Origin of the sequence: Bythopirellula polymerisocia, assembly GCF_007860015.1 — a bacterium.
GTDB lineage: Bacteria > Planctomycetota > Planctomycetia > Pirellulales > Lacipirellulaceae > Bythopirellula > Bythopirellula polymerisocia.
The window spans coordinates 1-84,897 of sequence record NZ_SJPS01000012.1 but is presented as its reverse complement, the minus strand read 5'-3'; the positions used below and the strand labels follow the sequence as shown (position 1 = coordinate 84,897).

The 84,897-nt window shown below is 52.9% G+C and carries 76 protein-coding genes, 2 tRNA genes and 1 pseudogene; 54 read left to right on the top strand and 25 right to left on the bottom strand.

The window, feature by feature from the left end; all coding sequences use genetic code 11:
- Positions 1-71: 71 nt before the first annotated feature.
- Positions 72-212: a hypothetical protein gene (locus Pla144_RS24880; RefSeq protein WP_197530953.1), complete on the bottom strand. Its 141-nt coding sequence runs from the start codon at positions 210-212 to the stop codon at positions 72-74.
- A gap of 396 nt (positions 213-608) precedes the next feature.
- Between Pla144_RS24880 and Pla144_RS22875 the strand changes: the two genes are divergently transcribed.
- The 3 genes from Pla144_RS22875 to Pla144_RS22865 all read left to right on the top strand — a co-directional run bounded on the left by Pla144_RS22875 (position 609) and on the right by Pla144_RS22865 (position 3,219).
- Positions 609-1,343: a hypothetical protein gene (locus tag Pla144_RS22875; protein ID WP_146453030.1), complete on the top strand. Its 735-nt coding sequence runs from the start codon at positions 609-611 to the stop codon at positions 1,341-1,343.
- 142 nt (positions 1,344-1,485) lie between these two features.
- Positions 1,486-1,704, top strand: coding sequence for a hypothetical protein (locus tag Pla144_RS22870; protein WP_146453029.1), 219 nt, complete (start codon positions 1,486-1,488; stop codon positions 1,702-1,704).
- 66 nt (positions 1,705-1,770) lie between these two features.
- Positions 1,771-3,219: a DNA primase family protein gene (locus Pla144_RS22865; protein WP_146453028.1), complete on the top strand. Its 1,449-nt coding sequence runs from the start codon at positions 1,771-1,773 to the stop codon at positions 3,217-3,219.
- Between the two features lie 101 nt (positions 3,220-3,320).
- Here the strand turns inward: Pla144_RS22865 and Pla144_RS24875 are convergent, their stop codons facing one another.
- Positions 3,321-3,632, bottom strand: coding sequence for a hypothetical protein (locus Pla144_RS24875; protein ID WP_197530952.1), 312 nt, complete (start codon positions 3,630-3,632; stop codon positions 3,321-3,323).
- A gap of 282 nt (positions 3,633-3,914) precedes the next feature.
- Here Pla144_RS24875 and Pla144_RS22855 point away from each other — a divergent pair, with 282 nt between their 5' ends.
- From Pla144_RS22855 to Pla144_RS22825, 7 genes are all read left to right on the top strand, one after another.
- Positions 3,915-4,115: a hypothetical protein gene (locus Pla144_RS22855; RefSeq protein ID WP_146453026.1), complete on the top strand. Its 201-nt coding sequence runs from the start codon at positions 3,915-3,917 to the stop codon at positions 4,113-4,115.
- The gene (locus tag Pla144_RS22850; protein WP_146453025.1) at positions 4,108-4,800 is read left to right on the top strand and encodes an HK97 family phage prohead protease; all 693 of its coding nucleotides are present in this window, start codon (positions 4,108-4,110) and stop codon (positions 4,798-4,800) included. Before Pla144_RS22855 ends, Pla144_RS22850 begins: the two co-directional genes overlap by 8 nt.
- Positions 4,801-4,815: 15 nt before the next feature.
- Positions 4,816-5,109 carry a hypothetical protein gene (locus Pla144_RS22845; RefSeq protein ID WP_146453024.1) on the top strand — a complete coding sequence of 98 codons (294 nt, stop codon included), beginning with the start codon at positions 4,816-4,818 and terminating at the stop codon, positions 5,107-5,109.
- Positions 5,110-5,228: 119 nt separating this feature from the next.
- Positions 5,229-5,801, top strand: a complete 573-nt coding sequence (locus tag Pla144_RS22840) for a hypothetical protein (RefSeq protein WP_146453023.1) — start codon at positions 5,229-5,231, stop codon at positions 5,799-5,801.
- 565 nt (positions 5,802-6,366) lie between these two features.
- Positions 6,367-6,768, top strand: a complete 402-nt coding sequence (locus tag Pla144_RS22835; protein ID WP_146453022.1) for a hypothetical protein — start codon at positions 6,367-6,369, stop codon at positions 6,766-6,768.
- A 218-nt stretch (positions 6,769-6,986) separates the two neighbouring features.
- On the top strand, positions 6,987-7,544 hold the full coding sequence (locus Pla144_RS25235; RefSeq protein ID WP_146453021.1) for a hypothetical protein: 558 nt from the start codon (positions 6,987-6,989) through the stop codon (positions 7,542-7,544).
- A gap of 49 nt (positions 7,545-7,593) precedes the next feature.
- On the top strand, positions 7,594-8,829 hold the full coding sequence (locus Pla144_RS22825) for a tyrosine-type recombinase/integrase (protein ID WP_146453020.1): 1,236 nt from the start codon (positions 7,594-7,596) through the stop codon (positions 8,827-8,829).
- On the opposite strand, the gene Pla144_RS22820 is transcribed toward Pla144_RS22825, so the two are convergent.
- A tRNA-Arg gene (locus Pla144_RS22820) sits at positions 8,803-8,876 on the bottom strand. The genes Pla144_RS22825 and Pla144_RS22820 overlap by 27 nt on opposite strands.
- Before the next feature lie 267 nt (positions 8,877-9,143).
- On the opposite strand from Pla144_RS22820, the gene Pla144_RS22815 reads away from it, so the two are divergent.
- Positions 9,144-10,394, top strand: coding sequence for a PQQ-binding-like beta-propeller repeat protein (locus Pla144_RS22815; protein ID WP_146453019.1), 1,251 nt, complete (start codon positions 9,144-9,146; stop codon positions 10,392-10,394).
- Between the two features lie 7 nt (positions 10,395-10,401).
- Here the strand turns inward: Pla144_RS22815 and Pla144_RS22810 are convergent, their stop codons facing one another.
- On the bottom strand, positions 10,402-11,172 hold the full coding sequence (locus tag Pla144_RS22810) for a YdjY domain-containing protein (RefSeq protein ID WP_146453018.1): 771 nt from the start codon (positions 11,170-11,172) through the stop codon (positions 10,402-10,404).
- Positions 11,173-11,405: 233 nt separating this feature from the next.
- Here Pla144_RS22810 and Pla144_RS22805 point away from each other — a divergent pair, with 233 nt between their 5' ends.
- The 4 genes from Pla144_RS22805 (at position 11,406) to Pla144_RS22790 (ending at position 18,769) form a co-directional block, all read left to right on the top strand.
- Entirely contained in the window at positions 11,406-13,250 is a 1,845-nt protein-coding gene (locus tag Pla144_RS22805) for a hypothetical protein (RefSeq protein ID WP_146453017.1), read from the top strand.
- A gap of 52 nt (positions 13,251-13,302) precedes the next feature.
- Entirely contained in the window at positions 13,303-14,010 is a 708-nt protein-coding gene (locus tag Pla144_RS22800; RefSeq protein WP_146453016.1) for a YggS family pyridoxal phosphate-dependent enzyme, read from the top strand.
- A gap of 198 nt (positions 14,011-14,208) precedes the next feature.
- On the top strand, positions 14,209-15,519 hold the full coding sequence (locus Pla144_RS22795) for an efflux RND transporter periplasmic adaptor subunit (RefSeq protein ID WP_146453015.1): 1,311 nt from the start codon (positions 14,209-14,211) through the stop codon (positions 15,517-15,519).
- A 7-nt stretch (positions 15,520-15,526) separates the two neighbouring features.
- Positions 15,527-18,769 carry an efflux RND transporter permease subunit gene (locus Pla144_RS22790; protein ID WP_146453014.1) on the top strand — a complete coding sequence of 1,081 codons (3,243 nt, stop codon included), beginning with the start codon at positions 15,527-15,529 and terminating at the stop codon, positions 18,767-18,769.
- A 156-nt stretch (positions 18,770-18,925) separates the two neighbouring features.
- Here the strand turns inward: Pla144_RS22790 and Pla144_RS22785 are convergent, their stop codons facing one another.
- The 5 genes from Pla144_RS22785 to sucC all read right to left on the bottom strand — a co-directional run bounded on the left by Pla144_RS22785 (position 18,926) and on the right by sucC (position 24,027).
- Positions 18,926-19,405, bottom strand: a complete 480-nt coding sequence (locus Pla144_RS22785; protein ID WP_146453013.1) for a DUF4279 domain-containing protein — start codon at positions 19,403-19,405, stop codon at positions 18,926-18,928.
- Positions 19,406-19,630: 225 nt separating this feature from the next.
- A complete protein-coding gene (polX, locus tag Pla144_RS22780; protein WP_146453012.1) occupies positions 19,631-21,373 on the bottom strand; it encodes a DNA polymerase/3'-5' exonuclease PolX in 1,743 nt (580 codons plus the stop codon).
- Positions 21,374-21,444: 71 nt separating this feature from the next.
- Positions 21,445-22,320 (bottom strand): succinate--CoA ligase subunit alpha, encoded by an 876-nt coding sequence (gene sucD / locus Pla144_RS22775; protein ID WP_146453011.1) that lies wholly within the window; start codon positions 22,318-22,320, stop codon positions 21,445-21,447.
- A 93-nt stretch (positions 22,321-22,413) separates the two neighbouring features.
- Positions 22,414-22,794: a four helix bundle protein gene (locus Pla144_RS22770; protein WP_146453010.1), complete on the bottom strand. Its 381-nt coding sequence runs from the start codon at positions 22,792-22,794 to the stop codon at positions 22,414-22,416.
- A 48-nt stretch (positions 22,795-22,842) separates the two neighbouring features.
- Positions 22,843-24,027: an ADP-forming succinate--CoA ligase subunit beta gene (gene sucC, locus Pla144_RS22765; protein WP_146453009.1), complete on the bottom strand. Its 1,185-nt coding sequence runs from the start codon at positions 24,025-24,027 to the stop codon at positions 22,843-22,845.
- Positions 24,028-24,241: 214 nt separating this feature from the next.
- Between sucC and rsgA the strand changes: the two genes are divergently transcribed.
- The 21 genes from rsgA to Pla144_RS22660 all read left to right on the top strand — a co-directional run bounded on the left by rsgA (position 24,242) and on the right by Pla144_RS22660 (position 47,002).
- On the top strand, positions 24,242-25,291 hold the full coding sequence (gene rsgA / locus Pla144_RS22760) for a ribosome small subunit-dependent GTPase A (protein WP_146453008.1): 1,050 nt from the start codon (positions 24,242-24,244) through the stop codon (positions 25,289-25,291).
- A 78-nt stretch (positions 25,292-25,369) separates the two neighbouring features.
- Entirely contained in the window at positions 25,370-25,987 is a 618-nt protein-coding gene (locus Pla144_RS22755) for a MarC family protein (RefSeq protein ID WP_146453007.1), read from the top strand.
- 71 nt (positions 25,988-26,058) lie between these two features.
- On the top strand, positions 26,059-28,464 hold the full coding sequence (locus Pla144_RS22750) for a glycoside hydrolase family 15 protein (RefSeq protein ID WP_146453006.1): 2,406 nt from the start codon (positions 26,059-26,061) through the stop codon (positions 28,462-28,464).
- A gap of 184 nt (positions 28,465-28,648) precedes the next feature.
- Complete coding sequence (locus Pla144_RS22745) at positions 28,649-30,022, top strand: Na(+)-translocating NADH-quinone reductase subunit A (protein ID WP_146453005.1); 1,374 nt, start codon at positions 28,649-28,651, stop codon at positions 30,020-30,022.
- An 82-nt stretch (positions 30,023-30,104) separates the two neighbouring features.
- On the top strand, positions 30,105-31,322 hold the full coding sequence (locus tag Pla144_RS22740; protein ID WP_231936517.1) for an NADH:ubiquinone reductase (Na(+)-transporting) subunit B: 1,218 nt from the start codon (positions 30,105-30,107) through the stop codon (positions 31,320-31,322).
- A complete protein-coding gene (locus Pla144_RS22735) occupies positions 31,312-32,115 on the top strand; it encodes a Na(+)-translocating NADH-quinone reductase subunit C (RefSeq protein ID WP_146453003.1) in 804 nt (267 codons plus the stop codon). Before Pla144_RS22740 ends, Pla144_RS22735 begins: the two co-directional genes overlap by 11 nt.
- 5 nt (positions 32,116-32,120) lie before the next feature.
- On the top strand, positions 32,121-32,750 hold the full coding sequence (locus tag Pla144_RS22730) for an NADH:ubiquinone reductase (Na(+)-transporting) subunit D (protein WP_146453002.1): 630 nt from the start codon (positions 32,121-32,123) through the stop codon (positions 32,748-32,750).
- Positions 32,751-32,754: 4 nt separating this feature from the next.
- Entirely contained in the window at positions 32,755-33,363 is a 609-nt protein-coding gene (nqrE, locus tag Pla144_RS22725) for an NADH:ubiquinone reductase (Na(+)-transporting) subunit E (protein WP_146453001.1), read from the top strand.
- A 43-nt stretch (positions 33,364-33,406) separates the two neighbouring features.
- Entirely contained in the window at positions 33,407-33,760 is a 354-nt protein-coding gene (locus Pla144_RS22720; RefSeq protein WP_146453000.1) for a four helix bundle protein, read from the top strand.
- A 40-nt stretch (positions 33,761-33,800) separates the two neighbouring features.
- The gene (gene nqrF / locus Pla144_RS22715; RefSeq protein ID WP_146452999.1) at positions 33,801-35,024 is read left to right on the top strand and encodes an NADH:ubiquinone reductase (Na(+)-transporting) subunit F; all 1,224 of its coding nucleotides are present in this window, start codon (positions 33,801-33,803) and stop codon (positions 35,022-35,024) included.
- A 52-nt stretch (positions 35,025-35,076) separates the two neighbouring features.
- Positions 35,077-36,081, top strand: a complete 1,005-nt coding sequence (locus Pla144_RS22710; RefSeq protein WP_231936515.1) for an FAD:protein FMN transferase — start codon at positions 35,077-35,079, stop codon at positions 36,079-36,081.
- A gap of 17 nt (positions 36,082-36,098) precedes the next feature.
- Positions 36,099-36,311 (top strand): (Na+)-NQR maturation NqrM, encoded by a 213-nt coding sequence (nqrM, locus tag Pla144_RS22705; protein WP_146452998.1) that lies wholly within the window; start codon positions 36,099-36,101, stop codon positions 36,309-36,311.
- Between the two features lie 296 nt (positions 36,312-36,607).
- Entirely contained in the window at positions 36,608-37,948 is a 1,341-nt protein-coding gene (locus Pla144_RS22700) for a glycosyltransferase family 4 protein (RefSeq protein ID WP_146452997.1), read from the top strand.
- 100 nt (positions 37,949-38,048) lie between these two features.
- Positions 38,049-39,422, top strand: a complete 1,374-nt coding sequence (locus Pla144_RS22695) for a lipopolysaccharide biosynthesis protein (protein WP_146452996.1) — start codon at positions 38,049-38,051, stop codon at positions 39,420-39,422.
- Between the two features lie 364 nt (positions 39,423-39,786).
- Positions 39,787-40,842, top strand: a complete 1,056-nt coding sequence (locus Pla144_RS22690) for a glycosyltransferase family 2 protein (RefSeq protein ID WP_146452995.1) — start codon at positions 39,787-39,789, stop codon at positions 40,840-40,842.
- Complete coding sequence (locus Pla144_RS22685) at positions 40,830-41,906, top strand: NAD-dependent epimerase/dehydratase family protein (protein WP_146452994.1); 1,077 nt, start codon at positions 40,830-40,832, stop codon at positions 41,904-41,906. The genes Pla144_RS22690 and Pla144_RS22685 overlap by 13 nt, the downstream gene beginning before the upstream one ends.
- On the top strand, positions 41,903-42,760 hold the full coding sequence (locus Pla144_RS22680) for a sugar phosphate nucleotidyltransferase (protein WP_146452993.1): 858 nt from the start codon (positions 41,903-41,905) through the stop codon (positions 42,758-42,760). Before Pla144_RS22685 ends, Pla144_RS22680 begins: the two co-directional genes overlap by 4 nt.
- Positions 42,761-42,805: 45 nt before the next feature.
- Positions 42,806-43,594, top strand: coding sequence for a cephalosporin hydroxylase family protein (locus Pla144_RS22675; RefSeq protein WP_146452992.1), 789 nt, complete (start codon positions 42,806-42,808; stop codon positions 43,592-43,594).
- 49 nt (positions 43,595-43,643) lie between these two features.
- Complete coding sequence (locus tag Pla144_RS22670; RefSeq protein WP_146452991.1) at positions 43,644-44,834, top strand: DegT/DnrJ/EryC1/StrS family aminotransferase; 1,191 nt, start codon at positions 43,644-43,646, stop codon at positions 44,832-44,834.
- A gap of 27 nt (positions 44,835-44,861) precedes the next feature.
- Entirely contained in the window at positions 44,862-45,731 is an 870-nt protein-coding gene (locus tag Pla144_RS22665) for a phytanoyl-CoA dioxygenase family protein (RefSeq protein WP_146452990.1), read from the top strand.
- On the top strand, positions 45,728-47,002 hold the full coding sequence (locus tag Pla144_RS22660) for a class I SAM-dependent methyltransferase (RefSeq protein ID WP_197530949.1): 1,275 nt from the start codon (positions 45,728-45,730) through the stop codon (positions 47,000-47,002). The genes Pla144_RS22665 and Pla144_RS22660 overlap by 4 nt, the downstream gene beginning before the upstream one ends.
- A 31-nt stretch (positions 47,003-47,033) precedes the next feature.
- Here the strand turns inward: Pla144_RS22660 and Pla144_RS22655 are convergent, their stop codons facing one another.
- The 4 genes from Pla144_RS22655 to Pla144_RS22640 are packed head-to-tail and all read right to left on the bottom strand — an operon-like array spanning position 47,034 to position 51,882.
- Positions 47,034-48,236, bottom strand: a complete 1,203-nt coding sequence (locus Pla144_RS22655; protein WP_146452989.1) for a glycosyltransferase — start codon at positions 48,234-48,236, stop codon at positions 47,034-47,036.
- Positions 48,237-48,274: 38 nt separating this feature from the next.
- Entirely contained in the window at positions 48,275-49,639 is a 1,365-nt protein-coding gene (locus tag Pla144_RS22650) for a hypothetical protein (protein WP_146452988.1), read from the bottom strand.
- Positions 49,640-49,644: 5 nt separating this feature from the next.
- Positions 49,645-50,304: a tyrosine-protein kinase family protein gene (locus Pla144_RS22645; RefSeq protein ID WP_146452987.1), complete on the bottom strand. Its 660-nt coding sequence runs from the start codon at positions 50,302-50,304 to the stop codon at positions 49,645-49,647.
- A gap of 24 nt (positions 50,305-50,328) precedes the next feature.
- Positions 50,329-51,882 carry a GumC family protein gene (locus tag Pla144_RS22640; protein ID WP_146452986.1) on the bottom strand — a complete coding sequence of 518 codons (1,554 nt, stop codon included), beginning with the start codon at positions 51,880-51,882 and terminating at the stop codon, positions 50,329-50,331.
- 591 nt (positions 51,883-52,473) lie between these two features.
- Between Pla144_RS22640 and Pla144_RS22635 the strand changes: the two genes are divergently transcribed.
- Positions 52,474-53,388 carry a glycosyltransferase family 8 protein gene (locus Pla144_RS22635; protein ID WP_146452985.1) on the top strand — a complete coding sequence of 305 codons (915 nt, stop codon included), beginning with the start codon at positions 52,474-52,476 and terminating at the stop codon, positions 53,386-53,388.
- A 45-nt stretch (positions 53,389-53,433) separates the two neighbouring features.
- Here Pla144_RS22635 and Pla144_RS22630 read toward each other — a convergent pair whose 3' ends face one another.
- Positions 53,434-54,525: a sugar transferase gene (locus Pla144_RS22630; protein WP_146452984.1), complete on the bottom strand. Its 1,092-nt coding sequence runs from the start codon at positions 54,523-54,525 to the stop codon at positions 53,434-53,436.
- A 497-nt stretch (positions 54,526-55,022) separates the two neighbouring features.
- On the opposite strand from Pla144_RS22630, the gene Pla144_RS22625 reads away from it, so the two are divergent.
- From Pla144_RS22625 to Pla144_RS22615, 3 genes are all read left to right on the top strand, one after another.
- Positions 55,023-55,874: a GGDEF domain-containing protein gene (locus tag Pla144_RS22625; RefSeq protein ID WP_197530948.1), complete on the top strand. Its 852-nt coding sequence runs from the start codon at positions 55,023-55,025 to the stop codon at positions 55,872-55,874.
- A 108-nt stretch (positions 55,875-55,982) separates the two neighbouring features.
- Positions 55,983-56,927: an SDR family oxidoreductase gene (locus tag Pla144_RS22620; protein WP_146452982.1), complete on the top strand. Its 945-nt coding sequence runs from the start codon at positions 55,983-55,985 to the stop codon at positions 56,925-56,927.
- Between the two features lie 81 nt (positions 56,928-57,008).
- Positions 57,009-58,388 (top strand): alkaline phosphatase PhoX, encoded by a 1,380-nt coding sequence (locus Pla144_RS22615; protein ID WP_146452981.1) that lies wholly within the window; start codon positions 57,009-57,011, stop codon positions 58,386-58,388.
- A 90-nt stretch (positions 58,389-58,478) separates the two neighbouring features.
- On the opposite strand, the gene Pla144_RS22610 is transcribed toward Pla144_RS22615, so the two are convergent.
- Positions 58,479-59,030 carry an isochorismatase family protein gene (locus Pla144_RS22610; protein WP_231936513.1) on the bottom strand — a complete coding sequence of 184 codons (552 nt, stop codon included), beginning with the start codon at positions 59,028-59,030 and terminating at the stop codon, positions 58,479-58,481.
- A 425-nt stretch (positions 59,031-59,455) separates the two neighbouring features.
- Between Pla144_RS22610 and hslV the strand changes: the two genes are divergently transcribed.
- Together hslV and hslU are read left to right on the top strand one after the other, a co-directional pair.
- The gene (hslV, locus tag Pla144_RS22605; RefSeq protein WP_146452979.1) at positions 59,456-59,989 is read left to right on the top strand and encodes an ATP-dependent protease subunit HslV; all 534 of its coding nucleotides are present in this window, start codon (positions 59,456-59,458) and stop codon (positions 59,987-59,989) included.
- On the top strand, positions 59,986-61,332 hold the full coding sequence (gene hslU, locus Pla144_RS22600) for an ATP-dependent protease ATPase subunit HslU (RefSeq protein ID WP_146452978.1): 1,347 nt from the start codon (positions 59,986-59,988) through the stop codon (positions 61,330-61,332). Before hslV ends, hslU begins: the two co-directional genes overlap by 4 nt.
- 7 nt (positions 61,333-61,339) lie before the next feature.
- Here the strand turns inward: hslU and tsaE are convergent, their stop codons facing one another.
- The gene (gene tsaE / locus Pla144_RS22595; protein WP_146452977.1) at positions 61,340-61,831 is read right to left on the bottom strand and encodes a tRNA (adenosine(37)-N6)-threonylcarbamoyltransferase complex ATPase subunit type 1 TsaE; all 492 of its coding nucleotides are present in this window, start codon (positions 61,829-61,831) and stop codon (positions 61,340-61,342) included.
- Positions 61,828-62,766, bottom strand: a complete 939-nt coding sequence (locus Pla144_RS22590; protein WP_146452976.1) for a thiamine-phosphate kinase — start codon at positions 62,764-62,766, stop codon at positions 61,828-61,830. Before Pla144_RS22590 ends, tsaE begins: the two co-directional genes overlap by 4 nt.
- 209 nt (positions 62,767-62,975) lie before the next feature.
- Here Pla144_RS22590 and Pla144_RS22585 point away from each other — a divergent pair, with 209 nt between their 5' ends.
- Positions 62,976-63,212: a carbon storage regulator gene (locus Pla144_RS22585; protein WP_391580978.1), complete on the top strand. Its 237-nt coding sequence runs from the start codon at positions 62,976-62,978 to the stop codon at positions 63,210-63,212.
- Positions 63,213-63,288: 76 nt separating this feature from the next.
- On the opposite strand, the gene Pla144_RS22580 is transcribed toward Pla144_RS22585, so the two are convergent.
- From Pla144_RS22580 to Pla144_RS22570, 3 genes are all read right to left on the bottom strand, one after another.
- Positions 63,289-64,281 carry a cell division protein FtsQ/DivIB gene (locus Pla144_RS22580; protein WP_146452975.1) on the bottom strand — a complete coding sequence of 331 codons (993 nt, stop codon included), beginning with the start codon at positions 64,279-64,281 and terminating at the stop codon, positions 63,289-63,291.
- Positions 64,282-64,319: 38 nt separating this feature from the next.
- Positions 64,320-65,198: a UDP-N-acetylmuramate dehydrogenase gene (gene murB / locus Pla144_RS22575; RefSeq protein ID WP_146452974.1), complete on the bottom strand. Its 879-nt coding sequence runs from the start codon at positions 65,196-65,198 to the stop codon at positions 64,320-64,322.
- 297 nt (positions 65,199-65,495) lie between these two features.
- Positions 65,496-65,960, bottom strand: coding sequence for a tRNA (cytidine(34)-2'-O)-methyltransferase (locus Pla144_RS22570; protein ID WP_146452973.1), 465 nt, complete (start codon positions 65,958-65,960; stop codon positions 65,496-65,498).
- A gap of 146 nt (positions 65,961-66,106) precedes the next feature.
- On the opposite strand from Pla144_RS22570, the gene Pla144_RS22565 reads away from it, so the two are divergent.
- From Pla144_RS22565 to Pla144_RS22550, 4 genes are all read left to right on the top strand, one after another.
- Positions 66,107-67,153, top strand: a complete 1,047-nt coding sequence (locus Pla144_RS22565) for a Gfo/Idh/MocA family protein (RefSeq protein WP_146452972.1) — start codon at positions 66,107-66,109, stop codon at positions 67,151-67,153.
- Positions 67,154-67,236: 83 nt separating this feature from the next.
- A complete protein-coding gene (locus Pla144_RS22560; RefSeq protein WP_146452971.1) occupies positions 67,237-68,178 on the top strand; it encodes a lysophospholipid acyltransferase family protein in 942 nt (313 codons plus the stop codon).
- Between the two features lie 141 nt (positions 68,179-68,319).
- Entirely contained in the window at positions 68,320-69,321 is a 1,002-nt protein-coding gene (locus Pla144_RS22555) for a GNAT family N-acetyltransferase (RefSeq protein ID WP_146452970.1), read from the top strand.
- 289 nt (positions 69,322-69,610) lie between these two features.
- Positions 69,611-71,095 carry an aldehyde dehydrogenase family protein gene (locus Pla144_RS22550; RefSeq protein ID WP_146452969.1) on the top strand — a complete coding sequence of 495 codons (1,485 nt, stop codon included), beginning with the start codon at positions 69,611-69,613 and terminating at the stop codon, positions 71,093-71,095.
- 84 nt (positions 71,096-71,179) lie between these two features.
- Here Pla144_RS22550 and tsaB read toward each other — a convergent pair whose 3' ends face one another.
- Positions 71,180-71,866, bottom strand: a complete 687-nt coding sequence (tsaB, locus tag Pla144_RS22545) for a tRNA (adenosine(37)-N6)-threonylcarbamoyltransferase complex dimerization subunit type 1 TsaB (protein WP_197530947.1) — start codon at positions 71,864-71,866, stop codon at positions 71,180-71,182.
- Between the two features lie 328 nt (positions 71,867-72,194).
- Here tsaB and Pla144_RS22540 point away from each other — a divergent pair, with 328 nt between their 5' ends.
- The 4 genes from Pla144_RS22540 to Pla144_RS22525 all read left to right on the top strand — a co-directional run bounded on the left by Pla144_RS22540 (position 72,195) and on the right by Pla144_RS22525 (position 78,722).
- A complete protein-coding gene (locus tag Pla144_RS22540; protein ID WP_146452967.1) occupies positions 72,195-72,947 on the top strand; it encodes a metallophosphoesterase family protein in 753 nt (250 codons plus the stop codon).
- A gap of 157 nt (positions 72,948-73,104) precedes the next feature.
- Complete coding sequence (locus Pla144_RS22535) at positions 73,105-75,420, top strand: YidC/Oxa1 family insertase periplasmic-domain containing protein (RefSeq protein ID WP_146452966.1); 2,316 nt, start codon at positions 73,105-73,107, stop codon at positions 75,418-75,420.
- 154 nt (positions 75,421-75,574) lie between these two features.
- Positions 75,575-76,984: a tRNA modification GTPase gene (locus Pla144_RS22530; RefSeq protein ID WP_261342339.1), complete on the top strand. Its 1,410-nt coding sequence runs from the start codon at positions 75,575-75,577 to the stop codon at positions 76,982-76,984.
- 178 nt (positions 76,985-77,162) lie between these two features.
- Positions 77,163-78,722: a M20/M25/M40 family metallo-hydrolase gene (locus tag Pla144_RS22525; RefSeq protein WP_146452965.1), complete on the top strand. Its 1,560-nt coding sequence runs from the start codon at positions 77,163-77,165 to the stop codon at positions 78,720-78,722.
- An 11-nt stretch (positions 78,723-78,733) separates the two neighbouring features.
- Here Pla144_RS22525 and Pla144_RS22520 read toward each other — a convergent pair whose 3' ends face one another.
- Complete coding sequence (locus Pla144_RS22520) at positions 78,734-79,039, bottom strand: DUF971 domain-containing protein (RefSeq protein ID WP_146452964.1); 306 nt, start codon at positions 79,037-79,039, stop codon at positions 78,734-78,736.
- A 104-nt stretch (positions 79,040-79,143) separates the two neighbouring features.
- On the opposite strand from Pla144_RS22520, the gene Pla144_RS22515 reads away from it, so the two are divergent.
- The 3 genes from Pla144_RS22515 (at position 79,144) to Pla144_RS22505 (ending at position 81,304) form a co-directional block, all read left to right on the top strand.
- Positions 79,144-79,225, top strand: a tRNA-Leu gene (locus Pla144_RS22515).
- Positions 79,226-79,325: 100 nt separating this feature from the next.
- Positions 79,326-79,595 carry a TfoX/Sxy family protein gene (locus tag Pla144_RS22510; RefSeq protein ID WP_146452963.1) on the top strand — a complete coding sequence of 90 codons (270 nt, stop codon included), beginning with the start codon at positions 79,326-79,328 and terminating at the stop codon, positions 79,593-79,595.
- 308 nt (positions 79,596-79,903) lie between these two features.
- Positions 79,904-81,304 (top strand): outer membrane protein assembly factor BamB family protein, encoded by a 1,401-nt coding sequence (locus tag Pla144_RS22505; RefSeq protein ID WP_197530946.1) that lies wholly within the window; start codon positions 79,904-79,906, stop codon positions 81,302-81,304.
- 47 nt (positions 81,305-81,351) lie between these two features.
- Here the strand turns inward: Pla144_RS22505 and Pla144_RS22500 are convergent, their stop codons facing one another.
- The 3 genes and pseudogenes from Pla144_RS22500 to Pla144_RS22490 all read right to left on the bottom strand — a co-directional run.
- Complete coding sequence (locus Pla144_RS22500; RefSeq protein ID WP_146452961.1) at positions 81,352-81,888, bottom strand: GNAT family N-acetyltransferase; 537 nt, start codon at positions 81,886-81,888, stop codon at positions 81,352-81,354.
- A gap of 28 nt (positions 81,889-81,916) precedes the next feature.
- Positions 81,917-83,734: a translation elongation factor 4 gene (gene lepA / locus Pla144_RS22495; RefSeq protein ID WP_146452960.1), complete on the bottom strand. Its 1,818-nt coding sequence runs from the start codon at positions 83,732-83,734 to the stop codon at positions 81,917-81,919.
- 67 nt (positions 83,735-83,801) lie between these two features.
- Positions 83,802-84,758 (bottom strand): annotated as a pseudogene (locus Pla144_RS22490) (ROK family protein); the annotation flags it as partial.
- Between the last annotated feature and the right edge of the window lie 139 nt (positions 84,759-84,897).

Below are 84,897 nucleotides of genomic sequence, written 5' to 3'. Positions count from 1 at the left end.
CGTTGATGTCCAAAGATTCCTGGGGAGATGTGGACATGATCGACTCCTAGAAATGTGGAAAATAGGAAGACTTACCCGCACAACAGAATTAGAGCAAATTTCACACCTACTTTCGAGACGCTCACACTGTCTCGACCGTTGAGAGTCACGACGGCTTGTCCGCTAGAACGATGCTTGCGGTACTTAGGAAGATGATTGTTCGACCACGGCATGATGCAGGTCTCCTTAGCTGTTTTTCCAAAAACGGAATGTACCGTTTTTGAAGCTTGGGAAACGCCGCACTGTCGAACGTCGACAGGTAACAGAAACTCTTATTTCGGCGGGAGTTAGGTTAAGTACACCCGAGAGGAGTCGAACCTCTAACCTTCGGATTCGTAGTCTCCACTGGACACATGCACACCATCGGAATACACTACGAAAGACTAGAACCAAAGGCATTGTCATTCACAAGCTGAAGACAGTCACAATGATTCTGGCGCGTCTCAGGTAAAGTTTCAGGTAAAGCACAGCCAACTAGCAGGGTAGCTCCCTGCGTCAGCCTTCACTGGTTGCTCTTTCACTCCTGTGAGAGCACCAGTGAAGGCGGGTTGGTCTAACAGGAGTACAACATGTCGAAACGAATCAAAGCCACCAAGCAGGGCAAGCAGTCCACCAGTGCAGATCGAGACTGGCAGGCAGAGTTGCCATTCTTAGATTGGTCACCTGAAGGGAAGCTGACTTTCTGTCTCGACTCTCAGGGCAAGATTGGCTATCAGCGCAAAGATGGCTCTTGCATCGCCAGCAGTGACCCCCTGCTGGCTGAGTATCAGGCTGAGCATGGAGCTGCAGCAGCACTCAAGCGTGAATTCTCTGGCGTGGCACATGCAGCTGATGAGATCCACAAGAGCATCACAGATCTGAGCAATGATGAGCCAATGCCACTGAGCATCATGCGGAAAGATCCCGACTTGGCAGCATGGCTTAATGGTGAGAATCCCAACTATGCACCAGGAATCTATGAAAGAATGATTCTGTGGCCAGCATTCATTGAACGCAGACGCAAACTCAAAGAGCGTCAGCACTTGCAGTCACAAGTCTCACAGACAGAAGTCTCACAGGTGCCAGAGCCTGCACCTGCACTGCCAGTTGTGAGGCTGACTAAAACTGCTGAACAGATCCTGGCCATCATCGACGAGCATGGCTTTGTGGAGACATTGGAAGACTTGCTTGACAAAGCATCAGCCGCTGAAGTGATCCTGAGTGAAAGCACAGCCAAGCACAGACTTAGAGAGATGAAGGCCAATGGCACCCTGGTCGCATTCAATGCAACCAATAATCGTGGCTACCAGAGGCCACCAAGCTGATGGCCAAATTGGTGAACTAAGTGTGCACTAAGTGTGCACTAAGTGTACACCTAGTTTCTGAAAAAGTGTGCTAAGTTGCCCTGCAGTCGTTCAAAGTGTCTTTGAACCATGTGTCCAAACACAACTGCGGAGCACCAATCCCATGGCAAACCATGCAATTCTTTCCAACGCTGAAGTTGGTTGCATCAGATCTGATGCTGTCTATTCCCTGAACCACCTCAAAGAGTTTCACAATCTTGGTGCACATGCACTGCGTGAAGCCAGACGAAATGGTTTGCTTGTCCGAAAAGTTGGGCGCAAGCACTTCGTGTTGGGTCACGATTGGCTCACCTACGTTTCAGAGCATGGCAAGATTGTCTGATCCATTCCACAAAAAAAGTGGCACAGCTTGTTGGCAGCTGTACCACTTCACGAAAGATTCACTGACATGAAGTCTAGCACAGCCCAACAACCAGAGGCAAGAGAAGTTGGTGTCGCCAAAGCTAATGGCAAGCCAACGAAGAATCTTTCTCTGGCTTTGCCAAAGCAGCCAGCAAGCAAAGCAGATCCTGCAGACCCTGCAGCAGCCTTTCTCCGAAGATACAAGCGCGATGGTGTGTCATGTCTGCAGTTTCATCGTGGCACATTCATGCAGTGGAAGGGTGGATGCTATCGGGAAGCGCTGGTTGAAGAAGTTCGATCTGAACTGGTGCAGAGTTTTAAGCAAGGCTGGTCAGGCATCAGGCGCAGCAACGTCAGTGATGTTTTGGAGCACGTCAAGTCAGAAATCATGCTACCTGGATCTGTTGATTCTCCAACGTGGATTGGCGAGAAACCAAGAGGATTCGATCCTGATGAGTGCCTGGCAACACGAAGTGCAATCATTCACTTGCCATCGTTTGTCACCAATCGCCAGCCATCGATTGTGGCAGCAACACCTCGATTCTTCACTACTGCTGCAACTGACTTTGACCTGGATCTTGACCCACCAAAACCAGCAACATGGCTGGATTTTCTTGACTCCCAGTGGTGCGATGACCAGCAGAGCATCGACACACTGCAAGAGCTGATGGGCTACCTGCTGACTAGCGACACAAGACAGCAAAAGATCTTCATGGTTGTTGGTCCCAAGCGAAGTGGCAAGGGAACCATTGCGCGAATTATTCGCGGGGTAGTTGGTGAAGCCAATATCTCAGCACCAACGCTGGCGGGACTCTCAACCAACTTTGGGCTGGCACCACTGATCGGAAAGTCTGTGGCAATCATCAGTGATGCAAGGCTGTCAGGCAGGCCAGATCAAGGCGTGATTGTCGAGAGGCTTTTGAGCATCAGTGGTGAAGATGCACAGACCATCGACCGCAAGTTTCAACCTGCAGTGACCTGCAAGCTGCCAACAAGATTCGTTGTGATCAGCAATGAGCTGCCCCGGTTGAATGATGCCAGCACAGCAGTGGTCAGCAGGGTGGTTCTCTTGCATACCACGCAAAGTTTCTATGGCAGAGAAGATCAATCCCTGACAGAAAAGCTGCTTGGTGAGCTACCTGGAATCTTGCTCTGGGCCATTCAAGGCTGGCAGCGTTTGCGACAGCGTGGCTACTTCATTCAGCCAGAGTCAGCACTGGATTCACTGACTGAAATGGCAGACTTGGCGTCTCCAGTCTCAGCATTCATCGAAGACTGCTGTGAAATCTCACCAGCTGAGTCTGTTGTCATCGCAGACCTATTTGAAGCGTGGAAGCAATGGTGTCGCATACAGGGACGGGAGAAGCAGGCAGGCAATGCCCAAAGCTTTGGAAGAGACTTGTTTGCAGCAGAGACAAGCATACGCAGAGTGCGACCTGGAACTGATGGAAAGCGCCAAAGAGTCTATGAGGGAATTGGTTTGAAGTGCCAGTAGGACGTCCGCGACGTCCGCGACGTCATAGTTGCATGCATCGGAAAATACCCAATGAAAACAGTAGGACGTCCGCGACGTCCGCGACGTCCACTACTTTACAACTATACGTGTGTAGAAAAAACAATGAATACATCTGATAAAGTATTAGTAAACATGTCGAGCATCGCGGACGTCGCGGACGTGGAGGACTGCTGGGGGCCATCTTGGCTGACACCAGAGCCAAAAAGCTCTGCAATTCTCGAAGAAAATGAATCAAGAGCAGCTTTTCCATCGGGGACCACTGCGCGGACGTTATCGCGGACGTTATCGCGGACGTTATCGCGGACAGTCGCAACCAGTCGCAACCAGTCGCAACCAGTGCGACCGAGTGCGACCGAGTGCGAGCCAGTGTCACCAGAGAACACTGATGACAATGAATTCTTCTGGTCACAGCTCTCAGGGGCTGACAGAGCCTATCTGACAGCATCGAGAGCTGAAGTGACTTCTTGTGCATGGTGCTCTGGCAGGCAGCATCACAACCCTCTTTGTGATGAGCTGAGAGACAGCTGGCAGGTGCGTCTGACTTTCGGCAAGCACAAAGGCCAGCAGCTGAGCAGTGTGCCACAGGATTACTTGTGCTGGCTGCTTTCCAAAAGCAACTCTCTCACCACTGATCTGAGAGAAGCCATTGAGCAGCAAATCAGAGAGGCACGATCATGAAGACACAGCGACAGCGATTGCTACCGTTCGATGATCGATACTCAAAGGCCAGAGCAGGCCGCAAGAAGCGAGTCGAGAAGATCTTGAGTGCGATTCCCAAAGTCATGAAAGCCAGCGAGCTGGCAGGACAAAAGAAGAATTCAAGCTGCAACAAGTGTCGCAGCACACCCCCAATCTTGGAGACTGAAGATGCCTGAACAATCGACCACAGAAACCATGCAGATCTTGCATCTGCCAGCTTCGATCACCTGCGAACGAAGGCAGGGCAGCAGCACACTAAACCCCAACAACAGGCTGGCAGGCTCTTCCAGTGCAGCAACTCTGCAAGATGACAGCATGATCGTTCGTGCAACTGTAGCCACAGAGCGTCGATGCTTGGTGTTTGATCGATCAACTGGGCAGGTGATCGAAGAGATTCTGCTGGCTGAAGGTTTGCGACTGCCAGAGAACCAGCAAGTGCCACTTTTGGACAACCACTTGCGACACAGCATCGCCAATCAAGTCGGCTCTGCCAGATCCTTCGCGCGGCGTGGCAGTGAATGGGTTGCGACCATGCATCTGACACCTGGACTGGCAGCTGCAGAAGATGCCTATCGCATGATTATGAATGGTGATCTGACTGACTGCTCGATTGGTTATGTCGTCACCAAATCAACGTGGATCGCGCCCCATCAGTCTGGTGGTCTGAACAACAGGAATTGGAAAGCGGGAAAATATGGTCTTCGACTTGGCATCGAGTATCACATTCAAGAACTTTCACTGACATCCATTGGGGCTGACGCAGACGCAAAGATCAAAGCTGCTGAGAAGCAGACACCACCAGTTGCTGGTGCCAGTTATTTTGCGAAGGCGTCCAGCGACACCAGCTTTTTTGCGAAGTGAAGTAAGGAGCAAACCATGAAACAGACAGACACACCAGAGGGCACAGAAATGCCAGAGAACCAGACACCAGAGGGCAAAAACATGCCAGAGAGCACCAACACACCAGAGAGCAACCAGACACCAGAGAGCAGAAACACCTCTGGACTGTTTGCCAAGACGCACGCCAGCCTGACTGATCTGAATCGGTTTGGGTATGAGAACCTGGAGGCTCACTTGACGATTGCATTCTATCGAGAGGGGCAGCCTTTCTTCTCGACTAGGCAGATCAAAGAGCTGGTGGAGGCTGGCTTGATCCTGCAAACAAGGTAAAGCCAGCGCACCTGAGAGCACCTGACAATTGTTGAATGATTTACCACCCTGGCAGCAATGCCAACACACTTTTTGAACTGGAGTGAATGATGAGTGCATTAGCAACTTTGAAGAGATCCTTGACCAAGAGCAGAACAGCTGCACAAAGAAGCTATGGTGAGATTGTGACTGCACTTGGCGAAGATCAGAAAGTCTCACCAGCTGAAGCTGAGCAAGCCATGCAGGCGGCTGGTGTGTCAGCTGAACAGCTGGAAGCAGACATCGCCACGTACCAAGATCGAAAACAGAAGCTCGAAACCCTGGCTGAATGTCGCAAAGCCCACGCTGAGTGCAACCAATTGGAAGCCCAGATGAAAGCTCTGCAAGAAGAGGCTGATGAGGTGACACGCAAGCTGAATGAAAAGCACAACACGCTGCGAATTAAACTCAGTGCAACTGTCAGCCAGATCAATCGTGAGCAGTGGATCGAACAGCGCCTAATGGACAGCGCACCAGCATGGACTTCAGAAAAGCTGGCTGAGATTCAAGAGCAGCGAATGACTCTGGGCAATCAGCTGCGGACACTGCAGCAAGACAGAGCCACTGCCAACAGCAGCAAAGCCAGAGAACTGAGGGCAGAGCTGGCAAGTCTGGATGCAGAGTCAGAGAAGCTGAGAGCACGCCAACTGGAGTGCTGGCCAATCGAAGCGTGAAGGCATAGCTCGCGACTGGTGGCAGCTGGTCAATAACTCCAAGCCAGCTGCTGCCATGTCGTCTGGCCCCCCCCCAGTTAGGTTCTTGGAAAAGACCCCAATCGGGGGCTGCGGAGCAGACGAGCGAGCCACTTTTATTCACACACTATTTTCAAATTGGGTAAGTCAGAGCACTCTCTCCCTGCCAGCCAGAGCAAGGCAGAGCTGAGCAGGTCAGGGGCCAGAGCAAGGCTGAGCTGAGCAAGGCAGGTGCGATTAAATCGCAGTCAATTTTCAGGAAAGTGCTTGTTTTGTAGAGTCTGTGCAGAATTGAACTGGCATCCGTTGCCAGTTGGCCAGTGCAGTTGCAGCGTTCACCAGTCTCAGCCAGAATACTGGTGTCAAAGCAACGCCCCTCTGGGGGCCAAGTAAGTCAGTCTTCATGTCAAATCTAGTCAGAAAAAAGAGTGCAGCCCTGCGCGGGTGTTCGGTATCCGCAAGGACCGAGGGTGGACTGACTCCACCTGACAACGCCAATGCAGGGCTGCACTGTTCGTTGCCATTCTGGCACATGGAAGGAATTCTCATGTTTCTATCAGTCGATAGATTCGCTCAAAGGTATGATCTGGAACCTGAGCAAGCAGAGTTGTTGATTGTTCGCAGTGGAGCGCCCCACTTTCGTTGTGGCAGCATCACCCTGGTGGAGCCTGAAGTCTTTGAGAAATGGATTGCAGATGAGCAGTTCATTGGTCTGCCAGCAGATGCCTGCAGGATCAAATACTATCCACAAGAGCCATCTGTGCTGATGAAGATGGCACCAGTGTTGCAAGCGGATTGCAACACTGCCAAGCCAGCAAAGTGCAGCTGGTCCCCCTTTGTGGTGAAGTATGATCCACCCCTGGATCTTGGTTTGCCCCGGTTTGAGTCTCTGCTGGAGATTGCAGCCATCATTCTGGTCTGGATGATGGCAACGGGGGTGCAGCTATGATAACACCAATCTTGGTTGCAGCTGGATCAGTCACACCAGTTGTGATCACCACCATCGGGGTGCTGTGCTATATCGTGGCAGCATCAGTGGTAGGATCTTGGTTGCACCAACAGGCTGGCCAACAGGCTGGCCAGCAGGCAGATCCAGTGCCACCGGTTCACAGGGCACCAGTTCACAGAACAACCAAGCACAGAGCAAGGGAGTTGTCATGCATCCAATTGCAACGCCAGACATCTTTGAACCAGATCCCACAGAGCAGCAAATCAGAGAGCTGTGCTGGAAGATCCAAGACAGCTGGACTGATCGTGAGCGTCAGCTGCGGGCTGGAAGATTCGCAGAAGTGGAAGTGGTGGCCATTCCAGTTGTGCCAGAACCAAGCCACAGCAAATCGACGATCTGAGAGCCTGCTTTCTGATATGAGTCAGAACACCAATCAGGCACCAGCATCAATTCTGGGGGCATCCTCGCAGGCTGATTTTGCCAGCAGAGGGTGCATTCATGGGCATGTCAGGTGCGATTTAATCGCAGCTGCGGGTGCTGATCAACTGGCAACGGACTCCAGTTCAATGCTGCCAGAACCCATTGAAGAGCAGCTGGAAGATGTCACCAGAGGCATGCAGACCAACATCAAAGCAGATGTGCAGGTGCAGGATCAGGCCCTGCTGTTGGAAACGGATTCCAGTCAGATTTTGCCAGAACCCATTGAAGATCTGAAGGCCACCATCGCCACCACTGGCAAAGTCAGCATCATCAGAGATTGGATGCTGATCGACTGAAGCTGTGGCGCGACCAACCAACCAACCACCTAGTCATAGGAGAATTGAAATGGAAGAGCTGATTAAAGTGCATGTTGTGAAGTATGCAAGTTGCAAGAATCTGATGATGCGATACTTGGACCCATTCACCAACAAGCAGGTGGCACGAAGTGCAGGCACCACCAAGCAACGAGAAGCTGAGAGAGTTGCTGCCAAGTGGGAAGCTGAGCTGCGTGAGGGGAGGTATCAGAAGCGTTCAAGAGTCACATGGGAAGAGTTCTGTGAAAGATTCCAACAGGAGGGGATGTCTGACATGCGGAGCACCACTGCAGCCAACTACTTTTCCACCTTCAAAGCGTTCGAGTCTTTGACGAATCCCAAGCATCTGGCTGACTTGACCACTGAAAGAGTGGCCAGATTTGCCAGAGAATTACGCAAGCCTTACACGATCACCAGAGGCACTGGAGACAAGCAGACCAGTCGCAAGGCCAAGAGAACTGAAGCAAGCGTGGCAAGGCACCTGCGACACCTGAAAGCAGCTGCACGATGGGCACACAGGCACAACCTGCTCCTGAAGCTCCCCCAGTTCGACATGCCAAAGAAAGCCAGTGGAGCCAATCGCATGAAGGGCAGGCCCATCACCGGGGAAGAGTTTGACCGCATGTTGACCGCAACTGAGAAAGTGGTTGGCAAGCCAGCTGCTGACTCCTGGAAGCTGCTGCTGCGTGGTCTGTGGTCTTCAGGGCTGCGAATCTCTGAAGCCATGGCGCTGCGATGGGACAAGCAGCCTGGAGGGGTGTGTGTCATTCTCAATGGGCACAAGTCAGTGCTGGCATTTGAAGCTGACTCCCAGAAGTCTGGCAAAGTGCAGCTGGTCCCCCTGGCACCAGAGGCAGTGGAGCTGCTTTCGCCAAAGCAGAAAGACAGTGGCTTTGTGTTCAATCCACTGCGTGAAGATGGCAAGCCCATGCGAAGAGATTCACTGCTGGCCAGCAAGACCATTGCCAGCATCGGCACAGCAGCCAACGTGGTTGTGGACCCAGAGCGTGGCAAGTGTGCCAGTGCTCACGATCTGCGAAGATCTTTTGGCAACAGGTGGAGTCGAAGAGTGATGCCCACTGTGTTGAGGGAGCTGATGCGTCACAGCGACATCAACACCACGATGAATTATTACGTGGGCCAGAGTGCTGAGAGCACTGCAGCTGAGCTGTGGAAAGTGCTAGGTAAAGTTTCAGGTAAAGTCGATGAAGCTGAAACTCAGAAAAGCCTTAAAAAGAAGTACACCCGAGAGGAGTCGAACCTCTAACCTTCGGATTCGTAGTCCGATGCTCTATCCAATTGAGCTACGGGTGCGCGATAGGAAATGCGATTTTCTCGCAAGCCAGCCAGTCTACACAGCGGGGCGGAATTCGTCTAGACGCTCTGAATGAGGGTTGAGTGGGGTGTGCTGAGGGTCCGGAGTCAGGAGATCGAGTTCGGCTTGGAAATATCTCAGGGGGAAGGTATACAAGGGTGGCTTCGATTGTTAGGTCATTCCGGCGTAGGCGGGAATGACGTTTGTTTCGAGGTCGTTTTTTCTTTGATACTATCCCGCCTATTTTCTCACCGAGGATACCTCCCATGGCACTCCGCCTGGATCTAAGAAGTTTGATTTTTGCTTGTGCCCTACTGTGTTGCAGTAGTGATCTGCTTGCCGAGGGGCCTTGGCCACAGTGGCAAGGACCCCAGAGGGATGCGGTTTCAACTGAGGCAGGTTTGATTCAAGAGTTTCCAGAAGGTGGACCCCAGCGACTTTGGTTGTTTGAGGATTGTGGGATTGGCTATTCTGGTCCCGCGATCGTGGAGAACAAACTGTATATTCTGGGTGCCTTCGAGGGGACCGATCACTTGTTGTGCCTTGATGCGACAACGGGGGAGCAATTGTGGAAAAGTCCCTTGGGGTCCACATTCGAGAATGATTGGGGTAACGGACCACGCTCCACTCCCACAGTGGACGGAGATTTCATGTACGTCCTGACCCCGACGGGGACGCTCTACTGTTTGCAGACTGACGATGGTTCGATTGTCTGGCAAAAAGAGATGCAGGACCTGGGGGGGGAGATTCCAGTCTGGGGATACAGCGAGTCGCCGTTGGTTTTGGGGAATACTGTGTTTTGTACTCCCGGCGGCGAGGAAGGTGCAATTGCTGCGTTCGATAAAATATCGGGTGACCTGCTTTGGCAATCGAAAGACTATGTGGATGTCGCCCACTATTCATCGATCATGCCCATGAAACATGATGGACGCACGATCCTTGTTCAACTGCTTTATAAAGAACTCGTGGGAGTTGATCCTGAAAATGGAGGGGGGCTGTGGTCCATTCCTTGGAACGGCAACGTCGCGGTAATTCCGACGCCCATCATCTCTCACGATACGGTGTATGCGACCTCTGGCTACGGGGCGGGCTGTGTGCTCGTTCGACTTAGTGGCAATGATGCGGAAGTCGTTTACGAGAATAAGAACATGACAAATCACCATGGTGGCGTAATTCTGCGCGATGGTCATCTCTTTGGCTACAGCGATGGCAAAGGCTGGGTGTGTCAGGATCACGAGACCGGCAAGCTCGTTTGGCGAGAGCGCGAAGCGCTGGGCAAGGGGGCGATTGCGTATGCCGACGGACGCTTTTATTGCCTCGGCGAAGATGAGGGAGAATTAGTGCTCATTACGGCCAGCGCTGATGGTTGGGAAGAGCATGGCCGATTTACGCTTGAGCCGCAGACGGAACTTCGCAAGCCAAAGGGAAAAATCTGGACGCACCCGGTGATAGCCAACGGGAAGCTTTATCTGCGCGATCAGGAATTATTATTTTGCTTTGATGTGAAGGGGGAGTGACAGCATCCTAATTCTTCAGCTTAGGGGTGAGGACCAGTCGCACGGGGGTGGCTAGCGGAGGGATTTGGTTGGTGTTGGCTTCGAAGACGAGGCCATCGTTTGCCTGGCTGCTTTCGATGGGAATATCGAGCGTGGCAGTGGAGAAGTTTGATACGCAGATCAAGTCGCCCGCCTCAGCCTGGTAGTATTCTCGGCCGGTTTCTTCGTCTTTCCAGAACCCGCTGCCGGCGAAAACCCAGGGCTGAGACATGGGTTTGCCGGTCTTGATATCCTTTACCCAATCCTGGGCTCTTGCAGTCTGCCACTTTCCATTGTCATCTTGCCAGCGAACCTCGATGTCGATTTCTGTGCCTGCAGCGGGGCGAAACTTAGGGCGAAAGCTTACGGGATGTCCGACCTTGGCACCCACGGCAAGCAGCGCGGCGTGGATTGTCTGGGCTCGGCTGAAGACCGCGACCACGGACTCGTGTTCCTTCGTGCCGACGGGACAGGCAAACATCTCGAGCATCCCCTCACGGAGCGAGACGTAGCCATCGACATAGACTTTTTTCTTCTTGGCATCAATCCAGAGGACATCAGGCTTGGGGAAAGCCTTGGCTCCTTCCGGGGGAGGGAGTTTGGGGGGGAGTGGCGCACCCGTATGGGGGTCAAAATGCGGGTTGCTGCCAGAGACCGGACCTTCCAGCGTTGCGTCATCCTCCTGGGCCCAGCCACGGAGATCAGATTGAAGAGCAATAATGCAGGCGGCAAAACAAGCGAAGACCGAAAATCTCGACATTCCACACTCCTCACCGTAAATCAGAATTTCACAAAATACTCGTCCCCTGAGCTACGGGAGCGATCTGAGTAAATTGAATTGTAGTGGTTCTTGAGTCGTTTGTCTCTCACTACTTTCTTAGCAGAAATCTTGCTTACCCCCCGTGATGGAGTTGAGTTCTGAGCGTAGAATGGCGACCACCCACAGGGGGGTCAAACAATGCACCGCCAGCTTGAAAAGGAACTCTGAGCCGCATGTCAACAACCATTGAGTCACCTAACGCAAAGGCTTCAAGCAAAGAAGAAAAGTCCAAAAGTTTTTCATCGCGAGCACGGCGTGCTAACTTTTGGAGCGATTCCGCTCCGAAGAATATTGTTCCTGAAGATAACTGGGAGACCTGGGTTAGCCACTTAAGCAGGCGTCGAAATCCACGTACAGTCGATGCTTTGTTCTCGGCCAAGGTAAGTTCACTCGCTTGGGGTTTGGAAGATTTTCACCTGGAGCCTTTGTCGACTGAGTTGCTGCAACTCCTGGCTCGCTCAATCGAAAAAGGGAAACTTAACAAATCAGCGGTTGGGGACGTGTTGCTGCGGTGGCTACAGGGGACAAACGCGCAGCCGCAGAGTGTTGACTTTGCCATCGAGTGTCTGGCAGTGGCCCATCTCCTGCCGAGCGTTGTATCGAGTGTTGAGGAAGATTTTTGGTGGTCCCTGATTGATGCCTTAGGTGAGATTGTCGCCTGCATGGAAGACTGGCAGATCGATGCAGAGATGCCTGCCGAGAGTTGCCTGGTGCATCAGCTACTGGCTGGAGAACTGCCCCTAACGCTTGCCTATTTGTTTCCCGAGATGCGTCCGCTTGCCAAACTACGCAAGTCCGCCCACGATGCCTTGAGCGAAGGCCTGATTGAGCTCACCAATGGGGAGGGGTTGCCTCGTGCGAGCCACCTCTCAGAATTTCGTGCATTTCTCGCCAGTTGGACTCGCTGTAGTGCGATGGGAAGCGCGATGAAGAAACGTCCATGGACCAAGAAGGCAGAGGAGCAATTCCATTACGCAATTGCCCGCTCTTTGATGCTCTCTTGCTCAACTGGGGCACCTCTACTCGCTAGTGAAAATTCTTCCAGCTGGTCACCAGATTTCCTGGAAGCCGTTTTGAAAGTAGGCGGCAATTCGGCGGATCGGACTGCTGCCCTGGATATGTTTATAAAGAAAATTGCCAAGCATCTCTCGGGCAAAAGTGGCAAGGAAGTCCCCGAAACTTCGTACCAATGCGAATGGGCGGGGTTGGCCGTTTTGCGGACAGAATATAGCCGCAGCGCACCGGTAGTGGCGATTGACTACGCGACGCCAGATTTGAAGCTCGACGTCTGGGTGGGCACGCAGCGATTGCTCGCTGGCACTTGGTCTACCGAGACGATGTCGGGCGGTAAAAAGCTTGAGCCGGTCGGCGTTTGGGAGCAAACCTGCTGGTTTAGCGATGAGGATGTCGACTATCTGGAATTGGCGATTGACCTCTCGCATGGGGCACGTCTCGAACGGCAAATACTGCTGGCCCGCGACGACAATTTCCTTCTTCTGGCGGATAATGTGCTCGACACGCCTGGTGACGCGATTCAGCACCGTTTCAGCTTGCCACTGGGCGCGGAGATTCAATTCAAGCCCGAAGCCGAAACCCGCGACGGGACACTCGAGGCCATTAAGTCTATAGGGCGAGTACTTCCATTGGCGCTTCCCGAGTGGCGAACTGATCCTCGGATTGGGGAGCTCAAGCAAGTAGGGGACCAACTGCAGCTCTCGCAAGATCGGCCTGGACGTCGGCTTGCCTGTCCACTCTTTATCGACCTCGATCCGTCTCGACTTGGCAAGCCCTGTACTTGGAGACAACTTGCTGTGGCCCAGGCGTTGGAGCTTCAGCCCCACGACGTGGCCGTAGGCTATCGGGCCCAATTCGGCAAGTCGCAGTGGCTCATCTATCGTTCGTTGTCTGCGCCTGCGAATCGGACCGTGCTGGGACAAAATACTTCTGTGGAATATCTCATCGGTCGTTTCTTGGCTCCGGGAGGCGAAGTAGAGGAGTTGTTGCAAGTAGAAGGTTGAAACGGGGTGTAGTCGGTTCCTCCAATGACTCCGTGTGAGATAGAATGGAGACATGTCCCTCACAGTTCAACTTATCACTGACAATCTTGCGCGAGTTCGAGAACGAATTGCTGAGGCGGCAACTTCAGTCAATCGCGACCCCGGCGAGATCCAACTCATTGGAGTGAGCAAGTACGTGGGGGTCGCAGAGACGGCTGCCCTACTGGCCGCTGGTTGCATCGATCTTGGGGAGAGTCGTCCTCAACAACTATGGGAGAAAGCGGAAGCTCAGGAGCTTGCAAGCGCGCGTTGGCATCTGGTCGGGCATCTGCAAAGGAACAAAGTTCGCCGCACGCTACCAGTGGTGGAACTTATTCACAGTGTCGATAGCTGGCGGCTCCTCAAAGCGATTGACCAGTGTGCCGAGGAACTGGGTCTCACCGCCTGTGTCTTGCTAGAAGTGAACTGTACCGGCGAGAATGCTAAGCATGGACTCAGTGCAGACGAGTTGCGTAGGTTGCTACCATCCCTTCCAGAATTGAAGCATGTCTCAGCTCGTGGATTGATGACCATGGCTGCCTTGAAGGGAGGCCTTGCCGTGGCAGAAAATAATTTTGCGGCACTGCGAGAACTACGTGATGAGTCACTGGGAGAGTGTCCTCTTGGGGTCCACTTGCCGGAACTTTCGATGGGGATGAGTCAGGACTTTGAGGCAGCGATTCGAGCTGGTGCCACTATGGTTCGCGTAGGTTCCTGCCTATTTGATGGCGTTGCGCCTTGAGGGGAAACTATTTCGAAAGCAAGTTACTTGCTTACTCCTAAATGCGGTTTGTTAGGATTGCCGCCGTCCCGATTCTTACCTATTATGTAGGTACCTTTACTTCAGCTCTAACCTTGCGATTCCTAGCACCGCCGGCCTTCAGGTCGCCCAATCCCACCTCAGGAATCTGTCCCGTCGATAGGAATTGTTGCGTATCTCATGAAGGCCCTCACCGAACGCATTCTTCACTACACAATTCTAATCGTCGTGACGATTTTTTCTGCAATCGTGATGTGGAAACTTAGCGCTAAGTCGCAGATGGCCGAGTCTCACATGGAAGCTGCTACGAGGCCACTTTCTGCTATCGCCATCCCCAAGGCACCCGTGGCCGTTGAGCCATTGGCAGTGGAGACGTGTGAAATCTATTCCACTTATGCTGGCAAGATACAACCTTGGGAAATCTATCAGGTCGGTTTTGAGGTCCCCGGCAGAGTTTTACAACTCGGCGTGAATGCGGCTGGCAAACCTCTTGATGAAGGAGACCGGGTCGTGGCCGGTCAGATCCTTGCACTCATGGATGACCGCGTGTTCGTGGCTCGCAAGGAAGAAGCAGCGGCGCGAGTTGCCCAAGCTAATTCCGACCTCGAGCGGGCTCAGCAAGTGCGTGTGAACAGTCCGTCAGCACTTTCTGCGGCAGAGATTCAACGACTCGTCACGGAAGTGGCTCTGGCAAAAGCCCAACTCCAAGTTGCGGTAAAAAATCTTGAAGACGCTACATTGACATCGCCTGTCGATGCCACGATCTCGAAGCGGATGATAAAGTCTGGTGAATCGGTAGGCGGAAATCAAATAGTCTTCGAACTGGTACAAGACGATAAAGTGCTGTTGGTAGTCGATGTTCCCGAATCGCAAATTCGCGAACTGGAAAATCGCCAGCGCGAAGTTGCCGAATGTCGGCAGAATGCCTCTCAGACAACCGATGTTGAGGCATGTGTCTTCCGGGCACGCGTGCATCTGGAAGGGACAGACAGCTTTGGCAATTCTTGGCCTGAACTCTTTGGCGAGGTTTACCATATTCCGGAAGTTGCTGATACACGTACCGGTCTCTTTCCAGTGGAGATCGAACTTGCGAACGAAGATCACCATCTTCGTTCTGGTATGGTCGCGACTGCCGACGTAGTCACAAACCGGGTTCGTGGATACTCGATTCCCGAGGTTGCCGTTCTTTTTCGAGCCCATCGTGCCTACTTATTTTCGGTTGAGCAAGAGCGTGCCGATATGGAGGTCTTGTATTGGAATTTGGGATCGGCCAAGGTCTATCGGGCTCGTCAAATTGAACTTCCTCAATGGGTCGACCAAGGGCCTCGGATCGTCGTACCAGCCGAATCGGTCGATCTGGAAAATGCGATCACTCGCGGACAGTATCGTCTATCTGATGGCCAACTGGTTCGCGTTGTTGATTCTCCCAGCGTCCCACCTGCCGTAGCAGTTTCGACGCAACCCACGACTAGCGGCCCTTCGGAACGGTAGCATTGCCATGAAACTCAGTGCCAAAGCCGTCGATCATCCCCGCTTTGTGCTAGTGGCTACGGTCATGGTTTTGCTGCTGGCTTTGTTTGCAGCGTTTCTGATACCCGTGCAACGAACCCCTGCGATTTCTAAGGCGGTCGTGCTGGTGGCGATTCCTTACCCCGATTCTCAACCCAACGAATCGGAGAACGAGATCGCCCGGAAGGTCGAGGAGGCGCTCACTGAATTACAAAGCGTCGACTTCATCGCGTCTACCAGCTTGCGGGGAGCTTCGATCACGCAGGTAATCTTTCTTGATGGAGTTGATCCAGACGAAGCCAAACGGGAAGTCAAAGACCTTATCGACCGTATACGCAATGAATTACCTCTCGGTCGTGAGGTGCAACCCGATGTGCGAAAAATCGATTTCGAAAGTGCCCCATTGATGTTGGTCACCCTTGCTGGGCCTCCTGGATTTGACGACCGGGCACTCAAACAGATCGCCGAAGAAGTCGAGAAGCAAATCTCGACGGTCGATGGCATCGCCAATACTCAGCTTTTTGGCGGCAAAGAGCGCGAGATTCATGTCAATGTGAATCCCGATTTGATGACGCAGTACGGACTCACGCTGCGTTCTCTCCGGCAAGCGCTGCTGGATTTCAACGCGAAGGTCCCTGCCGGTTCTTTTGATACGGGAAATGTCGACCGCACGATCCGCAATGAATCGAAGTTTCGCGGAGTAAAAGACATTCAAGAGGCGATTGTTTCCAGCGAAGGTGGTCGGGTGATTCGCGTTAGCGATGTGGCGGAAGTCATCGATTCGCACCGCCGACTCTTGAATATTGCCCAACTCGATGGCCAGGATTGTGCCACGATCATTGTCAACAAGGAATCGAATATCAACACGCTGGGGGCTGCCCGGGCCGTCAATGCCTTGGTCGATGATCTGCGGCAGCAGTATCCTAATATCACATTCACGACCTCCCGAGATACATCGCAAGAAATCTGGATCATGTTTCGAGTACTGGGATCGAGCGCACTCTTTGGAGCACTGTTGGTGCTCGTAATTCTCGCCTGGTCGATGGGATTGAGGATCTCGATTCTGGTACTGCTTGCTATCCCATTTAGCTCGGCAGTGGGACTGGTCTTTCTGTATTTCGTCGGCATACCAGTCTCGAATATGGTTGTCTTCAGTTTTATTCTCGCCTTGGGAATGGTCGTCGATGGAGCGATAATCGTTGCCGAAAATATCCATCGCCACATTGAGCGAGGCGAAGATCCTGTGACTGCCGCCAAGACTGGTATCGAGGAAGTTGGCATGCCAGTGATCGCTGCCGATTTGACGACCATCGCCGCATTTCTGCCCATGCTGCTAGTCCCAGGCATTATGGGTGACTTCATGGGAGTGATGCCCAAAGTAGTGAGCGTGGCCTTGTTTGGATCGATTATGGTCGATCACTTTATCTTGCCGACACTTGCTGCGCGTTGGTATCAAAAGCGCGAGCCCGTCCATGACGAATCTGAAGTTTTCGCGGCTGTCACTAAAGGGGAATCAGCAAGTTTTCACCCTGATGCGACGCGCGTGCGACCCAATCTTGGGCTGTGGACACGAATCTACGCAGGCGTCTTACAAATGGCACTGTCCAATCGCTTTGCCGTCATCCTCTTAGCGGGGGTCGCATTGTTTAGCGCCACCCATCTCTTTTTTAAACTTGGTTTTGAATTCTTTCCCGCTAGCGATCGCGGGCAATTTGGAATCAAGTATGAACTTCCCCTTGGTTACAGTATCGAGGAAACACTTGCTGCTTCGAAGGTGCTTACCGAACCCCTCCGCAAGTGGGAGGAGCTTGGTATCCTGCAGCACTATGTCACCGCAGTTGGCTCATCGGGAGGACTTGCAACACGCATAGAAAATGACCCAGCGTCTGGCCCGGAGTTTGGCGAAGTCATGGTCGATCTGTTATCGCCATTGGATCGCTCAATACACGAGCAGGAAGTGATCAACGATCTCCGTCGTGAAATCCGCCCGCTGCCCGGAATGAAATACTCTATCAAGGAAATCGAAGATGGTCCCCCTGGAGGATCGGATGTCGCTGTTCGGCTGACGGGGGACAATCTCGAACAACTTGGCAACCTAGGAAAGCTCTTGGCAGATCGATTCAAACAGATGCGCGGTACAGTGGATGCTTCCACGGACTATCGCGACGACAACCCCGAATTGATTATTGAGCCAAAGCCCGAAGTCGTGGGACTCTATGGATTGACCGAAGCTCAGATTGCGCAAGCCGTGCAGGTAGCGATCGCCGGTGATTCTCAGATTCAATTGACTCTCGACGACGAAGATGTGACCCTGCGTCTGCAATTGGCCCCCAAGTATCAACGCTATCCGAACAGCCTCAAGCGTTTGATGGTTTCCGCTCCAGATGGCCGTCAGGCTTCGATTTCTGAACTCGCCGACATTCGCAACGATGTTAGTCTCTTCAGTATTAACCGATATGAGCGAGATCGAGCGGTTGTCGCCAAGTGCGATGTGGTAAAACCGACTTTGCCCGACGATGTTTTCAAAGTGTTGCGAGAAGAGATTCTTCCGGAACTTGGCTTCCGTCCTGCCAAAGGCAACTCCATGGTGTTCTTAGGCAAACCCACCACCCCTTCCGAGGGAGTGAAAGCCGAATTCACTGGCGAGAATGAAGAACGCGATAAGAATTTCGGTTACCTCGTGCGCAGCATGCTTCTCGGTGTCGTGCTAATCTTTGCTATTCTGGTCACGCAGTTCAACAGCTTTCGGCAAAGTCTGATTGTCATGCTGACCGTCCCTTTGAGTTTCATAGGTGTGACGATTGGCATGTGGTTTCTAGGTTATCCCTTCAGTCTCGCATCATTCATTGGACTGGTGGCTCTTACGGGCATCGTAGTCAACGACGCCATCGTGATGGTCGACTTTACCAATCAAGCCCGTGAACGTGGCTTGCCTCTACGCGAAGCACTGGTAGAAGCCGGCATGAATCGACTGCGACCGGTGCTCCTTACGACCGTGACAACCATTGGTGGCTTACTACCGCTTCTGTTGAACATCTCGGGCGGTGCAGAGTTTTGGCAGCCGCTCACGGCAGCGATCATTTTTGGACTGGCGTTTGCAACGGTACTCACGCTGATTGTGATACCTGTGTGCTATAGCCTGGCGTACACGGTTCCTGAGAGCTTGCGGACGGGGTTTGGAATACTCGCCAGTCGAAAGGCTACAGGCAAGCAAGCTATCAGAGTGACTTAAAATCAGTTCAAGAGCGCGACGTAAATGTAACGGGCGAATTCCCAGATTTAGCGGGTAAAAACCGAGCAGGATTTTGCCTACACATACCGTGGCCGCGAATTACAATAGCCCCGTAAAGTGAGCCAGCCCGGCCTATGCAAGCTCGCTCACATCCGTTTATTTTGCCTTGTCATCTTTATCACCATTGCCTACGCCGTTGTAGTAGTCGAGGCGGACAGAAATACCAGCTTTGCCAAGTCGACTCAATGTTGATGCTGGTATTTCAAAGTCACAGAGTCCGACTGCGAAAACGCCGATGAATACTGTTACAGACCCATGGGTGCAGTCTATTTGTCGGGTCAAGTTCGTTGCATGGGATATTTGCGTGTCGATCAGATCTTCTAGGAATTCTGACACATCGTGACCGGAAACGATTTCTAGATCTGCACTCCAGTGATTTTCATTGTAGGTGCCGGTGAGCAGCCCACCGTCGGGTCTGTGTCGCCGTTCACCACGCCGCTTAATACTTTTGGGATCCAGCTTGAGCGTGCCCGTCACTTCATCGGGGTCTACGGAAGGATGTTGGACATGAAGTGACGCGACAAACTGGTAGTCGTTCAGCCCTGTGGTTACTCGTGATCTGTAGCGAGTTGGCATGTCATTAAATTGCAAGACAAAACTTGTGATAGGAATCGATAATTGTACCTTAAATCCACTTCTGTTTTTAGAAGATGGAGTAACGGATGCTCGATTGTATTGTACTCGAACACCTTCGGAACGACCGAAAACTCGCGTCGGTGTATATCACGTAGAGATGTAGCCGGACTCTGAAATGCCTTCGGCGTGAAATGCCGAAACACTCGGGGCATCTTTTTTCCTGTCCTATTGCCCACCTCTCCCCTTCAACAACTTCGCAAACTTCTCCCACGGCAGCGTGTTTGCCACATCCTTAGCTGTCAGACCGCCACGACGCGCCTGTAACACTCCGTAGCGCATCACATCGAGCCCGGCGGTGCTATGGGCATCTGTGGAAATCACGATGGGTATTCCCAATTTTCTCGCGGCCGCACAGTGTTGATCATGCAAATCTAGCCGTGCCGGGTTGGCATTGAGTTCGAGCATCTTTTTGTGTTTGACAGCGGCTTTGAACACTTGGTCCATGTCGACTGCATACGGCGCGCGGCGATTGATTAGCCGCCCAGTGGGATGGGCGATGATATCGACATGCGGGTTTTCTAGAGCCCCCAGAATCCGCTCCGTAATCTGCTCGATGGGTTGATTCTGGCCGTAGTGCACACTGGCAATTACCCAGTCGGCCTGGGCGAGGACGTCGTCAGGGAGGTCCATGCCTCCCTTTTCAAGGATGTCGCACTCTATCCCTTTGAGAATCTTGATGGAATCCTGTTTCTCTTGGAGCTTGTCGATTTCCTTCCACTGGGCCAGAAGCCGCTTAGCGTCGAGGCCATTCGCCATGGTTACCCGCTTGGAATGATCCGTGATGGCGATATATTCCAAGCCACGCTCCTTCGCCGCCGCCACCATTTCGACAAGCGTTGCTTTACCGTCAGTTGCGGTCGTGTGAGTATGGAGATCTCCGCGGATGTCGGAGCGTTCTAAGAGTTTGGGAAGTTTCCCGGCCTCGGCCCACTGAAACTCTTCCCGGTCCTCACGTATCTCTGGAGGAAAACAAGGAAGATCCATGGCTTTGTAGACCTCGGCTTCGTTGCGCCCGACCAGATAAGTCTCCGTGCCATCTTCTTCTACTTGGAACACTCCCCATTCGTTGATTTTGAGGCCTCGTTGTTTAGCCCGACCGCGCAGCTCCACATTGTGGGCCTTTGATCCGGTAAAGTATTGCAGCGCTGCACCAAACGATTCCTTTGGAACCACGCGGAGATCCATTTGCATCCCGCTCGCCAGACGAACCGACATTTTTGTGTCGCCACGGGCGATCACGTCTGAGATTCCTGGAAACTCGCCAAAATGGTCCATCACCACATCTACGTCAGCAGCTTCGACGAGAAAGTCTAAGTCACCTACAGTCTCACAGCCTCGACGGTAACTTCCCGCTGGCTCGATTTGCTTGATGCCCTTTTCATTTTGCAGATGCTCCATCACTTCACCGACAATTGCATCCGCCTCGGCCCACTTGGTCCGCTTGTCCCCCTGCTCGGCGATGGCGAGGCCTTTGAGGATTGCTTCTTCGGTCTTCGCTGCGAATCCCTTTAGATCACGAACCTGTTGCTTTTCACAGGCATCGCGAAGCTGGTCGAGTGATTCGACTCCCAATTCCTTGAAAAGCACCGCCGCCTTCTTTGGCCCCAGACCCGGCACACGGAGCATGGCCAATACCGTGGCGGGGACTTGGGATTGAAGTTCTTCAAGTTGTGTCAGACGACCCGTGGTGACCAGTTGTTCGATCTTCTCGGCCAGGTCATTGCCAATACCATCCAGATCGGTCAATCGACGAGATTCGTCAGCAATAATTTCGGATACCCTCTCGCCAAGATCGATGATCTTGCGGGCTCCATTGCGATAGGCTCGCACTCGAAACGGGTTGGCCGCTTGAAATTCCAAGAGGTCGGCAACCTGCTCAAATGCGGCGGCGATTTCTTGATTGGTCATAAAACATTATGTCGCCTTTCGCTCCGCGAAAGCTGCGCTACTTTCGCGGAGCGAAAGGCGACTATTTTCGATTAACGCGCCATTGCTCGCTTTACGGCGGCCCCCATGTCAGCGGGGCTTTGGGCCACTTCGATGCCGGCATCTTCGAGGGCGGCGATTTTTTCTTCCGCGGTTCCTTTGCCGCCAGAGATAATTGCTCCCGCGTGACCCATACGTTTGCCGGGAGGAGCCGTGCGACCCGCGATGAATGCTGCCACGGGTTTCGTGACGTGCTCTTTTACGAATGCAGCGGCCTCTTCCTCGGCGGTGCCGCCAATTTCACCCATCATGATGATCGCTTCGGTTTCGCCGTCAGCCTGATACAGTTTCAACAGATCGATGAATGACGTGCCTACGATCGGATCGCCTCCCAGTCCAACACAAGTGGACTGACCCAGCCCAAGTTCCGAAAGTTGCCACACTGCTTCGTATGTAAGCGTGCCACTACGGCTCATCACGCCAACACAACCCTTTTTGTGGATGTAGCCAGGCATGATACCGATCTTGCACTCTTCGGGCGTGATCACACCAGGGCAGTTTGGACCAACGAGTCGAACGTCGTCACGATCCTTAATCACGTCATATACTCGCACCATATCGACCACAGGTACGCCCTCCGTGATAGCGATCACGACCTTCACTCCGGCATCGACGGCTTCCAGAATGGCGTCAGCGGTGAATGCGGGCGGGACAAAGATCATCGTGGCATCGACACCTTGCTCCTCGACGGCTTCAAGCATCGTGTCGTAAACCGGCAACCCAAGCGCTTCTTGGCCCCCCTTACCGGGCGTCACACCGCAGACCAGCTTGGTGCCGTATTCTAGACAGTTCTTCGAGTGGAATTCGCCCACCTTGCCAGTAATGCCTTGGCAGACAACGCGGGTACTCTTGTTGATCAAAATGCTCATAAGATTTAGTCGTTGGTCATTAGTAGTAAGTAGTTAGTTGTAAGCGCTTATTAGAGAACAGTTACTGAATGATTGCTAGCTGCGTAGAATTCTTCACGGTGTTCGAGAGGTATTCGAAGATTCCTTTTCAAGGTAGCGTGTTAGCCCGACAAGCATTCGTTTGACTTCATTAATGTTTGTATCAAGTCTTGCTTGCACTTCCTCGGAAATCAATCCTAGATCTTTTGAGAGCAGTAAATGGTATTCAACTTCACATGCCGAGCTTGCTGACATTTGCACAAATCTTCTAAAGTCTGCGTCCGTCTCTCTACCACACCCTTCAGCAAGGTTCGCTCCGATTGAGACAGCAGCACGTTGCATCTGGGAACTCAACCCGTACCGTTCGGTCGTCGGAAAATCAGAAGTTAAGCGATATACTTCGAGAGTCAGTTCGTATGCCTTCTTCCAAACTTCTAGTTGTCGAAAGTTTCTCATATCGAATTCTTTAACTAACGACTAACGACCTACTACTTACAACCTTGCTTATCCCGCGGCAGCGACGACCTTGTTGGCCGCATCTGTAAGATCCATCGCCGAGATAATGTCTACGTCACTCTCCGAGAGAATTTTGCGGCCTTCGGCGACCTCGGTCCCTTCGAGTCGCACGACGAGTGGCACGTTGAAGCCGACTTGCTTGTAGGCTTCGAGTACCGCGTTGGCGATCGTCGTGCAACGCATGATGCCGCCAAAGATGTTGACAAGCACGGCCTTTACATTCTTATCTGCGAGCAGGATTCGGAAGGCCTCGGTTACCTGGTCGACTTGGGCGCCACCACCCACATCGAGAAAATTGGCTGGCTCGCCGCCATGTAGCTTGATGAGATCCATTGTGCTCATCGCTAGCCCTGCCCCGTTGACCAGACAGCCAATGTTGCCCTCAAGTTGCACGTAGCTCAGCCCCGCTTGGCCGGCTCGGACTTCGGCGGGATCTTCTTCAGCAATGTCGCGTAGCTCGGCGAGATCCGGGTGCCGGAACATGGCGTTGTCGTCGAAGGTGATCTTCGCATCGAGTGCAATAAGGTCGCCCGCACCTGTTACTACCAATGGATTAATCTCCACAAGGCTGCAATCAAGCTGGACAAACAACTTGCTCAGGGAGCGCATGAACGAATCAGCGCTACGAACACTTGCACCCTTGATACCGAGTTTGTGGCACAACTTGCGAACTTGATATGCCTGCAAGCCAGCGTCGGGATCGAAGTGCTCCTTGAAAATCAATTCAGGAGTCCTGGCGGCAACCTCCTCGATGTTCATTCCCCCTTCGCTGGAGGCCATCAGCACAGGTAAGCCCACAGCGCGATCGATCACGATGCCCAAGTACAACTCTCGGGCAATATCGCACCCTGACTCGACGAGTACCTGGTTAACCACCTTACCCGCGGGACCTGTTTGAATGGTGACTAACTCGTTGCCGAGGATGTTCTTGGCAACCTTTTCGGCTTCGTCAGCCGACTTGACCAGTTGCACACCGCGTTGCTCGGGAATGGACTTGATTGTCCCCTTGCCTCGCCCGCCGGCATGGATTTGGGCTTTGACGACGGCAATTTTTCCATTGAGCTTTTTGAAGGCTGCCGCCGCTTCAGCAGGGGTCCGAGCTACAATGCTCTCGGGGACAGCGATTTTGGCCCGGCGTAGAAGTTCTTTGGCTTGATATTCGTGAATTTTCATCGTGTTTTGCTTCCAAACGGAGACATGAGCTTGTTCGGCGAGTATAGCGCCGTCGGTGGAGAGTGGTCAACGGGTTCGTGGATTGTTCATTTTTGTGGGATTGCAGCATTTTCAGGGCTAATCTTTAAACTGCTCATACGAGCGAGCAGCGTGAACCTCACTTGCATGCAATGGGTCTTACCTTGTCAAACCGCCTCCCGGAGAGCCCAGCTATATGGATTCCCCTCGATTGAAAGAAATAGGCTGGAAGCCTTGTTTCGAGAGACAGTTGTCGACCGACGAGTCGAATGAGATGCTGGTAGTGCGTGTTGCTGCCCACTTCGGCAGTACCATTCTCTGCATGGCTGCGAATGAGGAGTTCTCATTGCCAACCGGATTGATCTCGCCGTGCGGTGACATTGCCGTGGGAGATTGGTTACTGCTGGAACCGACCACGCTGCGCGGCATACGAAGACTCGAGCGCGAATCACTAGTCACCAGAAAGGCTGCAGGGGAGAAAGTCCAATCACAACTCATCGCCGCAAATGTGGATACGCTGTTTATTGTCAGTTCCTGCAACCACGATTTTAATCTTTCGCGACTGGAACGCTACCTGGCGTTGGCTGCTGAGGCAGAAGTCTTTCCGGTCGTCGTTCTGACCAAAGCAGATTTGTGTGCCAACCCTGATTCATTGCGGCAAGAGGCAATGCGGTCGAAGAGTGGGATTTCCGTATTAACTCTCGATGCACGCGACACAGCACAAATCAGACTGCTTGAAGACTGGTGTGGTGTGGGGCAGACAGTTGCCCTGGTCGGATCCTCGGGTGTCGGAAAATCTACACTGGCTAATAGCCTGGGCGCAGAGAATTTGGCCACGCAACCTATTCGTGAGGACGATTCCAAAGGCCGCCACACCACAACAGCCCGCTCGATCCATCGACTCGACGCCGGTGGACTTTTGATCGACACGCCCGGCATGCGCGAGTTGCAGTTGGCAGACTGCGAGGTGGGGGTTGCTGAGGTCTTTGACGAAATCATGACCCTGTCTGATTCCTGTAGATTTCGTGACTGTACCCACCAGGGAGAACCTGACTGTGCTGTTCTAGCCGCTATAGAACTTGGCGAACTCGATTCACGGCGATTGAAGAATTACTTCAAATTGCTAGCCGAGCAAGAACGCAATGCACAATCGCTTCATGAGCGACATCAGGAGTCTCGCAGACAAGGTCAATTCTATAAGTCGGTGATAGCTTCCAAGCGACGACGCAGGGGAGAAGACGGGTGAACCGCCAAGCTGGTATGGCTGGCCAGGGCTTACGATGAGTATTGCATTGCAGCCCATGAGGTGCCATCCTAGAGCCACATGGATCAACTCGTTGCGGATTTTCTTACGTTTTTTACCACGGTGGACCCGATCGGCACACTGACGATCTTCGTTGGGCTGACGGCCAACGCGGCGCCGGAAGAACGTGGGAGGATCGCCCGGCGTGCGATTGCTTATTCCGCCGTGATTCTGTTGGTCTTTATTGTGCTGGGGCAACTGTTCCTCGGATCGATTGGCATCCAGCTTGCTTCGTTTCAGCTTGCGGGAGGGGTCATCTTTTTTCTCTTTGGTTTGCAAATGGTGTTCGGCTCCGGCGCTGCGGCAGAGAGTTCTGGTGGTGCAGAAGGTCACGACATTGCTGTTTACCCGCTCGCTGTCCCGTCGATTGCCAGTCCGGGGGCTATTCTTGCCTCGGTTGTGTTGACTGATAATCGTGAGTTTTCGATTGTCGAGCAAATCACGACGAGTTGCCTCTTGCTAGCCGTGCTGGGGATCACCTTGATCTTGCTCCTCCAAGCCAACAGAATCTATGCGTATCTCGGCAAAGCGGGTTCGAGTCTGGTAGTGCGCGTGATGGGGATGATCCTCGCTGGGCTTGCTGTAGAAATGATTCTCCAGGCGTTTGTTGAACTCAAGCCGATGTTTGATGGGGTGTGAAGACCCTCACCCGCCGCTGAGGCGGCGACCTCTCCCGCAAGCGGGAGAGGTAAAATAGGAATGGGAAGTCTATGACCGAATTACTCAGCAACCGGCCGGCATTCGGCGCTCCGGGGATTCAGCCGCGCTGGACGCGCAGTGACAAAGATGGCGTGGGAACCGCTTATTCTTCCTCCAGTCCGGTCTGGTGGACTGTTTCTGCTGGGATTCTTAGTGAGGTGTATTATCCTACGATTGATCAGCCGCAAATTCGCGATTTGCAATTCATGATCACCGATGGAGAGACATTCTGTCACGACGAACGCCGGCACACAAAAAACTCGATCAAACGGCTCTGTGGCGATTCGCTGGGATACCAAATCATAAACGAGGACGATGAGGGTCGCTACCGCATTGAAAAACAGATTATCTCAGCCCCCCATTCAGCCTGTGTGCTGGTACATACTCGGTTTATCCCGTCGAAGGGATGGCGTGGCAAACTCCGCCTCTATGCACTGCTTGCGCCGCACCTAGACGGCGGCGGTTGGGACAACACCGCGCAACTTGCCTTGGTGAACGGCGAGCGCATCTTGGTTGCGAGTCATCGGCAACGTTGGCTGGCGCTGGGTTGCACGCGCGCGTTTTCAGCCGCTTCGTGTGGATACGTCGGCGTCTCGGATGGCTGGCAGGATTTGATGAGCAATAAACTGCTCGATTGGCAATTCAACATTGCGGCGGATGGTAATGTCGCCATGATTGCTGAAATTCCCTTGGAGAATACTCAGGAGGGTACTGAAGAGTTTGTACTTGGCCTGGCTTTTTCGGATCACCTTCATGGAGCGACTACCTCCCTGTCGCAGTCACTGGCGATCCCTTTTCAGAGCCAAGTAGCAAAATTTCAAGAACAGTGGGAGCGCGCCTGTCGCACGACTGTGAAACTCGACGAGGTTTCCCAAGACGGAGGGCGACTCTATCGAATTAGCCACAGCCTCTTGCTCGCCCATGAGGACAAACGTTATCCCGGGGCCATGATCGCTTCGCTGAGTATCCCGTGGGGTGAAGCCAAAGGGGACGACGACTTAGGGGGGTATCATCTTGTTTGGACGCGCGACATGGTCAACAGCGCACTGGGGCTGCTTGCCTCTGGCAACACGGAGACCCCCTTTCGGGCGTTAGTGTACCTAGCCTGCTCCCAGTGTCCTGATGGCGGGTTCCACCAAAACTTTTGGGTTAATGGGGAACCCTACTGGAGCGGAATTCAACTAGATGAAGTTGCCTTTCCAATTCTGCTAGCCTGGAAACTACATGAAGCAAAGAGTCTCCGCGAATTTGATCCTTGGCCGATGGTTCGCGCCGCCGCTGGCTACTTGATTCGCAAGGGTCCCGCCACGCCGCAGGAACGTTGGGAGGAGAATAGCGGCTACTCCCCTTCAACGCTGGCCTCCAATATTGCCGCCCTGGTGTGTGCAGCGAAGTTTGCGGAAGACCGCGGTGAAGCGAACCTCGCGCGTTATCTTCACGAATACGCCGACTTCTTAGAAAGCCACATCGAAGAGTGGACCGTTACCACCACTGGAACACTCGTAGAAGGCATTCGCAGGCATTTCATCCGCATTCATCCGATTGATCTCAACGAGTCGTCGCCAAACGAAGATCCCAACAGCGGAAAGCTCTTTCTGAAGAATCGGGCTCCCGGTTTGAAGGCTGTATTTCCCGCCAAGGAGATCGTGGATGCCGGCTTTCTCGAACTGGTGCGTTTCGGCATTCGCCTGCCGAACGATCCGCTGATCGAAGACTCATTGAAAGTCGTCGACGCCACCCTAAAAGTTGAAACGCCGATTGGCCCCTGCTGGCGACGCTACAATCGTGATGGTTATGGACAACGAGCCGATGGCGGACCGTTCGTCGGTTGGGGGCAGGGACGCGCTTGGCCTTTGCTCACAGGGGAGAGAGCCCATTATGAATTGACTGCCGGTCGCGATGTGAAACCACTTTTGCGAGCCCTCGAATCCTTCGCCAATAGTACAGGGTTGCTACCCGAGCAAATCTGGGACACCGCCGACGACCTCGAATTGCGAATGCAATTCGGTAGACCAACCGGTTCGGCTATGCCATTGATGTGGGCTCATGCAGAGTACATTAAGCTCTTGCGGTCTATCAATGATGGCGAGGTTTTCGACCGGATACCGGCGGTAGCAGACCGTTACTGCAAACGCCGCGAGAGAATCGACTTCGAGGTTTGGAAGTTTAATCGCCAAATTCAACATATGCGGCGGGACCGAATACTCCGGATTCAAGCGCAGGCTGCCTTCCGATTGCGGATGTCAACCGATGGCTGGAAGACACAATCAGACCGCGACTCCACCGACACAGGGATCGGTGTCCATTACATCGATATCCCGACGCGTGAATACGGCGACTCGCCCCTACAATTCACCTTTTTCTGGGTGGTCGCCCGGCGCTGGGAAAAACGCGACTTTTCGATTGAGCTTTTGTGATGGTGGTGTGGCCAGGACAGTTTGCGACCAGCGGTCGCGGCTTTGTGGGGAGGGATAGGTCTTGCAGAAAGCCTTTGCCAGTAGTAGGTTATTGACTCGCGGGTCTATTTGTGAAAAAATTCACAAACCCCTGCTGTGCGGATTCGCCCACTAAAACCCTGCCCCCCGGGACAATTCCAAGTTCATGACCAGCGTCCATCAGATCGCCAAGGGTTTGGATCTGCCAATCGAAGGGGAGCCTGCGCAGGCGATCTCCGAAAGTCCCGTTATCCGACATGTGGCTCTCGTGGCGTCAGATTACGTAGGTATGAAGCCCACCATGCTCGTCTCTGAAGGGGACCACGTAAAACTTGGGCAGGCGGTTTTTACCGACAAGAAGACCCCCGGCGTGCAGTTCACCTCCCCTGCTGCTGGTAAGGTCGTGGGAGTCAACCGTGGAGCCAAGCGGAAATTCCTCTCATTGGTGATCGAGATCGAAGGGGAAGACCAGGAAAAGTTTGCTGCCTTTCCTGACCAGAATCTGACCCAGCTAGACCGCAAACAGATCTGCGAGCAGCTTGTTGCTTCGGGGATGTGGACTGCCCTGCGGACGAGGCCATTTAGCAAGGTTCCCGTCATAGATTCAGTTCCCAATGCATTGTTCATCACAGCAGTGGATACAAATCCACTAGCTCCCGATCCGAGTATAGTCATCGCCGAGCGACCCGCCGATTTCGTCGCCGGACTTGAAGTCTTGAGCCGACTGAGCGATGGACCTACCTATGTCTGCCGCAAGGCAGCGTCTGAGATACCCGGCGAAGGGAAGACTCCTGTCGAGTTTCATGCATTCGATGGCCCCCATCCGTCGGGTTTGGTGGGTACGCATATTCACACGCTTATGCCTGTAGACCGTAGCCGGACCGTTTGGCATATCGGCTATCAGGATGTGATTGCTGTGGGTCATTTGTTCCTGACGGGCGAATTGCTCACCGAGCGGGTCGTTTCAATTGCCGGCCCTGTGGTAAACTCGCCACGACTAGTGCGGACACGTATTGGAGCGTCGCTTGAAGAACTCACTGCTTGGCAGTTTACTACTCCGTCCAGGCATGGAGTGAGGGTGATCTCGGGCAGCGTGCTTTCGGGAAGGCGTAGTGTGCCCCCCATAGATTTCCTAGGACGATTCCACAACCAGGTGACTTTGCTGGCTGAGGGAGGAGAACGGGATTTCTTAGGCTGGATGAAGCCAGGAGCAGACAAGTTCTCTGTGCGTCGTGTGTTCGCCTCTGCGTGGAGCAGCGTCGCCGGCAATTCTCACCGCTTCAAGTTTGATACTGGCACAGAAGGAAGCCCGCGAGCAATTGTTCCGATCGGTATGTATGAGCAAGTGATGCCGCTGGATATCATCGCCACTCCGCTACTCAAGTCATTGACTGTTGGCGATAGCGATTTCGCCCAGCAACTTGGAGTCTTAGAACTCGACGAGGAGGATCTGGCGTTGTGTACTTACGTAGATCCTGGCAAGCATGAATTTGGCCCTTTGCTCCGAGATACGCTGACGAAAATCGAAGTGGAAGGTTAGAGCTTAGAGATTAGTCGTTCGACCACCTGTGACTAAAAACGACTAACTGCTAATAGCATTTAAAACTAAGGAAACATTTGTGTTGCGGAAACTGCTAGATCGACTGCATCCTGCTTTCAGCAAAGGTAGTAAGCTGGAAAAGCTCTACCCCATGTATGAAGCGATCGATACGTTTCTTTACACTCCAAGTGACACGACCAAAGGTGCATCCCATGTTCGTGATGGGATGAACCTAAAGCGAATGATGTCTTTGGTGGTTGTGGCTTTGGCTCCCTGCTTCTTTATGGCCTTGGACAATACGGGTTATCAGGCAAACCTAGCGATTGCTAACGGGCAGGGAACCCCTATTGAAGGGTGGCGGGAAGATGTCATGACCGCCTTGGGGCGTGGGCACGATCCGGCGAGTTTCGTGGACAACATGGTGCTTGGTGCACTCTTTTTTATCCCAGTGTATTTCGTCACCGTTGCGGTAGGGGGTGCCTGGGAAGGGTTGTTTGCTAGCGTGCGCAAGCATGAAATTAATGAAGGCTTTCTGGTTACCAGTGCGCTATTTCCGTTGACCCTGCCACCAACCATTCCTCTCTGGCAAGTGGCACTGGGAATCTCGTTTGGAGTGGTGATCGGCAAAGAGATCTATGGTGGTATCGGAAAAAACTTTCTCAACCCCGCCCTTACTGGTCGTGCCTTTCTGTATTTCGCATATCCCACACAACTCACGGGCATGACCATTTGGACGGCTGCTGATGGCTTCTCGGCAGCCACCCCTTTGGGTGCGATGGCTTCGGCACAAGTTTCAGATACCATTCCCGCACTCACAGGCTATTCCTGGTTAGATTGCTTTTTTGGTTATATCCAGGGTTCGATGGGAGAATCCTCGACTTTGGCATGTCTGCTGGGGGCGGTCCTATTGATCTCTGTGGGGATTGGTTCCTGGCGAGTGATGGCGGGTGTCGTCTCTGGGGCGTTCGTGACTTCGGGGCTTTTTTGGATTTTCAGCGGCAACGCAACTCAAAACGCCATGATGACACTGAACCCGTTTTGGCATTTCGTAATCGGTGGATTTGCCTTCGGCACGGTATACATGGCTACTGACCCTGTATCGGCAGCCATGACTGACGTCGGTCGATGGTTCTACGGCATCTTGATCGGTGTAATGACGATATTGATCCGCGTGATCAATCCGGCCTTTCCAGAAGGAATCATGCTAGCCATTTTGTTTGGCAATACCTTTGCGCCGTTGATTGATTATTTTGTCGTCCAAGCGAACATTAAGCGGAGGGAGGCTCGCTATGCGGCGTGATAGCGTACCCTACACATTGCTGGTTGCCACCGTGTTGTGCGTGGTCTGTTCGGTGCTCGTTGCTAGTGCAGCTGTTGGACTGCGCAGCAAACAAGAGTCCAACAAGCTGCTTGACCAAAAGAAAAATGTGCTGGTGGCAGCCGGGCTATACAAGGAGGGAGAGAATTCCCCCGCAGAAATCGAAGAGATGTTTGCCGAGAGGATTGAAAGTGTCCTACTGGAATTGGACTCCGGCGAACCGGTCGGCAGTGATGTCGTCGATCCTTCGAAATACAATCAACGGGACGCGGCCCGCGATCCACAAATGAATGCCCCTGTCGAACCCACTTCGGCGCTAGGAGGCATTAAGCAACGGGCCAAGTATGCTTTTGCATATCAAGTTAAAGACGAAACTGGCAAACTCGATGAAGTGGTTCTCCCGATTCATGGCAAGGGACTCTGGTCAACGCTTTATGGGTTTATATCTATTGATGCAGATGGCAATACCGTGCGAGGCATCACTTTCTACGAGCATGGTGAAACTCCCGGTTTGGGGGGTGAAATCGAGAATCCTCAATGGACGGCCCTTTGGCCAGGCAAGCAACTCCATTCAAAAAAAGATTGGGACAAGATTGCCCTGCATGTCATTAAGGGATCTGTGCCCCCTGATGACCCGATGGCCAAGTTTGAAGTTGACGGGCTTTCAGGCGCGACAATTACTAGTAATGGCGTAACAAAACTTGTGCAGTACTGGATGGGACCCGAGGGATTCGGCCCCTATCTGGAAAAACTTACCGCACAAACAGGAGAATAATACTCGTGGCTGACGCTAAGTATAAAGAAGCGATTCTGAGTTCGCTGGTCGACAAGAACCAGATCACCGTGGGTGTGTTGGGGATTTGCTCCGCACTCGCCGTGACGAGCAAATTGCAGACTGCTGCGGTAATGGCCTTGGCGGTCGTACTCGTGACCGGTTGCTCGAATGCTGCGGTGAGCATGATCCGCAATTACATACCCAGTAGCATTCGTATCATTGTGCAAATGACGATCATTGCCTCGCTGGTAATCATTGTGGATCAGTTCTTAAAGGCATATTTCTTTGACATCAGCAAGCAACTCTCGGTCTTTGTCGGGCTTATCATTACGAACTGTATCGTGATGGGTCGGGCCGAGGCGTTTGCGATGAAGAGCCCTCCCCTGCTAAGTGCTGCCGACGGGATCGGTGCAGGGTTAGGTTACAGCCTCGTGTTGCTCATCGTGGGTTTTTGTCGCGAACTTATCGGGGCTGGCAAACTCTGGGGATACCCTGTCCTCCCTTCAGTAAACGATGGCGGCTGGTATGTCCCGAATGGGCTGTTGCTATTGCCGCCGAGTGCATTTTTTCTCATTGGCTTGTTGATCTGGGCACAGCGAACCTGGAAGCCAGAACAAGTGGAACACGGAGCCTAAGACCATGGAACATTATCTCTCGATATTCATGAAGTCGGTGTTCGTGGAGAACATGGCCCTGGCATTCTTTTTGGGAATGTGTACTTTCATCGCGGTCTCGAAGTCGGTGAAGACGGCGATTGGTTTGGGGATCGCGGTGATCGTGATTCTCACAATAACAGTGCCTGCCAATAATCTGCTGCTGAATTATTTGCTGAAGCCGGGGGCTCTGAGTTGGATCAGCAGCGAATATAGTGATATCGACCTAACCTTCCTTTCACTTATTACCTACATCGGCACGATTGCGGCGATGGTACAGATATTGGAAATGACATTGGACCGTTATTTCCCACCTCTCTACAATGCACTAGGAATCTTTCTGCCGCTGATTACCGTGAACTGCGCAATTTTGGCGGGCTCGCTGTTCATGCAGGAGCGAGACTACAATTTTCCTGAAAGCTGTGTGTTCGGTTTTGGTGCCGGCGTGGGCTGGGCGCTAGCCATCGTGGCCCTGGCTGGCATTCGTGAAAAGATGAAATACAGCGATGTCCCAGACGGACTCAAGGGTTTGGGCATTACCTTCATGACCGCGGGTTTGATGGCCTTGGCGTTCATGTCGTTCGGCGGGATGTGAGAAGAGCTATTAGCAGTTAGCTATTGGCAATTAGGAGAGAATTATGAGAGACTTTCGACAACTGCAGGTTTGGAAGAAGGCTCATGAACTAACCTTGAATATCTACAAGACGACTCGGAGCTTTTCCCGAGCTGAAGTCTACGGATTGACTTCACAGTTGCGCAGAGCATCAGCATCGATCGGCGCCAATCTCGCAGAAGGCTGTGGCAGGTCAACGGTAGGCGACTTACGTCGTTTTGTCGATATCGCCAGTGGGTCTGCCTCCGAGGTTGACTATCATCTTCTCTTAGCTCGAGATTTAAGCGAGATGCAGGAACCCCTCTATGTTGAGTTTGACCAAGCGATCAATGAAGTTAAGAAGATGTTAAACGCTCTAGGCAAGAGTCTGCGGTCCTAGTCTTGCCAATTACTAATAGCCAATAGCTAAAGGCTACTATATGTTTGAAGTTTTAATCGGCATGTTGATGTTTACTGTGGTCGTGTTGGCCTTGGTATTGCTTATTCTGGCAGCGAAAGCGAAGCTAGTCGCATCTGGAAACGTCAATATTCGGATCAACGAGCAGAAATCGGTATCTGTCCCTGCGGGGGGCAAGTTGCTTGGTGCGCTGGCTGATGCGGGTGTGTTTGTCTCCTCTGCCTGCGGTGGAGGTGGAACCTGTGCCCAGTGCAAAGTTCATATTCACTCGGGTGGCGGCGACATTTTGCCTACTGAAAAAGCTCACATAAGTAAGCTTGAAGCACGCGAAGGGATGCGACTTTCTTGTCAGGTTGCCGTTAAGCAGGACATGGATGTCGAAGTCCCTCCCGAAGCCTTCGACACAAAAAAGTGGCGCTGCAAAGTCAAGTCAAATCGCAACGTTGCCACATTTATCAAAGAATTTCTACTCGAATTGCCCGAAGGGGAGGATGTCGACTTCAAGGCCGGGGGCTACATCCAGATCGAGTGCCCGCCTCATGAAGTGGCTTACAAAGACTTCGACATCGACGAGCGCTTCCGCGGTGATTGGGACAAGTACAATGTGTGGCGCTATGTGTCCAAAGTTGACGAGACTGTGACACGGGCATATTCGATGGCCAACTATCCCGGCGAAAAAGGGATCATTATGCTTAATGTCCGCGTGGCTAGTCCCCCGCCACGCGCTCCGGATGGGACGCCACCAGGAAAGATGTCGTCGTATATTTTCGGTTGCAAACCGGGAGACGAAGTGACCATCTCTGGACCTTACGGCGAGTTCTTTATTAAGGACACTGATGCCGAAATGGTCTACATTGGCGGTGGGGCAGGCATGGCACCGCTGCGGAGCCACATCTTCGAGCTGTTCCGAAACCTCAAGACCAATCGTAAAGTGTCTTATTGGTACGGTGGTCGAAGTCTACGGGAGTTATTCTATGTGGACCACTTCCGCGAGATCGAGAAGGAGTTTCCGAACTTCAAGTTCAACATCGCCCTCTCCGAACCGCAGCCCGAAGACAATTGGGATGGTTACACCGGCTTCATCCATCAGGTGTTGAACGACAACTATCTGAAGGACCATCCCGCTCCGGAAGACATCGAGTATTACATCTGTGGCCCACCGATGATGAACGCGGCCGTGTTCAAGATGCTCGACGATCTGGGTGTCGAGAAAGAAAACATTGCCTATGACGACTTCGGTGGGTAAGCCTTTTATATACCCTGATGACAAAGGGTGCTTAATAGTCTGTGGAGTCTTATTGTTTTTTCTTAGTGTACCCACCTTTATCTCCATGTGGCTTGCTGCGTCTGCTGCTGGTGTCAAGAATTTTTCTGGCCCCACCATGGGGACTCGCTATTCTATTAGTGTTGTATTGCCGAGTAAGGACTTAGATCTTAATACTTTGCAAAAGGCTGTGGACAATCGACTCACCGCGATTAATCGAATGATGTCCACGTACGACCCTGAGTCAGAACTTTCACTGTTCAACCAGTCAGACGGGGACGATTGGTTTTCTGTCTCCCAGGAGACTGCAGAAGTAGTCACGTATGCATTGCAGGTGGCGGAGGATTCAAGAGGTGCGTTCGATCCGACGGTAGGACCTGCGGTAAATTTGTGGGGGTTTGGCCCCGACGGGCGACGCTCCAAATCGCCCAGTGATGAGGAAATAAACGCTACGCTCAAGCGGATTGGGTATCGGCATGTCGAAGCTCGACTCGCCCCCCCTGCCCTTCGCAAAGTTATTCCTGGCATCTATCTTGATCTGTCGGCAGTGGCTAAGGGATATGCCGTCGACGCTGTCACCGAATTGCTAATCGAAGAAGGCATCGGATCCTCGATGGTAGAAATCGGCGGCGAGGTCCGCACTCAAGGTCACAAGCCGGGAGATATTCCCTGGAAGATTGGCATCGAGCAGCCTGACGAGACAGGTCGTACAGTCCGCGAGGTCTTGGAATTGGAAGACTCTGCTTTGGCCACTTCGGGAGACTATCGCAATTTCTTCGAGCAGAACGGTATCCGCTATTCTCATACGATCAACCCCGCGACGGGCCGACCGGTACAGCACCAGGTGGCAACCGTTTCAGTGGTCGCCGACACCTGTATGGAGGCTGACGCGCTGGCGACGACGTTGTTGGTCATGGGAGAGGAAAGCGGATATGATTGGTGTGAGGACCACGACGTGGCGGCGTTGTTTCTTATTCGCGGGAAGGACGATCAAATCGAGGAGCGAGCGAGTTCAGGATTCCCTCATCGAATCCCTTGAAAGGAAAAAGCAGTAAATTGACTGGCACTTACATTCTAATCTCGATCGTAGTATTCGCCGTGGCGCTGAGTGCGATGGCGGTGGGGGTGATCGTCTCGAATCGTCGCATTAAGGGAAGTTGCGGAGGACTGGCTAACATGCGCGATTCCCACGGAAACACCCTGTGCGAAGGTTGCACCAATCCTTCGCCCGAGTGCCAAGGCGAGCCCTTGGAAAACGCTTCTCATTGAGTATTCCGCTTGTCTTAGTAGGAATCAAAGACAATACACCGGTTATCCTTTGGCTGGTGTCGGGGGGCATTGACCTGAACGTCCGGCAAAATGCATGACATTTCTCATGGGTCTGATTAGACTGGGGTTTGCTCCTTTGTGTTACCCAGTGCAAGCGTAATTCACTGCCAACCGATGGTTCCAGAGACGATCACTCAGTGCCCCGAGGCTGTGCACAGCCCTATCTGACTTGGACGCCGTTTCTTCGGTTAATTTGAACCTCAATTTTCAACTAGCTCGTCGATGACGGACACCCAATGAAATCTTCTTCCCCCTCACCGCGCCGGCCCCGTGTGCTGCAAGTTGCCTACGCGTGCGAACCGTACTATGGTTCAGAGCAGGGGGTTGGCTGGAATTGGGCCACCCAGATGGGCAGAACCTGCGACGTGTGGGTCATCTGTTGTGCTGACGATTGCCAAGGGGTGATAGAGCAGTACTTAGAAGAGAACGGATCGATTCCGCACGTGACTTTTGTGTTCCTTCCTCAACCCAAATTGCAGTGCGCGATTCACAAGTTCAGTAGGTGGTTGCCGTTTATAAATTTCTTTGCTTTTAAAGGGTGGCATTACCAGGCCTTTCTACTTGCAAAAAAGCTGCACGCTGATATCGGTTTTGATCTGGTCCATCATGTCAACTTTATTGGTTACCGAGAACCTGGGTATCTCTGGAAGCTGGAGATTCCGTTTGTATGGGGCCCTATCGGAGGTGTGCAGAATTGTCCCTGGCGGTTCTCATTGCCATGGGGGTTGTCGCGGATCAAAGAGAACTTGCGCACCATTTGCAATTCCATCCAACTGCGAACCAGTTTGCGGGTCCGGCTTGCTGCAGCGCGGGCAGCCGTACGATTGACCGCCAACTCCACTGCCAAACGGTATGTGGAACAAGTGCTTGGTTACCCAGCTATTCTATTAAACGAAAATGGAATTAAGCAAATTGTGGGTAAGCACCACGAGCAGCGCGACCCGAGCGAACCCTTGCGGCTGCTGTGGATAGGTAACCTCACTTTTAGTAAGGCGCTCGATTTGGTGCTGCATGCCCTGTCACGCTTGCCCAGTGATTCGTCGTTTAAGTTGCGTGTGGTGGGAGACGGTAAACTTCACCAGGATCTTCAAAAGTTAGGGCTCGATTTAGGAATTTCAGAAAACATAGAGTGGTTAGGCCGCATACCCCACGAAGAAGCACTTCAGCAATACCGATGGGCCGATGTGTTTGTGTTTAGCAGTTTGCGAGATACGACAGGCACGGTCATATTAGAGGCGTTTGCTAATGGGCTCCCGGTGATATGCCTCGATCATCAGGGGGCCCATGACATTGTTACCGAACGATGCGGCATCAAGATTCCTGTGACCAATCCCCAAGCGGTCATTAAATCAATTGCGGATGCCGTTGCCGAATGCGCGCGGGATAGGGATCTTGTTCGTCGCATGAGCGACGCAGCTTTGGAGCAGGCAGAGCTTTGTTTGTGGGACCGACAGGGAGAGCGATTGGCGGAGATTTATCGCCAGGTATTGGAGAAGCACGGCAGGTCGCCGGATGAAATTCGGATTAAAATCCCAAGCAGATCGACGACAAATCTAGCCGAAGTGGCCTTCAGATGAATTGTGGGCTCATCTGTTTGCTCGAATGGAGTCTATAGGATGAAGGATGCTTGGGCATCCAGCCTGGTCAATTGACCAATTCCCATGTACTGAGAACCTCATGCGAAGACTAACTTTACTGATTCATGGACGCAACATACGCACAAGTGGCATGGCCATGCTGGATCAGGCGGTCGTTGGAGGCACCAACTTTCTGACTGCCGTGTTAGTAGGAAGACAGTGTGGGCCTACCGAAATGGGGTATTTCGCATTGGCGATGACCGCTTGGTACTTGATTCTGGCCGTGCTCGAAGCGCTGGTAACTTCGCCCTTTACTGTGTTCGTTCACCAGATGCCCGACGACGAACGGTCGACCTACGCAGGTAGTGCCATGGCTCAAGTCCTAGGTTTGGCCGCGCTCTCAAGCTCGGTACTCTTGTTGGTGACCATGGTGATCTACGTTGCCGGTTACTCAGAGCTTGCCCTCGTATTCACCGCGATGGTTATCTCGGTCCCCTTTCGCATGGTGCGTCAATTCGCGCGGCGATTTGACTACACGTTTATGCATTTGAGCCGAGCGCTAGTCGTGGATATGGCGATTGCGGTTTTGCAGCTTTCCATGATGGCGGCGTTATTTTACTTCGATGCTTTGACTGCTGCACTGAGCTTTCTGGTAGTCACCGGTGTGTATACCCTGACGAGTTTCGGCTGGTGGCTGCATCAGCATGTTGCTTTTTGTATCGACCACGAACGATTCGTTCCGCATTTCTTGAAAAACTGGTCTTTGGGGCGCTGGCTGGCGGCGAGTCAATGCACGACCATTGCTGCGGTTCAATCCTTGCCGTGGGTGATTGCGGCTTTCTTGGGCGAGGCACAAACGGGTGTTTACTCGGCTTGTGCAGCGCTGGTGGGGCTTTCGGCGCCATTGATGGTTGCCGTGCAAAATGTGCTTAGTCCGAAGTCTGCCTCAGCTTATGCTGAGGAGGGGATTCTGGGTCTAGAGCGCGTAGTGCGAAAGACAACATTAATTCTTGCCCTGGGAATGGGATTGCTGCCGCTGACGCTGTATGTGGCAGGAGATCAGTTCCTAAGTTTGTCATTCGGAAGCAAGTTTACAGGGCATCAGAATCTCTTAGTGCTGTTGGCAATGGGCGAAATGGTCTTTGCCCTAGGAATTGGAGCGATATCCGGGTTAACTGTACTTGAACGAACGGATCTTCTCTTCCGGTCCAATCTGGCTAGTATCTTGACGACTCTGTCACTGGCTATCCCCCTGGTAGGAAGTTTCGGTTTGATCGGTGCAGCCGTGTCTCGACTGCTGGGAATCAGCGTCGGCTCGGCTTTTGCGATCATGTGTTACCGCCGATTGATAGTCGAACGAAGTACATTATCGACGGTTGCTTCCGATATTGCGGATAATCCGATCATTGCTGCTGACAACGAATCTACTGACCAGGCGCTCGTCTCAGCGGCGTTCGACGGTAGAAAGGAATGAATACTTGTCGGCCCGAATTTATCAGCTTACGTAAAAGTTGACATTCGAGGGCAGCGTATTTATCGTGAAGTATTAGCCTAATCGTAATAGCTGCTGGGAATCGTCAGACGCGATTGCGCTGCGGATGAATGTTCTCTTGTCTGCAGACGCCGACCTGAGCATACCGCACACCACGTAAAATAGCCCGCACTTTATATCCCGCCTACCCAAGCGAAGCAGTGCCACGACGCGGTAAACTCGATTAAGAGAGTTGGCATGTGTTGGCGGCTTAGATTGGCCTTATTCAAAAAACGCAATGTACACGCTCCGTTGTTCAGCAAATCATCGCCCGCTTAAATACTCTGCGAAGAACTGAGCATCAGCTATGGCAAATTCAGAACCTCGTGTCAGTATCGGTCTACCGGTTTACAACGGCGAGACTTACTTGGGGGAGTCAATCGAGTCGCTGTTGGGACAGACATACGGTGATTTTGAGCTAATCATCTCGGACAACGGTTCTACCGACGGAACTCAGGAAATCTGCTCTCATTATGCCAAGCTGGATAGCCGAATCGCTTACCATCGGGTGAAACAGAATTTAGGGTGTGCCTGGAATTATAACCGAGTGTTCGAACTGTCTCAGGCTGAGTATTTCAAATGGGCGGCGGATGATGATATTCATTTGCCGACGTTTCTGGAAAAGGCGGTAGACGTTCTCGACCACCATCCCGAGGTGCTGTGGTGTTTCTGCCGACACAGCCACATCGGTCCGGAAGGTCAGTTGCTGAACGTCGCCGAGGGTCTCGACGCAAGTTTGCTGAGCGGGGACGGTTGGGACCGATCCTCTCCGGAACCTCACCAACGGTTTCAGTCGGTTTTGTTAGCGCACACCGGTCTAGATATTTACGCATTGCACCGCCGGGAAGTCGTAGCCAAAACAGGCGTGTATCAGCCGCACTATGGTTCCGAAAAAGTGTTTCTAGGTGAACTCGCGCTGTTGGGGAAATACTATGAAATCCCCGAAACGTTATTCCTATTGCGTGTGCATCCTAAGGCTTCTGGGTCGCTGAAGACTGAGCAAGAACTGCAGGACTACATCGATCCCCGGGTAAAACCGCGTTTCACGTTCATGCGTTGGCGATTGTTGCGGGCTCATTGGCAAGCCGTGCATCGTTTTGATATCGGTACGAGCGAGCGGTTGCGTTGTTACAAGGTCTTGCTTCGATACCTGCTCCAAGTATCGAAGTGGAAGAAAGTGCTGAAAGCCACTTTCCGCAAGCAAGGCACCGGTGGCGGTTATCATACGTATTTATCTGAAATCGAAAAAGAATCCCGGCAGAAAACCAGCGCAAACTGCGGGACGACGGCTGCTAAAAACTCTTGTGCTGCATCTTTGAAAACGGCTGACAAGAAAGCGGAAAAACTTCAATGCGAGTCTTAGTAACGGGTTCCCAGGGATATATCGGCAGTATTCTCACGACTCGGCTGATAGAGGCCGGTTGCGATGTGGAAGGTCTCGATGTTGGGTGGTTTAACGATTGCATGTTTCAACAACCACCGAATGGTTATGTGCTGCGTAGACAGGATATGCGCGATGTGGCAGTGGACGAATTGATCGGTTTTGATGCGATCGTGCATCTGGCTGCACTGTCGAATGATCCCTTGGGCAACCTCGATCCTGATCTCACTATGCGACTCAATCACGAAGGAACACTGCGACTTGCAAAACTCGCCAAACAGGCGGAAGTACGCCGGTTTATCGTTTCTTCGTCGTGCAGCATCTACGGCAAGGCGGGAGACGCTCTGATTGACGAGAACGCCCAACTCAATCCAGTGACAGCGTATGGAAAGAGCAAGGCCCTAATCGACCGCGACGTCAGCCATTTAGCTGACGCGTGGTTTACGCCGGTCTTCTTGCGACACGCGACCGCCTATGGTGTGTCGCCGCGTCTGCGGTTGGATCTGGTGCTCAACGATCTGGTGGCATCAGCGTTCTTGTCGGGGAAAATCCTGATGCTCAGCGACGGCACTCCTTGGCGTCCGTTGGTACATGTCGAAGATATTTCGCGGGCGTTTATTGCCGCCTTGAAGGCCCCCCAAGAAGCAGTCCACAACGAAGCTTTCAACATTGGGTCGACAAGCGAAAACTACCAGATTTCGGAATTGGCAGATTTCATTCGCCAGGCGATTCCAGACGCTACAATTGAGTATGCTCCGAACGCCGGTCCCGATCTGCGTTGCTATCGAGTAGATTTCAGCAAAGCAGAACGTTGCTTGCCCGGGTTCAATCCGCAATGGACCGTTGCCCGGGGTGTAGAGCAATTGCTCTCAGCGTACCGAACACGACCGTTGACAGCCAATGATGCGAGCGGGCCCAGTTTCCGCCGACTGGCAAGACTTCAGCAACTTGGAGCCCAAGGATTGATTGACGAAGAGTTGCGCTGGACGGAACCGGCCACCGAGGAAGCCTTTCAATATTCACCTTCTGGCGAGATGACAAAATGAAAGTCGTACTTTTTTGTGGCGGCTTCGGCACGCGACTGCGTGACTACTCTGAGTCGATCCCCAAACCCATGGTCAGGCTGGGGTATAGGCCCATATTGTGGCATGTGATGCGGTACTACGCCCATTTTGGCCATAAGGATTTCATACTCTGTTTGGGTTGGAAAGCGGATGCCATCAAGGAGTATTTTCTGAACTACGATGAGTGTCTATCGAATGACTTTGTGCTGTCGGATGGTGGTCGCGACATCAAATTGCTCGACAACGACATTCAGGACTGGAATATTACCTTCGTTGATACTGGTACTAAAGCGAATGTCGGGCAACGGCTTCTGCGGGTCAAGAAGCATCTTGAAGGCGAGGAGATGTTCTTCGCCAACTACTCCGATGGGCTCACCGATTTTCACCTGCCCGACCTTGTCGACTTTGCCGCCGAACGCGATTCCATCGGTACATTTCTGGCTGTGCAGCCAAACCAGACGTTCCACACGGTGCTTATCGGCGAGCAAGGGCAAGTTCGCGGCATCGAACCCATCAGCACATCCGATACGTGGATCGACGGCGGCTACTTTCTGTTCCGTAACGAGATTTTCGACTACTTGGAAGACGGCGACGATTTGGTGCATGAGTGCTTCTCGAAATTGATCACTGATTCGCGTCTGAACGCCTTCAAATACGACGGCTTCTGGGGCTGTATGGATACCCATAAGGACAAGCAACGGTTCGACGAAATGTACTCTCGAGGAGAAACACCTTGGGAGGTATGGGACCGAGGACAGGACGATCCACAGAAGTTTCTCCACTGGAAGAATCCCTACGGGAAGCATGATTCGCTGTCGAATTCGCATCCTCGATAGCGATAGCGTGTTGGGAATCCCTACACTTCAGATTAGAAGATAGCTATGGTGGATAAACTTGAAATTGACTGGGAGTCAGGGCAGGCACTCATTTCCTCGCCAAAAGGCGTGATCCAGTGCCCGATTGCCTCTCCAGAGACGTTTCGAGCACTATCAGACGCTTGGCTGAAATGCGGCTGGCAGAATAAACATGTCTACACGTTTACCTGGATGGGACGTCCGGTAATCCAATTGCCCGAGGATATGGTCCGCACCCAGGAAGTGCTGTACCGTCTTCAACCCGACGTCATCGTCGAGACGGGCATTGCCCATGGCGGGTCGCTCATCTACTACGCCAGTCTGTGCAAAATGTTTGGCAAGGGGCGTGTCATCGGCATCGACATCGAGATTCGCCCGCATAATCGCACCGCTCTGGAAAGTCACGAATTGTTCGACCGCATCGAGTTGATCGAAGATGATTCGAATGCACCGGAAACTGTTGAACAAGTGAAGTCGATGATTCGTCCGAATGAAACTGTGTTTGTGATGCTAGATGGCAACCATACTCGGGATCACGTCGCACAGGAATTGAAGAATTATTCGCCGCTGGTGACGGTTGGCTCGTACATAGTAGCGGCGGACGGACTAATGCAAGAGTTGGCCGGTTTAGCACGATTTGAGGACGATCGTCCGAACGAAGATTGGCGCACCAATAATCCGCAAGAGGCCGCTCGTTGTTTTGCCGAACAGAATCCCGATTTTGTCCTCGAAACCCCCGGATTTGAGTTTAATGAGTCTCCTCTGACTGAACCGATTACCTACGCCCCAGGGGGCTGGCTCAAGCGAATTCGATAAGCACTTTTTGGGAACGTGTTCTGAGGTTCGTATAGCTAGAAGAAAATCGATGGTAGACTCCAACCAACCACGCATTCACTGTGCTGGCCCTTCTATTACCGAGCGAGAAATCGCCTACGTCACCGATGCAGTGACGAATTGCTGGTACTCCGATGCCGGGAAATATCACCAGCGACTGGAAGCGGCGGTTGCGGAGTATCTGGGGGTGCAACATGTGGTGCCTACGCCGACTGGAACTTCGGCCATTCATCTGGCGATGATGGTGTTGGGCATTGGACCGGGGGACGAAGTAATTGTGCCTGAGCTGACCTGGATTGGCAGCGCGGCACCCGTGAGTTATGTCGGTGCTAGATCTGTGTTTGCCGATGTCGACCCCGACCATTGGTGCCTTTCAGCCGAGTCCTTGGAAGCGAAAATCACCTCCCGCACCCGAGCCGTGGTTGTCGTCGATCTGTACGGCGATATGCCAGATTACAAGCGGATTCGCGAGATTGCGGACCGTTGTGGAATTGCCGTCGTTGAGGACGCCGCCCAAGCCTTCGGGTCAAGTTGGCAAGGCCGCAAGGCGGGTACCTTCGGCGACATCGGCATTTTTAGCCTGCATGGTTCCAAAACAGTCACCTCAGGCGAGGGAGGCTTATTCGTCACCGACCGCCTCGATCTTTACGAGCGAGCTTTGACCCTGCGGGACCACGGGCGTCGCTTGGATGGGACGCGGTTTTATGAGGATTTTGATCGCTACTACTACCATTTCGAACTCGGCAATAAGTTCAAGATGAGTAGCATGCAAGCGGCTTTGGCGTTAGCTCAGGTCGAGCGGGCCGAGGAACTAGTGACCTGCAAACGCCAAATACACGAGTGGTATTGTCAAGAGTTAGCGGAGATTCCGTTGTATCAGATACACACCGAACGGGAGGGTCTAATTAATTCGTATTGGCTGCCTGCCGTCTCCATCGAGCGTGGTAGGCAACTCGATAAGCTGCGTGTCATGCGGGAACTGGAAGACTGCAATATCGACATTCGTCCGCTCTACTATCCACTGAGTTCCCTTCCACCATATTGTGACACCCCCAGCGGACACGAGGCTCAGCAGGCGAATCGAGTGGCTTACGACGAGAGTCCCTATGGTTTTAATCTGCCGAGCAATTTGAGAATGACTCGCGAGGACGTAGTGCGAGTTTCCGCTGTTTTAAGCCGACTCAGCGAAGAAATTGTTTCTACTCCAACACCGACTAGGTAAATGGTTTTCAGATTTTGAGATTGTGCTATGACGACACTTTATTTTGATTCGAAACATCCGGAGCCTCGGCGACGTGCCAATATATTCAAGGGGGACATTTATGTATTCTCGCCGCGTCCTTCAACCCGCAAGCTCATAGATTTTGCCCACCAGTTGGCCGTCGAAGCGTTTGCTCCCCACGACCCATGCGAAGCCCAGCATCACATGCCTCCCGAAAAGTTCGCGGAAATTTTGGGCAAGCTGAAACCCCAGTTCATGCACGACCCCAACGTTAAGGATTTCATGCGGGACATGCTTGAAGACTTTGGTGCCGATTCCCAAAAGACGTACTTCGACGTGCCTCGAATGCGCACCATGACCCATGGTGACTACCTGCGCACCGGCATCGCCTTGGCGGTGCCGCCTCACCGCGACACTTGGTTCGCGGGGCACCAATCGCAACTTAACTGGTGGTTCCCCATGAAAGGAGTTCAACCGGACAATACGATGATACTCCACCCCGGATATTTCAATCGCGGGGTAGAGAACATATCAAACCGATACAATCACAACGATTGGTTGGCCAACGCTCGCGGCGAAGCAGTTCAGCATGTAAAGAAAGACACCCGCAATCTCCCTGAGATCACCCAGGAAATCGACCACAGTTCCGACATCGTCATTCAGTGCGAAGAGGGCGGTTTGATTTTGTTTTCGGCCTCCCACCTTCACTCGACCAGCCCCAATACCTCGGGCCATTCACGTTTCAGTGTCGATTTCCGCACAGTGAACTTAGACGACGTGGTTTCTGGCAACGGGGCACCAAACGTGGATAATCGGGCCGTGGGGACCACGCTAGGTGAGTACATGCAAGTCGCTGATCTTTCGCCGATTCCCGAGGAAGTAGTTGTCGCCCAATGAGTTCTTCGTCCGACGCACGACTGACGAACAGTATGCCCGCGGAGCGTTGCCGCTTCTGCGCCCAGCCGCTGGAACATACGGTCGTCGACCTGGGGCTTTCGCCCTTGTGTCAAAACCGAATCACACCTGAACAGGCGAGTGATCCCGAGGTGTTCTACCCGCTGCAAATGCGGATTTGCCAAGCCTGTTGGCTAGTACAAGTGCATGCACATGTGATGGGTGAGGACATTTTCAAGAGCGACTATGCATATTTTTCTTCGTACTCCGACTCGTGGCTGAAGCATTGCAGGGAGTATGTGGAGCTGATGACCGACCGACTGCAACTTGGCCCACAAAGCAAGGTCGTTGAAGTGGCCAGCAACGATGGCTACTTGTTGCAGTATTTTGTGCAGAAAGGCATTCCTGCCCTCGGCGTGGAACCGGCCGCCAATGTAGCCGAGGCAGCTCGCGCGAAGGGCGTGGAATCCGTAACCGAATTCTTCGGATCCGCGACTGCACGAAAGTTGCTCGAGCAGGGAATCCGTCCCGACTTGCTACTGGGAAACAATGTGCTAGCCCACGTGCCTGACCTGAACGACTTCGTAGCGGGGCTCAAGATTTTTCTCAAAGACGACGGAGTAATTACCTTTGAATTTCCACACCTAATGTGCCTTATCGAAGGGAATCAATTCGATACAATTTACCAGGAGCATTATTGCTACTTTTCGTTGTTGGCCATCCAGAATATCTTTCAGCACCACGGACTGACGATCTTCGATGTCGATCAACTCACGACCCACGGCGGGTCGCTAAGAATCTACGCGCGGCACAACGAAGACACGAGTAAACCGGTCCTGAAGTCGGTCCCAGAGTTGCTCGAGATGGAAATTGCAAAGGGCTACAACACGTTGGCCACCTACTCAGCCTTCGCCGAGCGAGTGGTCGAAACCAAGTGGAAACTGCTAGATTTCTTGATGCACGCGAAACGGGCCGGCAAGACAGTCGTCGGTTACGGCGCGCCGGGCAAAGGCAACACACTGTTGAATTACTGCGGAATTCGCTCCGACTCGATACTCTACACAGTCGACCGCAATCCGGTAAAACAGAACACGTTTCTGCCGGGGTCAAGAATCCCGGTACACACACCGGAGTGCATCGCCGAGACGAGACCCGACTATGTGCTGATTCTGCCGTGGAACTTGCGTAAAGAGATAATGGAGCAGCTTTCTTACGTTCGCCAGTGGGGCGGCAAGTTCGTCGTTCCTATCCCTGAAACTCGCATCTACGAATAGAATTGAACCTTGGCAGCGCTGAATGATTAAGTCACTCGAAGCTAGTGTCGTTGATCGCCTGACAATAGATATCTCGCAACAAATCGTAATTGCGTTCGGCAGTGTAAAACTGCTCAAAGTGGCGGCGAACATTGGCGCGCATCGCGTGAGCATGCTCCGGTGACTCGCTCATCCAATGCAAAGATTCCAGGAGTTTGTCCGGTTTTCCGACCGGAAATAGCAACCCCGTTTCGCCGGGAGTGATGACTTCAGACATGGCTCCCAGGTCGGATCCGATGATCGGGGTTCCAACCGAAAAAGCTTCCACGATCGTTTTCGGCAGACCCTCGTACCAGGTTGACGGGACGAGCAGGGCGATGGCATCGGCGACAACCTGCTGGACAATCTTCGCAGGTTGGTGGCGCATCCATTGGACACGTTCATGCTGCGAAGCAAATCGAGCCACTTTGTCGGCCAATGGACCGTCACCTAGAATTATGAGTTTTCCATTGAATTGCGTCCACGCTTCGAGCAGGGTGTCGATGCCTTTCTCGGGAGAGAGACGACCGACAAACACAAAATGCCCCCCCTCCCCATTTCCACAGGGAGGAACGGGATCGACGAAATTGGGTTTCACGGCGATTTGCTGGGCATCGAAGCCGGCGTCGATGAATTTCTGCCGTCCGAATTCGGTCGCCACCACGTAGCGCGATACCATGTTCCGCCAAGTGCCCAGTGCGCCATGTGTGGCTAGCATGGTGGTAGTACAGGCCGTTGCCAACCGATTGCCACGATAGCAGCCGTGCAGCACAGCAGGCCATTTAATGCGCTTTGTAACGCAATCTTCGCAAATATTGCCGTCGCGCATCAGCAGAGAACCAGGGCAGATCAGTCGGTAGTTTTGCAGCGTTTGGACGACCGGCACGCGTTCTTTGCGAGCCGCATAGTAGGCAGCCGGGGAAATCAGCGGAAATGTGTTGGTGAAGTGCACCAAGGCGGGGCGTTCTTTACGCATCAACCTGCGGAGCTCGGAGTAGGTTTTACGATTCCAAATCGTACGCACCGCAGCCGACCAGCGGCTCATCGAATCGATCGCGTCATTTGTCACCGTATAGCGAGTCACCTGATGTCCGTGGCGCTCAAGCAATCGGGCTTCGTCCTCAAAAACCCGGTCTTCCCCGCCTGACAACTTGTAGTAGTTGTGGCAGAGCAGCACCTTGGATGGTACCCGCGAGTTGGCTGGCGAAGTGTTCATGCGAAGAACGATTCCCACGGCAGGGTGGCCTGTGCCACTCAGACCGGTGATGGAGTGGAAAGCTGCGTCGCACGCGCTTGCACGACCAAATACAGCAAGAACGGCAGGAAGATCGCCTGAGGGAATTCGATGTAGTTCTCGATGACGCAACACAGCAAAAAGAACAGCAGTCCAGTGCAGCTCACCAATCCGACGCGGGCTATCTTGGGGTTGGAGGAAAGCATCCAGCGCAGATTTCTGCGCAGATGAACACCCATGACTCCCAGGCAGATGAGCGTCAATGGGAGTCCCAATTCCATTACCGCCGAAAGAGCAGAGAAGTAGGGCTTGGGTATGGCGCTGCCCTCACCGACTTCGTCGAACCGGCGCATGGCGGGAATCATTGAGTCGACAAAATAATCGGACTGGCCGGAGAGCGGCCCCGGCAACTCGCGATTAAGGTACGTATTTGAGGAGATCAATGCTGCCCGACTGGAATACTGCCCCAAACCCACGCCCAGCAGTGCATTCTTGGGATCGGACAAATACTCGGCACTGTCGGCAAGCACCATGCGTTTCGCGGAACGAGGATCTTGAACTACTTTTTTGTACCATTCCTGCGTGAGTTCCAATGTGTCGGGGTAGAGCTGTACTACGATGAACGTCAGACAGCCGACCATTGCAATGCCACCCAAGGCCGTACCGAGTCGGCGAAACTGGATCATGCAGCAAAGCGCCAGACTGGCAGCAAAAAACACGGTTTGATGTCCCGACTGTGCTATGGCACAAGTCAACAAACCGGCCACGATGGCAACCCGCGGGAGCAGTCGCCGGGCGTCGAGCATCATGAACAGAATCATTCCGAACAAAGTGAATGTGAAGTAAACCTGGGTGATCGAAATAGTATTTAGGTGGAAGTCAAGTAGCCCAAACGTGCCAGTTACTGCGTCGCCGTTGCGGCTGAGTACAAACTGTACCACGCCCACCAGCGACTGCACGATTACAAACCAAGCCGTCACATCGATGAACTTAGTGAACAGCGAAGAGTCGATTTCGCGGTCATGGCGCGAAGCGAGGAACAGGAACATAGGCAGGTAAGTGAGCAGCGCGAAGAGTAATCCCGGCACGTTGATTGCCTGGCCACGGAACGCGTCGAATATCATCGAGGCTCCTGACAAAACCGCGAATAATGCCATCAACAGCACAGCGCGCCAAGCTGATCGTTCCCCGACGATCAGCTCGAGGAAAAGAAATACTGGCGGGACGACGTAAGCCAGGTTTTTGACCGGAATGGAAGACAGGGCCAAGCACAGCAGAAACACGAGGTAAAACCTTTGCCCTGGCACAACGTCGGCAGTTGCTTCCAGATTCCAGTCTGGAGCCAGTGGACGTCCGTTTGCTGCAGTGTGATCGAAGCTGGCCATGCTGATTACGACTTCCACTGGTTAGGTACGACGGCCAACAGTTCGACTTCCATTTGCGTCAACAGGTGTCTTACTCGAGCGGCGAGTTCCAACCGAGCCAAGCCAGGAGTCAGCACCAGAATCACACCGTCCAATTGTTGCGAAATTGCCCGGAAATGGCTTGTGTCGCTAACGACCGGTAGGTCCACGAAAACCCGATCCGCAATCTCACTAAGGCCAAGGAATGCATCTGCCAGCGATTGCTTGCCATAGTCGACATCGGCCCACACCGGTTTTCCCAAGGTTACCACCGAAAGGTTTGCAGTCGTTGTGTTTTGAACGCAGTCGGCGATCTCCAGGTCTCCGGACAGTGCATTGAGCAATCCTGGGCTGTTGTTAACGGTAAACTGCCTGTCGTACCAGGAGTGCTCGCGGTTGGCGTCCACCAGGATCGCAGATTGCTCAGGAAACCGACAAAGGGCAGCCGCCAACTGAATCGCAATGGTACTGGTACCAGTCTGGCGTGCCACGCTGGTAATCCCCACCCTCCGAATCGGAGCACCTTGGCGCGTGGTCAAGCCCAGGAAGCGCGTGGCAAGACGCTCGAAACCTTGAGCAAGTACCGACCAGCGTTGGATTTCGCGGGTCAGGTCAAACGACGTTTGTGGGGCAGTGGGCTGCGACATGAAGAGCTTGTGTGACTCGCAATTCTATTTCGCGGAGACCCCAGCGTTTCGCAACTGGACGGAGGGAATTGACTCCATCACGGGAGCACCGAACACAGTTTCCATATCCGCAGGTGATCGAATAACGTCAGCCTGTAGATTCTCACAAAGCAGAGCTAAACCAATCGCCCCGGAGACGGCAATCAGGAATCCAAGCACCATAATCAGCGACTTGCGCGGACTGACCGGTTTTTCCACGAAAGTGGGGGGTTGGACCACGTTGACGTTCGAAATGCTTTGAGCCTCCAAAGCCAAATTGATCCGAGCAAGTTCCGTGTTATGCATGTAAGTCATGTATTCGTTTCGCAACAGCGATACCTCGCGTTCGAGTTCAGCAACTTCAATTTCCTGTTGGTTAAGTTTCTCAAGGTCAGAGAGCAATTCTTCGCGTTGTTCTTTGACAGAGGTGTAGCGGGCTTCAAGTCCCGAGATTAATGCCAATTCGGCGAATAAGGCCAGTTTCTGTTGCTGGTTGGCGGGATTTAGGCTGCTGGTTGGCTGAACTCGACGTTTTTCTTCTTCGTTGAGCAACCTCTTCGCTTCGGCAGCTTGATGGCGAATAGCCATCACCAAAGGATGTTGATCGGTGTGTTTTGCAGAAAGCTCTTGCTCCCTAATTTGCAGGTCATATAGCGTGTTTCGCATAGTGTCGGCGGCTTGGCTGGATTCGGTTGTTTCCTCAGTGACCAGTCGCTCAGGTATTTCCGCTAAGGACTGACGCAAGGCTTGTATCTTGGCCTTTGAGCCCGCGATCGCAGAAGCCGTCGATAGTAAGTCAGTTTCGACCTGTTCCAGTTGTTTACTGAGCGTTAGCTGACGTGCCCCGATGGTGACAATTCCGAATTTGTTTTTCAGGTCACGCAATTTCTGTTCGGCGGAAGCCAGAGCAGCGGCACGTTCATGTGATTGTTCAATAAAGAACCCTTGCGACCCCTGCGTCCGATGTGCCCGACTGTGTTGCTCACTATAGGCTGCGAGGAATACCTCACCAAGACGTTGGGAGAATTCAGGCGTCTCAGAGCGAAAGGCTACTTGAATGACATTGGATTCGGGTTCGGAACGTACTTTGACGTCGTTGGCGAGTTGAAGAGCCGCCCTTTCGTTTTCGCCGATGGGGTCCGCCAAATTGACGGCTAACATCAGATCGTAAATCGCACCTATCAGTGAGAATCCGCCCGTGTTGCCCGTCTTGTCAGTGTCGGAGTATTGTTCGGGATTCAAAATGTTCTGGGCACCTAGCTCCGAAACGACTTCGTCGAGAACCGTTCTGCTTTGCAGAAGATCCTTAACCGTATTGATTTCATTTTCTCGGGATTCCATCATCGTAATGGTGGGACTCGTCGCCGCGGTTGGGTCAATTGAAACATTCTCGCGCCCGATGAGCACGTGCAGCATGGCCTGCGATTCGTAAGTCCGCGGGCATAGAATTATGCCGAGTGTGACGAGTATCATTGTGCCCAGAAAGAACACGGCCATCTTGCGGCGATGTCGATAGAATACAGACAGATGCTCGCGGAGGGTTCCTGATGATGCTGGCATATTGGCGGTTCCCCAGTGTTAGAAGCACAGGAGAGTACGAACGGGTGAGTGAGGCAACGTGAGACAAATAGAGGGTAGGATGACGGACGATGTCGGGCGCTATTGCCTCGTCATCCTTCATCTTAACTGGACCGAGCTTTTTTTCAACGAATGAAACCTTCGATAATTTGACACCCTGGAATCGCTGGATTACTCTAGGGATTGTACCGAATATGCGGAATGCGAAGCCGTAATGTGACTTGGCTGGGTATTTTGCCGGAGTGCTATTCGCTGCGCATGCTACTCTCCGCGGAATCTGATTGACTACTGCCTTGCCAGGGGGCCGACCAAGGGAGCGTTGTTTTGCAAGCAAGAGGTTCGCAGTTGGCTACCCCGGCAGCACAGTCATCAAAAAGGGCGTTAGTTGTTGACCAACGATCAGGACGCGTTTGTCGATCTATATTCTCAGCAGAGAGTTAGCAGTCTGAGGAACTTGGATTAATATCTGGTGGAACGCGGGCATCGGTCACCCCCGATGATTTCGTTGGTCTCAGTTTAGTGGCGACCATCTTTAACCTAAAACCGATTGACAAGCGGACCAGGGGAACGGTTTTGGACGAGAATCATCAACCCTCGCCACCGGCTACTACGCTCGTGTATGCCGTCGATCAACGCAACGCTTATGCAATGTTGATATCGCTGTATTCTGCGCTGGAAAAATCGAAGGGGCTTGCAAGCGTTTGCGTCCTCTACTCCGGCCATGACCAGGATCGTGTTAGGCGTCTCTTGGAGCGAACTTGCGGAGCAATTTCTGTCCGTTTGATCAATGCGATTGAAGAACTACGGCGACTTAAGGGCAAGACATTGCCGATCGGCACCATAGGCGATGTGGCCTATTTAAAGTTCTTGGTTCCCGAGTTTGTCGAGACTCCGCGGGCCGTGTTTCTCGATGCCGACACGATCGTTCTTTCCGACTTACGGGATCTGTACCAACAAAACTTGCAGGGAAGACCAATTGGCGCTGTCCAAGACTGGCTGGTACCTACCGTTTTGTGCCAGAACTCTCCGATCCGGGAGTACCTCAACCAAGGGGACGATCAACCTTACCTTAATTCAGGAGTGATGGTCATGGACATCGAGCGGATACGGTGTATGGACCTATTGACTGCAGCCGGAAAGTACCAAGGCATCAAGGTGCGCTATTCCGATCAGGACCTGTACAATTTGCTCTTGGTTGGAAATTGGACTGTGGTCGATCCCGTTTGGAATTTCCCGATAGACGCTACGCTGGTCGAAGTTTCGCGACGTGAACTGCACGGCCAGTTATGGTCGGAGAGAAAGATCAGCCACTACATGGGTACGAAGAAGCCGTGGATTTTTCCGTTCAACATTCTCGCAGCGAACCGAGACTTTGTAACGTGTAGGCAACGGTCCAGTTTGCCTTATTGGATACCAACGCCGTTCAGTTCGTCGAGCTTGCGGTATTACGCGGGGTATGTTCGACGCAAGTTCGGCACCGAGTTTTGAAATGAATATGGCAGTTTCGACGGGCAATTGCCGACGAGTTGGACGCTAACGCATTCCTTTTCGCAGCACCAAGGAAGGAAGTGTTAGCATTAGCAGTTTGATATCTCCCCACAGCGAAACTTGCCGGCTGTATTGCAGGTCCATCCGGATCCACTCGTCGAAGGAGACATCTCCCCGGGCGAAAACTTGCCAAGTGCACGTCATGCCAGGCAGTACAGATAGCCTCCGTCGTTGCCAATCGGTACAGCTCTGAGACTCGGATGTTGGCAGTGGTCGCGGTCCAACGAGTGACATGTCGCCTTTGAGCACATTCCACAGTTGCGGCAGCTCGTCGATGCTGGTCCAACGCAGTAAACGCCCCACCGGAGTGGTGCGTGGATCGGATTTCATCTTGAAGGCAGGTCCATCTTGATGGCTGAGGTGACGGAGGTACTCCTTCATTTCATCGGCACCGTTGACCATAGTGCGAAGCTTATACATCTTGAATCGCTTGCCTGCCCAACCCTCGCGTTCCTGCCCATAGAATATACTGCCGCGGGAAGTGCATCTGATAGCAATCGCAGCGACAGTAATAAGTGGTGCCGAGGCTATTAGTCCTACAAGTCCCCCTAATATATCTAAGGAGCGTTTCCAGCGGGGAATTGGAGTGGCAAACAATGGTGGGCAAACTGTCGACTTATCTCGCTCACCGTTCGGTGCCACTTCTTCACCGTCAATCAGTTTCTCTCGACGATGCCCTTTATCCGGATAGATGATGACTTCACATTCAGGTCTTGTGGGTCCTAGGGGATAAACTTCACTGATATCGGCAGCAACTTTCCAAGCTCCATCTGAGGATGTATCAGGAAGTAGTACGACCACCCGCCCATCCTCGAGAATTCCAGGTGTGTCTGTCACTCTCAGCCTACCCTCCAGAATCCGCTCCAGGAGAGCCATGTCTTGGGGCAAATTGTGGTTCTCGGCGAGCTTAATAAAAAGAATCGAAAGAACTGAGCCATTACGGTCGACCCGCATTCGCTCACACTCTGCGGCAAAGCGAAGGTCCCGTTCGCTAAGTAGCAACGAAGCGGACTTAGCCTCTGGGTTGCGAAAAATGTGAGCGTGGAGTTTGCGTACGTTCAGTAGTCCTGATTTCATGGTTGCCTGACTTTTCAATGATGTAGTTCAATCTAGGTACGTCCTTCAATTCAATCAGCAAGCGCAGCTCAATCGCCTCCAAGCGGATTCAGAAAACCATACGTGAGGTGGAAAATAATAAATCGTCCACTCAACTCGACCTGCTAGAAACTCCCCTGCTGTCGAGCACGCGCCTCTGCTGAGGCGACAATTACGCAATATCAACGGTCCTGATGATCTGGTTCTTCGTAGCGATTATAATTGCAACTTGCGGAGGAATCGAATAGGATCCCCCCTTTTTTTAGATCGCACCGGAAACAGTCTCAAATGTTTATTATGAAATCGAGCCATTTTCGATTGCTTTTTTGGGAAATTGCCCTACTCAACCCCATTAAGGCCCGACAGTGGTCCGGAAGACAAAAAGCTACTGCAATTCCAAGAATACTTAAAGCCTTGATAGAACAAGGCTTATGGAAAACCAGCTCCCTAAAACCATACATTTCACGAGTGACTTAAAGATGAGCATCCCACAGTTTCCACTGCCCATTCGGGGAATTTGCACTGGGGCCTGCATAATCGACTTCGCTGAGGATCGCGTACTAGCGACAAATGACCTGATTAGGCAGTGGATTGGCTCTCCGATCGATCCGATTTCGAATGACCAGCTTTTCTCGTTAATACCAGACCTCAAGAGCGCAATGCAGGAATTGAATGGAACCAGCCCAAGAAAGTCTACGAGCTCCAATTCGTATCAAATCAATCTGCATAGGAATGGACAACCCGTCACCCAAGCAACGGTCTATCTTAGTTCCCTTGAGAGTAACCAGAATCTCTGGCATCTGTTGTTGATCCAGCCGAACACGCAAACCAATCATTTAGCCAGTTACTCCGATGTGGTAACAGGCTTACCTGACCGCAGGGTTATGGAAGATTGGCGTCAGCAGTGGGGTTACAGAAATCCCGGTGAACCATGTCCTCACGCGTTATTGTTTCTCGATTTGAACGATTTCAAACAAATCAATGACAAGCATGGTCATGCAAATGGGGATCGGATTCTGGCAATCTTGGCGGAGCGCTGGCAAGAGTCACTTCGTGACGACGATCTGGTTGTACGATATGGTGGAGATGAATTTGTCGTCCTGCTTGCCGGAGTGCAATCTATCGAAGAGGCAATTCCTGTGGTGGACCGCCTGAGAGCCACTGCAGAGGAACCTCTCCTTGTTGAAGGGCGCGAATTCTCAGTGTCCGTTTCGATTGGCATTGCGCTAGCGAATGACCTCACCGTGCCTATGGATGATATGCTGGAAACCGCGGACCGCAATATGTACGCCCAGAAACAACAGGCAAAACCAAACAAATCGCGGTCGTGAAATTCGATCACCAACGACTCTGCCATCATGCGATTGCCTTGGCAAGTGAAATCCTCTATTTTTGCGACCTAGCAAGCAGAGTATCCGGCTCACAAGGGAGTAAAGTCTTTGAAAGTTCTAGTCACTGGCGGTGCAGGATTTATAGGTTCGCACATCACCTCGGCTCTTGTTGAGCGAGGTGACAAGGTGCGTGTGCTCGATAATCTTTGCGCAGGAAAACGCGAGAATCTGACGCATCTTGGTGACGCCGTCGAACTTATCGAAGGAGATGTTGCCGACCCGCGTGCAACTGCGGCAGCGGTCGAGGGAATGGATTTAATATTCCATCAGGCGGCATTGGCATCCGTGCCGCGAAGTGTCACAGCACCGCTGGATACCAATGCGGCCTGCGTGACGGGCACGGTCACCCTTCTCGACGCAGCCCGCAAGAGCGGTGTCCGAAGGTTAGTGTATGCCGGTTCGAGCAGCGCCTATGGTAACACACCACAGCCTGCCAAGACTGAGCAGGATTTGCCCGCACCGTTGTCTCCATATGCGGCGGCCAAACTGGCAGCCGAGTATTATTGCCAGGCCTTTACCGAAACATTCGGGTTGGAAACGGTTACGATTCGTTACTTCAATGTATTCGGCCCCCGCCAGGATCCTACGAGCGAATACTCGGCGGTAATTCCAATTTTCGTTTCGTTGATGCTTCAGGGAAAGCGGCCCACAATTTACGGTGACGGGTTGCAATCTAGAGATTTCACCTATGTAGCGGATATTGTTCGTGGCAATCTGCTGGCTGCCGAGTCACAAGCGGCCGTTGGGAAATCAATTAACGTCGCTACGGGAAAACAGTTTACGCTGCTGGATCTAGTAGCTGCAATCAATCGGGTTCTGGGAACTGCGATCGAACCAATCTTTGCTGATCCTCGACCCGGAGATGTCAGGGAGAGCCTGGCAGACACCACGCTAGCTCAGAAACTGTTGAAATTTGAGTCTCAAATTTCCTTTGACGAGGGACTTGAGTTGTCGATTGATTACTATCGGAGTCTTAATCGAAGCATTAGTTGAGCGCCTTGAATTCCGCTGAACATCGGCGTATCGTAATGGTTGTTATAGGTCCGTTCTTGCAGCCATTTTAAGGGTTTCCCCATGGGCTCGTCACGCCGCGATTTTCTCGTCCGTTCCTCTGCATTTGCCGCGGGATTCTGCGCTTTGCGCCACACGATACAAGAACCGGTCTGGGCTCTGGAGGCGAACCGCTTCGCGCCGTATGGTCCTTTAGTAGAGGATCCCATTGGTGTTCTGGATCTGCCTTCTGGCTTTCATTACCAAGTGATTTCCACCAGTGGCCAGCCTATGAGCGATGGATTCATCACCCCCGGGAAACCTGATGGCATGGCGACTTTCGCTGGCCCCGATGGATTGACAATTCTAGTCCGCAATCACGAACTAATGCCATATGAGGGGCCCGGCGCATTTGGCAAATTCAATGAATTATTTGATAAGGTCGATCGAGAGAAGCTCTACGACCGTGGAGGGGACAAGCTGCCACATCGAGGGGGCACCACAACTATTGTATACGATACTCGTGAACAGAAAGTGGTCCGTGAATTCCTCAGTTTGGCAGGGACGGATCGCAACTGCGCAGGAGGTCCGACTCCTTGGAATAGCTGGATCACTTGCGAAGAAACGGTAATTCGCCCGGGCGAGAAGACGGATGGAGAAAGCCTCATTGAGCAGGATCACGGTTATTGTTTTGAAGTGCCGGCCACGGCCGAAGCTTCGCTCGCGACCGCTGTCCCATTGGTCGGGATGGGTCGATTCAATCATGAAGCTGTGGCGGTCGATCCGGAGACGGGGATCGTCTATCTTACGGAAGATCGCGAGGACGGACTGTTTTATCGCTTCATTCCCAATGAACCAGGGAAGCTAGTCGCTGGAGGAAAGTTGCAGGCTCTCCGTTTTCGCGATGTGTCGTCAATGGACACTCGCAATTGGGAGCTACCGTCGGTTGAAGTTGGGAAGCAACACCCCGTCGAGTGGATGGATATAGCGGATGTTACTGCCCCCGAAGACGATTTACGATTGCGTGGTTTTTCGGAAGGTGCGGCTCGCTTTGCCCGTGGGGAAGGAATCTGGTTCAGCGAAGGACAGTTTTTTATCGCCTGCACCAGCGGCGGAAAGAAAAGAACGGGCCAGATCTGGCGACTCATTCCTGGTGCCGAGGAGGACTCGCTCGAATTGTTTATCGAGCCCAACGATTCTGCGTTATTAGAGTCAGCAGACAATCTCACGGTTGCGCCTTGGGGAGACCTCATGGTCTGCGAAGATCATCCAGGGATGGAGATTCGCATCATCGGCGTCACACCCAAGGGAAAGCTCTACACTTTTGCCAGTAACCATCTTCAAACCGAATTTGCCGGGATCACTTTCTCGCCAGATGGCAGTACGCTTTTTGTGAATCTTCAACACAGTGGCATGACCGTAGCCATCACGGGTCCGTGGAACGAGAAGACTTTGGCGGGATGAACCTTGTCTCGGGATAGTTTTCATGTCTATTGTGAAATACCTATTCTAGCGAGTCATCAAATCTTAATCATTGGAGTAAAATATTCCAAATCATCTCACCCCCAACTCCTCCTTCGCCAGCGCACTAATCGATTTGAACTCTGCTGTCCCTGCGACGCGACACCATTCAAAAAGTGCCGCCTCAGTCGTCGTGATGATGGCTCCCGAAGTTTCCATGCGTCGTAAAGCGATCTCGTGATCAGTCGCATATCTCGATCCGACGGCATCGGAAGCAACTAGGACTTGCATCCCTGTTGAGAGCAAGTCGAGTACGGTTTGCTGCACGCAGACGTGGGTTTCAATGCCACACACAAGCACACGGTGGATGCCAGCAGCGCGCCAGGGTTCGAAGATCGTGCTGCAATCTGCACAACTAAATGCGAGTTTGCTCACTGCGGGATCATCGATTCGTTCTGCAAGAATCGACGAAGTGGGGCCCAGCTTTTCAGGGTATTGCTCTGTCGCAGCTGCGCGGACTCCGAGGATTCTTGCGCCGTCCAACAAGCGACGGATATTCCACACAATCCGCTTCTCATCAGGCTGCACGGCAAGAAGGCGATCCTGGACGTCGACCACCAGCAGGCCTGTGTCGGTTGGGTTCATCAATTCGGGACTGCGTGCCATGGCGGAGGGAGTATTGGGTTGAGTGTGGAGTACTGAGGGTGAATAGGAAGACTTTATGATAGATGCTGACTACAATAGTCACCAGACGCCCTCCCCTGCTACTTCAACGAATGCAATCGATGAGCGAGAAGTCTGAGCCTACCAAAGAACTTTGCGATTGGTCGAAGGATCAGATCCGCGAGCACTTCGAACTCCTAGTACATATCGTTGCAGACCCCAAATATGTCTGCACGAAATGCTGTCGCGCGTCGAATCAGAAAAAATGGCTCTGCAAGCCTAAAAAGCTACCACCTCGTTAGCTCCTTGCTTGACTGCATGTGCCCCCTAGTCACGGACACTCTTCTGAGCGAAAATGGGCCGTCTCACCACTAGCCCTCAATGCAGCCCGCCGCGACTGACATATTATGAAGACCCGCTCCACTACTATTCTCACAGTTCGACACAACGGTCAGGTTGCCATCGGCGGCGACGGCCAGGTGACCATGGGACAGACAGTGGTGAAGTCCGACGCCATCAAGATTCGCCGCCTTATGGACGATAAGGTGTTGGTCGGTTTTGCCGGTGCGGCGGCTGATGCCTTTGCGTTGATGGAGCGACTTGAGGCAAAATTGAAAGACCACCCGGCAAATCTGCCCCGCGCGTGTACCGAGTTGGCCAAAGATTGGCGGATGGATCGCGCCCTGCGTCGGCTCGAAGCCTTAGTAGCTGTGGTGAACGCCGAGCACTCGCTGCTCGTCTCAGGCACGGGGGACGTCATTCAACCGAGCGACGGCATCATCGGCATCGGATCGGGCGGCAATTATGCCTTGGCTGCGGCGCGGGCTTTAGTAAAGCAAACTTCGCTCTCCGCTGCAGAGATCGTCAGGCAGAGCCTCGAAATTGCCGGCGAGATCTGCGTATATTCCAACCAGAACATCGTTATTGAAGAGATCAAGTGAAGAATCTCACTCCCCGCGAAATTGTAGAACACCTCGATCGTCATATCGTTGGCCAGGCCGATGCCAAACGGGCCGTCGCTGTCGCAATCCGGAATCGCTGGCGCCGCCAGCAACTCGACGATGACATGCGTAAAGAGGTTGCGCCAAAAAACATCCTGATGATCGGCCCCACTGGCGTAGGCAAAACGGAAATCGCACGGCGACTGGCTAACCTCACAGGTGCACCTTTCATCAAAGTAGAAGCCAGCAAGTACACCGAGGTGGGCTACTATGGCCGTGACGTGGAGAGCATGGTCCGCGAGCTGGTTGAAAATGCCATCGGGCTGGTGCGCGAGCGCGAACTAGCCAACGTGCAGGAAGAAGCCGAGCGGCGCGTGACTGACCGATTGCTGGAGTTGCTGGTTCCTGCTCCCTCGTCCTTTGATGTGGGTGTCGAAAGCCAGGACTCACCTGAGCGTTATGAACGAAGCCGCGAGAAGATGCGTGCCATGTTAGTCGGTGGCGAGCTTGAGAATCGTAACGTTGAGATCACAATCGAGCAAAAGGCTCAAGCGATGATGATCCCCGGCATGGGAGGACCCGGCGGGGACACGATGGATTTCGACATGCAAGGAATGCTGGAGAAGATTTTGCCCAAGAATGTCGTGCGACGCGAAATGACAGTCGCCGAGGCCCGCAAGGTACTCTTCGATCAGGAATGTGAAGCCCTCATTAATCAGGACAAAGTCAACGCTCAGGCAGTGGAATTAGCTGAAAACACTGGTATTATCTTCGTCGACGAGATAGACAAAGTGGTGGCGAGCGAAGGGGGCCGCGGTGCCGACGTATCGCGCCAAGGCGTTCAACGGGATCTGCTTCCCATCGTCGAGGGGACCACTGTACATACTCGTTACGGCTATGTGCGGACCGACCATGTGCTGTTTGTCGCTGCCGGTGCTTTCCACACCGCGAAGCCAAGTGAACTGATGCCAGAGTTGCAGGGGCGTTTCCCGATTCGCGTGGAACTGGAAGCCCTCTCGAAAGATGACTTTGTGCGCATCCTGTCGGAACCACGCAACGCTCTCACTAAACAATATGTCGCGTTGATGCAGACCGAAGGTGTCGAGATAGTATTTCTCGACGACGCGATCGAGGCACTGGCGAGCTATGCCTATCAGGTGAATCAAACGACGCAGAACATCGGGGCCCGCCGGCTGCACACGATCATGGAACGTCTCCTTGAAGAACTAAGCTTCGAGGCCCCCGAGATGAAAATGGGCCGCGTGGAGATTAATGCTGGCTACGTCCGCGAGCGGCTGGATAAGATCGTGCAAGACGAGGATCAGAGTAAGTACATTTTGTAATCACAAATCACCTTGTGCCTTTAGCTACCAACTTTTCTCCAAGTTCGTCAACAATTGAATTGAGCGACGCTGAATTCGCTGAGACAGCAAATTCTCGTTCGCTCGCGCCTAACACTTCAATGTGAACTGTGACTCTCTCCGCAGGCAAACAAGTCTCAAACCGTTCGGCCCACTCGACAAACGTGATGCCTCTACCAGAAAAATACTCCTCCGGACCAAGTTCGATGAATTCATCCTCGTCGCAAAGTCGGTAGGTATCAAAGTGGTAGATGGGTAAGCGTCCGCCGACGTATTCGTTGACCAGCACGAAGGTGGGGCTGGTAACCGCTTCGCGGGGAATACCCATACCGGCTGCTACTGCTTGGACTAAGCGAGTCTTGCCGGCACCCAGTGTACCGTTCAGCGCGATAACGCAGCCTGGTGGCAACACCTCTGCAAGATGCTTGCCCAGTCTATCGGTATCCGATTCATCCTGTGCGAGAAAGCGAAACTCTGTCACCTGTCTGCCTCGTGTTGGTAACCGGTGGGAGTAAGAGGCGAAAGGCTCCCATCAATCTCTTCTTTCCACAATCCGGAACTATCAATGAATTCCCCGATGCAAGTGATTGAAACATCAATAGGCTGAGCAGCGATAAGATTTTTCGCCTCCTCTGGCGGGACAGCCAGCAGGAGTTCAAAATCTTCCCCATCTCCCAGGGCATGTTCAAGAGGGGTTTTTCCAGTGGTATTGCTCAAATCATAGGCAGCACCTGAAATCGGGATACTTTCCATCTCTAGTACGATGCCACAGTCACTGGCTGTTGCCAGACGTGAAGCGTCCAAAGCAAGACCGTCAGAGATATCTATCCCAGCGTGCAATTTGTACTGCTCATGAAGCTGTAATGCTTCCCTTATGCGAGGTTCCACTTGAAGATGACGGCCGAGGATGCTGCCTCCCAAGTGGCCAGTTACGAGCACCTTATCACCGGCCCTAGCACCAGAACGACGAAGCGGACCTCGCGAGGTTGTCTCACCGATCGCGGTAATACTAATAGCCAAGCTGCCATCCCAGGTGTTCGTATCGCCACCCGCAATGGTAACACCATGCAACTCCGCTAGCGGCAACATCCCTTGATAAAGTTCAATCGCCAATTCTAATGGAGAGAGATTCTCCGTTCCGGCGCGCGGCAATGCCAACGACACAAACGCTGCGATCGGCTCTGCTGCCATTGCCGCCAAGTCGCTCAAATTAACACCTAGCGCCTTGTGCCCAATCAATTGGGGTTCGACTTCCTCCAGAAGAAAATCAACGCCATCCGTGAGCATATCGGTGGTGACCACGGCCCTGCCATCTAGTTCCAAAACTGCGGCGTCATCTCCTAGACCAACCTCGAATTGGTGAGCTTGAGGCAAGTTGCCCTTGAGCCAAGCGATCAATTCCGATTCGAGCGACATAGACAGATAACCTGCTTACAAAGCACGCAAACTACCCAAACCAACATGATTGAGCCAATTTCCAACTGGAATATGGCTCCAAACTGCTTGCAAACGCCACACTCCAAGACTACCGTAACGCATAGCGTGGCGAGCGAAACGCCTAATTAGTTTTTGCAACCTCCTATTCTTGGCGAAAAACTCTCATTTGCAAAGCCAATGAATAGCAAGTGAAAGGGATTTCAACGCGCGTGTTGGTCGTTTCCCGAAAAATTGGCGAACGGATTCTGATCGGCGACGAGATTGCTGTCACCGTCATCAAGGTCGGGAGCGGCGGTGTGCGCATCGGCATCGAAGCCCCCAAGGAACTGCCGGTGGTGCGCGAAGAACTCGCCATTCAGCTCCGCGAAGCTGAACAACTGGCAATTGAGAGTGCTCAGCAATTGGCTCGTGAGAGCAAGAGCTGAATCCAATTTTCAATTCCCTGTGACCAATTTCCCGACGTAGATCTGTGTGATCTGGTCATTAGGATTTGGTAATCGGTCATTTTACTACCGATGTTTCTTCGGTAGCCGGTGATTCCTTCTTTACAGTCCTCGGCTCGACTTTTTTCTTGACCGTGCGTGGGGTCACCGAGAGTTGGTTCCGCACATCGACAACCGCCGGACTGCGAACTGAGTCGAGAGGGCCGACATCAGCTACGCAGGCCCGAAGCCTTTCGAGCTTTGCGCTGAAATCATCTTCCCCTGGTGGCGCTTGAGCTGGCGCAGCTCCCCACACGACTCTTGTTCCGCCGCGGGTCATTAGATCGTAGACGTAGTAGCGATGTTCGTCGAGTATCTCTGGTCGGGTAGAAGGGAGTATATCTACCAGTGCAAGTTGCTCCCAGACATCTGATAAACGAACTGCTAAGTCTGCAGCACCCGTCACGCGCGGATCGTCCCAGCGCTGTCCGACCGGAGGTCGTTCCACTACGTTCTGGATACGGGGCAAATATCGTTTATACACCTCAGGAACATCCTCGTTCGGAAGATGTACCGCCTGGTGATCGACGGGAACGAGCAACATCCCCTGGGGACTCGACATTTCCACTACGGCAATCGGCTTGCGGTAGGTAACTTCGACATGAGCCCCGTCAGGATAGAGTTTCGAAATCTTCTCGACGGAAGCGATCCAGGGATGCAAGAGAAAGGCATCTTCGACTACGCTCATGAACGAATCGTCGAGGGTGGATAGCCGCCCATCGAGTCCCGTGTTGCGGACCACTTCGGCACGGACATCTGCAGAAATCCATTCGGGTGGAGAAGTCACCGTGATACGCTGGGCGCTAAGCAGGTAAGGTGGACGATGGATGATCGAAGGGGCCACATGCTGCCAAACTTCGTTCATCCCCCAGCCCAGAAGTCCTACGACCACCAGCGCAAGAACGACCCGCATGCGTGGCTTCAAGAGCGAAAAAGCCCGGCCCAAATGTGAACGAGCATCCGAATCCGGGGACGATTTGGCGGATTTTTTCTTTTTCTTAATTGTGGCCACTCGAACACCTCCTTGCGCTCGGTCGCTGATAGCAGAAATCACCAGATTTCAAGCTCGGTCTCCAGTTCCACGCCGAGCCGTTCCGCGACTCGGCTGCGGATCGTGTCGATTAGCCGTAACACGTCCTGGCTGGTCGCACCCTCGCCCGCAACGATGAAGTTTGCGTGGCGCTGGCTCACTTCGACGCCACCGATGCGAGTTCCTTTGAGCCCTGCCTGGTCGATGAGCATGCCGGCACTCATCCCCCGTGGGTTCTTAAATATTGAGGCCACATTCTGATGTGACAAAGGCTGACCGGCCTTTTTGACGATCCACTGCTTTTGCATGCGCTTGGTGAGTTGCTCAGGATCGTCCTCCTCAAGAAGAAAATCTGCACTCAGGATCACCAGTTCGTCCAAGCTGCTTTGGCGATATGCGAATACCAAGTCCTCGCGATCTCGCTGAAAAAGTTCTCCAGCGCGGGTCATCACGGTCGCCCGACAGGCCCACTGGCCGATGTCACCCGCGCGGCTGCCGGAATTCCCATGCAAGGCCCCCCCAATCGATCCGGGGATTCCAACGAGTGGCTCTAAGCCAGCCAGTCCAGATCGAACTGATTCACTGATCGCGTGGGCCAACTTTGCTCCACCACCGGCGGTGAGTTGGTTTCCGCGAATACTCAGCTCTGCAAAATCCCCACTAGCCAAGCTGAGAACCATGCCAGCAACGCCGTCGTCCCGGACCAAGAGGTTGGAACCACCCCCTAGGATGCGGATCGGGACATCTTCTTCTCTGCAGCGCCGGACAAGAGCGGCCAATTGGTCGACCGACTTCGGTTCAGCAAAAAAGGCAGCAGGACCACCTATCTTGAGCCAAGTACGGTGAGCCAGAGGCTCGCTCGTTCGGACAATTTTTTCGAAACCACTAACCAGTGTCATTGCAGATTAAACCTTAAAAGAGCCGACATCATGGTGACTTATTCGCCGTCGGTCGTCAATTCGTACCTGGCAGAACACTTTCCAAAAGTCTCAATAGCGTATGACTTCCCTATATCTTCGGCATTCCCTTAGTTTCGCATAAAATCCGCCGGTTTTGAAACCGATCAGGCAAAAACAAGAGCCAAAAAGAGCAGAAATTCCTCTCGAACCAGCCAAAACTTCTCAAGACTGGAAGATTCACAGGGACGATCTAGTATTCCAAGTTCAGATACTAGGGAAATATGTTTCTCCCGAGTCTTAAGTTTCCCACTGGCGAAGGGCCTCGTAGCTGGCCACGGCGGCGGCGTTAGAGAGATTGAGGCTGCGGACCTCGGGTCGGGTGGGGATCCTCAAGCAGCGATCTGCCTTGGCACTGATCCAGTCGGCGGGGAGCCCTTGGGACTCAGAGCCAAAGACCAACGCATCCCCGCAGAGGAAACGCACCTGGGTGTAGCTTTGAGTAGCCTTTTTGCTGAAATACCAATGTCGAGATTCTGGAATCTGGCCGACAAGCTGTAACCAATCGTCGACGACCTCCCACTCAAGATGCTGCCAATAGTCGAGCCCGGCGCGTCTCAAATAGTAGTCATCGATTCGAAACCCCAGCGGTCGCACCAGCCAGAGTTTTGCGCCTACAGCCACACAGGTTCGTCCAACGCTCCCCGTGTTGTAAGGGATCTCCGGTTGATGGAGGACGACATGAAGTTTGGGTTCGTAGGACACTCTTAAATACTCTGAAAAAAACTTCGCGAATTCCGAAAAACAACAAGACTCGATGAAATTACTTTGATCTGCTATGTTATCCGCCTCGTTGGGACTTTGTCTGCCCGTGGTCGTCTCAAAATTCTATTCGCTTAGGAGCCTTGCCCATGTCACTTGGTATTGCCATTGTCGGTACCGGCATGATTAGTCAATTTCATGCCCGCGCAATCGGTGAAGTCCGAGGCGCCAAGCTAGTCGCCTGTTGCGACCGCATAGCTGAGAGAGCCGATGCATTTGCCGAGGAAGTAGGTTGCACCTCGTACAGCAGCATGGAGAAGATGCTGGCTGATCCCGCTGTCGATGCCGTTAGTGTAGCTACGCCGAGCGGGGCTCATATGGAACCGGCAGTTGCAGCGGCGAAGGCGGGTAAACATGTCATTGTCGAGAAGCCATTGGAAATCACACTCCAACGCTGTGACAGGATCATCAACGAATGCGAGAAATCTGGCGTCAAACTGTCAACTTTTTTTCCGTCGAGATTTCATGACTCGTCCGTCAAAATGAAACGCGCGGTGGACGAAGGGAGATTTGGCCGGCTGACTCTTGGCGACGCCTATGTGAAGTGGTTTCGCACTCAGGAGTATTACGACAGTGGTGCTTGGCGCGGGACATGGAAACTGGACGGCGGCGGGGCGTTGATGAATCAGGCCGTTCACACAGTCGATTTGCTGACCTGGTTGATGGGTCCCGTGGCAGAGATCCAAGCCCAAACGGCTACGTTGGCCCATAAGCGGATCGAAGTCGAAGACGTGGCCACGGCCACTTTGCGATTTGAAAACGGGGCGTTGGGGGTCATCGAGGCGAGTACAGCGGTCTATCCTGGATACTTGAAGCGGATCGAGTTGCATGGCGATCAGGGAACAGCGGTGCTGGAAGAAGAAGACCTCAAAGTGTGGGATTTCACCAAGAAAACGCGTGCCGACGCCGCAATTCTAAAAGCAATGCAAGAAAGCCGTAGCACCGGCGGGGGGGCAGCCGACCCTTCAGCCATTGGCCATCACGGTCACACCGCCCAGTTCCGGGACTTTGTGAGTGCTATCAACAACGACCGCGCTCCTGCTATTGATGGACATGAAGGGCGACGTTCAGTAGAAATCGTAGTGGCAATCTATAAGGCGGCTAAGTCAGGCAAGACGGTTAAGCTGCCTCTTTAATAGCTAAGCAAATCAGCCTTCATCGATCAGACACTTTTGGTCACAATAGACTCCCTCTGGCATCCAAGGAAGGAGTCACGTTGGTGCGCAAAAAGCAGACTATCGATTTTGCCCTGTATCTCTTGGTAAGGCTGCTCATCTGCGGCGTGCAGGCCTTGCCCCTGAGCGCGCTTAAAATCCTCTCGGATCATATGGGTTCGTTCTGCTGGCATGTCTTGAAGCTGCGTCGAAGCGTAGTCGAGGAAAATCTGCGCATTGCGTTCCCTGAAGTCTCGCAAGCGGAGCGCGATCGCATCGCCCTGGCTATGTGGAAACATTTGTTCTTGATGATCTGCGAGATTGCCCATGCACCACGCAAACTCCATCGAACCAACTGGCGGCAACACTCATCAATTTCCCGCATGCGGGACATAGTCCGCCATCTCGTCTCCGACCGACCGATGGTGATCATATCTGGCCATCTGGGGAATTTTGAATTGGGTGGCTATCTGCTGGCTCTGCATGGCTTTGAGACCCATACGATTGCCAGGCCACTAGATAACAGGTATCTCGACGACTATGTCAATCGCTTTCGCGGAGCGAAGGGACAGTACATGCTTCCAAAACAGGGAAGTGGCCCTCAGATCACTGAACTCCTCCAGCGGGGGGGGACACTGGTCCTGCTGGGGGACCAATTCGCCGGCAAAGGAGGCTGTTGGGTCGATTTCTTTGGCAAACCGGCATCAACCCACAAGGCCGTTGCGGTCTTCTCGCTGGGGAGTGCTGCCCCCACGGCGGTCAGTGCTGCCCTGCGTGGGAAGAACCCGCTTGAGTTTCGCATGGAAATTGCGGCCATTTCAGATCCGGCTGCTGCTGATTTCCAATGGACAACCGTGCCCCTGCTGACTGATTGGTACACACAAAACTTAGAATCCATGGTTCGTCGGCATCCAGAGCAGTATTGGTGGGTCCATCGGCGGTGGAAGGGCGACCCTTCGGACCGGCGACGCATCCGAAAAACGCACCGTCAGCAAAAAGCAGCGTAGTGGGAGGGAGAAAAAAATATCCAAGTTGTCGGCAAGTTCTACCACAATAGACTTGCCGATTTGCGCAGGCCTGCCATAATCAGCATTGGTAGAAGTCTCCCGCCAAACACCCCCCGCCTTCCTAAACACGCCGGTTCAACCGTGTATCAACTTCGGCCGTTTCGCAATACGGACCCTCCGCTTTTGGCGGAGATCTGGCGCAGCCAGCCTCCTCAGCGAGGTATCCTGCAACCGATCTCGGCTCCCATCTTGGAGTTCGCCGTTTTCTCGAAGGCCCATTTTGATCGCCAGGGTTTGATCGTCGCCACGAAGGACGGACTACCTGTAGGTTTCGTGCATGCTGGTTTCGGCCCCAACGACGAAGGGACCGGTCTCGACCAGAGCATGGGTACCACACATCTTTTGATGATTCGCGCGGGCTATGAAGACGAGTCCTTGGTCGATGCTCTCCTTGAGGCGAGTGAGAAGTATCTTCGCTCTGCAGGCGCCACGGTCATTTATGCCGGCGGAGTCAAACCGCTCAATTCATTTTACCTTGGTCTGTACGGTGGCAGTGAAATCCCTGGCGTGCTGGAGTCGAATCGCTTGTTGCGCGAGGGATGCCTGCGACGAGGCTACTCCGAATGTGGGCAGATTTGTATTTTGCAGTGTGATCTGGTTCGCTTCCGTCCGCCGGTCTCTCGTAAGGTGCGACAACTGGGTCGCCAGATCCGATTTGAAGAAACGGTCGATCCACTTAGCTGCAATTGGTGGGAAGCTTGTGTCTGGGGTTCGCAGCAACGAGATCGCTTTCGGCTTTATGATAAGACATCGAGTAAGGTCATCGCTTCGGCCTCATTCTGGGATGTCCAACCCCTCTCCGCCTGCTGGGGTATCTGTACCGCGGGCATGTTCGATCTACAAGTCGATCTAGGCTGGCGTCGGCAAGGCTGTGCGAGCTATTTGCTTGGCGAGGCCTTTCGGCTCTTGCGCCGACGAGGCGTAGCGACTATTGAAGCCCAAACTATGGCAACCAATGAAGCGGCCCTCGCGTTATACGAAAGCCTGGGCTTCATTGAAGTGGATCACGGCTTCGTCTTCCGCAAGAACGCGACGCAGCAAAACGGCGCATCAAGTCCGGCGCTTTCGTCGGCCATGAGCTAATTGTCACTGGTAAAGGGCAACCTTGAAAATTGCCAACAAGCGATTTCACGCTTGCGGGCAAGAGTAAGGTGAAGTCCTGAGTTCTACACCGAGTACTGCATGCTCGATTCGCTCTTTCGAGCAGAACCCGACTGGCGCGTCGCGACTCACCCGTTTCGTTGCGGAAAATCCCTGCTAGGCGGCCCCGGCCCTCGATGGTTACAATTACCATAGTGCCGGGGTAGGCCGTGTTCGGGTCTTGAGCCGGTTGCTTGTCAAATCACTTGTTCTTGCAGGAGGTAAACCTGATATGGCTACTGCCACAGAAAAGCCGGCGAAGAAAGTCGCTCATCCCAAGATTCATCAAACCCAGTGCTTTATCGGGGGAAAATGGCTTCCGGCTGCTAGTGGGAAAACGTTCGATACAATCCACCCTGCCACCGAGGAAGTGATTGCCCAAGTTGCCGAGGGGGATAAGGCTGATATCGATCTCGCGGTCGATGCGGCCCGCGCCCAGTTTGATGGGGGGGAATGGTCGCAGATGGACGCCCGCGCTCGGGGGAGGCTCATGTATAAGTTAGCCGACCTCTTGGAAGAGGAAGCAGATGAATTGGCTGCCTTGGAGACGCTGGACAATGGCAAGCCGATTAGCGATTCGCGTGCGGCGGACATTCCGTTGGTGATTGACACGATCCGCTACTACGCTGGATGGGCCGACAAGATTCAGGGTTCCACAATCCCGATCAACGGCGAGTACTTCTGCTACACGCGACGCGAACCGGTTGGCGTCGTGGGGCAGATCATCCCTTGGAATTTCCCCGCTCTGATGGCCGCCTGGAAATGGGGGCCTGCTTTGGCTACGGGCTGCACGATCGTGATGAAGCCTGCTGAGCAGACACCGCTCACTTGCCTGCGAATGGCGCGGCTGGCACAAAAGGCCGGCATCCCTGATGGGGTTATCAACGTTGTCCCTGGCTATGGTCCAACGGCAGGTGCTGCGCTTGTAGCACATCCGGGAGTTGACAAGATCGCTTTCACGGGTGAGGGGACGACTGCCAAGATCATCCAGCGTACTGCCCTGGAAACGATGAAGCGAGTGACGTTCGAGCTAGGTGGCAAGAGCCCCAACGTGGTCTTTGCCGATGCCGACCTGGATGCCGCTATTAACGGAGCCCACTTTGCCTTGTACTTCAACCAGGGCCAATGCTGCTGTGCAGGCAGCCGATTGTTCGTCCAAGACAATGTCCACGATGAATTTGTCGACCGCCTGCAGGAAATGAATAAGTCTCGCCGCGTCGGCGACCCGTTCGATCCAGAAACCGAACAAGGACCGCAAGTTGATCAGGCCCAATTCGACAAGATATTGCAATACGTCGAGTATGGCAAAGAGGACGGTGCCAAGTTGGTTAACGGTGGCAAACGACACGGTGACAAGGGCTATTTTATTGAACCTACGTTGTTCACAAACGTGGAAGACGATATGCGGATCGCCAAGGAAGAAATCTTTGGCCCTGTGTTGAGTGTCTTGAAATTTAGCGACGTAGACGAGATTGCCCGCCGTGCTAATGCTACCAATTTCGGGCTGGCCGCCGCGGTCTGGACCCATGACATTGCCAAAGCGCACCGCTTTGCCAACAAGCTTCGAGCAGGAACTGTGTGGGTGAACTGCTACGACGTCTTCGACCCCGCAGCCCCGTTCGGTGGCTTTAAGGAAAGCGGCCTGGGCCGTGAGCTTGGCGAGGCTGGCTTGGCTGCTTACACCGAGTTGAAGACTGTGACGGTGGCAATGAATTAGGTTTGAAACAACCAATTCATGCATTCCAAATTCCATCATATGGCGTCGCTGAAATGTTCGGCGACGCATTTTTCTTTCTTGAGATTACGCTTCCGCTGCGTCCGCTTTCTCTTCAGCGGCGCTTTTGCGGAAGTAGTTCGGGACTAGTTGCATTGGGTCGACTGTGTGACCTCTGCAAAAAAATTCGTAACCCAATTGCCCAACGATCCGCGCTTGCGGTTGCCATAGATTTTCGTCGACGGCATCGACTCCGCTAGGTAACTTGCCGCATAGATGATCAAGTGGTGGACCCACGACCGAGTCTCCAGGTTTCAAAACCGCAAGCCAATCATTGGTGCTTAGAATTCGAGTCTCTGGATATTGGGTAATGGCTTTTTCCTCAAAAGAAGCCACAAACAACTCTTGTCGTTGGGCATCGAGGATTGTCCATAGGTTCCCAGAGGGCTGTGGGACTCCTGCAGCCAGAGCGGCAAGCGAGTGGACGCCGACCAGTTTAGCGCCGACTGCGTAGGCAAGTGCCTTGGCGGCAGTTATGCCAATCCGCAATCCCGTAAATGAGCCGGGGCCAGTCGTCACGCAAACCAACTCGACCTCCGCTGGTTTCCAGCCGCACTCACTACATAATTGGGAGAGAGCAGGTAGCAATGACTGAGCAGAACGCTGGTCACTGGGAAGCTGTCTTTCCGCGACAAGCTGCGTCGAGGATTGGGAACTCTCTAGCGCAGCGATGGAACCTTGCCGCAAACTGGTTTCAAAAGCAAGAATTCTCACAAGGTCGATTCACATGTCGGGCAGATTTTCGTGGCTTAAGCCTCTGAAATTAGCAGCATTCTTCCCACCTTCCAAGGGCGACACCCCGTACGACCCCACCTTGGGAGAAAAGCTTGGCACCTCCTTTGGAATAGCACCGATTTAGGGGGGAACGGTGATCAAACCACTTTGAATGCGTCCTTGACCCTCCCGATAGCGGTACTTAGACTGACAGTTTGGCAATAGCACCGCGACGCCTGACCAACTTGGCCTGCGTCCGTGAGGGGGATACTCTCTCGCTAGTCCAGCGATTTATGTTCAAGCTAGTTGATGTGAGGTCGTCTCTCCGGTGAAACGTGCGGTAATCAGCGATATCCATGGTAATCTCGAAGCACTCGAGGCAGTGCTCGCTCACATTGCCAGTCAGGGTATTACAGAGGTTTTTTGCCTCGGTGATATCATCGGCTATGGTCCGAATCCGTGTGAGTGTCTCGATAAAGTAATCGAGAAGTCTGCTATTTGCCTTCTGGGAAATCATGACCAAGGGGCCATGTTTGATCCCGAGGGTTTCAACAGCGGTGCCGAACGTGCGATATTCTGGACCCGCAGCCAGTTAGAAAACGCAACCGGGCCGCGAGATCAGATCGATCGCCGGTGGGATTTTTTGGGTACCCTCCCTCGTGTCCATCGAGATGATCCCTGGTTATATGTTCATGGTTCTCCGCGTAATCCAGTTAATGAATATGTGTTCCCCGAAGACATTTACAACCAGAAGAAGATGGAGAAGCTCTTCGGGTTGATCAACAAAGCGTGTTTCCAGGGACATACGCACGTGCCAGGGGTGTTTCTGGAGAGCTTGGAGTTTATCACGCCTGAGCAGACCAATCATGTGTTTGAATTCCGCGAACAGAAATTTATGGTCAATGTGGGCTCTGTGGGGCAACCGCGCGACGGCGATCCGCGTTCCTGTTATATTGTTCAAGAAGACGACAAGTTGACATTCCATCGCGTGGAATACGACAACGCCAAGACCGCTGAGAAGATTTATCAGACTCCCGATTTGGATAACTTTCTGGGAGACCGCATCAAGGAAGGTCGCTAGCGAGGCATTTGGTCTCGCACGTTTTCGTAGGCTCGTCTTCCTGCTGGGGACTAACGCCACATGCGCGATTTGCCAAGTGCAGTCAGTGATTGCCAGCCAAGCATTCTTGCGAACTTTCGCGACGGCACATAAGCCGCCTAATTAAGGATTTTTGTAAGTGGATCAACGCCGAATAGTTTTGTTTCTGGCACTCTCGTTTGCCGTCCTTGTGCTGAACAGTATGTTCCTTGCTCCACAGCGCAATGCAAAGAAACTTAGTGACAAGCCCAAGGACCCCGTTGCTGAGCAAGTCGCCGCTGACAAGGCTCCAGTTGGACTTCCAGAAGTGCCAGTGGCCCCAGATGCCCAGGCCGTGCCAGCAGACTTTCCTGAGTCCAAAGAATCGCCACTGAGTTACTTAACGCTTGGTTCAATCGACTCAAAGTCTCCCTTCCGCTTGCTCTGTACGTTTACGAATCATGGTGCCGCGATTCAGAGAGTAGAATTGTCGAGTTCTCGCTTTCGTGATCTCCAAGATCGAAGTGGTTACTTAGGGCAGTTGGAATTGATAACAGATCCGCGGGGAGGCCTTCTGGTCCAGGTCGTGGGAGCAGGTACACCCGCTGCGAAGGCGGGAATTGAGGTGGGAGACCGACTCATATCCGTCAATGGCAAAGAGGGTGCAACCAAGCTGGAGTCGATCGAGGACCTACAAAAGGCTCTCGCTCGCCGCAAACCAAAATCAAAGGTTCAGCTGAACGTGGCACGCGGTGACGAGCAGCCGACGAAGGTCGAAGCCACACTCAGGTGGCGTCCCCTGGAAGTCATTCGCCCTGAGAGCGAAAACGAACTCATGCGGACCGGCAAACTGCCAGAGGATTTTCCCTCGCCCCCCTCTTTCCAATTCACGATGGAAAAAATCGGCTTGAGCAAGCTTGCTGAGGGGGAGGCTGAAATTGCCGGTCTCCATCTGCTCGACAGCAATTGGGAAATCGTCGAGAGTGACCAGCAGAGCATCACTTTTCGTCAGCTTTTGCCCCAGCAGCGACTGGAGGTGGTAAAGAAATATCGCCTAGTGCCTGTCCCTGCTGACAAGCAGTACGATATCAATTATCCCGCCTACTCGCTCACTCTCGAGATTGCAATTCGCAATTTAGGGGAACAGGCAACCGAGGTGGCCTATCGCCTCGACGGCCCCAATGGATTGCCGATCGAAGGTTGGTGGTATGCACGTAAGTTTGGTCGCAACTGGGGATCGGCAGGCTTGCGAGACGTGGTGGGCCGCTACTTTGGGGGAGACACGACCGAACAGTCTCCAAGTAAGATAGCGTCCGGGGATGGAAAAGACTTTGAAGGAGGTTCGATGGCCTTCATGGGAGTCGATGCCCAGTACTTTTCGTCCGTCTTGTTACCAATTAAGCAATCGCCGGATGAAGTTTGGTTGGACGTCGTGAGGCCTGTACTGCTTAGCCCGCCTCCTAAGGCTCGCTCGAATGACGGTACTTTTGCCAATGTCACCTGCAGGCTAATCAGTAAGCCAAATATCATTCAGCCTGGGCAATCTTTGGAACAGTCCTATACAATCTTTGCCGGTCCAAAGCGCCCAGCACTGTTGGCAAATTATCTGGCCGTCAACAGCCCCCAATATTCCCTGACCGACTTAGTTTACTTCGGTTGGTTCAGCACTGTTGCCAAAGGAATGCTGGCAATACTGCACTTCTTCTATGGAATTGTGGGTAACTATGGCATAGCGATTGTGATGCTCACCGTCTTGGTTCGTAGCGGTATGTTTCCCATCAGCCGCAAGCAGATGCAGAGCATGGCCAAGATGCAACAACTCAAGCCGGAACTCGACAAACTCAAAGAGAAATACAAGAACGACTCGCCCAAACAATCGCAAGCGATGCAAGAATTATATCGCAAGCATAAGATCAATCCGCTCGCCGGCTGTCTCCCGATGTTCATCCAGTTGCCAGTCTTTATCGGTTTGTACCGATCGCTGGCCGTGGACGTGGAGTTGCGGCAGGCGCCTCTGTTTGGTGACGCGATCCGCTGGTGCTCGAATCTGGCTGCCCCAGATATGTTGTGGAATTGGTCCAGCATCATGCCGAGTTTCATCAGTAGTGGCGAAGGTTTCTTTGGTCTGGGGCCCTATTTGAATGTCTTGCCATTGGTCACCTGCGGGCTCTTCATATTGCAACAAAAACTCGTCATGCCTGAACCAGCCAACGAGCAGGCGGCCTTACAGCAAAAGATGATGAAGTACATGATGGTCTTCATGGGGTTATTGTTTTACAAGGTTGCAGCCGGATTGTGCATTTACTTTATCGCATCGAGTGCATGGGGTATTGCCGAAAGAAAACTAATTCCTGCACCAGTTCCGACTGGCCTCAATGTCGCCCCGTCACCCGTTAACACGCGAACTAGCTTTAGCAGTACCAAGAATGGTGCAGCGTCTGACAAGCAGATAAGGCGGCCCAAGAAGAAACGGTAGTTGGAGAATGACCAAAGTCCAATGACCACTGACCAAAGCAGGTCGAATAATGAGTCACGAGAGAAGAATCGCATAACTCAATAGCCGATTGGAATTTGGACGTTGGTCACACTTTCGACACTGGGTATCTCGTCATCTAATTTTCCGCTCTTCTATGGTTCCTGATATTACCGACACGATAGCTGCGATTGGGACGGCCCGGGGCGGTGCAGCCCGGGGGATGATTCGTCTCAGCGGCCCGAGGATGCTCGATTGCCTGGCAGGTTGTTTTGAACCGTCCGAGCCTGCATTTAGACTAAAATCCCTGAATACTGCACAACTGGTCGCAGGCATCTTGCAGCTGAATACTGCCACCGTTGTGTATTGCGAAGTGTTTCTCTGGCCGAGCGAACGAAGCTACACTCGGCAGCCTTGTGCCGAGTTACACACATTTGGCTCTTCTCCTTTGTTAGAAGCTTCTCTCGAATCGTTGTGTCTGCACGGGGCAAGAATCGCCGAGCCGGGGGAATTCACCTTGCGCGCTTGTCTCGCCGGGCGATTGGATCTAACCCAGGCTGAAGCGGTGCTAGGAATCATCGATGCTTCGAGTGATGATTCTTTGCAGACTGCGTTGGTCCAGCTTGCTGGAGGACTTTCTCAGCCACTTACTGAACTCCGCGAAACGCTACTCGTGCTGCTGGCTCACCTGGAAGCAGGGCTTGATTTCGTTGAGGAAGACATTGAGTTCATTTCTGCTGGGGAACTCAGCAAGCAACTAACCGCTGCCGTTGAAATGGTCGAAGCAGTAGTCGATCAGTTAACCACCCGCAACCAACCTCTTACTTTGCCTCGTGTTGTCCTAGTGGGTAAGCCGAACGCAGGAAAAAGCAGTTTGTTTAACGCCCTGCTCAATGAGTGTGGTGCAAGCCGAGAGAAAGTGCGTGCCCTAGTATCCGAGCAAGCCGGTACGACACGCGACTTTTTGTCCGCCTCGGTCGACATGGGGGGCTTGAAGTGCGAACTCATCGACACGGCCGGGTCAGAGGCTAATAGTGAAGTGGAATCAATCGGCAGCTTCGCTCAGGAGATGACGGCCACCCAAAGAAAGCAGGCGGATTGTTGTGTACTTTGTCTCGACGCAACGGAAGAAAGAATCCGTGACCTGGTGGACAATTTCATCGAAGAGTCTCAGTCGACACACTGGAATTGCTTGGCACTAACCAAGTGTGATCTCCTGCAACATAACCAGACTGCGATACCCTCACATCCCCGCGTACTATTTTGCAGCAGTCTCACTGGAGCGGGAGTCAATGAATTGCGAACGGCAATAGCAGCAACTCTGGGGGGCTCTGAAAAACTCGCCGCTGGGAGTGTCGCAACTACTGCCGCTCGTTGTAGCGAGAGCCTCAGAAGTGCTCGGGATTCTCTTCGCAGAGCCTTGGAGACGCTCTCTGCCCACGGAGGAGAGGAACTGGTGGCGGCCGACCTACGGACTGCGCTGGATAACCTGGGCCGGGTGGTGGGCACCGTCTACACTGATGATGTGCTCGACCGTATCTTTAGTCAATTCTGCATCGGTAAATAGATTTGTGAGCCCATGATCTGAGTTCCCAATGAATGGGACTCCCCATCGTTACCAACCGACTTTGGACAATCGGAGACTAGTCTCGTAGAGGGGGTGGACGATACTCAAGCAAGGCCCAGAGCTGACTGAGAATCCCGGTTGGCTCTCCCACCTTCAGACTGCATCTCTGGAACGCTCAATGACCAAAACTCGCCAGAACCTGCGACAAACTTGTAGTTTATTGATGCTGCTTGTTTTGTTGGCTTTACCCTCCTCTAACGCGGCGGAAAACGCCTGGTTTGATATTGCCCGTGCATCGATCACTACCACCGAGATTCAGAGTCACGTCGAGTATCTGGCAGCAGATATGCTCGAAGGCCGCGAGGCGGGATCGCGCGGAGGTCACGCTGCCGCCAGCTATATCCTGGAACTGGTAAAGCAATCGGGACTCGAACCCGCCGGTTCGAATGGCACTTTCCAGCAACATTTTCGGGGCAATTCCCAGAATATCCTTGCCCTCTTGCGCGGCTCCGATGCTGAACTCCAGCACGAGACGATTGTCATTGGAGCGCATTACGATCATGTCGGATATGGCAACCGACGCAATAGTTTCGGGCCATTTGGCTACGTGCATAACGGAGCCGACGACAACGCCAGTGGGGTCTCTGCCGTGCTGGAATTGATTGACGCCCTCACCCGCACGGAACATCGCCCCCGGCGGTCGATTCTGTTCGCCTTCTGGGATGGTGAAGAAAAAGGCCTGCTCGGCTCTTCTCACTGGGTACGGCAACCGACGGTGCCGCTCAGTAGCGTGAAACTAGCGATCAATGTTGATATGATAGGCCGATTGGAGTCGGGAAGAATCGAAGTGGGTGGCACGCGCAGCGGGAGTGGATTCCGAAAGCTTATGAGTACCCCGAGCCTGGACGAGGCATGGCTTGATTTCAATTGGGAATATAAGAACAACAGTGACCACTGGACCTTCTTCCAAAAACAGATTCCTTCGCTGTACGTTCACACCGGACTGCATGACGACTACCATCGTCCGTCGGATGATGTCGAGAAGATCAATATCCCCGGCATTCAAATAGTCGCCAGTTATATGCTCGAACAAGTAGTAGAACTGGCCGACTCGGATCGATTGCCGGAGTTTCGTAGCGAATCGCGGTTAGATAGCCCTTACAATCAGACTCGACTTGAAAAACCGTTACCCCCCTTGGCATCTCGGCTGAATTTTAGTTGGCAAAATTCTTCGGATGGCTTGGTGGAGATAAAGGAAGTACACGATTCGAGCAGCAATTTAGAACACGGCGATAAGATTCTCGCAGTCAATGGCCAGCGGCTCAACGATGTAGCTTTGCTGGAAACTCTTGCCTTGGAAAGTGATTCGCCGCTGCAATTGACTATTAAGCGCGCAGGAATTGAAGAACACTTGGATTTCTCGGTTCCGCTGTCCGGCAATCCAATTCACCTGGGACTTTCGTGGCGCGACGACCCCGCAGAACCGCACACGGTTTATGTTACTCGTGTGGTGCCCCATTCCCCTTCGGCTCGCGCGGGATTCCAACTAAACGACCGTATCCATTCGTTCGAAGGGGAAGCGTTTGCGGACCGCAACGAACTATTGCAGCGGGTGCAAACCAAGCTTTCGGCCGAAGCTCATGCGATTCACTTCGAAGTGGAGACCCGCGGCGTGGTCCACTCGCTCGAAGTTCTGATGAACGGTTCGCCGGGGAATTTAAGCGATGCAACTTTGTAGTGGTTGAGGAATTAGCTCTCAAGCAACCGGCTCAACTCTCGCAATCGATCCCAGGTAAACAGGCCTGAATTGTGCCCATCCGACCAATGGATGCGAACCGCATAGCTCCCAACGAGATCCATACTCTCAACCGAAATATCGTCAGAGACCGAAGCAGGATCGAGAATCTGCTCCCCTGTCCATTCATTCACACATTGGGCACATTGGCATTGGCGGCGTAAAAATACGAACGGGAAATCTGTCTCGCCATCGTTCCACACGACATGCAGCCGGCCTAGTTCCCGGAGGGCCTGGAGATCAAGGGGAACATTGCTCATGAATTGGCTCGTGGTTGCTAATTTTCTGCGGGTGGCAGCACTTCAAAACGGCTAGCCGACTGACCAGGAGCCGACTATACTTTGGTGCTCAACTCGACGTAAGAGGGGATGTGGCGAAATTGGCAGACGCGCTGGATTTAGGTTCCAGTTCCTTCGGGAGTGCAGGTTCAACTCCTGTCATCCCCACTCTTGCTTAAGTGTGTTCTCAAACCGCGAAGTAAATTTCGCATCGAAGGTGGCAAAACCTCATATTCTGTTGGTCTGCTCAAGAAACGGATAGAGCGCCATGACAGAAGATGACAAAACAATAGTCGCTCGAATTCTACCCATGCTGAAACGCCACAAGGGTTTTTCCGAAAAGAGAATCTTCGGCGGCGTCTGTTTCATGATCAACGGCAACATGTATGTTGGCCCCTGGACGGGCTCGCTAGTTGTCCGACTCGACAAAGAGAATCACGATGAGAAACAATCCAAGCCGCATGTGAAGCCCATGGAAATTACCGGCAAGGTCATGAAAGACTGGACGTTGATCGAACCGGCAGGTATCAAGTTCTAAAAAGATCTGAAACTTATGTGAATCGGGCTGCTAAGTTTGCCGAATCGCTGCCACAAGAGTGATATACTGCCTTTGTCTCGCATGATCGCTAAAGCGCCCAGTAGATATTCCTTAGTAAGGTTTTTTGAACGTCAAGTAAATAGTCCTTCGCCGAGGCTGTCAAAACACTTATCTAGAATCGATCTATTTCAGTGGCGTTACTTGAGAACGAAATACTGGTCCTACTGAATCCATGACGCTTTGTTCGCATCATATTTTTTCTAACATCCCATTCACAAAATGACCCAGCACTCATCGAAGAAATGCCCATGAAACGGATTCACTTGCTTCTCACATTTTTAGTTTTCGTTTCCTTCTTAGGGTGTGGCGGCGCACCGTCCCCGCAAGAAATTGCGGCACTCACTGTGACGGCAGCCGAGCCGGTGCAGGGCGAGGAAGTCGTTGCCGCAGCACAGGACTGGCCATGGTGGCGCGGACCCCATAGCGACGGGCACGTTCTAGAAGGCGACATTGCGACCACTTGGTCCGCCACAGAAAACATCGCTTGGAAAGTGGCTGTTCCAGGTAAGGGGCATTCGAGCCCGATTGTTTGTGGCGAGAATATCTTTCTCACAACTGCTGATGAAGGTGCTCAAGAGCAGTTGGTACTCTGTTTTGATCGAAATACTGGCGAGCAGCGATGGCAAACGGTTATCCACAAAGGCAATTTCATGCGAAGCCATGGCAAGAATAGTTTTGCCTCGGCAACGCCGACCTGTGACGGTGAACACATCTTCGTAGCGTTCATCAACGGAGGCAATTTATGGGTCACTGCTCTCGACTTCGCTGGGCAAATCGTATGGCAAAAAACAGCCGGTGAATTTGAAGCGGAGCATGGTTATGGTCCGTCGCCTGTGATCTACAAGTCCGCAGTCATTGTCAACGGCGACAATGCTCATGCCAGTTTCGTCGCTGCGATGGACCGCACAACGGGAAAGCTTCTCTGGCGCACGCCGCGTGAGCGACCAGGAATACATGGGAGCTACGGCACTCCGTTTGTAGCTAATATTGCCGGTAAGCCCCAACTTCTTTTGTCTGGTCACCAAAAGATGAGCAGCTATGATCCCAGCACGGGAAAACTTCTCTGGCATTGTGTCGGCCCTGCAGAGGTCACCGCTAACACTGTTGCAGTTGGAGAGGACTTGGTTTTCACAAGCGGCGGCTACCCGGAGAAACAACTTCTAGCGATCCGAGCTGATGGTGAAGGAGAGGTTACGGATACTCACGTCGTATGGAAAAAGACGAAGGGAGTCACTTACGTGCCTTCTCCTCTGTTCGGCGAGGGTCGCTTGTATGTGGTCAACGATCAGGGAATTGCCTCGTGCTACACAGCGAGCAACGGCGAACAATTGTGGCAGAAACGATTAGACGGAGATTTTTCCGCGTCGCCGATCCTGGTGGGCGACAAACTGCTTGTAACGAATGAGCGTGGGATGACTTTTGTATTGAAGGCAGGACCCGAATACGAGTTGATCTCCGAAAACGACCTCGGAAGTGGCGGATTTGCAAGCCCGGTGCTTTGCGGAAATCGATTGCTGTTTCGCACCTCCGACAGTCTAGTTTGCGTTGGATCATCCGCTGCAGTTACAGACGAAGACAAAGCCCCAGGTGGTGAACAGTCCGTCAGGCTAGATTTGAAAAACTTTGGTGGGCCAACTTTGAGTAATTAGATTGGTGCTGTCCAAGACTCAATCCGGTTTAGGTTTCGAAGTTTTCATTATTTCACTCGAGGCTTGCCTTCTGAAACTTTGGAGTAATTTAGCGCGAAGACAAGATGCTCAAGCTCACGCCAGACAACCAATTTCTCCGGCTTCGCTCCGTAAGATAGCGCAACTCGTTGGGAAGGAATGTTGATCGGGCGCACGAGTGAAATGACTCGCTTCTTTCCCAATGCGTGGAAAGCATAATCACGGACTGCCGACGCCGCTTCGCTGGCAAATCCCTGTCGCCAATACTGGCGATGGAGCATGTAGCCGATCTCCGCTTCAATCTTGCCTTCGACTTCTTGATTGAGAAGACCAACTTGGCCGATTGGAATACCAGTACCTTGATCTTCGACTAACCAGAAGGAATAACCGTCGCGATGCTGTCGCGAGAGTCCCTTCTCTAGCCATTCTACGGCACCCTTACGATCGAGCAGATTGGGATAGAATCGCATCGTCTCGCTGTCTGAGAGCATCTCGGCTAGGAAATCCAGATCAGCTGGAGCCATGACTCGAAAGCCAAGTCGATCGGTGGTGAGAAAGTAAGCCATATTTATGCTGCCCTTTCTGATTTCGATCCTACTTTTTCTTCCCCTCTTCCTCGCCCGTTTCCAATACAGCCAGGAACGCCTTCTGCGGAATGTCGACCGAGCCGATGGATTTCATTCGCTTCTTGCCTTCCTTTTGCTTCTCCCACAGCTTGCGTTTACGGGAGATGTCACCGCCGTAGCACTTGGCGGTGACGTTCTTGCGCATCGCTGAGATGTTTTCACGGGCGATAACGCGGGTGCCGATGGCCGCTTGCAGTGGGACTTCGAACATGTGGCGTGGGATTTCTTCTTTGAGCTTTTTGATCACCGCCCGACCGCGAACGTCGGCGTCGCGGCGATCGCAAACAATCGACAGCGCATCGATTCGTTCGTTCTTCACCAAAATGTCCATCCGCACGAGTTCGCCTGCCTCATAACCCAAGAGTTCGTAGTCCATCGTGCCATAGCCGCGGGTGGTGCTCTTGAGTTTGTCGTGCATGTCGTAAATCACATCAGCCAGAGCCAGATCGTAGACCAACATCGCTCGAGTTGGCGAGAGATACTCGGTCCGCACATAAGTCCCTCGGCGATCGGTGCAGAGTTTCATGATGCCGCCAATATAGTCCGTCGGCAACACAAAACTAACTCGCACGATAGGCTGACGAAATTCTTCGATATCCCCTTGGTCCGGAACGTCCTGCGGAGTGTGCACCTCCAGTGTCTCGCCCGAGGTGGTAACGATTTCATAGGTGACGTTGGGAGCGGTCTGCACCAGATCGATGTCGGCCTCTTGTTCAAGCCGTTGCTGAATGATCTCCATGTGCAGCAAGCCGAGGAAGCCACAGCGAAACCCGAAACCCAACGCATCACTTGTCTCGGGAGTAAACTCAAAGCTGGGGTCGTTAATTACCAGTTTGTCGAGCGCCTCGCGGAGTTGCTTGAAATCCTGCCCGTCGGACGGATAGAGGCCACAAAACACCATCCGCTTTGGTTGTCGATAGCCGGGGAGTTTGGAAGCCGGAACCCCAGAAGCTGTGCTTACTGTGTCGCCAATATGTACTTTGTCGAGCGTCTTGATATTGCAGATGAGATAACCCACCTGCCCAGCTGCGAGTGTTTTGGACGGCTTGCGCTGCGGACAGAAATGGCCCAACTCCATCACTTCATGCACAGTTCCTTGTTGCAGAAACTTGATTTTTTGCCCCTTCGTCACAGTGCCATTCATCACGCGGATGTAGGTGATCGCTCCCCGAAACTCGTCGTAGACAGCATCAAATATCATCGCCTGCAACGCTGCTTTGGGATCGCCTGTCGGCGGAGGGACACGCTCGATAATCGCGTCGAGAACTTCCTTACACCCCATTCCAGTCTTGGCACTGCAACCTAACACCTCCTCGGCATGAATCGCCAAAGTGTGTTCCATTTCCTCACGGACTTCATCGGGGCGGGCGTGAGTGAGGTCCACCTTGTTCATCACGGGAACAATTGTTAGGTCGTGCTCCATGGCCGCATACGCATTGGCGACCGTTTGAGCCTCGACTCCCTGGAAGGCATCTACCAGAAGCACAGCCCCTTCGCAACAAGTCAATGACCGTGATACTTCGTATTGAAAATCGACGTGCCCAGGTGTATCGATCAGGTTCAGTTCATAATTGTGTCCCTGATGTTGGTAGTGCATCGTCACGGCATGGGACTTGATAGTTATGCCGCGTTGGCGTTCCAGTGCCATGTCGTCGAGCAATTGCTCCTTCATCTCTCGGAAGCTTACCGTTCCTGTAATTTCCATCAGTCGGTCTGCAAGCGTACTCTTGCCATGGTCGATATGAGCCACGATGGAAAAATTGCGGATATATTGAGGCGATGTCATAGGAGGAATCGGATGGGGAAGGAATCTGGATAACTATTTACCACTGGCGGCTTAGTAGAGCTAGAGATTAAACCGTCTGGAGATGTTCGAGTCGTGCCAAGCCGGCAGCGCCGACATAGCCTGCATTGCCTCCTAGCTTAGCAAACTCGATATGCAGGACTTTTCGCAGGGGAGGGAGCAAGCGAGGACGCACCTCATCACGGACCTGTTGCAGAAATCTTTCTCCCAAAGGGTGGCCCGCACCGCCAAAATTCATCGCTCCCCCCAGCACCACTCTCTCAGGGTCGACAATGTGGATCAAGGTCACGATCCCCAGAGCAAGGTACTTGGCAGTATCCAGGACAATCTCGATAGCCAGTGCATCGCCAGCTTCGGCAGCCCGGGCAATGGCTAGCGGGGTAAGTGCACCGGCCGTCTTGAGTACCTCGGTGAGATTACTATCTCGCCCTTCTGCCAAGGCATCGACTACTCTACCTACAACACCGTAGGAGCCACAATATGCCTCCAAAGTTCCTGTATTGTTAAGGGAATCGCGGCGCGCGTCGGGGCGAGGATCGATTAGGATAAAACCACATTCCGCTCCGCAGCTATGAGACCCTTCAACCAGGGAATCTTGGATTACTACTCCCCCGCCAATACCTGTCCCAAGGGTAAGAAGTACCATACTGTGGGTTCTTGCTCCAGCACCCTGCCAATACTCCCCGTAGGCGGCGGCGTTGGCATCGTTCGCAAATCGCACCGGCAACCCGCAGGCGGCAGCGACTTGCTCGCGAATGGGAAAATCCCACCAGCCGGGAAGATTCCCCGGCGTCAGTAATAATCCTGCCCCAATGTCCATAGGACCCGGAGTTGCCAGACCGATTCGTGCGACGTCTTCAATACGCATTCTTGCAGATTCAAGCAAATTGACGACGCCGCCGGCAATTCGCTCGACAGCATGCTCAGGGCCCCGATCCACATCCGTAGGGACAGAGTGAAAAGCAAAGGTTCGGCCCACATCGTCAATCAACCCCAGCTTGATGTTGGTTCCCCCTAACTGCCCGTTGAAAAAGTCCCTTTCCCCCGGTCTTCCCTTGCAGTCCGGTTGGCGCTAGATTTGGTGGATTGAACTGGGTTTGATTTGTTTCGAGGAGGATAACGATGGCATTGGGGCGCCGCGAGAA

Excerpts from the sequence above, each read along its gene's own strand:
- Pla144_RS22865 (WP_146453028.1), top strand. The coding sequence starts at position 1,771 with ATGAAGTCTAGCACAGCCCAACAACCAGAGGCAAGAGAAGTTGGTGTC.
- Pla144_RS22590 (WP_146452976.1), bottom strand. The coding sequence starts at position 62,766 with ATGTCGCTCGAATCGGAATTGATCGCTTGGCTCAAGGGCAACTTGCCT.
- Pla144_RS22610 (WP_231936513.1), bottom strand. The coding sequence starts at position 59,030 with ATGAACCCAACCGACACAGGCCTGCTGGTGGTCGACGTCCAGGATCGC.
- Pla144_RS22685 (WP_146452994.1), top strand. The coding sequence starts at position 40,830 with ATGCGAGTCTTAGTAACGGGTTCCCAGGGATATATCGGCAGTATTCTC.
- Pla144_RS22530 (WP_261342339.1), top strand. The coding sequence starts at position 75,575 with ATGGTTCCTGATATTACCGACACGATAGCTGCGATTGGGACGGCCCGG.
- Pla144_RS22625 (WP_197530948.1), top strand. The coding sequence starts at position 55,023 with ATGAGCATCCCACAGTTTCCACTGCCCATTCGGGGAATTTGCACTGGG.
- Pla144_RS22520 (WP_146452964.1), bottom strand. The coding sequence starts at position 79,039 with ATGAGCAATGTTCCCCTTGATCTCCAGGCCCTCCGGGAACTAGGCCGG.
- Pla144_RS22680 (WP_146452993.1), top strand. The coding sequence starts at position 41,903 with ATGAAAGTCGTACTTTTTTGTGGCGGCTTCGGCACGCGACTGCGTGAC.
- Pla144_RS22750 (WP_146453006.1), top strand. The coding sequence starts at position 26,059 with ATGACCGAATTACTCAGCAACCGGCCGGCATTCGGCGCTCCGGGGATT.
- Pla144_RS22655 (WP_146452989.1), bottom strand. The coding sequence starts at position 48,236 with ATGAACACTTCGCCAGCCAACTCGCGGGTACCATCCAAGGTGCTGCTC.
- Pla144_RS22665 (WP_146452990.1), top strand. The coding sequence starts at position 44,862 with ATGACGACACTTTATTTTGATTCGAAACATCCGGAGCCTCGGCGACGT.
- Pla144_RS22870 (WP_146453029.1), top strand. The coding sequence starts at position 1,486 with ATGGCAAACCATGCAATTCTTTCCAACGCTGAAGTTGGTTGCATCAGA.
- Pla144_RS22850 (WP_146453025.1), top strand. The coding sequence starts at position 4,108 with ATGCCTGAACAATCGACCACAGAAACCATGCAGATCTTGCATCTGCCA.
- polX (WP_146453012.1), bottom strand. The coding sequence starts at position 21,373 with ATGACCAATCAAGAAATCGCCGCCGCATTTGAGCAGGTTGCCGACCTC.
- Pla144_RS22795 (WP_146453015.1), top strand. The coding sequence starts at position 14,209 with ATGAAGGCCCTCACCGAACGCATTCTTCACTACACAATTCTAATCGTC.
- Pla144_RS22735 (WP_146453003.1), top strand. The coding sequence starts at position 31,312 with ATGCGGCGTGATAGCGTACCCTACACATTGCTGGTTGCCACCGTGTTG.
- Pla144_RS22640 (WP_146452986.1), bottom strand. The coding sequence starts at position 51,882 with ATGCCAGCATCATCAGGAACCCTCCGCGAGCATCTGTCTGTATTCTAT.
- murB (WP_146452974.1), bottom strand. The coding sequence starts at position 65,198 with ATGACACTGGTTAGTGGTTTCGAAAAAATTGTCCGAACGAGCGAGCCT.
- Pla144_RS22700 (WP_146452997.1), top strand. The coding sequence starts at position 36,608 with ATGAAATCTTCTTCCCCCTCACCGCGCCGGCCCCGTGTGCTGCAAGTT.
- Pla144_RS22525 (WP_146452965.1), top strand. The coding sequence starts at position 77,163 with ATGACCAAAACTCGCCAGAACCTGCGACAAACTTGTAGTTTATTGATG.
- hslV (WP_146452979.1), top strand. The coding sequence starts at position 59,456 with ATGAAGACCCGCTCCACTACTATTCTCACAGTTCGACACAACGGTCAG.
- Pla144_RS22720 (WP_146453000.1), top strand. The coding sequence starts at position 33,407 with ATGAGAGACTTTCGACAACTGCAGGTTTGGAAGAAGGCTCATGAACTA.
- Pla144_RS22770 (WP_146453010.1), bottom strand. The coding sequence starts at position 22,794 with ATGAGAAACTTTCGACAACTAGAAGTTTGGAAGAAGGCATACGAACTG.
- Pla144_RS22630 (WP_146452984.1), bottom strand. The coding sequence starts at position 54,525 with ATGAAATCAGGACTACTGAACGTACGCAAACTCCACGCTCACATTTTT.
- Pla144_RS22805 (WP_146453017.1), top strand. The coding sequence starts at position 11,406 with ATGTCAACAACCATTGAGTCACCTAACGCAAAGGCTTCAAGCAAAGAA.
- Pla144_RS22645 (WP_146452987.1), bottom strand. The coding sequence starts at position 50,304 with ATGTCGCAGCCCACTGCCCCACAAACGTCGTTTGACCTGACCCGCGAA.
- sucC (WP_146453009.1), bottom strand. The coding sequence starts at position 24,027 with ATGAAAATTCACGAATATCAAGCCAAAGAACTTCTACGCCGGGCCAAA.
- Pla144_RS22875 (WP_146453030.1), top strand. The coding sequence starts at position 609 with ATGTCGAAACGAATCAAAGCCACCAAGCAGGGCAAGCAGTCCACCAGT.
- Pla144_RS22835 (WP_146453022.1), top strand. The coding sequence starts at position 6,367 with ATGTTTCTATCAGTCGATAGATTCGCTCAAAGGTATGATCTGGAACCT.
- Pla144_RS22650 (WP_146452988.1), bottom strand. The coding sequence starts at position 49,639 with ATGGCCAGCTTCGATCACACTGCAGCAAACGGACGTCCACTGGCTCCA.
- Pla144_RS22815 (WP_146453019.1), top strand. The coding sequence starts at position 9,144 with ATGGCACTCCGCCTGGATCTAAGAAGTTTGATTTTTGCTTGTGCCCTA.
- Pla144_RS22615 (WP_146452981.1), top strand. The coding sequence starts at position 57,009 with ATGGGCTCGTCACGCCGCGATTTTCTCGTCCGTTCCTCTGCATTTGCC.
- Pla144_RS22505 (WP_197530946.1), top strand. The coding sequence starts at position 79,904 with ATGAAACGGATTCACTTGCTTCTCACATTTTTAGTTTTCGTTTCCTTC.
- Pla144_RS22550 (WP_146452969.1), top strand. The coding sequence starts at position 69,611 with ATGGCTACTGCCACAGAAAAGCCGGCGAAGAAAGTCGCTCATCCCAAG.
- Pla144_RS22670 (WP_146452991.1), top strand. The coding sequence starts at position 43,644 with ATGGTAGACTCCAACCAACCACGCATTCACTGTGCTGGCCCTTCTATT.
- Pla144_RS22755 (WP_146453007.1), top strand. The coding sequence starts at position 25,370 with ATGGATCAACTCGTTGCGGATTTTCTTACGTTTTTTACCACGGTGGAC.
- Pla144_RS22500 (WP_146452961.1), bottom strand. The coding sequence starts at position 81,888 with ATGGCTTACTTTCTCACCACCGATCGACTTGGCTTTCGAGTCATGGCT.
- Pla144_RS22695 (WP_146452996.1), top strand. The coding sequence starts at position 38,049 with ATGCGAAGACTAACTTTACTGATTCATGGACGCAACATACGCACAAGT.
- Pla144_RS22565 (WP_146452972.1), top strand. The coding sequence starts at position 66,107 with ATGTCACTTGGTATTGCCATTGTCGGTACCGGCATGATTAGTCAATTT.
- Pla144_RS24880 (WP_197530953.1), bottom strand. The coding sequence starts at position 212 with ATGCCGTGGTCGAACAATCATCTTCCTAAGTACCGCAAGCATCGTTCT.
- rsgA (WP_146453008.1), top strand. The coding sequence starts at position 24,242 with ATGGATTCCCCTCGATTGAAAGAAATAGGCTGGAAGCCTTGTTTCGAG.
- Pla144_RS22810 (WP_146453018.1), bottom strand. The coding sequence starts at position 11,172 with ATGTCGAGATTTTCGGTCTTCGCTTGTTTTGCCGCCTGCATTATTGCT.
- Pla144_RS22785 (WP_146453013.1), bottom strand. The coding sequence starts at position 19,405 with ATGCCAACTCGCTACAGATCACGAGTAACCACAGGGCTGAACGACTAC.
- Pla144_RS22790 (WP_146453014.1), top strand. The coding sequence starts at position 15,527 with ATGAAACTCAGTGCCAAAGCCGTCGATCATCCCCGCTTTGTGCTAGTG.
- nqrE (WP_146453001.1), top strand. The coding sequence starts at position 32,755 with ATGGAACATTATCTCTCGATATTCATGAAGTCGGTGTTCGTGGAGAAC.
- Pla144_RS22745 (WP_146453005.1), top strand. The coding sequence starts at position 28,649 with ATGACCAGCGTCCATCAGATCGCCAAGGGTTTGGATCTGCCAATCGAA.
- sucD (WP_146453011.1), bottom strand. The coding sequence starts at position 22,320 with ATGAGCATTTTGATCAACAAGAGTACCCGCGTTGTCTGCCAAGGCATT.
- nqrF (WP_146452999.1), top strand. The coding sequence starts at position 33,801 with ATGTTTGAAGTTTTAATCGGCATGTTGATGTTTACTGTGGTCGTGTTG.
- Pla144_RS22800 (WP_146453016.1), top strand. The coding sequence starts at position 13,303 with ATGTCCCTCACAGTTCAACTTATCACTGACAATCTTGCGCGAGTTCGA.
- Pla144_RS22675 (WP_146452992.1), top strand. The coding sequence starts at position 42,806 with ATGGTGGATAAACTTGAAATTGACTGGGAGTCAGGGCAGGCACTCATT.
- Pla144_RS22845 (WP_146453024.1), top strand. The coding sequence starts at position 4,816 with ATGAAACAGACAGACACACCAGAGGGCACAGAAATGCCAGAGAACCAG.
- Pla144_RS22855 (WP_146453026.1), top strand. The coding sequence starts at position 3,915 with ATGAAGACACAGCGACAGCGATTGCTACCGTTCGATGATCGATACTCA.
- Pla144_RS22825 (WP_146453020.1), top strand. The coding sequence starts at position 7,594 with ATGGAAGAGCTGATTAAAGTGCATGTTGTGAAGTATGCAAGTTGCAAG.
- Pla144_RS22690 (WP_146452995.1), top strand. The coding sequence starts at position 39,787 with ATGGCAAATTCAGAACCTCGTGTCAGTATCGGTCTACCGGTTTACAAC.
- lepA (WP_146452960.1), bottom strand. The coding sequence starts at position 83,734 with ATGACATCGCCTCAATATATCCGCAATTTTTCCATCGTGGCTCATATC.
- Pla144_RS22510 (WP_146452963.1), top strand. The coding sequence starts at position 79,326 with ATGACAGAAGATGACAAAACAATAGTCGCTCGAATTCTACCCATGCTG.
- Pla144_RS22660 (WP_197530949.1), top strand. The coding sequence starts at position 45,728 with ATGAGTTCTTCGTCCGACGCACGACTGACGAACAGTATGCCCGCGGAG.